Raw genomic sequence first — 115,343 nt, 5'->3', positions numbered from 1 at the left:
CATATACTGCACATATTCAGGGTCGTTCAAGCCGTACTTATCAATAAAAGCTTCCCGGTCTGCCGCACTAATGGTTGGGTCCATCATAAGTGACATCGGATCGCCTGGTGCTGCTTTCATAATGGCGAAGGACAAAATGGTAATCCCAAATAAGATGGGAATGGAAAGCAGTGTCCTTCTAATGATATATGTAACCATATGCACAACTCCTTTTTCATCGGATCGCCATACTGTGATGAAAAAGGGCTAAAATGATCTTTCTTTTAGCCCTCTGTCTTCATTGCATCGTGATATGAGAACCCTCTCAATCTAACTGGTGCTCGGTGAATGAAAGGGTATATCTTCACGCTAAAAGGAGAGAACTTTCCTCTTCTTTCACTAGCAGCCTACTGTTCAATCCACCATTTCTCGATTTTGTAATACTCATCTTTCGGGTGGTAAGAGTAGCCTTGGAGATTAGATGGCATCGCGCGATGTGAGTTGGCATAATAAAGGAACGTATATGGCTGATCTTCTGCGATCAATTCATAAATTTTTTCATATGCCTTTGAATATTCTTTTCGATCGCTTAAATTCTTGGCATCTACTAACAGCTTATCGACCTCTTTATTTTTATACCAGATGTTATTCAAGCCTTTTTCTGACTGGCTTGAGTGGAAGATGCTGAATTGATCAGGGAATGTGGCAAGGCTCCAGCCGAGCAGCAGCGCATCATAATCCCACTTAGGCGGTGTCGTCTGCTCAATGAGTGCACTGAATTCCACAATTTGCGGCTTCGCTTCCACACCAATTTCTTTGAGCTGCTGCTGGACAACGACAGCAATGTCTTCACGGACTTTGTTTCCTTGGTTGGTCTTTATAACAAAGGAGAATTTCTTGCCATCCTTATCAAGATAGCCATCTCCATCTGTATCCTCCCAGCCCTCTTCTTTCAGCATCTTTTTCGCTTTTTCTTGATCAAATTCAAACACTGGAACACTTTCATTTTTAGGGTAGTTCCATGACAGCGGACTTTCTGGAATGTTGGCTACTTTGCCGTCTCCATCTAACACTTGATCGACAATCGTTTGGCGGTCAATGGCATGTGTCAGCGCTTGGCGGACCTTTTTACTTTTAAAGAGATCATTTTTCTGGTTCCAGCCAATGTATGAATAATTGAGCCCTAAATCAGATTCAATTTTAATGTTGCTGACTTTTTCAGCCGTTTGCAGCTCTGCTCCCGGTACAGCAAAGAAATCAATATCACCTGCTGAAAGCTGGGCAATTGCTGCGTTCTGATCAGGAATCGTTTTAATCGTGACGGTATCAAGATATGGACGTCCATCCCAATAATCGTCAAAGGCTTCTAGTTTCACGTAGTCGCCTTCTTTCCACTCGGCAAATTTAAATGGACCTGAACCAATTGGTTTTTTTCGGTTAAATTCATTTTCACCGAGATCTTTTATAGGCACATCACCTAAAATATGCTTAGGCAAAATGCCGTAGCTTCCTAGTGTGACATTATAAAAATAGGGATCTTTTTTATTGAGCTTGAATTCGATTGAGTAATCCCCTGTCTTTTTAACTGAATCTAATACTTCAAATCCTGATCCGCGCTCCCCGTTGTAGTCCTTATTGATCGGAATGCTGTATGTAAACACAACATCATCAGCTGTCAATTCTTCTCCATCATGAAACTTTACGCCTTTTTTAATGGTCACATCAAACTGCTTCCCGTCATCAGATTCTTTAATATCTTCTGCGAGTGATAGCTGAGGGTTCAGCTTTCCGTCCGTTTGAAGTAAAAAGCTGTAAATTCTTTCTTCAATATCAGAGCTAGCCACATCTGTTGAATACAGCGAGTTAAATAATGTTGGTTCTGCAATGGAACCGATGACAAGATCTCCGCCCTGTACAGGTTTACCGGTGGATTTCTTTTCACTGTCTCCAGAGGTTTTATTTCCACTAGAGCAAGCCGCAAGCATGAGCGTGAAGATCAGCAGTAAACTAATCAATATGGATTTTCTATTTCTACCTTTCATATACAATTCCCCCTATCCTTTTTTAGAAATGACGACAGATGCCGCTTCATCCCCCCTCTCAAAGATGAATTCATCCAAGCCGATTAAGCGTCGTAGAGGTGACAGGCAACGAAGTGGTTTGGTTTTAATTCTTGAAATGCTGGTATTTTTTCTTTACAGATTTGTTTCGCATACGGGCATCTTGTATGAAATACGCACCCTTTTGGCGGATTTGCAGGACTTGGCAGATCGCCTTGAAGCATGATCCGTTCTCTTTTGATCTGACCTTTTTTACGGGTAACAGGGACAGAAGAAAGCAATGCCTGTGTATATGGGTGGAGCGGTTCATCGTACAGGCTGTGCTTATCGGCAAGCTCCATCATTTTGCCGAGATACATCACGCCGACTCGATCACTAATGTGCCTGACCACACTTAAGTCGTGAGAGATAAATAGATAGGTCAGGTCAAATTCCTCCTGAAGTTCCTCCATCAGATTAATCACCTGCGCCTGAATGGATACATCAAGTGCTGAAACCGGCTCATCTGCGATAATCATTTCAGGATTCATGGCAAGCGCACGAGCAATGCCGATTCGCTGCCTCTGCCCGCCAGAAAATTCGTGGGGATAGCGATTTGCAAAGCTTGGATGAAGGCCCACCTTTGATAAAAGCTGTTCTACTTTTTCATTTCTTTCTTTTAAGGAATATAAGTGGTGTGTTTTGTAGGGTTCTTTGATGATGCTTCGAAGTGTTTTTCTAGGGTTGAGTGATGCAAAGGGATCTTGAAAAACCATTTGGATGTTTTTTCGTGTTGATTGTCTTAGCTTTGATTCTGATACACGGGAGATATCTTGCCCTTTAAAAAGGATTTGACCGTCAGTTGGTTCATATAAACGAATCATGGTCCGGCCTAATGTTGATTTACCGCATCCTGATTCCCCCACTATCCCTAACGTTTCACCTTTATAAATCTTCAAATCTATGCCGTCAACAGCTTTGACTGCACCGACTTTCTTCTGAAAGACGCCTGCTTTAATCGGAAAATGTTTTTTGATTTGTTTCAGTTCAAGTATGGTTTCTTTCTCTATTAGATCTGTTGCATGTGGTTGATTTTGAGCAAGAGTCATGTTTGGTCTGCCTCCTCATATAAGAAGCATCTGACGCTTCTGCCATTTTCAAAAGTCCTCAGCTTAGGCAGTTCACCTAGGCAGCGCTCCTTCACTTGCGGGCATCTAGGAGCAAATCGGCAGCCGGCTGGAAGCTGATCCGGTGCAGGGACATTCCCTTTTATTGCTGTTAGCGGCTGTATGTCTCCGTCAATGACAGGAATCGATTCAAGCAGCCCTTCTGTGTAAGGATGCAGCGGCTGATCAAATAATTCTTCGACGGTCCCATTTTCAACAACCTGTCCGCAGTACATGACAATGACTCGATCTGCCACTTCAGACACGACACCTAGATCATGAGTGATGAGGAGAATCGATGTACCAAATGTCGTGCATAAATCTTTCATCAATGTGAGCACCTGGGCTTGAATCGTAACATCTAGGGCAGTTGTCGGTTCATCTGCAATGAGGAGCTTCGGATCACAGCTTAGCGCAATGGCAATCATCACTCTTTGCCGCATGCCGCCTGATAAACGGTGCGGGTAATCTTTGATGATTTGTTCCGGTCTGGAAAAACCAACAAGCTTCAGCAGGTCAATCGCTTTTTTTGTCGCTTCTTTTTTTGAAAGTTTTTTGTGATAGATGAGGATTTCTGTTATTTGTTCCCCGATGGTTAGGACGGGATTAAGTGAGGTCATGGGTTCCTGAAAGATCATCGACACGTCATTACCACGAATGCTGCATAATTCCTTTTCACCATATGTAACGAGATCCTTGCCATCTAGCTTGATGGAACCGTCCATAATTTTTCCACCAGTGCCGTTAATCAAGCCCATAATGGATAAGGACGTAATGCTTTTACCAGATCCAGACTCACCGACTAATGCGACAGTTTCTCCTCTGTTGATACTGAAATCAACGCCATCTACAGCAGGTATCGCTTCTTTTTTTCTAAAAAAATAGGTTTTTAAGTTCTGCACTTCAAGCAGCGTGGTCATGTATTCGCCCCTTTCACCATCAATCAATAGAACAAAATCTAAAAATTTCATCTTTTTCGAATAAAAAGAATTATCAAAATTTATATTTGTATATTATTACATTGTTATGACGAAATCAAGAAGAATTTAGTAAATTTGTAATATGTCTCTTTTTGTGTGAATCATTCACTTTATGAGTCTATCGCCTTTAAAAAAGTTTCGGACGGCTCTGCAATCATAGACTCCTCGCTGATTCTGTGTTCGCTGAAATACTTTTTCACGATATAAAACCCAGTGGCGTAACCAAGCATTTTGGGGTAGTTCCCTTTTCCATAAAGGAGGTTCTGTATCAGTCTTTCGTCGTCCTGCACTTTTTGATCAAGATGACTGGATACCCATTTCTGATACATACGCTGAAGCTGCGTTTCGTCATAGAGAGTGGTCCATTTGGCTGTATAGCTTTCTCCGTATCTATGATACACAGCATATTCAGCGAGCCCTTCCATCATGATTGTATCAAGGAATGTAAAATCTTTTTCTTCTTTCGTGAGAAAATGCAACCTACATACATGGTGATATTCATGAGTCAGCAATGTGCCGATACGTTCTTTCGGGGTATTTGGCGACAAAAAGAGAAAGACCTTGTCGTCAAATGCCATGCCGGATTGATAATAAAATTGCTCTCTAATTTCTTTACTGCTCTCATTGACTGGCAAAATAAAGACTGGAATGTCAGGGCCTTTCCACTGCTTTTGCAGCGCCCGGTATTCTTTCATGACGAGCTGGAAGTACCCTTTTTCTTTGAGCTTGTCGATCATGTCTTTGCATGATCGAAAAGACCGAATCATGCCGTGATGTTGCAGGTGGGAGAGAATAGAGGACCATTCTTTTTCCTCCGCCCCTTTAAAATAAGGAACAAAGCGCGACGCAAGCTCCTGAAATGATGAAGATTGATGAATGAGATATTGTGTATTGACTAGACCCATACTACTAAACACCTCCATTTTCATCATATGCAAAAAAGCGGCGATCTGATTATAGATCGCCGCCTTCTTAGGAAATATTACGCTTCGTATTTTTTAAAGATAATTGTCGCATTATGTCCGCCAAAGCCAAGTGAGTTACTTAGAGCCACTTGTACTTCTTTTGAACGTGCTTCATTTGCCACATAATCAAGATCACATTCTTCATCCGGTGTTACAAGGTTAATGGTTGGAGGAATAACGCTGTCTTTAATCGCAAGCACAGAGAAAATAGCTTCTACTCCACCTGCTGCGCCAAGTAAGTGACCTGTCATCGATTTTGTCGAACTGATCGCAAGCTGATTCGCATGCTCTCCGAACACTTCTTTAATCGCCATTGTTTCAAATTTATCATTGTACGGTGTGCTTGTTCCGTGGGCATTGATATAATCAATTTCTTCCACAGACAAACCAGCATCTCGAATCGCTTCTTTCATTGCGCGTACGCCGCCTTCTCCGTTTGGAGCCGGTGCTGTAATATGATACGCATCTCCAGTTGATCCATATCCAACAATTTCTGCATAAATCGTCGCGCCACGTTTTAATGCATGCTCAAGTTCTTCAAGAACGACAATCCCTGCACCCTCACCCATCACAAATCCGTCACGGTTTTTGTCAAATGGACGGCTTGCTGTCTCTGGATCAGGATTTGTCGAAAGAGCTTTGTTCGCACAGAAGCCAGCAAACGACATTTTTGTTAACGGCGCTTCTGTTCCGCCTGTGATCATCGCATCTGCATCTCCGCGCTGAATGACTTTAAATGCATCACCAATTGAGTTTGTTCCTGTTGCACATGCTGTGACAGTACAAGAGTTAACCCCTTTTGCGCCAAGTGCAATTGAAATTTGGCCTGTTGCCATATCTGGAATCATCATTGGAACGAAGAACGGGCTTACGCGTCTTGCCCCTTTATTTGAATACACTTCAAACTGCTCTTCAAATGTTTCAAGTCCGCCAATACCAGATCCAACCCATACACCAACACGCGGTGCGATTTCATCTGTGATTTCAAGACGTGAATCTTCTAGCGCCTTTTGGGCAGCAACGACTGCATATTGTGTGAAGCGTGCCATTTTTCGTGCTTCTTTTTTCTCCATGTAATCTTCAATGTTAAAATCTTTTAATTCTGCAGCCACTTTTGCTGTATATTCACTTGAGTCGACACGTGTGATTGGTCCAACTCCTGATACACCTGCTAAAGCATTTTTCCATGTTGATTCTACATCGTTGCCAAGAGGTGTCAAAGCACCCAATCCTGTAACAACTACTCGTTTTTTATCCATTAATTTGTGCACCTCACTCTTTTATCGGCCCCATCGCATAGCGATTGCGCCCCACGTTAATCCGCCACCAAAACCTACCATTACAATCACATCGCCGTCATGAATTTTTCCGGCTTCGATTTCTTCACATAGTGAAATCGGAATGGATGCTGCTGATGTGTTTCCATATTTATGGACTGTCTTCGACATTTTTTCAACTGGCAGCTCTAGGCGTTCGCGGGCTGCTTCCATAATGCGAATATTTGCTTGATGCGGGATCAAGAAGTCAACGTCTTCTTTTGATAGTCCAGCTTTTTCGATGACGTTTACGCTTGACTCGCCCATTTGTCTTACAGCAAATTTAAACACTTCTCGTCCATTCATGATTGTATGATCTTTTTCATCTAAGTACAAGTGCTTACCGCCTCTTCCATCGGCTCCAAGCTCAAATGAGAGAATTCCTTTCCCTTCGCTGACCTCTCCTAACACAGCAGCACCTGCTCCATCTCCAAACAGAACAGCAGTATTGCGGTCATCCCAGTCGGTAATGCGAGAAAGTTTTTCAACGCCAACGACGAGCACGTGCTTGAACGTACCTGATTCGATAAATTGTTTTCCAGTAACAAGCCCATACATAAAGCCAGCACACGCAGCGCTAATATCCATTGCACATGCTTTATGTGCACCGAGCTGCTCTTGAATCATACAAGCGACTGTCGGAAATGATTGATCTGGCGTGACTGTCGCCACAAGAATCATATCGATATCTTCTGCAGCTACATTTGCGTCAGCTAATGCTTTTTTTGCAGCAGCAAGCGCCATATGTGATGTATTGACATCATCAGAAGCAATTCTTCTTTCTTCTATACCTGTTCTAGTACGAATCCATTCGTCAGAAGTTTCAACCATTTTTTCTAAATCAAGATTTGTTAACACTTTTTCAGGTATATAGCGGCCAAGGCCAATAATTCCAGCATTCATTGAATAAGACTCCTTTTACTCATACGAGCATGTGATATTGTGATCTTATATTAGTATCTGGTACTAATTTTAACTTATTTTTTTCTCCTTGGCAATACAAACGTCTAACCTTTCCTCTCACTTTTTTCATAGATTATTGATATACCAATCGTAGAAAGGAGCATTTGATATGGCGCAAAAAGATATTTTTTCGGCTATGATGTTTGGACAGCCGCTTGAAAAGGAGAAAAGCAAGGAAGAAGCAAAGGAGGAACGCGTGGAGACAACTTCAAGTGAAGAGTCCATTGACTACATGCATGTCATGAACCAAATTGGGAACATTATGAACTCCATCGATGAGCTGAAGCCTGTGTTTAAAGATGTTGGCCCTATGATTAGTGCCTTCAAGAAAAAATTATCATAAAAAAAAGCCACTATTCTGTGGCTTTTTCTGATTCTGCATCTGCTTTTCCAAGCTCATATGCCTCTTGCATAACAGATGTAAACAATGATAAAAGCGGCTGAAGAGCTTCGGGCTCAAGCTGAATACCTGCTTTATCTAATTCTTCTTTTGCCTGCGGAAAATACTTCATGGCAATTTGTAAAAACTCCATCGATTTTTCGTGCTGCATCGTTGTATCCTCACTTTTCATTTGGCAGTTTGCCAGTTTTTTTGTAAGACGCAATATCACTTTCAATGTCTTTCAAAAAAGCACGGTCAATGGTGGAACTAAATTTCCCCATTTCGATCACTCCTTCTTTAAAGTCAAAGGAGTACTCACCTTGTGCATTTAGCTTGCCTTCATTAAATTTCTTCGCAATAATACTATACGCTTTATCCACATGCTGGACTGTGCTTGTTAAGACGGTATGGCTGCCGAGGTTGGATTGATCGGTGACATATCCGATCGCTGATAAATTATCGGCTTTGATTTGTTCAATGACAGGGATATTATAACCATCACCTGCTGGATATACAACATCTACGCCCTGTTTTTCCAATTTTCGATAGAGCTCCACGGCTTTGTCCGCATCATCCCAGTTTTCAACAAACTCGGCAAGCACTTGTACATGTTCATCTTGATATTTTGCACCTTTGATAAAGCCGTCTACTTCGCTTTGCCAATCATATGTAGCAAGAATACCAATCTTTTTTGATTTTGACATATGTGCTGCTGTCATGCCTCCGAAAAAGCCCATCGCTTCACCTTTAAACGTCACATTCGCAACATTATCCGCCTGAGGCTTGTTTCCATTTACTGTGATAAATTGTGTTTTCGGATAATCTTCACTAATGATGTTGAAAATTTCGCTGTATTCACTGCCATGGCCAATAATCAAATTGACTCCTTTTTTGTGAAATTCTTCAATGGCATCAACGATTTTCTCTTTGTCGACCATTCCTTCCTTATAATAAACATCTACACCAAATGTTGATTGAATATTTAATAAGCCTTTATAACCTTTCGTTCCCCAAACTTGATCATTAATTGTATCGGGGACGAGTAAACCCACCTTCTCAATCTGTCCTTTTAAAGGTGCCTGTGAGCAGGCAGATAATAGGAGAAGGAACGAAAAGATCATGACAAGCCGCTGATACTTCATGCCATGTTCAACTCCCTTTGCCACATGCAGGCATGAACCTGTATGTTAAATATAGGTTTATTTTATACTGAAAAAAGATAAGATGGAAGATCATTCTTGCTTTTTGTCGAAAAATGTTGAGTTTTGTCTTTTCCATTCTGCCATCATTTCTTCTGCTTGTTTGTCATCTGTTTGTCTTTCTACCTTCAATTCATGTGTTATTTCCTGTCTTTGTTCAGAGCCTGATGCCCACTTGAACAAATCCCTTGCTACATCTTCTACAAAAAATGCCTCATCACGCTTCGTTCTTTCTTTATCAAGTGTCCATGGTCCAAACATGCGAGGTAGAATAACAGCCGGCACATTCTGATTGGATGATTCGTCTTCGTTTTTTTCGTAAAGAACCCGGTACATACCTTGCGCCGCTTTCAGGTCTTCGTATCTTTTATCTGGTTCTTCTGATTGAATAAAGATCAGATCATACGTGTCTTTCCCATCCTGAAGGTCAATGGCACGGAAAAGATCATTTCTGCCAAGCCACATCATTCGTTCTTCTAATAACCTCTTTTGCTCTTCTGTTTGCTCATGAGGGCATGTGATATCCATTTGAATGCCCTCTTTCATCATATATTCACACAGCGCTAGGCCAAAAAATTCATCTGCCCCTATGATCAGTCCTGTCTCCATGTTCATGTCCCCTTTTTTAGCTTATCGAATAAAAAGAAGAGCCCTTTCCATGAAGGGCTGTTATCATCCTATTCATCACAATTCTCTTTCATGCGATTTATAAAACTTGTGAATGGATTGAAAGATTCTTCTCGGATGATCAAACATATGCAAGGTGAGATCGATCTGACAATGCTCTGGATTCTTCATGTGCTGATCAATAAAAGGCTTTGCATGCAGTTCATATGCATAGGGTGCACCGTTTAGTCTTTGCCATATGTGAATCGGTACATGAGCAGAATGAACAGGGCAAGCTGGGAGCGGATACGTTTCCGCTTCCTTTTCAGAGCAGCCGTAGCTTTTCGCTAATTCTTTGATTAGCTGTTTATAAAAGAATTTGTGTTCCTTTTCTCTTTCCCGTTGTGCATAGAGATGCAGACATGGATTCACCATCGCAATGGATCTTAGCACTTCTGGCATCTCTTCAGCAAGGCTCATGGCAACGAGTGCACCCATCCCCTCTGCCAGCACATGAATTTCCCGGTTTAATATTTCTTGTTTTAATGTGTGATGAACGAGCTGCTTTGTACTAAAAACAGCATCTTCGCATCCCCAGTGATTCCCATGAAGATGACTATTAAACAATGTATATCCTTCATCCTTTAAGGCAGTTAAAAGCTGGTTTCTTCCATAGTGCTGAAGCCAGAATGATGTATTTTCCTGCACAAAGTGATTTCGGTCACCGAGGATAAGAATGCCAAAGCCATTTGGTTTTTGAGGAAGGTGAATGACGTTCCACTGGGAACCAAGCTGGAAAAACCGTTCGCTTACACCCATATGGCCAGCCTCCTTTCAGTGATTCTGCTTTCTATGATATGAACAACAACTCTTGTAGGAATAAGGAAATCCCCTAATGACAGAAGAATTCTTTTTATTTTTATAGAAGAAGGTCTAAAAATGGTCACATAAAGGCTAAAACAGTCTTTTCCCCTCACTCGTATCTATGGTATGATAATCAATAGATTGTTACATAAAGGACGGTGGGATTATGCATTATATTATCACCCTCATTTGGACTTTTCTGCTGACACATATGGCTGGTTACATCGTTGCTTCGATGAATGGCGCTGCTTATGACTTTACTTTGACTTCTATTCTTGCAGTGGTGTTTACGGTTATTTTATTCATCTTTGCTGAAGTAAGTCCAATGAAAGAAACGGAAAGTTCAACAAAACACTCTTAATACGTAAGAGATGAATGCGAGAAAGAGCTAAAATGATCTTGATTTTAGCTCTTTTTCTTTTTGCTTGAAAAGCGGTACGCTAAAACCCCCTGCAGCTACAGGGGGTTTTTTATTGATTACACCTCGACGGTTTCGGACTTCTGTTTGTCTTGAGTCAAATGGCTTTTCGCAAGCCCTGTAAACAGGAAGATCGCGATACCTGATAAAATTTCAAGGACCCCGCCGCCAGCAATGACAGGTCCCGCTCCAAATCTTTCTGCCAGAACGCCTGATACGACAGCTGCAAACGGGAGGAAAACATTTGATGAAGCATTGATCACCGCGTATACTTGCGGCTGATCATCTTGGTCGACAGACGTTTGAATAATGACCATTTCCGGTACATTGATCGCACTAACGGCGGCACCGAATATAAAGGAAGCTAGTAGAACGACTGGCAGCCATGTACTCATCCCTGTAATAAAGAATGCAGCTCCTTCAATCATACCAGCGACAATAAAGAACAAACCAAATCTCTTAATTTTTACCTTCGCCAGAGCAAAGCCCATCATAAACGCGCCGACTGCAGCAACACCTCTTAAAATGGAATACACCATAGAATCGCTTTGCAATGCTTCTGCTACGTATACAGCAGATAGTGCCTGCCACGGAGCTGCAGCGACATTCATTAAAATACAATACAGCGTCAGTGCAAATAAAATGTGATGATTTTTGACGACGAGAAACCCTCTTTTTAAGTTATAAAAATATGTATTCTTTGCTTGTTTTATACCTGCTGCTTTGTCTTCAGCGGTTTTCTTTAATTTAACACCGATAATAAACAGGCCGGATATGATGAATAAGGCAGTGGTGATGAGCAGGGTATCTGCAGGTCCGATTAATTTGACTAAGAGACCAGCGACCATGACTGCTGCAAGTGCGACAATCTCAAAAGAAGATTGCAGGATGGCGTTTGCTTTTTGAATCAGATGCTTCGGTACAATCTGCGGTAAAATCGCCACCGAGGCTGGGTTATACGCTGCACCTGTTGCCGATTGAATAACCATTAATGAGATCAATAACCATAATGGCAATAGATGCGAAAAATGCAGTAGCGGAATAATGAGTACAATGGTTGCTCGAACGACGTCTGATGCGAACATCCATTTAGACAAATGGTGCTTTTTCATAAGAGGTCCTAGTATTGGGGCTAGCAAAGATGAAGGAAGTACGGTTACTGCTAGGAGAAGTCCTGTACCGAGCGCTCCATCCCCTCTCAAAATCAATAGCCAAAGGACGGATGTAAAAGCAAAACTTTCTCCTGTGTTTTTAATGAGTCTTGATATGAATAATGAGGTGAAGCGTTTATTCCAAACACTTTCACTGAGATTCATCTTTTCCATCACACAAATCCTTTCAACTAGTTAATCTCACTTACATATTTTACCTTAAATTCTCTTTTATTCATACTATTTATTTGAAAATTTGAACTTAATTGTTTTTTATTATAAAGAAAAAAGAGGCATGACACATGCCTCTAAAGACTTATTCCAGCCGACTCTTAGTCAATTGCTTACGGCTTTCTCTGATAGGTCCAAACACGGTTATGGTTCGAGTTATCCGGAAAGACGTCGCCTGCTTGAAGCTTAATCTTTAAAGGATCTTTCACCATACTGCCGGTTTCACCGATCTCGACATACACACCATTATTTGGTGCTTTATTCCCTGATTTAAACTGATGCTGCTGACCCATTTCCATCCTCCTTTCTCGATGATGTTATTATGTCCCGTGACTTGCCTCTCCAATCCTTTATGCAAAAAGTCCCTGCTCCTACGAGTCAGGGATGCTTTTCATTTATTTGGTTTGTTGATACATGAGCTCTTTGATTAATGCTTTTTGTACATGCAGGCGGTTTTCTGCCTGCTGAAATACTTTTGAGTGCGGTCCATCAATAATGTCTGCTGTCACTTCTTCTCCGCGGTGTGCCGGGAGACAATGAAGGAAAATATAATCTTTTGCTGCATGACGCATTAGTTCATCATTGACTTGATATTCTTTAAATTCAGCAAGGCGTTTCTCTGTTTCTGCTTCCTGCCCCATGCTTGTAAACACATCAGAATAAATGACATCTGCATTTTGGACAGCAGCGACAGGGTCTGTCGTAACGATGACTTCTGCGCCTGATTGTTTTGCAAATTCACGTGCTGTGTCTGTTACTTCTTGAAGTGGTTCATAGCCTTTTGGTGATGCAACTGCAATATCACAGCCTAGCTGCGCACAGCCAACCATCAAGGAGTGAGCCACGTTATTTCCGTCACCGATGTAGGCGACTTTGATTCCTTTTAATGTTCCTTTTGCTTCTTTTATCGTCAATAAATCAGCAAGTGCCTGGCATGGATGGGAGTAGTCAGTCAGTCCATTGATGACAGGAATGGACGCATATTGTGCCAGCTCCTCGACCTTCTCATGTTCAAAGGTTCGAATCATAATGCCGTCTACATAGCCAGACAGCACCTGCGCTGTATCACTGATCGTTTCTCCTCTGCCGATTTGCAAATCATTTGAGCTGAGGAAGAGCGCATGTCCCCCAAGCTGCGTCATTCCCGCTTCAAACGACACGCGGGTTCTAGTTGACGATTTTTCAAAGATCATCGCTAATGTTTTCCCTTTGAATAAATCTTGGTATGGGTTTTGTTTCATTTCTTCCGCTTTTTCAATTAAATAAGCAATGTCATTGATTGAGAAATCTTTTAATGATAAAAAGTCTTTTCCGTATAATGTCGGTTGCACGTCAACTTGACTCATGCCGTCACTTCCTTTTTGTATAATTCTTGGAGCGATACTGGTGATACATCTCCATTTTTTCCTTGCAGGAATGCTTGAACTGTTTCATATTCTGTTAGAATTTGGACGCCATGTGTGAGTGCTTTTACGCGTTGCTCTTTTGCCTCTTCATCCTCGCCTAAATGGATATGAAGGGATTTATCTTCGTTTTGCAGCCAAGTGTCGAAGCTGTCCGTCCAGACGTCAAAGCCTGCATGTTTTGCGTCATCTACCAATTGTTCACTGCCTTTTATAAAGAGGCTACCTTTCTGATGCCAGATCGATGCAAACACTTTTTTCAAGGCGCTTTCGGCGTTTTTGCCTACACACATTCCTTCTCCTGTCGCTTTCATTTCAGGTGTCAGCTTTAAGTCAATATCTTGAATGGCATGTGATGAGAAGACTGGGAATTTGACCGCTGTTCCCCCTTTGTTTTTCGTTACTGGGTTCAGTTCTTCAAGCGTTGCACCAGCTAGTAATTGAGTCGCAAGTGGAATCATGTCAATGCCCATCACCTTGCTGACAACTGGAACGGTCCGGCTCGCCCGCGGATTCACCTCTAGTACAAGCGCCTGATCCCCTTTGATCACAAATTGGATATTCATAATGCCCTTAAACGCTAATTTCTTCGCTATTTGTTCGGACGCAATATGCACCTGCTGTTTGATGTCCTCGCTGATGGAGACACTTGGTAAGATGGCAAAGCTGTCACCTGAATGGACGCCTGCTTTCTCAATATGCTCCACGATCGTTGGGATGAAGGTCGTTTTTCCGTCAGAAATCAGATCCACTTCAACTTCTTTTCCAGTGACATACTCATCAATTAAAATTGGATACGGCAAATGATCTGGCTGATCAAGTAGTGACGTCAAATGCGCTTCTGACTGGACAACAATCATTCCCATTCCGCCAATGACATACGATGGGCGAATTAACACAGGGTAACCGATGCTGTTAGCATGCGTGAGCGCTTCTTCTTTTGAATGAGCTGTATTTCCTTTTGCATGAGGTAGGTTCAGTTCATCAAGAAGCTGATAGAACAGATCACGATCTTCCAGCGCATCTAGCGTGTCAAAGGATGTACCTAACAACGTAATGCCCGCTTTTTCTAAGCCTTCTGCTACATTGATGGCAGTCTGTCCGCCAAATTGAACGATGACGAAATCAATTTGCTCTGCTTCCACAACGTTTAAGATGTGCTCTAATGTAATGGGCTCAAAATATAAACGATCTGCGATTTCATAATCCGTACTGACCGTCTCTGGATTGTTGTTCATCATGATCGTTTCAAAGCCAAGCTTTTGCAAGGTAAGAACGCCATGCACCGCACTATAGTCAAACTCGACTCCTTGCCCAATTCGAATTGGACCAGAGCCAATGATGAGTGCACGCTGTTTTGTTTTCTCTTGATGCTCTCCATCACTTTTTCCAAAGTATGTGGAATAGAAGTAGTTCGTTTTTGCATCAAATTCCGCGGCACATGTGTCGACAATTTTAAATGAAGCCGTAATGCCATATTCTTGACGAAGCTGTCTAATCGCCTCTTCACTATTGCCCGTTAGAAGAGCAATCGTTTCATCAAGGAAGCCCTTTTCCTTTACCTTTTTCAAGGTGTCTTTGGAGAGCGTTCCTTCATGGTTCTTCAATTCCTGTTCGAGCGTGATCATATTGCTGAACACATGTAAGAAGAATAGATCGATTTTCGTCGCTTGATGGATCGCTTCAACCGTTTCCTGTCTTGAAAGAAGCTCCATGACAGCGAAGAAACGTCGATCGTCTGGTGTTTTGACAAGCTCAAATAGTTGTTCAGTCGATTGGTCTTTCAATTCTGTCAGGTGGAAACCCTTTGTTTTGATTTCAAGAGAGGCGACCGCTTTTTGGATGGCTGACTCTAAATTACGGTCAATCGCCATGACTTCGCCAGTCGCCTTCATTTTTGTACCTAATTGACGATCTGCCTGTTTAAATTTATCAAACGGCCAGCGCGGAAATTTCACGACGACATAATCGAGTGCCGGCTCAAAACTAGCATAAGTTGTGCCTGTGAGCGGGTTTTTCAGTTCGTCTAGTGTATAGCCTACCGCAAGCTTTGCTGCCATTTTAGCAATCGGATAGCCCGTCGCTTTTGAGGCAAGAGCAGATGAACGACTAACCCGCGGATTCACCTCAATGACAAAGTATTCTTTACTGAGTGGATCAAGGGCGAATTGGATGTTGCATCCCCCGACTACATCGAGTGCTGAAATGATTTTCAGGCTCGCTGAACGAAGCATTTGATAATCCTGGTCTGTTAATGTTTGCGAAGGTGCAACGACAATTGAGTCTCCTGTATGCACACCAACTGGATCGATATTTTCCATATTACAAACCGTAATACACGTATTTTGACGGTCTCTCATGACTTCATATTCGACTTCTTTAAAGCCCGCAATGCTTTTTTCAACTAAACACTGATGAATCGGGCTCGCTAAAAGGGCTCCTTCAATAAGCGGTTTAAACGCTTCTTCTGTTAAAGCAATTCCGCCGCCCTTTCCGCCAAGTGTGTATGCTGGTCTTAGGATGACTGGGAAACCTACTTCTTTTGCAAATTGAAGGGCATCCTTTGCATTATCCACAATTTCACTATCTGGCACAGGTTCGTTCAACTGCTTCATGAGAGCACGGAATTTCTCTCGATCTTCACCGTTTTCAATTGTTTCAACTGACGTTCCGAGCAGGGTTACCCCGTGCTTTTTCAGCACACCGGCTTTTTCGAGCTCGACAGCAAGGTTTAAAGCGGTCTGTCCGCCAAGGTTGGCTAAAAGACCATCTGGTTTTTCCTTTTCGATGATTCTTTTCACTGAATCAACTGAAAGCGGTTCAAAATAGATTTCATCAGCAAATGATTCGTCTGTCATAATGGTTGCTGGGTTGTTATTCACTAAAATGACTTTGTAGCCCTCTTCTTTTAGGGCCATACATCCTTGTGTTCCTGAGTAATCAAATTCAGCTGCCTGACCAATGATGATTGGACCAGACCCGATGACTAGAATGGTTTGTATGCTTTGATCTTTAGGCATGTGCAACTTCTCTCCTTGCTTGTTTCACTTTCTCAATAAAATCATCGAATACCCATTCACTTTCAGCAGGACCTGGGTGTGCTTCTGGATGAAATTGAACTGACATAATGAGCTTCTCTTTATGAATGAATCCTTCGACAGATCCATCATTAACATGAAGGAATTTCACTTCCACTTCTTTGTCATTCATGCTTTTTTCATTCACCACATAGCTGTGATTCTGACTTGTCATGAAAACACGTTTGGATTCTGTATCTTGTACAGGGTGATTCGCCCCGCGGTGGCCAAATGGAAGCTTATACGTATCCCCGCCAAGTGCAAGAGCGATTAATTGATGACCTAAACAGATTCCAAGTGTCGGGAAGGTCATCATGATGTCATGAATGGTTTTTAAATATGGCTTCATTGTTTTGGGATCTCCAGGTCCATTCGATAGCAGGACCGCATCTGGCTTAATCTCAAACACCTTTTCCAGCTGTTTGTACGGAATGACGGTTACTTTACAGCCGCGCGCTTCAAGCGAATCTGCTATTGATTTTTTAAAGCCAAAATCAATAAGCGCTACATGTTCCTCGCCGCTGCCTTGAGTGTAGATTTCATCGTCTGTCACCTGTGCGATCACATTGTCTTGTTTCATGGCCGGCGGTGTTTCGTTTTCGTCTACACTGATCACAGCGTTCATCGTCCCATTTGCCCGGATGTTTTGCACGACTGCACGTGTATCGGTATGAGTCAGAAGCGGAATGTTCCACTTCTGTAAATAATCTTTTAAGCTAACCGCTGCAAGATGGTGAGAGAAATGATCCGCTGCTTCATACACAACGACAGCTTTCACTTGTGGTTTTTTGCTCTCAAAGTCTTCATGATTAATACCGTAATTTCCGATGAGTGGATATGTGAAAACAATGATTTGTCCCTTATAGGAAGGGTCTGTGAGCACCTCTTGGTAACCTGTCATCCCTGTAAAGAAAACCACTTCACCTGTCATGCCAGCTTCTCCTGTCAGTTCTCCTTCAAAAGAGGCTCCATCTTCTAAATTTAAATAACCTTTCATGCTTGTGTCACCCCAAATTGAATAATTAGTAATATAAATGCATTTTTATGCGTTTTGGTGTAAAAAAATTTATACTGTCACTGTTTCATTTGCTAAAACATGAGTCATCGCTTCTATTGCTTGATCTATTTCTGCTTTTTCTACATTCAGCGGAGGCAATAACCGAATCACATTCGGACCAGCTGGAAGTACTAGCAACCCCTGTTCTCTCAGAGCTGTGATATAATCTCCGACTGGCTGATGACATTCAACCCCTGCCATCAATCCTTTTCCGCGTACTTCTTTTACGATATTCAGTTGTTTCAGATCTTGCAGTTTTTCTAGCAGATAAGCGCCTTTTTCTTTGACTTCTGTCAGAAACTCATCTTTGAAAATGACATCGAGTGTTGCATTCACAGCAGCCATGGCAAGCATGTTGCCACCAAAAGTTGTTCCATGTGAACCTGGTGAGAATGCGTCTCCTAAAGCCTTTTTCCCGATGACTGCACCGACTGGGAAGCCATTTCCTAATCCTTTAGCAGAAGAGATAATATCAGGATCAAGTCCCGTCTGTTCGTATGCAAATGCTGTTCCTGTACGTCCAATACCCGTTTGAATCTCATCTACGATCAGAAGTGCTTCATGCTTTTGGCAAAATGCTTGAACAGCTTCTAGAAATTCTGTTGTCGCTGGATTTACGCCACCTTCTCCTTGCACAACCTCAAGCATCACCGCTGCCACATCATCGACTTCACATGCGGCAATCGCTTCTGGGTCATTAAACGGTACATAATGAAAGCCTTCCAGCATGGGGCCAAAGCCCGTTTTGATTTTATCTTGACCTGTAGCAGCCATACCAGCATACGTGCGCCCATGAAAAGAGTGCAAAAATGTCACGATATTTGTTTTCCCTGTTGCTTTACGCGCCAATTTGATTGCAGCTTCATTTGCCTCAGCTCCGCTATTACAGAAAAACACGAGATCACCTGAACTATTTGCAGCCAGTTTTTCTGCTGCTTTTTCTTGCAGTCCATTTTCAAATAGATTCGATACATGCCAGACGTGATCAAGCTGTTTCTTGATGGCTTGATTGACCTTTGGGTGATTATGACCGAGATTTGTGACCGCAATGCCTTGTATAAAGTCTAAATATTTTTTCCCATTTGTATCGAATGCCCAAGAACCTGCTGCCTCTTTAATTTCAACATTCCACCGTCCATAAGTTTGAAAGAGATGACTCACAGGACCGCCTCCTTTTCCTTCACAATTCTTGTTCCTTTAAAGGTTTCCCCTGTAAAGATACTGCCTTTGCCATTGACGATCATGACTTCATTCACATCTCCTGATAAAGCACTCAAAGCGGATTGCACCTTTGGAATCATTCCCCCGGAAATAATGCCTTCATCAATGAGCGTGAGAGCTTCTTGTTCGGTGACGACATCTAATAGCTCGCCATTTTTTAAAATGCCTTCCACATCTGTAACAAACATGAGCTTATCAGCTTTCATCGCTCCTGCTACAGCTGATGCTGCTAAATCAGCGTTTACGTTTAACGTTTGGCATTCCTCTGTCATAGACAACGGTGCAATCACAGGAATAAACTGTTTTTCCATTAATGCTTCTGCCATCTCTGGATGCACTTCTTTGATTTCACCAACGTACCCGTACACGTCTTGATTAAGAAAATCAGCGACAAGCATCTGACCATCTTTCCCAGACACGCCGACAGATGAGATATCATGCTTTGCGAGCTCTGACACAAAGTATTTATTGACCGTTCCCGAGAGGACCATTTCGGCTACCTCTAATACCGGCTTCGTTGTTTTGCGCTGCCCGTCAACAAATTCTGTTTTCACTTCTAGTTTTTGCAGCATGCTGGTGATTTCAGGGCCTCCGCCATGGACGATAGCCAGCTTAAATCCAGCAGCTTGAAGTGAGCGGACATTTTCATAAAAGGTATCTGAAAGTTCTCGAATGACACTGCCTCCACACTTGAATACGATCGTTTTATCCATGTCTATCTCCTTCATTATGTGCGATAGCTCGCGTTAATTTTCACATAATCATAGGTAAGGTCACAGCCCCATGCCGCTGCCTGACCATTCCCCTCATTCATTTGAATCAAAATCGTGATCTCATCCTGCTCTAAATACGCTTTTGCTTCCTCTTCTGAGAATGGCTGCGGTTCATTATGTTTAAACAGACATTGTCCACCTAAATACACTTCTACCTCTTGTGGTGTGACGGACGCTGCGCTATGGCCAATCGCTCCAATGATACGCCCCCAGTTGGCGTCGGTGCCGTATACGGCTGTTTTCACTAGACTTGAACCGACGATTTTCTTCGCTATGATGCCGGCTTCTAAATGATTTTTAGCGCCAGCGACTTGCGCTTCAATTAATTTCGTTGCACCTTCTCCGTCTCTTGCAATCTCTTTGGCAAGATCCTCACAAGCTAGCTTTAATCCTTCTTTGAACAATGGCCATTCTGGATGCTCTTCATTTAGCACATCATTTTCTGCCATGCCATTTGCCATCACGAGTACCATATCGTTTGTCGATGTTTCTCCGTCGACAGTAATTTGATTAAAGGTCACATCGGTAATATCACGCAGTGCATTTTGCAGAGCGTCTTGTTCGACATTTGCATCCGTTGTCACGAAGCCAAGCATTGTTGCCATATTTGGATGAATCATACCTGAGCCCTTCGCTGCACCTGAAATGAGAATCTCTTTGCCGTTTATCGTCAGGGTGTATGTTGTGTTTTTAATGACTGTATCTGTCGTTAAGATTGCCTCTTCAAAATGACCATTTCCTGCTTTTGCTTCTTTCAGCTGAGTGATGCCTTTTTTGATTTTATCCATATCCAGACACTCTCCAATGACACCAGTAGAAGAAACAGCAATGTAATCAGGTTCTACCCCTAACATATTTGCGCAAGCTGCCTGCATTTCGTATGCGTCCTTTAAACCTTGCTCACCGGTACATGCATTGGCGATGGCACTATTGACAATGACCCCTTTTAATTGCCCTGTCTTTTTTAAGCTTTTCTGAGTGACTTGTAGAGGCGCAGCTTGAAAGTGACTTTGTGTGTATACCGCTGCACTCGCTGCCGGCACTTCACTGACGATCAGTCCGAGGTCTTTTTTTGAATAACGTAATCCAATATGAATCCCCTTTGCTTCAAAGCCTTTTGGTGATGATACGTCACCGTCTATTTTAACAATGCTTTTTTCATTCAATTCGATCATGTTTGTTGTCTCCCCTGTTCTTATGGATAGAGAGGTGTCATTGTGAGGCCCGCCTCTTCATCTAAGCCTTTGATGATGTTGAAGTTTTGAACCGCTTGGCCGGCTGCGCCCTTCATGAGATTGTCGATCACAGACACAATCGTGAGTCTGCCTGTACGTTCATCTAAATGAAAGCCAATGTCACAGAAATTACTGCCGTATACTTCCCTTGTTTGCGGATACACCCCGTGATCTCTCACTCTGACAAAATAGGAATCTTCATAAAAGCCTTTCATATGCTTCATCAATTCCTCTTTTGTGATATCTGATTTCAGCTGGGTATACATCGTCGCCATAATCCCCCTTGTCATCGGGACAAGGTGCGTTGAAAATGTGATATTCGCCGTGTGCGGATTCCATTCTCTTAATATTTGCTCTATTTCAGGTGTATGTTGATGTTCATTTACCTTATAAATTTTGAAGTTGTCGTTTAGCTCTGAAAAATGCGTTCCAAGTGAGGCAGATCGTCCTGCACCGGACACTCCTGTTTTTGCATCTATTATGATCATAGATTCATCGATTAGATTCTGTTTCATCAGCGGTGCTAAACCGAGAAGAACTGCGGTAGGGAAGCACCCTGGATTTGCAATAACTTCAGCCTGCTCAATCGTTTCACGATTCAATTCAGATAACCCGTACACAGCTTGTTGAACAGATGCTTGATCAGCTGCCCTTCGTTTATACCAAGCTTCATAGGTTGCACCGTCTTGAATGCGCAAATCACCTGATAAATCAATGATAGGCACTCCTTGGTTCATGAGCTTCGGTGTGAGTTCACTTGATACGCCTGCTGGTGTCGCTAAAAACACAGCATCTGTTTCTCGCACAATGGCAGCAGGATCAATGGCTTTTAATGTTTGATCAGTAATCGTTGTGAGATGCGGATAAGATTGACTGTATAATTGCCCATCACCACTCGATGAATACAATATACATTCATCCACGTGTGGATGTTGCTTGAAGATACGAACTAATTCCGCACCACCGTATCCCGTAGCACCTATAATACCTATTTTCAACGTCAATACACCCTCTTGATCTTTGTGAAATTATTTAACATTATAACATGTATAAAAATTAATTCAATTGTATATTTAATATTTCTTTTCATTTTTTTTCATAAAAAAATCCACATATCTACGTGAGATATGCGGATTTATCTTTCATATTTCATCAAGATGATCATGAGAGCACTGCATAAATATATGATAGAGCTTGCATAAAAAATGAAGTAAACGGTGAAGAAATCTGCAAACAGGCCGCCAAGCATAATTGCTATCGATGAAAAAAGAGCTGTCCAAAAATGATAGCGGCCGACCTCCTTCATTCTTTTATTCTCTGTTGTCAGTTCCGTAACGATGAGTTTTTCCCCGTGCTTTTGAAAGCCGCCTAGTGCACCAAGTACCAGCTGAATCATATACACTTGCGCGACTTCTGTTATATGCGGAAATAGCAGCAAAAGAAATGCCATACCGAACGAATGAATAATCAAAAAGAGCCGCCTATCGGTGGTTTCGGGCAGTTTCCCTAAAAGTAAATGAATAAACGCTCCGCTTAAACCAAACAGGCCATAGGCAAGACCAAACTGAGAGTAGCTTGATCCAACATTTTTAATAAAAAGAATGTAAAAAGGGAAAATCAAACTGCTGGCGAAAAACAGCAGACTTTGTGAGTAAACGAACCATTTCATTGCTTTTGCATTCATTGTGTATTGTACCTTTCATAAAAGTAATTGATAAACCTGCCGTCCGGATCTGCTTGCTTTTTCTTTTGGAAGAACACATCCGTTTTAGGATACGCCTGTTTCATTTGTACCTTCGTTTGATAAGGCATGTACGGTAAGTAATAGCTTCCATGGTGCCGTAGCGTGATATCTGTCATTTGCCGGATGATCCGCTCTGCTTCTGCCTTCTCTTCTTTCTTAAAACCATAATTCACTAAAAGAACAAGGGCAAACATATCTTCTTTCGCATATGAGAGATCCGCTTTTTCATTTTTTTGTACGTAGCGTATTGTGATGTTCATTAAATTCAATTCTTCCTGTTGTAAAAAGTGTCTCATTTCATCGATATACGCACGAAAGCGATCCACTGGGACGAAATATTCCTGCAGTACATCTGTGTCTGACTCATTCTCATAGTCTAAAAAAGCAGAATCTGAGCGCATCACATTATTTCTTGTGATCAGCTGATCATTTTGACTTTGGAAATACTTCTTTTGCAAATTCCATAGCAGATCTTTCCCCATATCAAACCTTCTTGAAAGACCGAGCATAAATTTGAGTGGCATAACGAGTTGATCCTCTTTCAGCTCTTGATATGATTCGATCTCTTGTTGTGAAGTGAGGGAATAATTCGTTACATACATCTCTTTCAAAAAGTTGGTTTTCGATGTTGAGATTCTGGCAAGATGCATGCGTACTTGTTTATTTTGTTTGACATGTTTTTGAAAATAATCAGTGTATTCATCGTAATTTAGAGAGGTTGTCTCCATTTTATATAATTCATCCTTTGTTAAGGAAAGTTCAACATCTAAAATGACACCGAACAAGCCGTACCCTCCAATAACGGCAGTAAATAAATCATCGCCTGGCTTCACTGTGATAATCTCACCATCTGCTTTTAACAGTCTGAAAGAACGAACGGTGTCAATGAGTGAGCCGTAGCGAATGTCACGTCCATGTGCGTTTGCACTGAGGGAACCGCCAATCGTAAAGATGTTCTGTGATTGCATGACCTTCACGGCAAGACCATATGGGTTGACATATCTTTGTATATCATCCCATGTAGCGCCGCTTTGGACACGGATGGTTTTCTTTTTTTTATCAAATGCTAAAATTTGGCGGAATTCTGTCATATCGAGCACGATGCCATTTTCATAATACGTGTGGCCGCCCATGCTATGCTGTTTGCCGGCAATGGATATCGGCAGGTTTTTTGCTTTCGCTTCTTCTACTACTTCTTTTAAAGTGTCTATTTCTTTACCTTGAACGACTTTTTTTATTTTAACAGGCATGAGATGACTGACATCTGTAAACGCCTCAAGATCTTGTTTTTTGTGTGCTTGCTCCTCACGAATGGTGATTGATGTAAAAAATGCAGCAGCATATCCCATCAAAAGAACAATCCATAACCATTTTCGTTTCATTATAGGTACTCCGATCTGTCATATTACACCCATTATATCAATCTATTCTCTTCCTCCACCTTATTTTTTCATAAAAAAACCCGGCATGAGTTCAACTCATACCAGGCATTTTCATTTGTGCTTATTGAATACCGAGCGCGATTTTTGCGTATCTTGACATTTTGTCTCGTGTCCAAGGCGGATTCCATACGATGTGAACTTCTGTTTCTTTCACTTCTGGAAGATCACTTAATGCTTTTTTCACTTCATCCACGATAACTGGTGCAAGGGGACACCCCATTGATGTTAAGGTCATCGTGATATCCGCTTTTCCATTCTCATCAAGATCGACATCATAGACAAGTCCAAGGTTGACGATGTCGACATTCAGCTCAGGGTCAATCACCTGTTCTAGGGCGCCTAAAATATTTTCTTTCAATGCTTCATCCATGATATCCACTCCTTTTCCATTAGTATAACGTACTTTTTCTTTTGACTAAACGTTTGTGCTTTTCAGATGTGTCACAAACCAGTCAATCGTTTCAAACATTGCCTGTCTTGAGACCTTATGGCCAGCTTGTCCATCTGTAATAAAACGAATCAGGTGCGGATCTTCTTTATATTGGGTTGCTGCTAACTCGTCATAAAGAGCTTTTGCATGCCGATAAGGGACAACTGGATCGTTTTCTGCATGCCAGAATAACAGCGGTCTTTTGTTTAATCGATCTGTTTGCAGCGTTAAATCATAAGGACGCAGCGCGTCTAATTGCTGATGAACCTCTTCGTCTGTAATTTCTTTCATCAACCCTTTGTTCCGCATGTTCATGATTTGTGCTTGTAGGAATGTCGTATATTTCGGACTTCCCATCAAGCTAACTGCCGCTTTAATCCAATCATGCTTGGCGAGTGCACCAAAGGTCGTGATGCCGCCCATGGAAGTACCTGCAACACCGATCAGATCGGCTTCAATCAATTGTTTTTCTTGAAAATATGTTTTGAGTATATCGATTTCATGTATTTCGTTCAGGACAATTTCCCAGAACCTTGACGCCAGTTCCTCTAAGCTGAGGTTTTCTGATCTTACACCATGATAAGCACAGTCAGGCAAAATCACTCTCATGCCTTTTTCCGCCAAATGAAAGGCGAAGTGTAAGTTGTGCTCGCGTGCACTTGTAAATCCGTGTATAAAAAATACAAGCGGCAGCGGTTTGTTTTTATTTTCAGCTTTTACGATATGTAAAAATGGAATATCGCGCGCAATTTGCTCATCAATGGTGATCACAGCCTATGAATCCTCCTTTATCATTCCCGTCTTTGTTTATTTTAACATGTAGACAACAAAGATGTGATAAAGATACACTATAGGTAGAGGCGCCGCAAGAACTGCCTCCTATCACTTACAGATCAAAGGAGATTTTATGGAGACTAAACCTTATCTAATCGCACTTGACCTGGATGGCACGTTATTAAAAGATGATAAAACCATCTCTACACACACACTTGACGTCATTCAAAAAGTGAAAGACAGCGGGCATCATGTCTGTATTTCGACCGGACGGCCATTTCGTTCCAGCTCTCCTTATTATCAGCAATTACAGCTTGATTCACCCATTGTGAATTTTAATGGAGCGTTTGTCCATCATCCTCTTGATGAAAAATGGGGCAGATTTCATACGTCACTTGATCTTCAAGTCGTTAAACAGCTTGTAGACATTAGTGAGGAGTATAAAGTACACAATGTGCTAGCTGAAGTGTTAGACGATTTGTATTTCCATTATCATGATGAGAAGCTCATTGATATATTTAATATGAATGCAAATAAAGTTACTGTTGGAGACCTTAGAGACAACCTTGGAGAGAATGTGACGAGCGTGTTAATTCACGCAAAAGAAGAGGACGTTGGAGCCATTCGAAGCTATTTATCAGATGTTCATGCAGAAGTGATTGATCATAGGCGATGGGCTGCTCCGTGGCACGTGATTGAGATCATTAAAACAGGCATGAACAAGGCCGTTGGACTGCAAAAGATCAGTGATTATTACGGCGTTCCACAGGAGCGGATTGTGGCATTCGGAGATGAAGACAATGATTTAGAAATGCTTGAATTTGCTGGATGCGGTGTGGCTATGGGCAACGGAATTGATGCTGTGAAACGTATTTCAAATGAAGTCACTGATACAAACGAACAAGATGGGATTGCAAAGTTTCTAACGAATTACTTCTCGCTTTAATTTTTCCATTCATACATAGCAGATGGAAGCGGGCATACTACCTTTAGACAGGTTGTCCTGTCAGCTTGTGTAAAGGGGCGGATTCCGAATGGGTAAAAGAAGCAAATCGAAACGCTTTATACAACAAGGTAAAGATTCAGTCAGTCTGCATGATGCACGTTTTCCTTATCGTTCTACGCTTGAAGAAGCTGCGGAGGACAGGGGAAACATGAAGACTGATGCTTCTGGAGGTTCATTGTGAGAAACGAACTTTTTGATCAAGCCAAATCATTTACTGAAGAAGCCCTTACTTCTTCATTTTCATCTGGGTTAGAGCGTCAACAGGCGGTCAAACGAGCCAAAAATGCCGTATCATCTGCATTTGCCAATTCGACAGATGCAGAAAGAAACCAGCTGCATACCTTCCAAGACTTGCTCGATGATCTCTAACATAAAAAAGCTGTCCACACCATTGGACAGCTTTTTCTGATTCTCATGAAGCTGAAAGCACTTATTTCACTTGGAACGTTTTCTTTTCCGTGATTTGCTTCAGCCCTTCTGCTTTTCCTTTAAATGTGACGACCGCTTCATACGTTCCCGGCTTGACACCATTTGACCACGTATCTTGAAAATCATAGGCTTCGCCTTTCTGTAGTACAAATGATTGGATGGCCTGAGTGAACATACGGTCTTTTGAGTAGCGGTATTGTTCATTTCCGTTTTCATCATACACACTGAGCTCGAATTTCTGGCTTGTGTTAAAGGTAAATTCAATATCTCGATCTGATTCATTTTTCAGTGACATGTTAAATTGAACCGAAGAACCTTTCTGGACGGGGTCTACTGTGAGTACAACCGTTTTTTCTCCCATTTGACCTGATACCTCCTTGTTTGGTTCATCCTTTTTTTGTTGTCCACAAGCGGTTAAAATCAATACAACGAGAAGAAGCACCAACCCTTTTTTCATTCGCTACCCACCTTTTAATCTCGTCTGAAAAATCCAAGAATATTAGTTGTTTGCACAATATTTGTAAAGGCTTTTGGATCGACTTCTTTAATAATTTGTTCAAGTTCATACAGCTCATACCTTGTAATGACGATCACCATCATTTCTTTTGGCTCATTGGTAAAAGCTCCCTTTGCAGGTACAGTCGTAATACCTCTGACCATTTTTCCATAAATGGCTTCCTTGATTTCATCAGCCTTCTTCGTCACAATCATCGCGGTCAGCTTCTCATGTCTTGTATGGATGGCATCAATGACCCTTGTGGTCACATACAATGTGACAAGGGTATATAATGCTTTCTCCCAACCTTGTAATAATCCTGCTGTAAAAATGATGATACCATTTAAAATGAAGAAATACGTGCCGACTGGTTTATCCTTCCACTTCGCTAGGATCATGGCTATGATGTCGAGTCCGCCTGTCGATGCCCCAAATTTGAGCGTGATCCCAATCCCTACTGCTGATATCACGCCGCCAAACACAGCATTTAGTAAAATATCATGTGAAACACTCGTTTCTGGTAAGATGCCGAGGAAAATGGTCGTCAGGGCCACACTGATGATGCTGTAAAACGTAAAGGAACGGCCCACTTTCATCCACCCTAAAATGCCGACTGGAATATTTAAAATAAATAATAGAATCCCTGTGGATACATAAAATGGCGCATATTGATCCATTAAGCTAGATAACAGCTGGGCTACCCCTGTAAACCCACTCGCGTATACATCAGCTGGAATTAAGAATAAATTTAGTCCAATCGCATTGAGCAGTGCACCAATGACGACGACAATGAGTTTTTTTGCTTCTCCGATGAACATATTGTCATTCCTCCACTTACCATTCTCTCTATGGTTTTCCCTAAAATTTAGAATTTGAACACGAAAAGTTGATTTCTGTGATATAGTTAGGCTAAAAAGTTGTAAAATATGGCTGATTTTTTTAGAAAGAAGGGATTTTGATGACTGTTCATATCATAGCAGACAGTGCTGCTGATCTGCCTCTTTCTTATTATGATGAACATAACATGACGGTTATTCCGCTCCGTGTATTGCTTGGCGAGCAGGAATTTGAAGATTTGGTCACCATTGAACCAAAACAAGTATTTGATGCGATGAGACAAGGTGCTAGCCCAAAAACGTCACAAGCTTCACCAAACCGAATCAAAGAAGCCTTTGTTTCTCTCGCACAAACCCATACATCTGCAATCTATGTTGCCTTTTCATCAGAGCTTTCTGGTACATATCAAACCGCTGTGATGATGGCAAACGAAGTGAAGGAAGAATACCCTGATTTTGATTTACGAATCATTGATTCTAAATGTGCTTCACTCGGCTATGGGCTTGCTGTCAAACACGCTCAATCACTTGCCATTGACGGAAATACAATACAAGAAATTGAAACGTCTGTAAAGCATTTTTGCGAATCTTTACAACATATTTTTACTGTAGACGATTTATCGTATTTAGCAAGAGGCGGAAGAATTAGTAAAGCGTCCGCATTTGTTGGCGGTTTATTGAGTATTAAGCCCATTTTACACGTCGAGGATGGAAAGCTCATCCCCCTTGAGAAAATCCGCGGACGTAAAAAGCTGTTGAAACGCATTATTGAACTGATGAAAGAACGTGGAACGGATTGGTCAAATCAAACTGTTGGCATTAGTCATGGTGATGATCCTGCACTTGCAGAAGACATGAGAGAATTGATTGAAGCCGAATTTCATCCAAAAGAAATTGATATTCAGATTGTCGGCGCAGCTGTTGGGTCCCATTCAGGCCCAGGTACGCTTGCCATCTTCTTTACAGGCAAACCATCATAAAAAGCACCCTTCCCTGACACATCACGGGAAGGGTGCTTTTCTTATGACTTATGAAAGTTTAAAACGGTGGACGGTTTCATTTAACCTTGCCGTCATACTCATCAGTTCTTCTACCTGTTTGTTCATTTGATGGAAAGATTGCAGCTGTTCATTGGCCGAGGCAGAAATTTCTTCACTGCCAGCTGCTGTTTCTTCTACAACCGCACTAATATTTTCAATCGAGTTGAGCACTTGTCCGCCAAGCTCTGTTGATTGAACAATTTGGTCATTTAAGACCGCCATTTCTCGTTTAATGTGCTGCGCTTTTGTTTCTATATCTTCAAAGGAGTGTGAGGTTTTGTCCATCGCATCCTGCTGTTGAAGTGAAAGCTTGACTCCTTCTTTGACAGTTTGACTAATGGATTGAATGCCTCTTTCAATATGACTGACCATATCAAAGATTTGTCTTGTAGCGTTAGATGATTCGTCAGCTAGCTTACGAATTTCATCTGCTACAACGGCAAAGCCTTTTCCAGCCTCACCTGCTCTTGCCGCTTCAATCGCTGCATTTAGCGAAAGTAAGTTTGTTTGATCCGCAATGTCAGAAACTGTTTTGGCCATAGCCGAGATCCCGCTAGCATATTGCGTGAATTCTCCTGCCGACTGCTCGATTTGCCTTGTGGCATGTGTATTTTTTTCAATCGCCGTTTTGGTTTCTGTTAACGTGTGCTTTCCACTTTCCACTGCTTCTATCGCATCCCCTGTACTTTGGATGACTGTTTGTGAACGTTCGGAATTTTTACGTCCATGCTGATCCATCTTTTCAATCAAGCTAACGCCATGCTGGAGATCCTCTGAAATGGCCTGTGACCCATTTGCCATTTCGTCTGTCGAGACAGATACTTGATTTGCAGATTCCATCAGCTTTTTGTTTTCATCATCTAACTGGATCGAGAATGTCTCTACTTGACTTGAGACATTACTGATTTCTTTAATCAAACTAATCAGTTGATCTGTCATTTGATTAAAGGATTCATTCAAGCCGCCGATTTCATCCTTACGCTGAATGTCCATTCGCTCGACAGCAAGGTTGCCTTCTGCGATCTGCTTCGCTCGGTAGGAAAGTGATTTAATCGGTGTCACGATGGATCTTGTTAATCCAATATTTAAAAAGACAGCAATGACAATCAGTGTGAGGGCTGCGACGAGTGCACTTGTGATGATCCATTGCACATTATCCGCTGTATTCTCTAGATTTTGTTTATATGCTTCTTCTGCTCTTTTATTCATTGTATGGATGTCGTTTAAAACACCATCAATTCTTGCAGCGACCCGTCTTGCATCTGATGCGTTTTTTTCACCAATGGCATTATTTGCTTCCTTGGTCCACGTGTCATATTTTGCATTTAACCTTGTTAATTCATCTTTATTTATATTTCCTGCGTGTTTGTTTAACGTTTGCAGCTGTTTTTTTGCTGTAGAAATACCGGTTTGAACAACCTCTAGCTGTTCATCAGAAAGAGTCATTGAATAATTGGTCATGGTTTGTTCGACGCTTTCAAAGCTTGCCTTCGTTTTTTGAACATTTAATAAGGCTTGAACTTCTGTTTCATTTGATGATTGGATCTTTGTCATACTGACAATGATAAAGGCGATGACGCCAACTGCTAAAAGAAGTGAGACGAGTGAGTTGAGTAAAATTTTGATGCGCAAGCTCATGATGCGTCCCCCTCATCTTTTAGCAATTGCTGCTTCAGTTCATTTACTTTTTTGGTCAATGTTTCAGCATCTTTGAGCACCCGAATTCTTGCCATATCGATTCCGTCATTGTTTAAGTCGTAGATAACATGCCCATTTTTGATTTGATTGCTCTTGACGAGCTGTTCGCTGAATTGATAGACCACTTCATCGACTTTTTTTACCATGGACGAAATCACCGCTTTTTCAGCGGTGTAGTACTGATCACTATCTACACCAATGGCATATTTGCCCTGCGCTTGCGCTTCTTTTAATACACCGACACCTGTATAGCCAGCTGCGGCATATAAAACGTCTGCTTTCTTTTTGATCATGCCTTTGGCTATTTTACTGCCTTTGTCCGCATCACTAAACGTATTAGCATAGGTGGATAAGATCTTGATGTTCGGATTCACTGATTTGGCGCCTTTTTGGAACCCTTTTTCAAAACGATGGATCAACTCCGCATCGACACCGCCAACAAATCCAATGACATCACTTTTCGTTGTCATGGCAGCAAGTGCGCCCGCTAAATAGCTGCCTTGCTCTTCTTTAAACGTCACGGAGGTCACATTTTTCAGCTCAGATACGGCATCGATGAGCAAAAAGTGCTTCTTCGGATATTTCTTTGCGACTTTTTCTAAGTCTTCTTGCATACTAAAGCCTACCCCGATGACGAGATCATTTCCAGCTTTTACAAGCTCGGTCAGTCCTTTTTCATATGTATCGGTTTCTGCAATTTCTCTATAATCAAATTCAATACCTAGGTCATCACGTGCTTTTTCTAATCCTTTAAACGATGAATCGTTAAATGATTGATCACCAAGACCATCATCTGTGAGCATAACGCCAATATGCTTCGCATTTGATGCTGGTGGTTCCCCTTGTTGATTGCTGCATGCGGCGAGCACCATAAGCACGGCTACCAACAGAAGCAATGAAATTTTCACTTTCATCCAAACACACACTCCTTTTGTCATCCTTACTCCTTTCTTATCGGATTTGAGAGGCGTTGTTTCAATGATTAAGTGAAGGTTTTTCAGCTTTTTTCATGACTTTTTTCACTAAAAAAACCCATTATTTATCACAAATATAAAAAAAGGGATAAAACCATGATGATTTTATCCCTTTTTCTTCATTTCAGTGTGATATGAAAACCCATGAGGTTAGGGTTCTCTTTCACGCTGCTCATTTTTTCTCGTATGTCCAGCCCTCTTTTTGGTAGACTAGGCCGTTTTTCATCAAATGACCTAATGCTCGTTTAAAGGCTGCCTTGCTCATTTGGAATCGTTCACGGATGTCTTCTGGATCACTTTTGTCTCCATAAGGCATAGCACCATTTCTCGTTTTCATATAGGTTAAGATTTCTTCTGCATCGACAGATAACGCTTCCTGTTTTCTAGGGAGCAGAGAAACGTTCACGGTCCCATCCTCTTTCACTGCAATGACACGTCCTGTCACGGTCGATCCTAATCTTGGTTCTTCCTTTCGTTCCGTGCGGTGGATAAACCCTCGCACGCCTGTATCTGTCAGCATAAACGAGCCTGTCGCAATTAAGCGATAAATCGTACCAGTGATTTCTTTGTTCATTAAGGTTTCGGGTGCCTCGGTAAACAATTCACTGATCACATCTTCAGTGGCTGGCTTTGCGAACATTCTGCCGTAGCTTGTGACTTTCAGCATACAGTAAAGTCTGTCTCCTTTTTTCGGCCATGCTTCCTCAAAAGGCGGTAGATGTTCTGTTGCAACAAGTGCATCCTTTGAAAGCCCAACATCCACAAATGCGCCCATGTCTTCTAGGACGTCTACGACTTCTACCCAGCCATATGTATGCGCATTGATTGTCGGTATTTTCATCGTCGCAGCTAGTCTTTCTTCATGATCTACGTATAAGTAGACCTCTACTTCATCTTGGTCACCAATATCTTCTGTCATTTCACTGCGGTGCAAGAGGACAGAATCTTCACCATCTGTCAAAAAGTAGCCGTATTCCATCTCGTTCTCTATTTGCAAGGTCAGTTGCTCACCTGGTCTCATGTTCTCTTCCTTCCTATCTGCTCATAAAAGAGCGTTCGTTCATCTTTTGATTCACTTTATTCTACTATACTTCTCCTCACATGAACATCTCTAGTTCTGTTAGCTAAAGTGGTCAAACCGAACGCGATTTATACCGCTGCTGGCAGAACTCTTTGACTCATCTCTTTGATAAAGTTTCTTCTTCTCCACGTTGCATGATAAAATAGACGCAATATCTATCCATGGAGGTCATGCGTTATGGCAAAAGAAAGCTCATTTGACATTGTATCAAAGGTTGAACTGCCTGAGGTGCAAAACGCCGTTCAAGCAGCGCTGAAGGAAATTAAAAACCGTTATGATTTTAAAGGAAGTAAAAGTGATATTTCTCTTGAAAAAGAGGAGCTCGTGCTCATCTCTGATGATGACTTTAAGCTGGAGCAGCTAAAAGATGTACTTGTGTCAAAGCTGATCAAACGAAATGTTCCAACTAAAAACATCGACTACGGAAAAACCGAGCATGCCCTTGGCGGAACCGTACGCCAGCGCGCGAAGCTGATCAGCGGAATTGATCAAGACAACGCCAAAAAGATCAATGCACTCATTAAGCAATCCGGCATCAAAGTGAAGTCACAGTTTCAAGATGACCAAGTGCGTGTAACAGGAAAAAATAAAGATGATTTACAAGAGGTTATTTCTCTTATGCGCAAGGCAGATTTACCGATTGACGTTCAATTTATAAATTTTCGATAAATTTCAAATTTTCCATTGATTATTTCCGATTTTTTCGATACAGTGGATGGAAGTTCAATTTATTGACATGTTCATATCGCTTTCTTATCAAGAGAGGCAGAGGGACTGGCCCTGTGAAGCCTCAGCAACCGGTGTAGTAGAAATATATTTTCTATGACCAAGGTGCTAAATCCAGCAAGCAACTGCTTGGAAGATAAGAAGAAGAATTACGATACAGCCAAAAAGTCTTCTTCTTATCAGAAGGCTTTTTTTGTTACATAAAAATAAGGAGGAAACCAATGGGCCTATTACAAGACTTACAAAACCGCGTACTGATTGCTGACGGTGCAATGGGAACACTTTTATACTCTTACGGCATTGACCGCTGCTTTGAAGAATTAAATTTATCGAAAGAAGATGAAGTAAGGCGCGTGCACGAAGCATATGTGCAGGCTGGTGCGGACATCATTCAAACAAATACGTACGGCGCAAATTATATTAAACTATCCCGCTACGGCTTAGAGGAAGAAACAAAGCGCATCAATACAAAGGCGGTACAAATCGCAAAAGCAGCCGCCGGCTCTGCTTATGTCCTTGGAACGATCGGCGGCATTCGAACGTTTAACAAAAATGCCTATACAATTGAAGAAATTAAACGAAGCTTTAGAGAGCAGCTGTACATTCTATTAAATGAGCAGCCCGATGGATTATTGCTAGAAACGTATTATGACATGGAAGAAGCGAAGGCCGTTCTCCAAATTGCACGAAAAGAAACGACTCTCCCGATTGTCATGAACGTCTCCATGCATGAACAAGGTGTGTTGCAGGATGGAACACCGCTCAAGGATGGTTTATCTGAATTGTCCTCTCTTGGCGCAGACGTCGTTGGCATCAACTGCCGGCTTGGCCCTTATCATATGATTCAGGCACTCGAAGGCGTTCCAATTTTAGAAAATTCCCATTTATCAGTCTATCCCAACAGCAGCCTTCCCTCTCTTGAAGAAGGCAGACTCGTCTATGATACAGATAACGATTATTTTCGAAAAAGTGCACTTGAATTTAGAAATCAAGGCGCACGTATTATCGGCGGCTGCTGCGGAACAACGCCTCAGCATATTCACGCAATGGCTGAAGCGGTCAAGGATTTAGCCCCGATCACTGAAAAAGAAGTGAAAGTATTAAAAGAAGAAATCATTTCGATTCAAGATCAGCGGACTGAACCAGGTCTTGATGAGCTCGCTACGAAAAAACGGACGATTATTGTAGAGCTTGATCCGCCGAAGAAGCTGAACTTCGAAAAATTCCTCGTCGCGGCAAATGAGTTAAAGAATGCAGGCATTGATGCATTGACATTAGCCGATAATTCTCTTGCGACCCCGCGCATTAGCAATGTGGCTTGCGGGGCATTATTGAAACAGCAGCTTGATATGCGTTCACTCGTCCATATCACGTGCCGTGATCGTAATTTGATTGGGCTTCAGTCCCATTTGATGGGTCTCGACACCCTTGGTTTAACTGATATTTTAGCCATTACAGGCGACCCTTCTAAGATTGGAGATTTCCCGGGTGCAACGTCGGTTTATGATTTAACCTCCTTTGATTTGATTCGGCTGATTAAGCAGTTTAACGAAGGCCTTTCTTTCTCAGGGAAGCCGCTTGGCAAAAAGACCAATTTTTCAGTAGCTGGCGCGTTTAATCCAAATGTTCGTCACATTGATAAAGCGGTCAAACGTCTTGAGAAAAAAATCGAATACGGTGCTGATTATTTTATTTCACAGCCTGTTTATTCTGAGGAACAGCTTGTGAAAATTCATGAGGAGAGCCGTCATTTAGATAAGCCGATTTATATTGGCGTTATGCCGTTAACAAGCAGCCGAAATGCGGAGTTTATTCATCATGAAATTCCAGGCATCAAATTATCTGATTCCATTCGTGACATTATGGCCAAGGCTGGTGAGGATAAAGAGAAGCAGCGAGCAGAAGGCTTAGCGATTGCCCGCTCTTTATTAGATACAGCCTGCGAATTGTTTAACGGCATTTATTTAATTACCCCTTTCCTTCGATCAGACTTAACAGCAGAACTAACCACCTACATTCATCAGAAAGAAAAGGAGTCAAACACCCATGTCAACTATCACTGAACAGCTTAAGAAACGCATCCTCGTCCTTGATGGTGCAATGGGGACCATGATTCAAAATGCCAATCTCACAGCAGAAGACTTTGGCGGAGAAGAGTATGAGGGCTGTAACGAGTATTTGAATGTGACAGCCCCTCACACCATCCGCGCGATTCATAGAGAATACCTTGAGGCAAGCGCCGACCTCATTGAAACAAATACGTTCGGGGCTACAAAGCTCGTCCTTGACGAATACGGGCTTGGCCACCTTGCCTATGAACTCAATATACGGGCTGCCCAGCTGGCAAAGGACGAAGCTGACCGTTTCTCCACGCCGGAGCAGCCCCGATTTGTTGTAGGTGCGATGGGTCCCACTACGAAAACATTATCTGTGACAGGCGGCACAACCTTCGATGAGCTCGTCAGAAACTATGAAGAGCAGGCCCGCGCCCTGATTGATGGCAAATGTGATGCCCTTCTTTTAGAAACAAGTCAAGACATGCTGAATGTAAAAGCTGGTTTCAAAGGCATTCAGGAAGCCTTCCAGCAGACAGGTATTGAGTTGCCTCTCATGGTATCAGGTACGATTGAACCGATGGGCACTACCCTCGCTGGTCAGGATATTGAAGCCTTTTATATCTCTCTTGAGCATATGAAACCAATGAGTGTCGGCCTGAACTGTGCGACGGGTCCTGAATTCATGACAGACCATATCCGCACGCTCTCCTCCATCGCCAAGTCAGCGGTTAGCTGCTATCCAAATGCTGGTCTACCAGATGAAGAAGGTCAATATCATGAATCCCCTGCTTCACTTGCTAAAAAAATTTCCGCCTTTGCCAAGGAAGGCTGGTTAAATATTGTTGGCGGCTGCTGCGGAACAACACCTGCACATATACAGGCATTGTCAGATGAAGTACGAACGATTCAGCCGCGTCACATTGCGCATGAATCGTCTCAGCATACCGTCTCAGGAATTGAGCCCCTGATATATGAGGAGTCAATGCGCCCTCTTTTTGTAGGAGAACGAACCAACGTGATTGGTTCACGCAAATTCAAACGACTCATTGCGGAACAAAAGTTTGAAGAAGCGTCAGAAATTGCTCGTGCACAGGTAAAAAACGGCGCTCACGTGATTGATGTGTGTCTCGCTGATCCAGACCGCGATGAGGCGGCAGACATGGAAGGTTTTTTACAAGAGGCTATGAAAAAAGTCAAAGCCCCATTTGTCATTGATTCAACGGATAAACACGTGATCGAAAAAGCGCTCACATATTCCCAAGGGAAAGCCATCATCAATTCCATTAACCTTGAGGATGGCGAAGAACGCTTCGAAGAAATTCTTCCACTTGTGAAGCTATACGGCGGTGCACTTGTTGTCGGCACGATCGATGAAACAGGGATGGCTGTAACAGCAGAAAGAAAGCTGGAGATTGCGGTACGCTCTCATGATCTATTAACGAAGAAATATGGCATTCCCGCAAGTGACATCATTTTTGATCCACTTGTCTTTCCAGTAGGCACTGGAGACGAGCAGTATATTGGCGCTGCCGAAGAAACGATCAAAGGCATCAAAATGATCAAGGAAAACCTGCCTGAGTGCTTGACGATTTTAGGCATCAGCAACGTGTCTTTTGGACTCCCACCTCTTGGGAGAGAAATCTTGAATGCCGTCTACTTGTATCACTGCGTCCAAGCAGGACTTGATTACGCCATCGTGAATACAGAAAAGCTTGAACGCTTCGCTTCCATTCCAAAGGAAGAAATTAAGCTGGCTGAAACACTGCTCTATGAAACAAATGATCAAACCCTTGCTGAATTTACCCAATTTTACCGAGGCAAAAAGAAAACGGAGAAAAAACCAAAGGTCTCCTTATCACTTGATGAAAGGCTAGCACTCTACGTCGTCGAAGGAACAAAAGAAGGACTTATCGATGATTTATCCCTTGCTCTAGAGCAATTTGAATCACCACTTCATATCATCAATGGTCCGTTAATGCAGGGAATGGCTGAGGTTGGACGTCTTTTCAATCAAAACGAACTGATTGTGGCGGAAGTGCTTCAATCGGCAGAGGTCATGAAGGCATCTGTATCGTATCTCGAGCAATATATGGAAAAGCAGCATGCAAACGGAAAAGGTAAGATTCTACTTGCCACTGTAAAAGGAGATGTCCATGATATTGGAAAAAACCTTGTCGACATCATTTTGAGTAATAACGGCTTTCAAGTGGTCGATCTCGGGATCAAGGTGACACCTCAAACATTGATCGAAGCTGTGCAAAAGGAAAAGCCAGATATGATTGGATTATCAGGATTGCTTGTGAAGTCAGCCCAGCAAATGGTACTCACCGCTCAGGATTTACAAAAGGCGAATATTTCCGTGCCCATTTTGGTCGGTGGCGCTGCACTTTCTCGGAAATTTACGAAAATGAAGATTTCGCCTCATTATGACGGACCGGTTCTTTACGCAAAAGATGCGATGGACGGCCTATCTTTAGCCAATGAGTTAAAAGCAAATCCTCTTCAGTTTCAAATTAAGCCCGACGAAGAGCCTGTGGCACCTTTCAAAAAGAAAGAAACAAAGCAGCCACAAGCTGTCATTGAATTACTAGAAAAACGTGCGGCACTCCCTGAGTCACCTATTTTCACACCAGAAAATACGGCACGTCATTATGTAAGGGACATCGACCTGCATCACATTATGCCTTATGTAAATGAACAAATGCTCATTGGCCACCACCTTGGATTAAAAGGAAAGGTGAAAAAGCTGTTGGCCGAACAGCATCCAAAAGCATTGGAATTAAAGCAGCTTGTCACAGACCTTCTAAACGAAGGCAGAGAGAAAAACTGGTTTGCGCCTGCATTTGTCTATCAATTTTATCCTGCCAGTTCAAACGGAAATGATCTGCATATTTATGATCCCAAAGCGCCTGACCGTATCATTGAAACATTCCAATTTCCAAGACAGGAGAAGCTTCCGTACCGCTCCATTTCTGATTATGTGCGGGGAAGCGGTGAAAAGGAGAAAGATTATATTGCCTTATTTGCCGTCACAGCCGGAGCGCGTATACGTGAAGTCGCGCAGCACTTTAAGCAAGAAGGAGATTATTTAAAAATGCATGCAGTTCAAGCTCTTGCGCTTGAGCTTGCAGAAGGATTAGCCGAAAGAACCCACCAAGTGATTCGTGACAAATGGGGCTTCCCTGACCCAGTCGATTTCACAATGGAAAAACGATTCCAAGCGAAATATCAAGGGCAGCGCTATTCCTTTGGTTATCCCGCCTGTCCAAATCTTGAAGACCAAGAAAAGCTGTTCAAGCTGCTTCAGCCTGAAAAAATTGGCATCCATCTAACAGAAGGATTTATGATGGAACCTGAAGCATCTGTTTCAGCGATCGTCGTTTCTCATCCTGAAGCTCGATATTTTAATGTTCATTAATGCAGAACCTCCGAAACTGGAGGTTCTTTTTTGCTGGGAAGATTAGATAAACTTCAATTTTTACACTATACCTTCTTATGGTACGATACACATAGATGAATTCAGCTAAGAAGGAGTTGCGCGTCATGACAAACGTTGTTCAACGAGCATTAACACTCGATGACATACCAGATCTTATCGCATTGTCTCAAGAGGTAGACTGGCCTGATTACAATGCGGAAGAGCTCACATCTCTTTTAACAAATGGATATTTCACAGGTTTTTCAACAGCGGATGGACAAGTCATCTCATGTGCAGGACTTTTCCAATATGATCGAATGGCGTCAATTGGTGCTGTCATTGTATCTGAGACACATCGCGGCTTAGGTCTTGCAAGGAAAATGATTGACACCCTGCTAGATCAATGTGATCAAAGCATTCCTCTCGTTTTAACCGCTACTGTCCAAGGGCGGCCAGTTTACGAAAAAATCGGGTTTCACACGGCTGGTTACATTACGACTTACAAAGCGCAAAACCCAAACCCAGAAGCGCTTCGTGTGTCAGATGACATCCACCTGTCTCCTGCCGATGAATCGCACCTTCCGTGTATTGAAGCACTAGATGAAAAAGGCGCGGGCACAAATCGATCAAGCTTTTTAAAAAACCGGATGAACCGGGCAGCGCAGCGTATCATTGCACAAAATGAACATCACGACACAACTGGCTTTGCGTTTGGCGTTGAAACACCTGCCAATTTAATGATTGGTCCGCTTGCTGCAAATGATGAACTTACAGCTCTCTCGCTGATCCGTTCGCTCATTTCGTCTTATTCGGGTCCAATTCGTTTAGATATGCAGGAGGAAACAGCTGAGCGCCTCCATGAATCACTTGTTGAAGCAGGTTTTACGAAAACAAACAAAGCGCATTTTATGATGATTCGTGGAAAAGAAAAGCTGAACGATCCCGCTCTTCTTTATTTCCTTGCCTCTCAAGCATTTTCGTAAAATATATAAAGCTGTAGACACTTGATGTCTACAGCTTTTCTATTATTTCTCGCCGATGGACGAAAGAACATGCGCGAGTGCATTTGTGACCTTTCCATGCTCTGATGCATGCGGGCGGTCATCTCCGTCTCCATACCCATAATCAATCATTCGATTACGATTTAAGCACAGCTTTGTCAGCTTCGGCTGGAATAGATCAAATAGGTCAAAACGGTCCTTCAGCTGTGGGAATTGCTTTTGATACTGCTGAATTTCTTCGGCAAGCAAGCGCCAAAGTGTCACTTCATCTAATAGCTGATGGTTCTCTAACACGTTTGATACGTAACGCAGGTTGCAAATAAACAATCCTGTAAAGATAAACTGCACTAAGCCTTCCGGCGGTTCACTCCGCAGCACTTCTTTTAAATCGTCTCCTAGAGAAGCCAATTCAGGCAGCGGCTGATCACTAATATTCACATCATCGACGAAATCTTTGATCGCCAAACGGTGAGGCTGATGATCTTTTAACACAAGAATCGTATTTTGTCCGTGCGGTGAAAAGACGGTGCCGTATTGATACATAAAGTGCAATAGCGGCGGCATCACCACATGGAAAAATTTCGCCATCCACTCTTTTGCTGAGAGACCTGATTTTTCAATCAGCTGTTTCACATATGGCTCACCTTCATGATCCTCATAGGTGAGTGCCGCAAGTGTAACAGGGTTCTCTCCTTCATCTAAGTACGAGTAAATGCTTTCTCTAAAAATCACACCGAGCATTTCAAGATATTGATACGGGGCACCAGGCAGTTTGCTATAGTAAGGATGATCGACATTAATACTTGCATTCTCACCAGGTAATATCACGCGGCAGACATCAGATAAAAATGAATCTTGATCCGCGATCCCTTTAATATGCGCTGTAATGCGAGGGGCAATGACTGTCCGTTCTGACGGAAGTCCTCGGTACACGAGTGTATTTAAAATGCTCATTGGCAGTTTAATATGATGCTTGCCTTTATTTGAGATGTTCGTAAAGGTTCTGATCGACTGCTGCGGGATATATTGATCCAGTCCCTCTCCTACATACACAATCCGGCGCAACGCCAAATCTTCTGGGAAATGCTGAATAATCATATGTGTCCACTGCCATTTATGAACAGGCATCAAATAATAATCAGCTGCAATCAATCCTTCATCCTTTAGCACGCGGAGAAATTGACGGATCGTGACTTCATCTAACTCTTTGGCAATTACCTGCTCATAGTTTTCATGATCGACTGCATGGAATGTCGCAAGGTCCCGGTGAACAGCAATCCAAGACAGCTGCACACTTTCTTGCCTTTCAGGTGCATAGGCTAGGTAGTCATCATAACTGAACCCAATGCGTCCTTTGTTATACACAATCCAAGGATGGCCTGTCATTTCTCCTTCAATCCATGCATAATCAGTATCTGTCAGTTCATCCGCACGAAGTGCTTTTTTCGACAGCAAATGTACATCTGCTAACAGGGTGTGATGAAGCTCTTTTATAAGGTGTCCTGTTGTGTCAGAAGACATTGGAATGAGCGGCTGAATGTCTAGTAAAAACACAATGGCACTGACATCCTTTGACCATTTTCCGTCTTGACAGCACTCGATTGATTCAGCAATTGTATCAAAACTATCAAACAAACGAGGTTTTGCAAGATAGCGATATTTCTTATGTTCGTGAATGATTAATTCATACTGAGCAATGCCATCCTTTTGATCTAGCTGAACGGGATGAAGCATATCCTCATACATGTATTCAGACAGCATTTTTGCCACCATTCGCTGGTTTGCCTTTTTCCAAGCAGCCGGATTCACCGCTTTTTTCAATTCATCTTGTACACTCATCGCTTCATCCTCCTTAACCTTTGATTTCTTCAAATGTGTTGACGTTCTTATGTGTACCAAATGTCTGGAAGACGTGCTTTTGATAAAGTGGATACACGGTTTGACGAGCAAGTTCATTGATAATCACACTGTTTCGGTAAGCGCCAAGTCCTAAATCTGGAGCGCCAACGCCATGTGTATGAAGCTCTGCATTTTGGACAAAAATATCATTTTCACCCATTGTATTCGTTTTTAAGCGATATTCACGTTCGACTTGGAACCGTCCTTGATCGTCCCATTGAATGTGATGAGAAATTGGATTGATAAACGGGGGCAGTACCGATTGATAGCCCGTCGCCAGTACGACAATATCCGTCTCGTGGGTAAAGGTGTCCTCTTTGACCCATTGCGTGCATGAAAGGGACAAGCCGCGAGCTGTTTCCTCAATCAAGTTGACCTCCGTCATTGCTTGAAGCACTGTGTTCAACTGCTCTCCGCAGGCAGAACGTTCATAAAGCAAATGGTAAATATCACGGATCATTGCAGAGCTGATGCCCTTATACAGCAAGTCTTGCTGCTTTAACAACGCATCCTTTTTTGTTTGCGGAAGCTCATAAAAGAAATCAATATAATCTGGAGAGAAATATTCAAGACCAAGGTTTGAATATTCCATTGGGAAAAATCCTTTAGAGCGTGTGAACCAGTGAATATCCTTCGCCTCATCATCTGATAAAATATCATAGAACACTTCTGCCGCACTTTGACCAGAGCCGATCACTGTCACAGATTTCCCTTTGAAACAGCCTTCTTTCTTTCGTTTTAAATAGTCAGCAGAATGAAAAACTTTCTCTCCTAAAGCTGGCTGGAGCGATGCTGGTATCGCCGGCTGTGTACCAATTCCTAAGACGAGATGCTTACTTTCAAACACCTCTACCGTTTGGTCTTTCACATGACGCACATGCACTTCATATCGCTTTTCTCCTGCTTTCTCGATCAATGAGACAGATTCGACGTTCATGCCAAATCGGCAAGAGTCTAACTGGTCTGCGACCCAGCGGCAATAATGACTATATTCCTTGCGCGGAATATGAAAATCCTCTAGAAAGTAAAATGAATACAAACGGTTTTGTTCCTGTAAATAGTTGAGAAAGCTATATTTACTTTTCACATCTGCCATACTGACAAGGTCCGCTAAAAAGGGAACTTGCAGTGTCGTCCCCTCAATGAGCATCCCTGGGTGCCAATGAAAGGCTTCACTTCTTTCAAAAAACAAAGCGTCAATTTCATTTACCTCTTCAGATAATGCGGCAAGTCCTAAGTTAAACGGACCAATGCCGATCCCTATTACATCCACTACATTATTTTGCTTGTTGAACCGCGTCATGGTTATACTTCCTTTCGAATCTTTCTCGATCACAAAACATTAAAAGACCTGTTTTATCGGGTAAATTGACTGGTTTTACACGTTCAAATCCGCATTTTTCAAATACATGGATCATTTTTTCATTGCGAATATCCGGCTCAGCGACGACTTTTTCTGTTCGTTTATTCTGCTCAAATTGAAATGCTGTCATGGCCTGAAGCAGCGGGGCCGCAAAACCTTTTCCTACATAATCCGGCTCCCCTATTAATAGATGGATTCCTTGATCATGCGGAGAAGGCTGATAGTAAGATTCAATGACATCACCTTTGACGTTGTATGCCTCAAAATAACTCATTGGCGTCCCATCAATTGTGCCTAAATAAAGGGTTTGATGCGGATCATGAACCGCCTGATAAAAATGCTTTTCAAAAGCAGGGAACGGAATATTCAAATGCCAAAATGGGTGAACATACTCCTCTTGCATCCACCTGTGGACAAGCCGGACATCTCTTTCATATTCAGCGCGAATAAACTTAATACGATCCCTCATCCAATCAGCGCCTCCTTATGTAAAAAGAGCGGATTCAAGACAGCTGTGTAACGAGACTGTGTTTCCAGAGATCCTGTCAGTTCATCCATATCTTCAAACCGTGTCAGCAAATTCGCTTTTGAAGGCAGTTCTTTTGAGCGCAGAAGGCTGTTTGTCAGTTCAGATGCACCGTATGTTTCCTCATGAGCGAGCAATGTGTCTCTCACAAGTGCGAGCAAGGCTTCTTCTTTCGCCAGACCTTCTGTACCAAAGCCGTTAATGAGACCAAATAAATGATTAAAGAAGAAATAATAACGCAGTCTCTCAACAGCTACCTCATCTGCACAAATCGTTTCACTTCTCACGCTCAGGTTTTGGACAAGATTTGCGAGTTTATCCTTTTTCGATTCACTATAGTAGTAGCCTTGGTTGTCACGATAATAGAAGGTGTGCGGATAACCACCCTTCATTTGCACAACAGCGTTTTGCTGATGGGCTTCAAGTGCAAGACCATACGTTTCAAACAGCCAGAGCATCGGTTCTAACGAAATAGTTAAATATTGTTTAAACCAATCTTGGCTCACAGCCTCCAGTGATCGGCCTTCTGCGTCTGCAAGGTCATGAATGATCCCTGCTAATCGCGATTTTCCACCATACGCATGATCCTGACATAATCCAGCAATTAAGCTTGCCCCTTTTTCACGATGTAAAAATGGATTTTGACGAATGACTACTTCAAAGCCAGATTCCGCCTCTTCTCCTTGAATGGATAAATAGGCGGGATCTTCAATGACCCGGAATCCAGAAAATTTATCGTATAAAGAAACGCCTAATTCTGTTTTTAAAATGCGCGACATCTCTACACCGCGATCCAGTTCCTTTTGTTTATTAACACGTAAGGAGTTTGTAATTTTCACAGGAACAGAGAATTTGAGCATGTAAGCAGAATCCTTTTGATAGACGGTTCTGAAGGATGAGGTCGCTGTGTATTCAGAACCGATCGGTCCTAAATAAGTGAGTTTCCCTTCCTCTATATAACGGTTCACAAATGCCTTCTCCATGACCACTTTGACTTGCAGCGGATGAATCGGAATGAGCACATATTCTCCGTTTTCTACTAACGTATTCAGTCTCTCTTTTTCTGCTGGTACCTGGCGCAAGAGCTCCTCTAGCATGAGGCTTGCCGCAGACTGTGTAATTGACGAATCCTGAAGCACAATCGAATGATGCGCTTTAAAGTAATGAAGCTGGAAAGCCCCTTTCAGCTCAGGAGAATAGATCGCTTCCTCCTCCTCTGTCATTCCTTGTCTGCTTTTTGGGGTAGGATGCGTTAAATGACCAAGGAGAAGTGACTGCTCAGCCTCAATATACTCAAAATCGGCTTCAGAAAGAGCGGCTCGATCACTTTCTCGCTCCTTTAAGAACCGTTCAATATTTCGGCAGCTTAAAATGATGCGAAGCATGAATTCATCCTCTGCATCTGTACGGCCATATTCAATGAGAAGCTCCTTTGAACATAAAGCAACAAGTGTCGTGTAATCGACGATTGCGCCCTCTTGTTCACTGCCTTGCGGGCGAAAGCGAATCGGAAAATCAAAGAGATGGCGGCCAACAGATGAAACATATCGGATCGGAATCACAAGCTCTAGATCTTGTTTTGCTAGTTTTGCGATGAAGACAAGCGAGCCATCTGCTCTCACCTCTTTTTTTGCAGATCGATCGATTCCTGTTTCGCGTAAAAAACAGTTTAAAAAGCTTTGCATGGTTGCATTTTCAGCCATTTGTTTATATTGACTCAACGTAGTACCCTCCCGGATTGAATATGAGCGATCCCGATATCAACGATGTCAGAAAGGATTTCCTCAATATGTGTGATTGTCGTTCTCGGATTTAACAAAGTGAATTTTAAGCATGTTCGGTCATTCACCACTGTTTTCGCAATGACAGCAGTTCCTGTTTTGAATAATGTCCGATGAATGATTTTATTGATGTCATCTGTTTGATCGTCATCCTTAAATCGGAACACAACTGCATTGATTTCTGGCTCAGGATTGATCACTTCAAGGTCATCATTTCTCTCAATAAGCGCGGCCACATCCTTTGCAAAATGAATGGTATGGTCAATGATTTCTCCAAAGCCTTCTTCTCCAATTAAACGAAGAGAAAGAAGTAATTTCAGAGCATCAAACCGGCGCGTCGTTTGGACAGATTTATTGACGAGATGTAGAATACCATCGAGCTCGTCTTCCTTTGGATTAAGATAATCGGCATGATAATTGATCAAACCAAAATGTCTTTTATCCTTTAGCAAAAATGCCCCGCAGGATATCGGCTGATAAAATTGTTTGTGAAAGTCAATCGTGATTGAATCAGCAAGCTCAATACCGTCTAACTTCTTACGGTAGGTTTCGCTTAATACAAGTGCTCCGCCGTAGGCAGCATCTGCGTGAATCCAAAGACCGTATGGCTTGACGAGGTCATATACCTCTCGAACTGGGTCAATACTGCCAAAATCCGTTGTCCCGCAAGTGGCTACTACCGCAAAAGGCAGCAAGTTCTGCTCCTTCAACTCAGCCAGCTTCTTTTTCAAATCATTTAGGTCCATTCGATGATGCTCATCTGTCTCGACTAGTACGACTGCCTGCTCTCCTAAACCTAACTGGGAGGCAGATTTTTTCACAGTGAAGTGAGCATTATTCGAGCAAAGGATTCTCATGCGGTGAGATTCACTTGGTAAGCCTTTCTGCTGAACATTCCACTGCCATGTGTTTTCACAAAAGGCATCTCTCGCTAGAAGCAGCCCCATGTAGTTAGATTGGGTTCCACCGCTTGTAAATGTCCCATCTGCTAGGCCGCCATAAGAAAACTTCGCACATAGCCACTTGAGAATTTCTTCCTCAACCAAAGAAGCAATACCGCTTTGATCAAAGGAATCCATTGATTGGTTAAAGGAACTTACCATCACCTCTGCGGCAAGTGCAGGAATAAGCGGTGGACAATGCAGATGTGCCAAGCATTTAGGATGCGATACATCAATCAAATGCGGCAAAAGATGTTCTTTTATATCTTGAAAGACGGATTCAATGGATTCACCAGACGGTTGAAATCGGAATAGCGATTCGACACTATCCGCTAATTTCCCAGGCAATATTCCACTGTATGGTCCTGTGTCTTTTTGCCATTGATCCAGTAAGCTGTCGATAGATGTATGAAGAGCCGCTTGGAAGGACTCTCTTCCAAGCTGGCTTTGATTGATAAATAATGAATCCACTGAAGCCTTAGTTGATTGCATCGTACACGGCCTCTTTAAAAATAGCGATGACTTTTTCAAGCTGTTCTTCTGTCATAATGAGTGGTGGCAAGAATCGAATAACACTTCCGAAACGGCCTCCTGTCTCCACAATTAAGCCTTTGTCGAAGCAATTCTTTTGAATAAGACTGGCCAGCTCTGGATTCGCTGGATAGCTTCCGTCCACATCCTGTTTCTCATTTGAATTGACTACTTCAACGCCAATCATTAAGCCTCTCCCTCGAACATCACCGAGAGCAGGGACTTGTTTTTGGATGTCTTTTAGATGCGCCTGCATACGATCTCCTAACCGTTCTACATGATCAAGCAGGTTGGTTTCTTTGATAAATTTAAGCGTAGCAGTTCCAGCAGCCATCGCCATTTGATTCCCTCTAAATGTCCCGATGTGTGCACCTGGATTCCATTGATCTAAATCTTGATCATAAATCACAACTGAAAGCGGCAGGCTTCCACCAATGGCTTTTGACAGCACAATAACGTCAGGTACAATTCCTGCATGTTCAAAGGCAAACATCTTCCCTGTTCGGCCGATGCCTGATTGAACCTCATCAATAATGAGTGGGATCCCTTTTTCTTTTGTGATTCTTCTCATTTCTTTCATCCATTCAATCGATGCTGGAATGGAGCCCCCCTCGCCCTGCACTGCTTCAAAGATCATACCTGCTGGCGGAAGAATACCACTTTCAGGATCATTTAATACGCGCTCAATATACGAACTTGAAATGCGGTGCGAATTCTTCCCACCAATTCCAAATGGGCAGCGATATTCATATGGGTAAGGCATAAAATGAACATCAGGTATTAACCCTTGCACTCTTTCCTTTGGAGATAAATTCCCGCTTAATGACATCGTGGCATGTGTCGCACCGTGATACGCACCATGGAAAGATAGAATGCTTCGATTCCCTGTCGCTGTTTTGACTAATTTAATTGCTGCTTCTATGGCGTCACCACCAGTTGGTCCACAAAATTGAATTTTGGCTCTTTTTGCAAACTCTTCTGGCAAGTGAGAAAAAATTTCATTCACAAATTCTTCTTTAATTTCTGAGGTTATGTCCAGCGTATGCAACGGTCTTTTTTCATGAAGCATACGTTCAATTGCATCTATAACAACTGGATGATTGTGACCAAGTGCAAGTGTTCCTGCGCCTGCCAGGCAGTCATAAAACTCTCTGCCATCCGCATCTGTCACGATCATACCCTCGGCTTTTTGCATGGCTAATGGGAACCGTCTCGGATAAGACCTTGCATTCGATTCTCTTTGACTTTGCTGCTCTAAAAATTGCTGATTTTTAGAAACGGTTTTGATGGACATAATAAAACACTCCTCCAATTGATAAAGATTATCATTTTCATTTACTAGCCTAGAGGATGTGAGATATGAAAGTCAATTGTATTCAAAAAGATGATTCTAAAAGCATATGAATGCTATATTCTCTATTTAACGAGTAATTTCGTGTCATTTTGACAAACCTCTACTGCTATAGGGAGAATAAACGCGTGAGACAAAATAATGTAGAAAAAAATTACAAATCATTCTTCCTGGTTCTTTTGTTCTATTCATGACAAAGCACTTATTTTATATGGGAAAGTGGATGAAAGTGATGTAGAAAAGGAAAAAAAGAAACGTCATTCTATATTGATATAAATGGTTATAATGGTATAATTTCTCTGAAACAAAAGGGAATGGAGAGGGATCTGATGATTTTAACAAAGCATGATCTCCACCACTACTTAGCTCAGGACAAGAAAGCATTAGCCATTAAGCGCAAACGACCTAAGTGGTTTGGGGATGATATATGGAAATATCAAAGGATTTTACGAAAATATGAATACTATTCTAATAGCGGTGCTGCACTTCGCAAATGGTTTTATCGCTATTTACATAAAAAGAAAGGCATGCAGCTTGGCTTTGATATTCCGATTGGTGTCTTCGGTCCCGGTCTTAGAATCAATCATACGGGTCTCTTAATTGTGAACAAACATGCAAAAATCGGGGCATTTTGTGATATTCATCAAGGGGTGAATATTGGTCAGAATCATCATGAAAAAGATGTACCAACCATTGGGGATCATGTATGGATTGGCCCAGGTGCTAAGCTGTTTGGGGATATCTATATTGCAGATCATATTTCCATCGGAGCAAATGCTGTGGTAAACCGTTCCTTTCACGAGGAGAAAATTGTTATTGCAGGTGTGCCAGCGCAAAAGGTAAAAGAAAAAAGCCCTTCATCATGAAGGACCCACCTGATAAAAAAGAATGATACCGATCAAAACAGAGATGAGCAGCATGAGGTAAAACAAAATCGTTAAAATAAGAATGGTCCAGCCAAGTCCCTTCCTCTCTGTCTTGATCAAATAAATACCGAGAACGATCGTACTAAATAAGACACCTAAAATGGCCCACAGCCATTTGTCTTTATCATGCTTTGGCGCATCAAACCATAAATAAATGGCAACAGCAAGTGAAACGAATAACCCTGTAAGTCTCACGTTCAAACTCCTCCTTATGTACACGCGTGCTTTCTATTATGCGTTTGAGTATCCGATCATCAGCAATAAGAAGTAAAAGACATAGACTAGAATGAAAATAGAATAGATGATAATGGACACGATCAGAACCGTCCAGCCCAATCCTTTTCTTCCTGTTTTGATCAGGTATATTCCAAATGTAAAGAGCCCGAATAAAAGGCCTAAAATCGCCCACAGCCATTTATTCTTCCCATGTTTAGGCGCATCTACAAATAGGTAAACGGCCACTATAATCGACACAAACCATCCGGTAATCCAGCGCAACTCATTCGTCACCCTTCTTTTTTAGTTTATTCAATCATACGCTACTTTTGTACTAAAAAGAAAAGGAATTATTCAGTTGAATGTTGCAGAAGGCTTTGCCATTCCTCTCTCAGCATCCCGTAACGCATCGAATCATAATACTCTCCTTGGTAGTAACGGACCTTTCGCAGTCTTCCCTCAAGGATAAACCCGCATTTCTCTGCGCACCGCATCATCCGTTCATTTCCCGACCATGTAGTAAGACCAATTCGAGGAATATCAATGTGTGTAAATAACTTATCAGTCCATAGACTTAATGCCTTTGTCCCAACGCCACCGCTCCAAAAGCGCGAATCATAAATGAGAATGCCGCATTCAAGCCACCGTGTACGTTCATTCTCCCAATAATATGACACGGTGCCTTTGATTTCGCCGTCTATTTCAATACCATATAGCTTTGGCGGAATGGATGTATCCTGTAAGTATCGTTTTTTAAAAGCAGCAAGCGGGATTTCGTGTTCATGAAAATATGGGGCGTTCCACTCTCGATAGGACTGGTCTGGTGCTTTGAATCTTAAATGCCATACCACCTCTAAATCAGCTTCGTTTAATGGTCGTATGTTCACAAGCTTTTGTTTTTCCCTTTTCATCTGTTCACGTTCCTTTACTTTGTCGTTCTTTTTGCAAGATGACGGTACTCGATAGGCGTCATGCCTTCGTTTTGCCGAAACAGCTTAGAAAAATAAGTAGGATCATCAATGCCTACGTGATCAGCAATCGCTGCGATTTTATCATTCGTTGAGGCAAGCATGTTTTTGGCTTTTTCGACCTTGAGACGATTGATATATTGGTTTGGCGTGAGTCCATACACCGTCTGCATACACCTTGTCATGTAATCAGGGTGATAGTGCAGCTTCTCTGCAAGCTCCTCCATTTGCAGTTTCTTCATAAAGTGACGCTCAAGATAATGAACCACTTCTGAGGCGACATTCTCCTTTGCACTTGGAATATGAAATGCTTCTTTTTGTAAATGAATGAGCAGTTCTTCAAACTGAAGCTGTTTTTTCAGCGGCAGTTCAGACGCGTCATCATTTAGGGCCCGCATCTGTGCAAGGTGCTTTTCTAATACATTTCTTCCTTTCACTTTTCCTTGACGGGGCAGGCTAAATTCATATGTTGCCGGCTTTTCAAAGGTGGCTTGATTTTGTTTCATATCAAACCAGTGTTCTCTCGGCCGATTCGTCAGCTCATATGGATCAATTGAGAAATGCAGCCACTCATAGTGCGTATCTTCTTCGCATGGCAGGTGTCCGCCATGCGACAAGCCAGGTGAGAGAATGATATATTCTCCTTCTTTTACGTGATGAGCCTTTCTGTCCTCTGTGATCCATAGCTGCCCTCTTGTGACATAAAGAAGATCAAACACGGTGAAGGTTCTAGAAATATGTCTTTCTCCTTGATGAAATACGCCTTTGCCTGAAGCGATATAAACCGGGAACGGCGGTACAGTAAATGTAATAAATCGATTCATATTCATCCCCTTATGAAGTCGGATTTCTCCAATAAGTTTCGGTTTCATCTCTTCTTATTATAGTCGATGCAAGGTACACTATAAATCGGATTTATACGAAAGGAGGTTGATTGATGAAACCTCAATCACTGCCAATTCAAAAGATTCAAGCTAGGGGGAAGAAAAACCACCCTTCATTATTTGCATTAACTTGGCCTATTTTTATTGAAATCTCTTTATATATGCTCATGGGAAGCGCGGATACCCTCATGCTCAGCCAATATTCCGATAATAGTGTTGCAGCAGTTGGTGTAAGCAATCAGCTCCTGAATTTATTGATTGTCATGTTCAGCTTCATTACAACTGGAACGACGATTGTGATTGCGCAGCTTTTAGGAGCGAGCCGCAAGCAGGAAGCGACTCAAGTCGCCTATGTCTCACTAGGAACCAATTTCTTGATTAGCTTTGTCATTAGCCTTCTCATGTTTGGATTAGCTGTTCCCATCTTACACCTGATGGGCCTATCAAGTGAGCTCATGCCGGATGCGACTATATTTTTACAAATTGTCGGGCTGCTTTCTTTTATTCAAGCGCTCATTATGACGTATAGTGCTATTTTAAAAAGCTACGGATATACAAGAGATACGATGTATGTCACTATCGGAATGAACTTGTTAAACGTTGCTGGTAACTATTTGGTGATTTTTGGTCCGTTTGGTTTCCCTGTATTAGGTGTCATGGGGGTCGCTTTTTCGACCTCACTCGCTCGATTGATCGGATTAATGGCCATGATCCTCATTGTACGGCGCCGAATTGGATTACGCTTTTCACTGAAGAAGATGTTTCACATCCAGCGGACATATTTAAAAAAGCTGCTAAAAATCGGCATTCCTTCTGCTGGGGAGCAGCTTTCTTATAACGGCTCTCAAATGATCATTACACTGTTTATTACATTCATGGGGACGCAGGCATTAGCTGCAAAGGTTTATACTCAAAATGTCATGATGTTCATTATGCTATTTGGTGCAGCCATTAGCCAAGGGACACAAATTTTAATTGGGCGCCATATTGGGGCGAAGGAATTCGATGCTGCCTATCACAGATGCATGAAAAGCTTATACTGGGCCATTGGCATCTCCCTTCTTTCTTCCACTGCTTTATCTTTATCATCGACGCATTTGCTTGCTTTCTTTACTAGCAACAGCGAGATCATTCAAACCGCCGCCACCCTCCTCCTTTTGACCATTATTTTGGAACCGGGCCGTTCTTTTAATATGGTCATTATTAATTCCTTGCGGGCTGCTGGCGACGCGAAGTTTCCAGTGTATATGGCGATGATTTCAATGTGGGGCATCGGGCTTCCGATCGCTTACTTGTTAGGCATTCAGCTTGAAATGGGCCTCATTGGGATTTGGATTTCTTTTATCGTGGATGAATGGGTAAGAGGCATCTTTATGTATAGGCGGTGGCGTTCAAGGGTTTGGACAGAGCATCGCTTTTCTTCCACATAAAAAGGACTGCGGGTGCAGTCCTTTTTTACGTAATATCTTCTAAAATAAGTTCTTTTTCTTGGTTCGAAATAAATGATCGCTGTGTAAACACGCGGTATTCATTTTCTCTTGTTTTATCTAAAATGGCTTTATAAAAGTGAGCAGCTGCTTTCACTGGTATACGTGAATAGAGCGGGAATTCATGAAGATGGTCAAAAAACTCCTCGTAGTATGCCTCTGCCTCAAAGGCAATGTACTCCCATACGTGCTGAAATGCTTGATTGATAATGCCTTCTTGCAATTCTTGCTCTGTATATCCGAATTGATCCATGACTTGCTTTGGCAAATAAATGCGGTCTCTTTCAGCCTTATCCTCGCCAATGTCACGAAGAATATTGGTCAGCTGCATGGCAATCCCTAATGAAATCGCTGCTTCTTTTAGCTGTTCTTTTTTACGCGGTGCAATAATAGGAAGCAGCATAAGTCCAACGGTACTAGCAACATGGTAGGAATAAATGAGCAGTTCATCCAACGTTTCATATCGGTGCTGCTCTAAATCCATCTCCTGACCTTGGAGCAAGTCACGGAACGGGGCTTCATCCATACGAAACTCTTGAAATGTATGTGCTAGCGCCACCCACATCGGATCATTCCGATCTACCTCACCTTGTAAAAATCGATCAAACGTCTCTCGAAAGGAGGCAAGCTCCTCTTTTGGCGAGGGGGACTCATCTACAATATCATCTGCTCTCCGGCAAAAGGAATACACGGCCCAGACGGCCTGTCTTTTCTTTTTAGGCAGCATGGAAAAGGCACGGTAAAACGTTTTAGAATGGGTTTGAATCGTCTCCTCACACAATTTCAATGCTGTTTGTACATCAACCACTTAGCTTCACTTCCTTTCTGTCATTCAAATCTTTTAACAGCACAGACGCCATCAGCTTCGCACTTTGCATCACGATCGGCACTCCGCCACCAGGATGGATGGAAGCACCTACCGCATAAAGATTATCGGTCTCAGCTGCCTTCACTTGCGGGCGGAACACACCTGATTGAAATAAGTTAGGCGCAAGTCCAAAGCTGCCACCTTCAAACAATCCTTCTCGCAAGGAATCATTTGGTGTTCTGATTTTTTTCCAGACAATCGACTCTCGCAAGCTTGGAAAGCCTCTTTTCTCAAGACGATCGACCATTTTCTCTACAAAATCTGTCTCCTCTTCCCAGTTGATATGATCTCCTGAGGGAACGGGAATCAGCATATATAAAACACTACAGCCTTCCGGGGCAAGAGATGGATCAATGATCGATGGATTAAATGTATAAAACGACGGATCTTGAGGGATCGTCTTCGTTTGAAAAACCTCTTTCATATGCTGATCAAAGTGTTCGCCCATAAAGAATTGATGCACAGGCGCATCATGGTACATTTTGTTTAACCCGAGATACACCATTACACAGCCAGAGGACGGCACGTATTTTCGCCGATCTTGTTCGTCTAAACCAAGCTGTTTTAACGCAGCTGGATAATCTCCGTTGATGACAAAGGCATCAGCTGCTATATGGGCGTCACTGACTTTTGCTTTAACCACGCGCTTCCCATCAAACTCTAGCTCCGTGACTTCGACATTTTTTCTCACATGCACACCCATTTTCATGAGCTGCCCTTCCAATATATCTACTAAACTCGCATAGCCGCCTTTTAAATAGTAGATTCCATGTGCGTGCTCACTATATGAAACAAGCGAATATATAGCAGATGCTTCATATGGATTTCCTCCGACATAGAGGGTTTGAAGTGCATATGCATCTCGCAGGCGTTCGTCTGAGAAATACTTTTTCAGGGCACTTTGAACCGTGCGATACGCCTTTAATTTCATTAAAATTTTCATGTTTGCTTTTGTAAAAAATGTACGCTTTTCATGAAATGATTTCTCTAGAAAAGCTTGTTGTCCTTCTTGAAACCGGTCTGTCATTTCTTCCATAAACCTTAGGAATCCTTGATCTTCCTTTGGAAATACACGTCTGATTTCCTCTAGCTGACGAAGTGCATCAGAGTACTTCGTGTAGGAGGTTCCATCTTGAAATTGAATCGTATACAGCGGATCAAGCTGCAAAAGATCAAGAGATGCTTCGTCAATTCCTACCTCATGTAAAATACCTTTTAACATATCTGGAAGTAGGACAATGGTCGGACCTTCATCTACTTTATATCCTTTCTCACGTACAAAAGCAAGCCTTCCGCCAAGTCGCTCATTTTTTTCGACAAGCGTGACATCATGTCCCGCTTTTTTTAAATAAAGTGCTGAGATCATCCCGCCAATACCGCCACCTGCAATCAATATATGTTTTGTCATGAGGCGCTCCCCTTTTCTTGTTGCGGCAATGTTTTGTGCGTATGTTTCTCTTTTGAAAGAATCGCATTTGTCGTGATGCGTGCTGATTCTAAAATGGTCGGCAGTCCGCTTCCTGGGTGCGTTCCTCCTCCTACGAGCCAGCAATGATCCAATTCATCAAATTCATTGTGCGGCCTTAGAACCATCATCTGCGTCAGCTGGTGACCAAGGTTAAATGTGGCTCCTTCGTATACGTAAAGGTCTTCCTCCCATTGCTTCGGTGTGATCATCCGTTCGACTTCTATATGCTGCCTTACATTCTTAAAACCGGTTTTTCGCTCCAGTGTATTCAGTACAAGTTCTCTGAATTCATCTTGATGCGCTTCCCAGTCAATGCCGCTTTGATTGTTGGCAACAGGTGCCAATACATAAAGAGCTGACTTTCCTTTTGGCGCAAGTGAGTCATCTGTGACACTAGCATTTTGAATATAAATAGATGGATCATCTGGCAGCTCATATGTTTTCGTAATGCCTTTGACGAATTGCGCATAATCATCGGAAAATACGATGGTATGATGCGGCTCCTCATATATGGTATCTAATCCTAAATAAAGCATAAAGGTGGAGCATGAGAATTTTTTCTTTTTTAATTTTTTCTCGCTATATTTCTTTAAAAGTCCTGGCTCTACAAGCTTTGTCATCACATGTGCAAAGTCTCCATTTACGACAACCTCATCTGCCTGTATTTCTTCCCCAGATTCTAAGCGAATGCCTTTTACCTTCCTGCCTTCTGTCAGCAGTTTTTCGACGCCGGCTGACAGATGAATCGTTGCTCCAGCTTCAACCGCCGCTTTTGCCATCGCTTCTGACAGCTGATTGACCCCGCCCTTCGGATGGAACACACCTGTGTCATGCTCCATAAATGATAGAATGGAGAAAGCACCAGGGCACTCCCACGGTGACATACCTAAATACTTTGATTGAAATGTAAACGCATATTTCACTGATTCATTTGAGAAATAATCTGACAGCACATCGTATAAACTCTTATTCAATGAAAGCTGCGGAAGTGCTTTGAGCACCTTTGGACGCAAATAATGATGAAAACGATCCATTTTACTTTGTAAAATAGGTGTAAGCCGATCCATTTTTCGCTTCGTATCGTTCATAAATCGAATATACCCTTCGCCCTCTCCAGTTGCAAAGGCTTCTAACCGTCTATACATTTCATCACGATCTCGTATCATATCTAGCTGATCGTCTTGAAAAATCAATCTATACATTTCTTTTAATTCGATCACATCAATATAGTCATAAAGATTTTTACCAGCAAAGGTGAACAGCTCCTCTGCAATATGAATCATGCTGAGAAAGGTAGGACCCGTATCAAACGTGAAATCACCCAGTTGAAACTTAGCGTTTCGTCCGCCGATAAAGGGCTGCTTTTCGTATACATGAACGTCATGTCCTTTGCTTTGAAGCATCATAGCTGCCGCAAGTCCCCCTGGTCCTGCTCCGATCACAATGATTTTCATTATCCTTTTTCCTCCAAATTAATTCACTTTAAGTTAATTATACAAATTAGAAAGATTAGATCAACTTTCGATGTGCTCTATTCGTCTCATGTTATGTATCAAAAAAAGCCGGCTTCCCTTCAACAAATGTAAGAAAGCCGACCCTTTATTACGCTTCTATATCAATTCGATACGTTTCAAACCAATGATGAATTTGCGCCAGATGAGCGATTAATTGCGGGCCCTTCATGAGCTGGCCATACCAAGGCACTTGAAAGGAAGCTCCTTCCGTTTCAATCAGCTGCTTTAATTGATTCGGATCTAGAAATTCGTGAAGGACAGAATCTTTTTGCGCAAGGCAGTCTGTTAACATCTCTTTTACAGCCTGAGTATAGGCTGGATGATGTGTTTTCGGGTAAGGACTCTTCTTGCGATAAAGCACTTCATTCGGTAAAATTCCCTCTAATGCTTTCCGTAAAACTCCTTTTTCACGATTTCCATGCATTTTCATTTCCCAAGGAATATTCCATACATATTCGACAAGACGATGGTCCGCAAATGGTACACGTACCTCAAGACTCGCCCCCATACTCATTCGGTCTTTTCGATCTAGCAGCGTTGTCATAAACCAGACCATATTTAAGTAAAAAAGTTCTCTCCGGGCTTTATCTACTCCAGTTTCTCCATCTAAAAGAGGCGTTTCAGCCACGGTTTCTTCATATTTGCTTTGTGCATATTCTTTTAGTGACAGCTTCTTTTGCCACGAGTCTTGTAAGAGCTGCGTTCTAGCTTCCGTCGATCTCATCCAAGGAAAACCATTCGTTTCATTTGCCGAATGAAACCAAGGATAGCCTCCAAAAATTTCATCCGCACATTCACCTGACAAACCAACCACAAAGTCCTTTTTAATTTCTCGGCAGAACCAAAGCAAGGAAGAATCAATATCTGCCATACCCGGTAAGTCTCGGACCTCAACCGCTTCCTTTAAATAAGCAGCCAGCTCCTTTTGTCCAATGATGCAGCTGTGATGATTCGTTTGAAACGCCTTGGTCATGTGGTCAATCCATGGACCGTCCGCATTTGGCTGGAATTGACTTGCTTCAAAGAATTGATCATTCCCTTCGTAGTCAACCGAATACGTATGAAGCGGTGCTTTCCCTATTTTCTCAAAGTGCTTAGCGGCAATGGCGGTAATGGCACTCGAATCAACGCCCCCCGATAAAAATGTACAAACAGGCACATCAGAGACGAGCTGCCTTGTGACGGCATCTGTAAAGAGATCCTTGACGTGCTGTGCTGTGTCATCGAGCGAGTCCGTATGCGCCTTGCTTTTGACATTCCAGTATCTCCACACACGCAATCCGTTTTTTGAAAAGGTCAAGGCATGAGCAGGTCTCAGCTCTTTTACCCCTTTAAACACTCCTTGCCCTGGTGTTCTAGACGGTCCTAAACCAAAAATCTCCGATAATCCCTCATGATCGACTTTTGCTTTCATATCAGGGTGAGCAAGAAGCGCTTTGATTTCTGAACCAAATAAAAAGGAATGATGACGTTCTGTATAGAAAAATGGCTTGACGCCGAGCCGGTCTCTCCCTGCAAATAATAATTCACGCTCACTATCCCAAATCGCAAATGCAAAAATACCATTAAAATGGGTCACACACTCTTCCTTCCATTCTGTGTAGGCGTGAAGAAGTACCTCTGTATCAGAATGCCCAAGAAAACGGTGGCCTCTTTTTAACAATTCTTTTCTTATATCCTCTGTGTTATAAAGCTCTCCATTGTATACAACGGTATAAGCATGGTTTTGATGTGTATATGTCATCGGCTGTTTTCCGCCTTCTACATCTACAACCGCTAATCTTTTATGCCCAAATAGAATGTGCTCACTTTTCCACGTATTTGTATCGTCTGGCCCTCTTTTAGATAATGTATCTGTCATTTGATTGATTACATGGTCCTGTTGGATGAGCTGCTTTTTAAAGTCTGCCCAGCCTGTTATTCCACACATCATCATCAGCTCCCATCCGTTTTTCCTCAAGTGTTCTCATTCAGCCTTTCTTAGTTTATGCATCGTCTCCTTGATAGTTGATTTGTCCTTTTTTCTCGGGCGTATAGGACAAGCATGATTTGGTAAGAAAAGAAAGAGGAAAGGAGCGTCTGCAAATGGAAAAACGAATGAGGCAGCTTGAACGCTGCAGCCGAAGATGGTGCATCGGGTATTTACTCATTGAAAACGGGCATTGTCTGATTGAAGATGAAGAAGGAGAAATCATGCTACCAGAAAGTCTTCAAAGCACGATGATCTATTTGAAGGAAAATGACAGGTGGACAAAAGGGGAACTGCTCGGCTCCATGATCCTTCATGAAAGTGGACAGCTGTTAGAAGTACGGGGCGGTGAGGAGATTCAATATACGGCATCACTTGCCAAAGGCTTGCTTGACCTTCTCATGTTTGTTCCTGAAAACGTCTTTTATGAAATCACTGCACAGATAGAACAGCTTGGCTTTTCCGTCTACGATTGTGTTTTCTCGTCCTTTCATTCTTTTCAACGAGTTTCTTTCTTTCAGTTTTCGACAGATACACAATCACTTGCCCTTCAATGTCACCACGACTCCGCCGCAGGTCAAATTCGTTTTGAATGGACCACTTCTGACGGTCACCGGTCAGTTTCGCAATTTGAAGGCATATAAAAAGGACACTGCTTCGTATAAGCAATGTCCTTTTTATGTTAAAAGATATGGAAACCGATTGGCAGACGTAACCCGAGAAGAATGGTCACAATCGCGAGTACGATAAAACCAATCAATACACCAGTCACCGATTTTCCTTTTTTCTTGCGTACAAGAACCATTTCCATGAAGCCGATCACAAGGATACCGAAAATCATTTTACCGATATACTCGCCACCGAAACCTGGAATCTTCATTCCTGTGCGAACATACAGCTCTACGCCTGTGGCGATAATGATCAAGTACAATAGTCTGACAATCATGTGCACAATTTTAGCACCTTTGTCGTTTTTACCTGCTAGAGCAAAGGCCACGAAGAATAAAATAATTCCTAGCACCCATGCTGTAATATGTAAATGCGTTCCCATCTGTTATTTCCCCCTTTATCAGAACAATTACCTTCTCATCGTACCACGAAATAAGTCGAACACAAAGCGACAATCCTGTGTCATCTCACTCTTTATTTGACGCGATTTGATAGCGTCCCAATCGGTTCAATCGTGATGTCGATTCGATCCCCTGAAGCTAAAAATTTAGGCGGTTCAAAGCCTTTGCCAACCCCAGAAGGTGTTCCCGTTGCAATGATGTCACCAGCTTCTAGTGTCATCCCTTTTGAAAGAGTAGACACAATGTTCTCGATGGAGAAAATCATTAATTCTGTACTTGCAGACTGGCGAACCTCTCCGTTAACCTTTGTTTCCACATGGAGCGCGCCGTGATCCTCGATCACAGACTTATGTACAATATAAGGTCCTATCGGGCAGGTTGTATCTAAGCTTTTCCCTATAAAAAATTGTTTGTGTTTTTTCTGTAAATCTCTTGCCGTTACGTCATTTAAAATGGTGTAACCAAATAGATAATCATGGACTTCTTCAGGTGCAATATTCTTCCCTGATTTGCCCATCACGATCGCAAGCTCTCCTTCATAATCCAGTTCACTCGTCACATCTTCATGAAGGAGGATATCCGCTTCATGTCCAACGACTGAAGTAGGTGCCTTTGTAAAGATCATCACATCTTTAGGAATATCCGCTACACTTCCCATCTCCATGACATGATCTTGATAATTCTTTCCAACACACATAATGTTTTTAGCTGGCTTTGGAATCGGCGCATGGAGTTTCACGTCCGACAGCGGATAAACATAAGAACCGCGATCCTCTTCTTTTTTCTCAGCCCAGTCAAGGAGCTGTTTGACATGCTCAACAAACTTGTCCCCCATATGAATACATTCAGCTAAAGAGTTTGGCAGTGTCTCAAGCTCAAATAATTTGGCTTCTGCCTTTTTGACGTCCATGACCCATTCATCATCAATGACTACCCCGATAAACATCCTGCTATGTATCTCACCTGTAAAAAACTTCATGTTTTCCCCTCACAATCTTCATTTCGCTAAGTGATGATGTCTCATTTTATTTCTCTATGAAATAAAAAAAACCCTTTTTTATCATACTCTCTTTTAAAAAGGGTTTCAAAAAAGATGATCTGATGTTTAGCGGTAGCGGCGATACTCCCACATGTTCCCTTGATCCCATTTACGATCAACATTTCCTCTGCTGCGGGAATGATGCTTTTTCTTTCCACATCTTTTGCAAGAGCGACTGCTTCTATGGTGATGAGATCGCTTAGATCGATGGCTGCGGCGCGACTTGCGGCTCTTCTTATGATGCGATCTGTGCTTGCTGCGATGTGACTTGCGGCAGCTCTTCTTATGATGCGATCTGCATTTGCTGCGGTGTGACTTGCGGCAGCTTTTCTTATGATGGGATCTGTGTTTGCTGCGACATGACTTTTTCGGTTCGCTCTTTTTGCTTCTGCAAGATTTCTTGCTTTTATATGACTTTTTACTCTTCATGCTTTTCTTCGAGCGATAACTTTTCTTTGAACGATGGCTTCTGTAGCTTTTTTTACTGCGACATGATTTACGGCGTCCACCACCGCCAAAGAACCAATGACCGCGATTTGAATGACGAGAACGAGCTGACTTATGCGATCGTCTCGATTCTGGCTCACGATCTAAGTGATGATCACGTCCTTCACTTCGAAGTGAATCCACTGCATGTTCAATATGTGAATGATCAAATGTGCTCACGAACGATTCCCCTCCCAGTCTATACTTTGACAAAACAAACAGATCAAACTGTTTATCTTCTCTGCTTTATGTTACGAGACTTGGTAGACAAGTGTTCTTGGCGGATGCCCCTTTCTTTTAAAACTCCATGAATACCTAACAAACGGGTACAGGACATTCCTTCATTTTCATATCGTAAAGAAGAGCATAGGAGGAGGATGAACGCATGACTACAGAACCTTTAAAGCAAATGGATATTTGGATTCATCCAAAGGACCTGATTGAATTAAGAAAAGACATATGGAACGACGAACCTGTTGAGGCCATTTTGAAAACCGGCCAGATCAAATCGCACATTTATGCTTCATACCGAGGGTCTCATATTAGGAAACTTAAGAAAAAGTCCTATCAAATTGAATATCGAAAGCCAAAGCAAAGACAAGGCGAATCCATCTTTCATTTAAATGCGGAGTACAATGACCCTTCGTTTATCCGAAACAGGCTGTCCTTTTATTTCTTTGAGCAAATGGGCGTGCTAAGCCCTGCTGCGTCTCATGTGTTTCTCACTATAAACGGAAGAAAAGAAGGCATTTATTTAAAAATAGAATCCGTCGATGAGCACTTTTTTCAGAAAAGACAGCTTTCAGGAGGCGGCATTTATTATGCAGTCGATGACGACGCCAACTTTTCCCTTTTGAGTTCATTTGATAAAAAGCCAAAAAAACACCTTCTCCTCGGGTACGAGAAAAAAACAGGGACTTCTCAACATGATCAGCAGCTAAGTGAATTTATTTACTTTCTCAACACAGCGAAAGATGACATATTTGCAGAAAAGATTGAGCATTACCTAGATGTGACCCAGTATTTCCGCTGGCTCATTGGTGTTGTGTGCACACAAAACTTTGACGGCTTTGTCCATAACTACGCTCTTTATGTGAATGAACAAGGCAGGTTCCAAGTGCTTCCTTGGGATTATGATGCGACATGGGGCCGTGACATTCATGGAGAAGAAATGGCGTTTGATTATATTCCAGTAAGCGGCTTTAATACTTTAACTGCTAGATTACTAGATATCCCTTCGTTTAAGAGAGCCTATTACACGCTTTTCCAGCACGTACTCGATACACATTTTTTAGAAGACTGGCTTTGTCCAATTATTGAAAAATGGCATGCTTCTATTGAAAACCGAATCGGAGATGATCCTTATACGAGAAATAGAAAAGACATCCTACAATCAGAACGAGAGGTCATCCGGCAGTATATCAACAAAAGACGACGTTATTTACAGGCTGAAATAAGAAAAGAGAGAGATCGCACGTAAGGACGCTTTCGAATTTTGTCACTTTATTACTCATATTGACGAAACAACTTTTTTTATAGAAAAATAGGGTATACTAACCATATCCTTCTATTTGATAAAAAATGTGAGAGTTGGCGTCCGTTATGATCAATTATGAAATTGAACAAAAAAGATTACATTTAATTGAGACCGCAAAAAAATTCGGGATGAATGCCGAAGAAACCATCAGGTGCAGTCAAGAGCTTGACACACTCTTAAATAAAGGCATCAAATATACCTCGAATGAATGCTCTAAAAAAGGGTAAACCATACACCTCATTCCTCTCATCAAAAGCTTTCAAAAAGACAATCACACATTAAAAGACCCATCATAAGCTATGGTGAAACGCCCAAAAACAAAGTGCCTTATTTTTATAAAGGATGTGCACCGCTATGCCGGCTATTGTTGGAGCCTTTAAAGTAAATGCCGTCGGAACGAGCGGAGTCGTTCATGTTGGAGACTGCATCACCATTTCTCCAAATAGTCAGGTTAAAACGTTTGCTGGCGCAGGCAGTTTTAACACTGGTGATCAATTGCGCATTAGCAACTATAAAAGTGTGACAAATACGTACGACAGTGATGTCATTGATCAACCGCTTGTTGGTAACTTGTAAGGAGTGAGAATCCGTTGAACTTCTATATTAATCAAGCGATACAAATTAATTATTTGCGTGTAGAGTCTGTCAGTAACTCCTCTGTGCTGCAAATTGGGAGCGCTGGTTCAATTAAAGCTCTTTCTAATCTGTATAACACGGGCAGCTACGTAGAAGCAGCACCTGCCGCAGCAGGCACACAAGGAATTGAAGAATCCCAAGGCGCAAGCACAGCACCTTTTGTACCGCTTCAGTCACCAACAACCTAAGTTCATCTGCAATCCCCGGAGGTGTATGTCAATGTATGACTATCAAAGCAACGCTTCACAAGTGTATGGCATCATTCAAAAACAAACACAACAAATCATGATGCTTGAAAAAAGGCTTAACGAACTTCAGCAGGAAATGCAAATGATCAAGGATAAACCGACAACGACGATTGAACGGATTGATTATCAATTTGATCAACTGAAAATCGAGCGGCTGGAAGGTACGCTGAATATCGGCCTCAATCCATCTGATCCAAACAGTGTTCAAAACTTTGAAGTGGGCCAAACAACAACCCCGGGCATTGGAATGATGCAGCAAGAAACGGCTGATCAATTTTTCAATCAAACACGCCAGCTTGTCGACGCATTCTTAAATGAAGAAGCGCCAGAACTTCTTGAAGAGCTGGAGCAGCGATATGAAGGGTCTCTTGATGAAAGCAACAAGCACCACATCATTGAGGATATTCGCAAGCAAATTGACAGCAGAATCAAATACTATGCAGGACAGCTCCCGCACCGGGAAGATATGACTCCGCTGCAGCGTTCAGAGCAAATTGCTGAATATGTGAAGCATGATGTTAAACGAGCGATTGAGCACTTCTTAGCCCATATTCCAAATGAAACGAAAGGAGAGGAAAACGGATGAATTTCACAGTCGTCAACCGCAACATCGAGACCGGAAGCATTAAAGTAGTTGGGGTTTCGTCCTCTTCCCTATTTATCATCGGGGACACAGATCATGTACAATTATCCTCCATTTTTGATACACCGCCAGAATCTTTGATCATTGGCCCGTTTGTTCCTCTGGCACCTCGATAATGATTAAGCGCACATCTCAAGTGAAGTTCTCGAAGGTGAATTCTGTCGGGATTTCGAGTGTCGTTCAAATTGGTGATACACAGGAGCTATGCCCGAAGGTCAAGGTGTTAGCTGTTCAACGGACGCTTAGTTTGTTTTATGGCTATGAAGCAGAAAACTTAAATGCGAAAGAATTTGAAGTATATTTTGAGCCGATTCCATTGATGCTGCCAGAACGATCAGTTAGAACGGCATTTTACCATGAAAAGCCTGTGATTAAAGTTTCTTCGATACATGTAGAAGGGGTATCATCGTCCTCTGTCTATCAAATCGGCTCTACTTGTAGAATGAATGCCGTTGCGCGAGTGAAGCATATTCGAGAGTTATTTAGCAACGACGAAAGTCCGCCAAACTCACAAGTGGACCTACCTGCGCATATGATGGTGATATGACTTCGAATAAAGGATGTCGATTATGCCAGCAATTGTCGGACCCATTTACATTAACTCTATTTCTGGAGGCGTCGTAAACGTCGGTGACTCATTTTACCTTTCACCTAAAAGTTCGTCAAAATCTGCTTTAGGCTCTGGAGCGGGGAATACCGGAGATTTCTTGATATTAAATAATGGCATTAGCGCCACCAACTATGTGGATCCTGACTTAAATGATCAGAATATGGTAGGCAATGCATAAAGCAGCTCCTCTACAGTCATTTCATGAGAGGAGCGCTTTTTATGCTTATTTTTTTCTGCGTTGTCTCGATTTTTTTGTTTTAACCAGCTTGCTTGCCGGCTGTTTTCGAATCCATTTGATGTACGAAGCAAGCTTTTCATCCTGCCTTAGTGCATCAAGTGTGTTCAAGCGCACGGCAAGCTCCTGGTTTGTAAAGAGGGCATGCACTTGTTTATGGCAGGGGATACACAGGAAGGCAGTCGGTAAAAAAGCCCCACCTTCTTCTCTTGGTGTTAAGTGGTGTTCTGTGAGCAGGACATGTTGTCTTCCGCACAGCTCACATAATCCAATGGTTTGCTTTGCCACCCTGTCATCACCTCAACATTTACATTAATTCCATTGAGACCGTTGTCCCTTTCCCGCTTGGATCTGCTGGATGAACAATCAGTTTCTTCGGTAGTCTCATTTTCAATTCTTCCACGTGGCTAATAACACCAACTGCTAAATTGTGAGACTGTAGCTTTTCTAATGCGGTAATGACCGTATCAAGCAAGTCTTGATCGAGCGTACCGAATCCTTCATCAAGGAAAAAGAATTGCAGTGGGAATTCACCTCTCAGCTGAATTTGTGCAGAAAGAGCAAGGGCAAGCGCCAGTGATGTCAAGAAGGTTTCCCCGCCGGACAAGCTGGACACGGGACGCCTAACACCGCCATTTGCATCATCTCGCATAACAAAGCCGCCTTCTGAGTCGACCTCAATCGCATATCTTTGTCTCGTCAACATACCTAAGCGGGCGGATGCATCACGACTGACACTTTCCAGCTGTTCTTCTGCTAAAAATTCAACAAACGTATTCCCTTTAAAAACAGTTTGCAGTTTATCAAGGCGATCAATTTCTTCCTGCAGTGCTTCCAATCGTTCGTGAATACTTGCAAAGCGCTGATGATTCTCTTCAATCACACGCAGGTGTTCATGTGCGGACCCACTCATTGCTGTCGCTTCTTCCAATGCTTTTTCAACTGCAGCTTTTCTGTGCTGAATGTCTGTCCACTGCTTTTCATCCAGTGACTCTTCTTTCAGTAATTCAGAAATTCGCTTTAAGTTTGCGGCACATTCCTTTCTTTTATCCTCAAACTCCTCAATTTCCTGTTTGACCGATTGACGTACTGGCTGTTCCATTGAAACAGACTCAATTTCCTGCGGCATATGAAAAGGAGAAGATTCTGCTTGTTTTTCCCATGCTGCTTCTGCTTCATGTTTTCGCCTGTTCGCCTCTTGAAGCTGACGCTCACTGCTTGAAAAATGACTTTGCGCCTCACTAAACAACTGCTGCGCGTGCTGCAATTGCTTGTACGATTGCTGCTCTTTTTCATTAAGAAGAGAAAGGGTGTGTTCAACCTCTATAAGTTCATCAGAAATAGAGGCAGCTTTTAATGGATATCGGCCTAAATCTGTTTCATATTGTTGGATAAGCTGCTGCTGACTTTCTAACTGATGCGCTAGTTTATCAAGTTCTTTCTCGACATTGTATATCACTGTCTGCAGCTGCTCTTTTGCTAGCTGTTTTTCTTCCAAAAACGTAATGCTTTTCTCAATACGTTCTTTATAGCCTTCCGCTTGTTGGTCCTTTTCATCGATTTGCTTTTGCATTTCTTGTACTTGATTCAATGTAAGATGCGGGAAGGTCTGTTCAAATTGAGTCGTTTGCTCTGAAAGCTCAGCATCAAACTCTTTGATCAGCACCTCTAATTCTTCGATGCGCTGCTGTTCAAAAGTCATTTGCTCTTTTATCTTGCTCATCTCTGCTACTTGATCATGCGTTTCATCCATTAAACGAGCTCGTTTATGTTCAACTTCTTGAGTATCCTGTTTTATGCCTTTCCATTCTTGCACCAGACCCTGCAAAGACTGCGAATTTTGTACCGTTTCTACTGCTGCAGCGACTTCCGCTCCAGGGGCTTTCTGAGATAAGAAAGCGAATTGCTTCACTAATTGATTGGCATGCGTTTCGAGAAGCTGCTTTGCGGCATACATGTCTCTCCCATAATCCTCTGCCTGCTTGAGCTCTTTGTCCATCCGTTGAATGACTTCATCGACTTGTGCCACGGTTTCTTCATGGTCATTGGATTGCAAAGCCTTTGGATCATGATGAATCGACCCACAAACCGGACATGGCTCACCATCTACTAGCTCTGCCGCTAATTCTTTTCTTAATTCTGCCGCCCTTACCGCATCACGCTGCTTTAATTTTTCGAGTTTCTGTTGTTGTTCTTTTTGACTCCATTCTGTCAGAGCTCGTTCGAGTTCACATACATAAAAATAGAGGTGTTCAATTGCTTGAAACGATTGGTCTATTTTTTCATAATGGTCGTTTTGCTGCTTTTGAAGCTTTTCATATGCTTCTGAAGACTGTGAGGCTCGCTTGTTGAGCTCCTCCAGCTTTTGCTTTTCCTTTTGAATACTAAGGTTTATTCTTTCAACATTTTCACTTAAACGTAAAGCATCCTGTACACTTTTGCGTTCTTTCACTGAAACTTGTAACTGCTCCAGCTCATTTTTCAGCTGTGTTTGTTTCGTTAGTGCACGCTCTAATAGAGATTGGAGATTCTCCGCTTCTTTCTTCTTTTGGAGGAGCTGCTGCGCTTTTTCATTTTTTTGGCGCTCTATGCTCGTCTTTTCCTGAAGAGCTGTTTCTTTTTTACGTTCAATTTCTTTTAGCTGAATCAGCTGTTCTTTCTTTTGGAGAAGGTCTGGCTCTGTCTCTATTTTCTTTTGCCGGGCTTGCTCATACTCCCGCGCCATTTGATCATAGATCGTTCGTTGATGCTGCAGCTGCTTTTCTGCTTCCTGTTTCTCTTTCGATGCTTGAGAAAGCTGTTTTTCAGCCTTTGTCAATGCATCCGCATAGGGCTTTAGCGTCTCTGCCTGCTCTGCGATATGGAGCTTCGTCTTTTTCTCTTCTATTGATGGTGCCAGTAAATTCAGCTTGTTTTGTTCAGTCTCGTAAGCTTCTTGTTCCTTTTGATACTGCCAGATCGCTTGCGCCTTTGTAAAAGCAGTGAACGCTTTGTCCCGCGCTTGTTTTTTCTCATGAAAAATAGCCTTTGCCTGCTCAGCTGCTTCCTTTGCTTTTGCCAGCGCCTCTGGACCAGCTTCTCCTAAACCATTCAGTTCAGCTAGCAGTTCATTTTTTTGCCCATAATGCTTTTGAGCCTTTGTACGCAATCGCTTGACGAGTTGATCTCCATATTTCTCCAAGTTAAATAACCGCTGAAGCATTTGACGTCTGTCTGCCCCTTTGAGGGAGAGAAATTCTGCAAACTTCCCTTGAGGTAAGACAACCGCACGGGTAAAGTCATCAATGGTTAATCCGAGTAGTTCTTCTACTTTACGATTCACCTCACTCGCTTTATCTGCGAGAACTGTCTGCGTATCACCGATTTCAATTAGGCGGCATAATGTCGTTCTGACTTTCATTTCATCCGCTCGTTTGAAAGCACGTTCAACTTTATAAGAAATGTGGTGTTCCTTTTGCAAAGCAAATGTAAAGGAAACCGACAGCTTTTCTTCCGCTTGGTTCAAAATACCATGTGTATTATTTAACGCACGCTCCACTTTGCCATAGAGTGCCAGTGTCATGGCGTCTAATATGGAAGACTTTCCACTTCCTGTCGGTCCAAATATGCCAAACACACCCGCATCACATAATGAGCTAAAGTCAATTATTTGTTCTTCTCTGAAGCTATGAAGTCCTTTAATGGTCAGCGTAATCGGCTTCAAGTCGCTTCCTCCTCTTGCATATCATTGGCTAGCTCTAAAAACAGTTTGACTGTTTTTTCATCAGGCAGACCGCCACCTGTCTGGCGCTCATAAAACTTCACGAACCTCTCTTCGATCGAGAGTTTTTCCACTTGCTTTTGCTCTTCTATTTGCTGTAGTTCTTTGAACTTTGGACGAATGTGAACAAACCCACTATGCTGCTTTCGGAGCTGATGAATCTCTTCAATAGAGAGCTGATCTGTTAAATGAATCTCTAGATCAATCCATGCCTGAAGATCCCGTTTTTCATCCAGCCACTCGTACACTTGACTCAGTCCCTCAGTCGCCTTCCATTTCATAAGTGGTTTTCCGCTTGATAGAAACACTTCTTTCCAGCTCGCTTTTTCATTCGGTTTTGCCTCTACAATTGTGACTGATTTGGCGTAACCTGATTCAGAAAAGCTATAAGCAAGAGGTGATCCAGAATAACGAGCAATCGTTTTGGCACGTTTGATCGTTTGCGGCCTGTGCAAATGACCAAGTGCAACATAGCAAGCGGATTCTGGCAGGCTTTCAGCCGCAACAGTATATGCGCCGCCTACTTCAATCGGTCTTTCTGAATCTGTTTGACTCCCCCCTGCCACATAAATGTGGCTTGTTGCCATATTGACCGTATCCGGTTGAAATTGATTACTTAAATGTTGAAACGCTTGTTGAATCTTTAAATTGTAATGATCACGAAGCAATTTCTCTTCAAATGTTTCAGCTAGCACCTCATTTAGTCTCGCCTCAGACGGATAAGCGAGTGCTGCAATGGATAAACGTTCATCCGCAGAAGGAACATCGACACGGATGATGTCATTTGTCGGATATCCAATTAAATGAATCCCTTGATCATTTGTTAAAGGTGATGCGGCTGATAAACGATCCGGATTATCGTGGTTGCCTGAAATGACCACTACCTGGCGTTTTCCTTTATCAGATAAGGCAGATAGACTTTCATAAAAAAGCTGCTCTGCTCTAGCAGGCGGATTCACAGTATCAAAGGCATCACCGGCCATCACAATGACATCAATGTGTTCGTCTTTCACGATTTGATACAGTTCATCTAAAAACTGTGCTTGCTCATCAAGCCGGCTTCGACCTTCAAGGGTTTTCCCTAAATGCCAATCCGCTGTATGCAGAATCCTCATGTGATTCACCTCTCATTCCGATACATTTATAAAGAAATTTCTAAATTTCCATCGAAGAAATAGAGAATTTTCTCCTCTAATGTTCTGTTTGTCAAACGCTCTACAGCTTTTGCATATAAGGCTATTTGGGTTTCATAACGCTTTTTCAAGATCGGTTCAGCAGCGTCAACTGTATATCTGCCTTGTACTCTATCAGTTTTATAATCTAGTAAATATAGCTTTCCATCTGTTTCAAATAAACAGTCAATCATCCCTTGAATCAGAACAGGCTCTCCCTCAGTATCAATATGACTGTATACCTCTTTAACAGGTAACACCATACTAAATGACACCTCTCGTTTTACCCAGTCCGCTTTTAGCAGTTTTTGACCAATTGAAGTAGAGAAGAAAGAAGCAATTCCTTCTTGATTAATTGATTGGATCTGCTCATCTGTTAGCAAGTCTCGCTGCTGTAAGGATTCGAGCAGGTGTCCTATACGTGATTCATCATAGGGCTCCTCAGAATGGAGCGGGATATGCTGCATCACTGTATGCATTGCGGTGCCTTGTTCTGCGGCAGTGAGTGTTTTCTTCTTCATGAAAGCTGGCCGGTCATACAATGTTGCACGAGCTTTTCGAATAGAAGAAGGAACACTGTACTCATCCTGTATTTCTTTCATTCTTTTTATCTCGGAAACAGACTGCTTTGTGCCGACTTGCGAGGCCGCTAGATACGGATATTTCCATGAGAGTCTCTCTGCCACCTTCTCATCAGCATCACCATATCCTTCAACAGTTAGACCATCGATCAATGCTTGTACAATCTCGTCTTGCTCCTTTTTTTCAAGTGACATATCTTCCTTTAAAAGATCAGAAGCTTGCGTAAATGAGATAGTGAATGTAGACGGATGCGAAAGAACAATATCTCCTGTTTCTTCTAAAACAGATGACATCGCTTGATGACGGATAAGGGCAGGGCCAATGAAATCTAAGTATGTTTTCGATTGATACCGTTCAAAATCAGGGAGCAGCCACTCTTCTCCGGTTGCGGCATTTTGCCATTTGCTTAATGCTTTCACCTGATTTTTGACAGAGCCGACTAGAAATAATTTTTCTTTAGCCCTTGTGAGCGCTACATATAGGACCCTTAATTCTTCAGATAACAACTCTTTTCTCATCTTTTTTTTCATCGCCACAAGCGGTAATGTCGCATAACTAATTCTCAGCTCAGGATGGATGTACTTGCTTCCAAAGCCTAGTTCTTTATCAAGTAAATAAGACTGGTTTAAGTCCATCATATTAAAGTTTCTGCCGAGCCCTGCGGTAAAGACGACTGGAAATTCTAATCCTTTACTGCTGTGGATCGTCATCATACGCACAACGTCCTCTGTTTCACTGAACGTTTTTGCTGCACCAAGATCATCCCCACGCTCCTGCATTCTTTCAATAAAACGAAGGAATCGGAATAGCCCTCTAAAGGCAGCTTTTTCGTATTGCTTAGCCCGGTCATAAAGGGCACGAAGATTTGCCTGTCGCTGCTTACCTCCAGGCATTCCGCCAACATAATCAAGATACTGCGTATCACGGTAGACTTCCCAAATTAATTCTGCCACCGAATGATTGATAGAAAAATCACGCCACTTGCGCAGTAATTGGAAAAATCGCTCTAGTTTTTTGCATGTAGGGTGATCAGAATGCGTCACACTCATGAATGCCTTTACAGCATCATAATACGTGCCTTTTTTATCACTCGTTCGAATCAGAGCCAATTCATTTTCGTCTAAATGAACAATAGGTGATCTTAAAACAGCAGCAAGCGGGATATCCTGATATGGATTATCGATGACTTTTAACAATGAAAGAATGACAGACACCTCTGTTGCTTCAAAATAACCAGAGGAAAGATTCGCATATACAGGGATTCCCTGCTTCTTTAATTCCTCCATCATTTGTGGAGCCCAAGGCATAGACCGAAGCAAAATGACAATGTCACGATACTGCAAATTACGGGTCATTTGCTGCTTTGCATCGTACACTTGAAATGGCTGCTCCACTAATTCTTTTATTTTTTTAGCAATGATTCTCGCTTCAAATTGGACGGTCTCGAGCTCTTCTCGCTCTTCGCCGGTTTCTGCTTCCTGCTGATCTAAGTGGACAAGAAGCATTTCTGTCGTTGTATCTTTGCTTTCTGGATAACTCGCTCCAAGCTTTAATTCAGCTTGTTCATCATATTCAATTTCTCCCACTGTTTCCCCCATCAGCTGCTTGAACAAAAAGTTCGTACTATCTAAAACATCTGAACGGCTACGGAAGTTTTTATTTAAATCGATTCTCTTCCCTGTTTCTTTGCCGTCTGGTTGAAAGTGTTTATATTTGTTTAAAAAGAGCATAGGCTCTGCCAGCCTAAAACGATAAATTGACTGCTTTACATCACCAACCATAAACAGATTGCCCTCTGCAGAATGTTTCCCCTTAGATACAAGCTTTAAAATCGTTTCTTGTACAAGGTTTGTATCCTGGTATTCATCAACGAGCACTTCTTCAAACTGCTGTTGATAGTATTTGGCAGCTTCTGTTTCGATCAAATGTCCTTCTGCATCCTGCTCCGCTAAAATGCGTAAGCAATAGTGCTCTAAATCCGAAAAGTCGACAATTGACTTTTCCTGCTTCGCTCTTTCGAAACGCTCACCAAATTGGATCACAAGCTCTACAAGCGTCTCCACAACTGGCTTCATTTCAGCTAAGCTTTTTAAATGTTGGGCAGGACTGCGCATGAAGTATTCATCTTTTAGTTTTTCTAATTGTTTTTTTGCTTGATTACGTGCATCTGTGGATTTTTCTAAGAGAGCAGGGTCATATTCGTCCCCTTTGCACGTTTTGAGCCTTTTAAAATTGACGTTCGGCAAAAGCTCATAAAGCTTCTCAAAATCATCTTGATGACGGATTAATTCATTGACTTGCTCTAAATCATCTATAAAATTCTCTGCTCTCGGTGCTGGGCCGCCCGGCTCTTTTGATAGCGAAAGAGCTCGTTCAAGCAGCTCTTGGCAGCTCCGGAGAACGAGAGAAAGATCTTCTTTGATATATGGATAAAACGGTAATTCTTCTACTTTTGTTTGAGCATCTACATCATAAAGTGAAAGAAATGCCCGCATCCATTGCTCCGGAGATGGATGAGATCTTGAAAACTCATAAATTCTCTTCACGAGCCATTGCAAATCTAAGTCGTGACGGTCAGATGTGTAACGATCAACCAATTCAAAGAATGATGGCTTTCCAGCCTTATATTCATCCTCAAACAGTTCGTCTAACACTTCATCTCCTAATAGTTCTCCTTCTGTTTGGTCAGCCAAACGAAAGCCTGGATCAAGATCAATTTCATAGTAAAAGGTGCGCAAAACCTGCAAGCAAAAGGAGTGCAAGGTTGAAATATTAGCTCGATTCATGAGGGACAGCTGCCTTCTCATATGAAGAGACCCTGGGTTTTTGGCTAATTCTTTTTCAAGTGCTTCTGTGATCCGATGCTTCATCTCTGCCGCAGAAGCATTTGTGAAAGTCACAACGAGCAGACGATCCACATCAACTGGATGTTCAGGCCGGGTCATTTTTCGAATCAGGCGTTCAACCAAAACAGCTGTTTTACCTGACCCTGCCGCCGCCGCAACCAAGATATCTTGTCCTTCTGAAACGATGGCTTCCCACTGGTCATCCGTCCACGTACTGTTATTCGGTTTTGGTATTTGCATACTGATCCCCTTCTTTTTTGATCCGTTCTATCACAACATCATCCTTTTCAGAGGTGAGCACCCTAAAATCATTATCTTCTATTGATTCATCGAATTGGCAAATAGACTTGAATGAACAAAAGCGGCAAGGTGTTTGATCCTTTAATTTGTATGGATTAATTGCGACCTCTCCATTTGTAATTCTTTCGCCTGCTTCTTCAAATGTGCGCCGAACGTGTTGTGTGAGTATATGGAAATGATCCTCACTTAAAACTGCCGAATCAGATCGGAAAGACCCATCCTTTTTCAAACCGGCTTGAATGACTTGCGATCTACCTGAATCAAGCGTTTGATCCATTAGCTTTACTGCTTCCACATCTTCAAGCAATAAACCCTTCATTTTAAATTTCTTGAAGATTTCCTGCTCAATTTCATCCTCTGCAAGTGGAATCGGTGCTTGAATGAGCGGATCATGAATATGGAAATATAAAATGCCAGCAGGCGTTGCTTCTACGCCGAGCCACTCTTTCGAATACGTAATGGTTAGGTCTAAGTATGTGAGCATTTGCAAGGCAAGACCATAGTATACTTCTGCTAGGTCAAGACCTTTCTCACTGGATTTGTAATCGACGATTCTTAAAAGCAGCCCTTTTGAACCTTCTGCCTTATCTACCCTGTCAATCCTTCCGACAAGCTCCATCGTGCAGCCATTCTTTAATTGAAAAGTAAACGGCGGCAAAGGCCCTTGACCTCCAAAACCTAACTCAAGCCCTACCGGAGAAAATCCACTCAATTTGGCATGTTCACTTAATATAGAAGAGACTCGAATCAAGATTTTCTGAAGCTTTTCTTTAATATAAGCATGCCGATTAGAGCTTAATAGAATTTCCTTTTGAAGACGCGGAGCAAGCTGTTCGATTGCATGTCTTGAATAGGTGACACAATCTTCCTTCGTTAGGTTTTTCCAATCCTTTTTTTGTTCAACTAGCGTATCTGAAATATGCTTCAAAGCCGAGTGAAACAATTGGCCGATATCGGGTGCTTCCAATTTGTAAAATTGTCGATCCTTTAGTTTTAAACCGTGGGAAGCAAAGTGAGAGAATGCACACGCATTGAACTTCTCCATTCTTGAAACACTGCCCTGAATATGGTCACCGTAAAGCTCTTTTGTGACATTAGGCTTTAATGGCTTCGCTCGATTTGTAAAGAACAAGCTTGACATGATGTTTTTTGATACATCCCGATGAGGAGATGTCATTAAGTAGTTATAGACACTCCACCATACACCGCTGATGGGATATTGATTGAGCCATTGCTGCAGCTGTGAGATGGTATACGACAACGAAACATGCTCATTCGCTACAAATTTTAATTGCTCATCGTCTTCCAGTTGTTCTGGATCTAACACATAAAGAGCCTGTTGATGATTTGGCATAAGCTCTTGGCAATACTTGATGAGTGTCGAAGGCAATAGAGAACGTCCTTCTGCATCAGAAGCCGCATAGGATAGATACAAATGACGGGATGGACTTGATAACGCTTGGTAAATTAAAAATTGCTCATCTAGCAGCCGTTCTTTTCCTGTCTCTGCTAGCTCTGCTCCTGCTCGTTTTAACCATTCTCGGTCATCCTCAGACAATACACTCTCATCAGAGGGACGTGCGGGAATAACGCCATCATTTACACCAATGATAAACGTACACTTCACTTGATACATTCTGGATAAATCCATACTTCCAATAAATACTTGGTCGAGTGAAGGCGGAATCAAAGCGAATTTTAGAGAAGCTAACCCTGTATCTATCATCTGTTGGAATAAGGGAAATGAGAGCTCTTCGCCACCTAGCATGTCAACAAATTCATCCATTAATTGAATCACCGCATCCCATACTTGCCCGTGCTGCATTGCTTCAGCTAATCGACCTGCTTCTTCAGCCTCAAGCCTCGCCTTTTCAAGCTTATCTGGTACTTGTATCTCTTCTAAAAAGACATAGACAGCCTCTACCATGTCCCTTACCTTTTGCGCTTTTTTGAGCCTTTTCTGCAACTGGTAAAGCGGGGGCGCGATCCATTCTTTGACGTCATTTAGCATTTGTTCCATTTCAATTTCTTGATCTGTTTGTCCGAAATCCTCATCTAATGATTGGAAACGCCTGTAATGAAACCGGGAGCCGTTTGTCCAGCGCTCTCCTTTTACACCATAAGCAATGCAATAGTTTTCAAGCTGATCTGCCTGCTCTCTCGCTTTGTTCTTAGTGATTTCAAGCGGAAATAAGAACTCTGTTTTCACGCAGCGAAATACCGCTTCATACCGCCAATTTCCTTTTATGACATCCAAGCTCGAACGAATTAATTCAATGAGCGGATGATACTGCATCGATTCATTTCCATCAATAAAAAAAGGAATATCGTAATCTCGAAAAACCTCTTTTAACGTATCTTTATAGTCATCTACATGCCGCGCTACAATCGAGATATCTCGCAGTCTGAGTCCTTTTTCTCTCACTAAATCAAGGATATCTCTCGCTACTCCCTCAATTTCAGCTCGTTTATTTGCACTTTTAGACACTGTGAGATGAGGGGTGTTTTCCTGATATGGCTGAACGGGCCGCTGCTCATATTGGTGTTCTAAATAAGCAAGATCTGGTGTATAAAGGTGCCGATGATTTCTTTCAAAAATATTTTCAGAAATGTCAGCTTCGCACTCTTTAGCAAGCTGATAGAGCTGGAAATACGTTTTACCTGTCATACGAAATAAATCAAGTTCATTTGGCTGCCTATCATGATAGGATCGATCTACTGTGAAAGCCGCAGTTATTTTTGCTGCATGCAGCAAGAGCTGTTCAATGACAAGAAGCTGCTGCGGTGTAAATTGATAAAAACCATCTATATAGATGTGTGCTCCTTTTATTTCTTCAGCTGAAGGAATTTGCTGGGAAAGAAGAGTCAAATAGTCTTCTGAGTGCACATATTCATCTTGTAAATGCTCCTCCATCTGCTGATAAAGAACATGGAGATCATGCAATTTTTCGGCTGCCCGTCTTTCTTCTGTATACTCTGAATGCATGCTAGACGCTGAAATCTTCTCAATATCCTCTGGCAGCATACAGTATCTTTTGAATTCAGCCATCGTTTTTTCGATTTGCTCCACAAACCCCGGCTTATCACTCGCTTTTTTGAATACTTTAAACTTGTCTTTCTGCTCTTCAATCACTTTTCTTAAAAGCATTTGAATTCCTGTGCTTGTCACAAATTGCCGATTCGCTCCACCAGTCTGCTGTAAAATCGACCAAGCAAGACGAGTGAAACTAAATACTTTAGCTCTGATCATTCCACCAGCTTCAGACGTTTTCGCAAGCTCATATTCCATTAAAAATGTCATTTGATCCGGGACTAAAAAAATGATTGGCGGACCCAACGGATCAAGCCGAAGCTGTTCTTTGATTTCCTCTAAGATTGCAGTCGTTTTTCCACTCCCCGATCTGCCTGCTAAAAACTGAATCTCCACGTTCCACAACACCTTTCTTATGTACTCATATTCTAGCGAAAATAAAGGTAAATAGCTATTTTCCGATCACGTTCCCATTCTCCTTTCTGAAAAAAGACATAGGCACCTTTCCTCACTCTTTTCATATCATAAACCATCATGAACTAAAAGGAGGCTGGCAATATCATGTATTACAGTTACTATGACTACTCGCCTTATGACATGCGCCAAAACACAAGGATCATTTCAGACCTTGAGAAAGCGATCAATGGTGAGTATTCTGCGATCCAATGCTACGAAAAACTTGCCCAAAAGGCAAAAAATCCTGAAGCAAAGAAGATCATTCAAGAAATACGCCAGGATGAAGTCAGACACTATCAACTATTTTCAAAGCTATATTATTCTTTAACAGGGAAAAACCACAAACCAAGCGTAACTGAACCTTGTCCAGACCAATTCAGAGAAGGACTTATGTTTGCCTTTAAAGATGAACAAAAAACGGTCGATTTTTACTTAAGCGTATCAGACTATGTCCGGGATCAAGGAACAAAAGAGCTAATGAAACGTATCGCTCAAGATGAGCAGCAGCATGCTGTATGGTTTTTATACCTTTTAACGCACCATGTATCATAGATAGTCCTATTTTAATAGGAGATCGTATGTTCCGTCAAAAAATGAAATCGATTTTTCGTTCATTCATTCTATTAAAGAAAGCGCTAAATGTAGCAAATCCTCACATCCCTTCCTTATTTTCAAACGAGAAAATGAGATTTTGACCATTAAAAAAACTCCTCTGCCCAAAATAGCAGAAGGAGTTTTTTCATGATCTTTTAATGAAATTTTGCTTCATTGCTTTGCTGCTGATGCTTGAGTATCCCATCAATTGACAACAGCTTACTGCCGCTAAGAGTCAAATAAAGCGCCATGACGAGCAGCGAAAGTTCAAATTCATAGCCACCAACAAATCCTCTAGAAAAACCAACAGTGATAATCGCTACTGCCATAATTGGTACGAATAATGCTGCGAAAATACGTGTTCCTAGACCTAAAATCAAGGCAATACCACCGACTAGCTCAATTGTCTTTACAATATATGCCATAAATTCAGGTACACCGATTTGTCCGAAGAATGCTGCTGTGCCTCCCAGCCCTCCTTGATATGCCTGAAGCCCATGTAAAAAGAAAATAATACCTAAAATAACGCGTACAAAAAGTGTTCCTATTTCTTGATTTGTTTTCATATAGTGATTTCCTCCTGTTTTTACACTACACAATGTAATGTTAATAAGTAAAAAAATTAGTAATTAAGGTTGAGCATAATCATTAAGACCACCATCAGAATGGCTGATGTGACGATTGGAATCATTGGTACATTAAAAGGAATATTGTAAGTTGGATTTAAGATTTTTTGTATTCTTAAATTCAATGCCCGATCCCCAAAGGACACCGCAAACTTTGTTTGTTTTTGAAACTGGGTTCTCTTTTTAATCAGCTTCAAAAGGGCCTGCCCTACTCCAAGCTCAGTACCTGTCTTCTGAATGGCATAGTCATCTGCAATCACTTCACGAAAAACAGAGTAGCTTTGTCTCATATGCTTTAACACTGGAATGTACCAAATGACTTTTGTGAGCATTGAGAACATGAAAGCCTTTAAAGGATCATAGCTGTATTTGTGATGCAATTCGTGATGAACTACAGCGTCAATCTCTTCTTCATCCAGCATGTCCATGAGAGCTGTTGATAAATAAACCTTTGGGTGAAGCATCCCCATTGCAAAAGCAAGCGGTTCATGACAATGAAACACGATGATGTCATTAGCATATTTCTCAGATAAAGATTCGGTTGACTGGTGATCGACTGCAAGCATCAGATTTTGCTTGAATTGAATGTACTTTTTGATTTGTTTCGTCATATAAAAAATCGCAAAACCCAATGTGTAGAGGACTAAGGCATCCAGAAAGTATTTTAAAGGAGTGAATCCATAGAATTCGAGCACAGACTGGCATACATGGATCAGGTTATATGCTTGATTCCAGCCAAAAAAGCTTGAAAGCACGTAATACCCCATCTGATAAAAAATGGCTAAACCAATCAATATACCGCCTGAAAACAGCAGACTCGACTTCATTTTATTCATTTTGCTGCTCCTCTTTTTTAGATGCTAGCCGTGCTTCTAGTACTTTGAGTAATTCAGGATCAGCACTTTCAATCGCATCCACCATATGATTCACTGCCAGTGGACCGAAATCATCCATCAATCCTTGTGTAATCCATTTTGTTTGCTCATTTAGAAATTCTTCTTTTGTTAAAATAGGATTATAAATAGATGAGCGCCCTTTTGTTTTTTTCTCCACAATTCCTTTTTCGGTTAAGCGGTTCAGCACAGTCATCACGGTGTTGAAATTAATCGGCTTCTCATCTGACAGCTTTTGCTGCACCTCTTTAATCGGCATATCCTCACCTTCATAAAGGATCTCCATAATTCTTCCCTCTAAAGGACCAAAAAAACGATTCAATCCCTTTTCATTATATTTAAAAGAAGGAATTTTCATGTTATCACCCCACACTATGTAGTGTAGTGTAATTGAAAATGATAGTCAACTGATAACATAAATAGGGGAAAATCGTTGTATATCGACTTTGTTTTTGGTAAAAATGATATCTTTCTTTATAAAAATGTACTAATCATTTAGTGATAAGATAATCTTATGAAAATAGTGAAAAAATTCGTATTTTATTTATAGAGACTTTTGTATTATAGTGAAGTTAACAACATTTCACTTACTGAACAAACATATAGGAAGAAGGTTTACATGTGATGAAACAAGGAAACAGCCTTCGAACCGATCTCATTCTCATTGCGATAAGCGGTTTAGGTGGATTTCTTTTGTCTTTAACAGGTATGTCCATTGGCTGGATGGTAGGTACATTAATCACCGCAGCTTTTATTGCGATGCGCCGCCCCACCCTGTTTCAGCGTAAAGGAACTAGCACCTTACGTATTCACAGCAGATGGTTGCTCCTTGGTCAATTCATTCTCGGAATCGAACTCGGACAGAAAATGAATATGAAGGTCCTTCACATTTTCGCTGAAAATTGGCTCCCTGTGAGTTTCATGCTCGTCTTTTCTATTCTACTGGCGATGCTCTCAGGCTTTGTCTTATGGAAGCTGAGCAAAACAGATATGCTGACAAGCTTTGTCGGAACTGCCCCCGGCGGTTTATCCGCTATGCCGGGGATTGCCCAAGAGGTGGGAGCCAATACAGCTGTTGTGAGTCTTGTGCAAACGATACGTGTATTAATGGTTGTACTCACTATCCCATTTACAGTGTTTTATTTAAATACAAAAAACCAAGCGGATGTGGCTGTAGTTACGCAAGGGAGCGCTTTTTCTTCGGGTGTTTTCACCCTTTCAAACATCTCTTGGACCGCTGCGCTTATTTTAGGTGCCTGGCTCATGTCACGCCTAGCAGTTCGTCTTCATTTCCCAGCTCCTTGGCTGATCGGCAGCATGCTAGGCGTCGCAGCTCTTCAAGTTGGTGCGGGCGCACTCATAGGTTATGATTTGATTCCTTATTGGCCGGCACAAGCGAACATTGCGTCTCAAGTATTTCTAGGTGCAACCATCGGTTCAAAAATGAATAAAGAAATGTTTGTCGGGCTAAAAAACACTCTCATTGTGGCTATCGTCAGCTCAGCTGGGCTAATTGCTGCGACTGTCCTCAGCTCTATTGCCATCGCTGAGATCACAGGTATCTCTGTCATTACAGCCATTCTTGCTTTTTCGCCTGGCGGTATTGCAGAGATGGCAACAACTGCGGTCACACTGCATGAGGATTCTACCTTTGTTGTGGCTGTACAAGTCGTCAGAATTATTCTCGTCATTGCAATGCTGCCACCGTTTTTCCGCTTCTTACATCACGTATGGGCAAAAAGGCAGCCTGATTATAAAGCCGCAAAATAAAAAGAGACGCTTTGCATGTGCAGAGCGCCTTTTTTTATTCGCTGGTATTTCTTTTAACACCGACAACTTGATCCTTTGAAATGGTGCCAAAATGCCGACTGTCGAAGCTATGTATTCGGTTATCTCCGACCACAAAGTAATGATTGTTTTTGATTTTATCGTCTCCTGTGATGGCTTTCAGCTGAAAATCTCCTGTCAGAACGTTCCCCATTTTATGTTGTTTCTGCTCTTTTAAATAAGGTTCCTTCTTTTTTTCACCATCGACAAATAACTGATCATCTTCATACTTGATCGTTTCTCCTGGGAGTCCAATGACTCGCTTGATCAAGATTTGATTTTTAGGTCCGTGAAATAACACATAATCAAACCGGCTAATTTTCGTGAGTTTTGGCGAGAACTTATTGATTAATAATTCTGTTCCATCTGTAAAAGTTGGGTCCATACTAACCCCTTCTACTTTGTACGTGACAAACATGAAATTCTTGACTTGGAACAATAAGACGATGCCTGTAATAATCATCAACCATAGCAATGGCTTCTTTTTCATTAAGAGCCTCCTTTGTCCTCACGTTTGCTCATTCGAATGTTTAACCTATTTTCTACTCTCTTTCCAACATACCATAATAACGCAATAACTAGAACCGCAAAAACACTTCTTAACGGATTCTTAACTAAAGCAGAAAGATCATAACCAATAAAACTAATGATAAAGAGCATGACACACTTGCCAGATAAAGTAGCTAATGAGAATTGCCAAAAACTAATTCTTGATAAACCCGCTACAACATTGACGGCAGCAGAGGGCGTGAAAGGAAAGCAAAGTAAAATAAATAATGGACCAAATCCCCGCTTCTCCACCCAAAGCATCAATTTTTTAATGGAAGGATGCCTGCTGATAAAGTTGAGCATTCTCATCTGTCCAAATTTTCTGATCAGTAAAAAGACAAGAATAGACCCTGCACTTGCGCCAATCCAGGTCAATAAAAATCCTTCCCAAAGGCCGAATGCATTTGCATTAGCTACAGCAAACGCAACGAGTGGTAAAAACGGAAGAAATGCTTCTATTAAAGGGAGCAATATGGCCACAATCGGTCCAAAGGCCTTGTAGCTCTCAAAAAATGATGTGATATTTTCGTGAGTAAATAGGGAAAGAAATGATGTCAACTTGTTTGACTCCTTCAAGGTTTGTCTACTTTTCATTTTACATGGAAAACATAAAAATATACAAATGAATCCCCCCCCTTGAGATTATTTGACTCATTCGGTATAATAAATAAGAACATGTGTTCCATCAAGAAAGAAAGCAGGCTTGGACATGACGAGACTATCAAGAATACAGCTTCAGATGATGGAACAGGCCATCTTTCTTCCAATGGTCGTCTCCATCCTCAATCGTGATTTGACTCACTTAAAACAACATCAAACATTTAAACTAAATGAACCATACATTCAGCTTGTGACCTCCGCCTTAAAGGAAGCACAGAAAGCACTTTATGAACTAAAGCAGCATTTACGTAAAGAAAAAATGAAGGTACAGCAAATCGAACACGATGAAGGATTTACAACGTATCTATTTATCATGGATGGCTATGAAGAAAAACATAAATACTTTAATCCACGTATACGTCACCGGGTAGAGGAACTACTGACTCGGTATTTTCTTCATCAAGCGAATTGAATTGGCTTCATTGTCGCGCTTCCCCATTCAAAGCAAAAAGCCTGCCACAGCGGCAGGCTCCTTCTTATTTATGATAATTCAAGCTGTTCTCTCAGCTCTGTTCTCACTTCTTCTAATCCAGCGCCATCTAACTCAAAGTAATACACATTCCCAGGCTGATAATCATGGCCCTTTAGCTGAATGGTATCTACTGATGTCAATGAGCTCAATAACGGGAAAAGACCGATAAACTGCTTCATGGACAGATTGGTTGAAACATTGTCACCAAGTGTATCAATGATGTTGTCATAGGATGGGATCGAAGAAATGGATTTAGATTTTTCAAAGATGGCTTGAAGTGCTTCCATTTGGCGCTTCCCGCGCATAAGGTCACTGTCTGCCTTTCTTGTTCTCACAAAGGCTAATGCTTCTTCACCATTTAACGTATGTGTTCCTGTTTGCACATGAACTTTCCCTTTTGAATCCTTTTCCATTTGTTTTGCGATACCTTCATCTTCAATCGTTACGTCAATTCCGTTTAGCTCATCTACAATGTCTTGAAACGCCTTAAAGTTCCCTGAAATCACATAGTCTACAGGAATGTTCAACAGGTTTTCGACCGTTTTGACTGACAAATCTGCACTCCCAAACGCATGGGCGTGGGCGATTTTATCATATCCTCTTCCCGGAATATCTACATAAGAATCACGAGGAATACTGAGGAGCTTGATGGTTTTCTCTGTTCGGTTCACAGCCGCCAGTAAGACCGCATCACTTCTTGCTTCGTCTACCGTTTCACCTGGACGGCTGTCAATTCCAAGCAGCAGGACCGAGAAGCTGTCCTTTCCTGGATCAAAAGCTTTCACACGCTTTTGCGAGGTGTCTCCTCTTTCTAATGACACTTGCGCCTTATTCGACGCTTTTGAAATTTTATAGTAAGCATATCCTGTCACGGATATTGCCATCACCATGACAAATGCCATGATAAACAGCACGACTTTCACCCAAGGTCTCAGCCTTCTTTTTGATCTTGTTTTCTCCTTCATCCTTTCCGAACCCTCACTCTATCTTAGTCTATCAATGTAGGTTCCACTATAACATATTTCAATGAAAGTTTCCTGCACGCAACATATTTTTATGAATCCACAATGAAAAACTTTTAAAACTCAGATAACTCAATCTTTTAATCTGCCGGTAGTGTTCTTTTTAAATGATTCCGCATAGTTAGCATTGTCTACATCCATATCATCGCAGGAGAAAATTCAGAAAAAAGCAGCCTCTAATGTCGGCTGCTTTTTCACCATTATTGAAAACTCACTTGAAATTGTCCCTTCAATTCCTCTTCTGCTTCTTGAAATAACTGCTTTACGCTTTCTGCATACTCGCCAAGAGCATCCTTGCTCGTGTCAAAATTCACCCATGTCAGCTCTACTGGCAGATTTACTTCTCCTGTCAAACAGTCCCATAGAGCATCAAGATTTTCCCCGTAATAGTCAGGAAGGTGTAAAACTTTTTTTAGTTGGTCATGAAGCTCTTCTTGCGACCTGCACGACGCGCCGTCCAGCTGCACTTTTTTCATGTCATCTTCCCCTCTCATGCCTTTATTTTAAACGAATGGAAGGCAAAAGAGAAAGCAAGACTCCTCACTTTTGTTTCTGTCTGACACTTGACATCAAAAGGATGAGACAAGCTGCCAAAACGACCAAGAAAAAGACGGTTAACACCACCTGAGTTCCGAACAGATCAGCGAAGAGCCCGACAAAAACACTTGGAAGACCCAGACCTAAATAGGCAAACAAATAAAACCCGGCAACGGCTCTAGCTGCCTCCTTTTTTCCCCGCTCGACAATAAGCTGAAGACCGCCTAAATAAGTAAATCCATAGCAGGCAGTACCCGCAAGCATCGTTCCGGCAAGCACAAGAATGATTGACCCACCATTTGCTCCAAATAGCAAGAGACCGTATCCACATGGAAGACAGATAAATCCGGCAAGGAGCGCTGCTGTGCTATTCATTTTGCGAACAAAAGGCTGCATCAGGACACCTGACATATTAATCAAAAACAGTGCCGGCCCTACCCATAATTCATATCCATTCAATTTAAGCTGTGCTGGCAAAACCGAAATCACAAGGCCACACACTGACCACGCGACAGCAATCGCTGCATTCGCTGGCATTGTTCCTTTTGGAAATGTTGGCATGTTCATCATCGGTTTATCTGCATCTCCTTGTACAGGCGGAACGAAAAAGAAGACACCCACGATCGTTAGGATCAAAAAGCCCATCACAATCCAATAACTAAGCGGCGCAAGCGTCACATACTGAAAAGAAAGAAGTGCCGTAAAAAGAGCACCGCCCCCAAAGCCAACCGAACTGCATAACGCAATAAAAGTTGGAATCCAGCTTGATTTTTCTGGATATAAAGCAATCAAATAAGCAGTGCATGTGCCAACACTCAGGCCAAGCCCCACCCCTTGCAGCAGCCGCGCCAAAAAGAGGATCTGAATGGTAGGATGTACGATCATCAATAAGGTAGCACATAATGAAAAACTAAGTGCGACCAATAAAACCGGTTTACGTCCAGCCCGGTCAGATATCCCGCCAAGAAAAAGTAAAACTGGAATCAGTCCGAAGACATATGCAGCAAATACAAGGGCTGTCGCCGCCTTTCCGTACCCTGCTTGTTCGGCATACAACGTATAAAGGGGCACCTGCAGATTCACTGCGGTTGTAATCATAAAAAGACCAAATAAAACGAATATAAATGGAATGATGGATAGGTGTGCGGTTTCTTCTTTAGCTGCAGGGATCATTTCACTCTCTCCTCTAGTCATAAGCATATGAGAACAGTGTACACACCTTTTGGCTTACTTCCTATATCCAAAAACGATGCTATTGACCACTCCATATTCCCGTGTCATCATCATGTTATATGTGACAATGAGAGAAGGTGTCCGATGTATATTTATTTAGACCGCTCAAGTACTACCCCGCTCTGGCAGCAAATCGTGACTGAGATCATTCAACAAATTCATTCCCAAAAACTGAACCCCGATGATCAGTTAACACCGACACGCGTATTAGCACAGGAGCTCAATGTATCAAGATCAACTATACAGCTTGCTTATGATGAACTGCTGGCAAGAGGATATGTCAGCACATCTAGAAGAGGCGGTACGAAGGTCATTTCAAGTGATCACTATGCGGCCTCCACTCCCCATCAAGGTGAGCCGCCTTTTCCTCTTCCGGTAAGACCACACTTTCAAGAGGCGGAGAAACAAATGAACCACTGGCTGTCGGCCAATCAATTTCATGAGAAGCTTGATATTGATTTTCGTCATCAGGAACCAGCCATCGATGAACATTTTCAAAACATATGGAAACGCTCGCTCACAAAAGCATTACAGCGATTAGAGATGAAAGATTGGGGCTATTCCTCCCCGCATGGTTTATGGGAAGTACGTTCAGAAATACGCCAATACTTATCAGTAGAACGCGGCATCGATGTAGAAGAGGATCAAATCGTGTTAACAGGAGGCACGCAGCAAGCCATTGATTTGATTTCACAGGTATTGCTTAAAAAAGGCGATACAGTAGCTGTTGAAGATCCAGGCTTTCCTGGAGCAAGGCTTTCCTTTATGCATCGTGAAATGAACATTTATCCCGCGCCCGTCGATGAAGAAGGGATCATGGTGAATACATTACCACGAAAAACAAAGCTGATTGCGGTGACGCCCTCCCATCAGCGTCCAACCGGTGTATGTATGAGTGTGAGCAGAAGGCAGCAGCTGCTAAAATTTGCTGTCAGTCATCAGTCTTATATACTAGAGGATGATTTTGATGGAGATTATCGTTATCATGGCGGACCGCTTCCTTCCTTATTTTCAGAAGCACCCGACCATGTGATTTATATCTTAAGCTTCTCCAAAGTGCTGGCACCAGGCATCCGCCTTGCTGCCATTATCGGCTCCAAAGCCGTCATAAAAGAGATCGCTTCCTTGCAATCACTCATTCAAAGACAGCTGCCCATTATGGAACAGATCACACTCGCCTCTTTTTTCAGAGAAGGAGAATTTACGCGATATGTCAGGCGAATGAGACAGCTATATAAAAAAAGACAGGCTGCCATGATGGATGCCCTTTTAACACAACAATTTGACAAGCACTTTCATATTTATGGAACAGATACGGGTCTTCATGTCTTTTTGGAAGGAGCGCCAAACTTTGACGAAAAAGGCAGTATTGAGGCAGCAAAAGCAGCAGGTATTGGCATTTATCCATTAAGTCCTTATTGTTTTGAGAGCAATCGAAAGGGATTACTGCTAGGCTTTGCTTGTACGGGCGAAAACATGATTCAAGAAGGTGTGCGCCGCTTAAAGCAAATACTTTATATGTAAAAAAGCCTGGAAGTCCGCCTTCCAAGCTTTTTACGTTGATTGCTGAATGCGGCCGACTTCTTCAATAAATGCAGCTGCCCTCTGCAATCCATCTTGGAGATGATGAGTAGCGGAAATAAACAGCTTTTCTTGATCTGGGCGCTTTAATAGCTGCTCCACCTGACCAATTCCTTTTTCAAATGAATGAAGACCTGTCTTTAATTGTTCATCTGCCTTTTGATAAGCGGTTGGAATTTCTTGATGAGCAAGCCCCTTTTGAATCACACGATCAAAGGCTTTCGTCGCCTTTTTCAATTTTTTATTTACTTGGATCTTTCCCTGTCCATCTGAAATAAATTGGTCGGTCATGTTTTCATAAGCTTCATTTAACTCATCCATATAACGCTGAACCCATTGTTCATACGCCGCTTCTTTTGTGTCTTGTTTTGAAGGCGATTGACCTGCTTGCTGACAGGCTGCTAGTAAGGTCACTGTCAAGGTGAATAGCAGCAGCAATTGCGATTGTTTTTTCATACAGAGCCTCCATTTCTTATTCCCATTCGTTCATATCGGTCAAAATAGGAGGATCCTTTACCACATACGAACACTTTGCAAGAAATGATTTCTTTTATTGTAACAGACGGCTCGTGTCACTTCTGTGATTTATGAATAATTGCTTGAAAATACGTCTAAGGATCCACATTTCTCTGTCATTTGGTGGACAGTCTACCGATACACACTCAATAGACGACTGGATATATGGATTTGGTTTCAACAAATTCATGTGCATGGTGGATGTTGTCGTGTCATCATAATGATGCCCCAACGAAGTCGCCTTGTCCTGTTGATTTATTGAAGTTTACCTTTACAAGCAATGTCAAGCTCTTCGACTACTTCACCATCTTGGATGAGATAGGCTTTTTCATGAAGATTGACAGCGGGACAAATATGATTTGGAATGATTTGCACCTTCTCACCGATCTGGACAGTCTGACGGAAGCCTTCGTGATAAATGATGGCATGCTCATCAAATACACTGGAAACAAATACATCATCAAAGTCTTTTACCTTGCCTAGTCCCTTTGTTTTCGTCAGCCCTTTTGTACGGGTTTGAGCCGTGAGCCCTTTGGCTCCAACATCTGTAATGACACGAGTATTTGTTGGCTTACTAATGACTGTCGTCAGGACGGCTGCTGCACAATGTGAAAAAGTGCCGATCACATTGGACTGAGAGGCATCCATGAAGATGTATGTGCCTGGGCGGATTTCGGTCACTCCCTTTGGAATATCAAATTGAAATAAGAACGGTGGTGTTGATCCTATGCTCACTACCTCTAGCAGCATGCCTGATTCTTTTGCAATCTGTGCAAATTGAAGCGTTCGATTCACAGCGTCTTCATATAATGTCTGACAATGCGCTTTACTTTCCGCCTTGTATGTATGACCATCATGAGAAAAAATCCCTTTTAAATGAACGAACTCACATGTTTTTATCGCCTGCAAGATTTGACGAAAATCACTCTCTTCAATGACACCAGACCTCTCTTCTCCAACCTCTATCTCAATTAAAACCTCCGCTTTTTTCTCTGCTCCACGAAAGACATCTTCAATTTGATGCACATGCTCTACACAATCTATTCCAAATGAAATGTGTATCGACTCTGCCAGCTTTCGAATTCTCTTCAGCTTTGTCTCACCTACAATTTGATTGGCGATAAAGATATCTGTTAGCCCATGCGCCGCCATCACTTCTGCTTCCCCTACTTTCGCTACAGTTAAGCCAGATGCGCCCATCTCCTCCTGCACCTTCGCAAGACCAGGTGTTTTATGTGTTTTCGTATGAGGACGCAGTTTGACTTGCTGACGGTCCGCATATTGCTGCATAGCAGCTAGATTCTCCATCATCACCTGTTTATCAATTAATAGCGCCGGTGTATCTAGTTCATCATAAGTCATCATCATATCCCCTTTTCTGTCGCTCATTATATAAAATTTTATACGCTGTACTTAAATTATATAATTTGTTATATAATTTTCAATGTTTTTTTCTTCGAGAAAGTAAGACGATATGCTAAACATAAGGAGTCCAGCGGCTGGGCTGCCGCTGGTTTTAGTTAATATCTGTTCCGAAGCTCCCTTAATATAAAATCGTATACAAGGTTGAGCTGTTGTTCCTTTGGATACAGCATAAATTCTTGTTTTTTAGGAAGACCACCATCAAGGCGATCTTGAAATTTCGTTCGGAGATACGCTGTTCTGTGCACCTGACTCTCAAATGACTTATATGAGACATCGAGTTTGACGGTTTGCTCATTTGTAAAGATGACCACCGTGTCTCCGAGGGATGATTCCTGGAAGGTATGAATGTATTTGTGGGAGATCCAGCCGCACTGAGGACGGTTGGATGAATAGGTTGGGAAGAAATACAGATGATTGGATGAGTCAATCACAATTGGAGGCTTATGAGATATTCCTGTTACTTCATATGTTCCCGCTTTTCTGCCTGCATAGCTTGAGCCGAAAAATCTACAGCTGCGTTCAATAATTTGCAAGGGCTTTAATTCAACGTAAAAGCTTGTCTCTCTTTCTATGACTTTTGAATATACTCTTTTTCCTTCTTCAACCGGAAGGATCGCCATTGTTGTTTGATTAATGACGTATGAATCTAAAGGTGTTTCACTAATTCCTGACACTTCATTTCCTCCTGTGTTAATTTTTGGTTATTTTAGATACTATTAATCTATCACCAACATATAAGAAACGACAGGATTTTTTCAAAATTTATTAAAAATCATTTTTTTATCGTATTATTTAGTCCATTCGATCTATCGAAAAGCCTTTTTTAAGATATATCACATCGTGTCGATCGGACAAGAGGTGTCGATTTCGCTCAAAAATAAATTGTCTAAAAATTATAAATTCTTGTTGATTTTTTCTCCGCCAATCCATATACTATAAAAAAGGCATCGGGGGGATTCTTTATGAAAGAGAAAAAAACGTATGCTGAGCTCATGAAGTCCCGCAACACCCAAAAAACCGAAGAAAACGGCGTGACGATTTTAGACATCTATATTCAAATGGTTTTAGATGAGGCGCTTTATAAACAGCGCTTAACCTTCCTTAGAGAAGAGATTGATAAGGCACTGGATCAGCGTGATGAAAAACGATTCAACGACCTGTCAGCTCAATATGCAGAACACTGCTTACATTAATCATGATGATTTTACTTGCGGCAAAGAGGGCAGCAACTCGTCTCTTTACCGCAAGTTTTTTGTTTATCCATTTAAAATGGTTCCGCCATTGACATGCAGGATTTGTCCATTTATATAAGAGGAGTCTTCGCTCGCTAAAAATAAATAGCTCGGCGCAAGCTCTACTGGCTCACCAGGACGCTCCATTGGAACATCTCCGCCAAATTCAGAGACTTCCTTTTCCGTAAAGGTCGATGGAATGAGGGGTGTCCAAATGGGTCCCGGAGCTACCCCGTTTACTCTAATCCCTTGCTTAATGAGCGATAAAGATAATGATCTCGTAAATGTCACGACTGCCCCTTTTGTAGATGAATAGTCGATCAAGGTTTCATGCCCTTTATAGGCTGTGACAGATGTGGTATTAATGATACTGCTTCCTTTTTTCAAATGAGGAAGTACCGCTTTTGTTAAGTAAAACATGGCAAAAATATTCGTTTGAAATGTTCGAAGAAGCTGATGTGAGGTAATCTGTTCAATGCTTTTTTGCGGATGCTGTTCCCCGGCATTGTTCACCAAAATATCTATGGAACCGAAAGCATCCTTCGTTTTTTTGACGACCTCATTTGAAAACGCCTCATCTCCTAAATCACCTGCAATTAAAATGACGCGACCTCCCGCCTTTTCAATATAGTCCTTCGTTTCCTCTGCATCGCGGTGCTCACTCAAGTAAACAATGGCGACATTGGCGCCTTCCTTCGCAAATAAGACCGAGACTGCTCTTCCGATCCCGCTGTCTCCACCTGTCACAATGGCTGTTTTCCCTGCTAATTTTTTATCCGGCATCTCTCGATCAAAAACAGGCCTTGGATTCATTTTGTATTCAAGACCTGGACGCTCACTTTGATGCTGAGGCGGCAATGTTTTCTTCGGCTGCTTTGTTGACACGTCTGACCACTCCTTCCTTTTATCTTGTTTATTTTTATGTGTTGGCTATTTTTTTATGTATGCCAGACTAGTTTCCTTTCAAATGTATGATTTTCTTCATTGTGGAAAAATTATACACAACAAGTCACTAACTGGAGGCGACAGTATGGAGCAAGAACATAAAGGATTGGAACAGGCAAAATCGTTATGGATAGCGGATAGTCAAAAGCATTCTTTTCCTACAGTAGATGAGGATCTCACAGCAGATGTCATCATTGTAGGCGGTGGTATTACCGGTATCGCTACCGCGTTTGAAATGACAGAACGCGGGCTGGATGTCATCATCATTGATGCTGATCAACTGCTGCAAGGTACGACCGGACATACGACAGCTAAGATTACCTCACAGCACGATGTTTATTACCATGAGCTGATCCAGCAAATTGGTATGCCCAAAGCCCGTTTGTATGTAGAAGCAAATGAGAAAGCAAAAGAGCTAATTCAAGCTCGCGTCCAAAAGTACGACATCGATTGTCAGCTAGAAGTCAAGGATGCGTACCTTTATACAAAGGAAGAAAGCGGTGTAAAAAAATTAAAAAAGGAATTAGATGCCTACAAACAGCTTGGGATTGATCGGGGATGGAAAACAGCGCTTCCTTTTGATGCTGACATCAAGGCTGCCCTAGCAATGACGCAGCAGGCACAGTTCCATCCCCTTCATTATCTCAATGCACTCATTGACCAGCTCCTAGAGCGTGGTGTACGTATTTATGAACAGACAACTGCTGTTGACGTAAAAGAAGGAAACCGCCCTGCTGTCGTCACAAAAGACGACCATCACCTGACAGGCCGCTATATCATATCCTGTTCGCATTTTCCTTTTTATGATGGAAAGGGACTTTATTTCACGCGCATTCACCCAGAGCAATCTTATGTGGTAGCAGCCAAAACAACGAAGCCGCTCCCAGATGGAATGTACTTAGGGATCGACCAGCCTGCTCATTCTTTAAGAACGACAGAATGGCATGGTGAGGAAGTCGTTCTCATCGGAGGAGAAGGTCATAAAACTGGACAAGGCGGGGATGAATCTGCTCACTATGAAGGACTAGAAGGGTTTGGAGACGCTACCCTTGGAATTGAAGAGGTGCTGTATCGCTGGTCGACACACGATATGGTCACAATGGATCAAATCCCTTACATTGGCCGCCTAACCAAGCACCATCAAAATATCTTCGTTGCGACCGGTTTTAGAAAATGGGGCATGACGACAAGCCACGCGGCAGCTACTCTTATCGGTGATTTGATTGAAGGAAAATCGAATCCATACGAATCCATTTTTACGCCATCAAGACCTGTTTCTGATTCTTTCGTCAAAGATTTCGTTAAAGAAAACAGCAATGTCGCTGCCAAGCTGATCAGTGGTAAATTAAAACGAACCGATCAAACCATTGATGATTTAAAGCCAGGTGAAGGCGGCATTGTATCGTACGAGCATAAAAAATGCGGCGCCTTTAAATCAGAGGATGGGAATATCTTTCTTGTCGATACAACGTGTACTCACCTAGGCTGTGAAGTCGCTTGGAATAATAGTGACCGCACTTGGGATTGCCCGTGTCACGGTTCACGTTTCTCCATTACTGGAGAGGTAGTAGAAGGCCCAGCAAAGAAACCACTAAAAAGGTCTTATAAAGAACAGTAAAATTTTACTGTTCCCCTTTAAAAAATCCAATATTATCCGATAGATAATATAAAGTCTGATAATTTGTGATGATTATAGGGGGACAAAAACATTGTTATTTAAAAAAGAGACGAAAAGAAAAAACACTGCTTTTTTCACACAGCAGGATGATGGGATAAAACGTATCAACTTTTCTGACAATACGGATATCGCGAAACAAATTAAAATGATAGATCTGACGCAGCATGACCTATTTATTTTAAAACAGCTCAATCCAATTGTTCAGGAGGATATTGCACGTATCGTTGATAAATTTTATAAAAATTTAGAAGTCGAATCTTCCTTGATGCATATCATTCAAGATAATAGTTCTGTCGACCGTTTGAAAAAAACACTCCGCATTCATATTAGTGAAATGTTTGCAGGTGTGGTTGATGAAGCCTATGTGGCAAAACGAATTAAAATTGCGCAAGTTCATTTACGGATTGGCCTCCAGCCTAAGTGGTATATGGCTGCATTCCAGGACCTTCTGCTATCAATTATGGATTTATTTGCTCAGCATATCCAAGATTTCAAAGAATATCAGACAGCAGTCAAAGCGACGACAAAAATCTTAAATTTAGAGCAGCAGCTTGTCCTTGATACATTCCAAAATGAATATTCTAAAATTCGTGATGAAGCAGAACAGCAGCAGCAGGAGCTCCATACAAAAATCACAGAAACATCAAATTCACTTGCTTCTCTCTTCTCAAACACAACAAATGCCGTGGACAAGCTTGTATCAAAATCTGATGAGATGGCAGACATGTCGCAAGCTGGCACGCAAATTTCAGCACAGGTCGAGGAAAAATCGATTGGCGGTAAAAAAGAATTAGAGATTCAACAAACACAAATGAACCAAATTGATGGCAGCATGACAAAGATTGAAACAGAAATTAAGCGTTTAGAAGAAATCGCCAAACAGATTGAACAAATCTTTGGGATTGTCACAGGCATTGCAGAGCAGACGAACTTGTTATCTTTAAATGCTTCCATCGAATCTGCACGAGCAGGCGAACACGGAAAAGGCTTTGCTGTCGTCGCAAACGAGGTTCGTAAATTATCAGAGGACACAAAGAAAACGGTTTCAACCGTATCTGAACTCGTCAACAATACCAATTCACAAATCTCCATTGTGTCTCAGCACATTGGGGACGTGAATTTACTCGTGACAGATAGTAAAGAAAAAATGACTCAAATCAATTCGCTCTTCGATGATATCGTCAGCAGCATGAACTTAAGCAAAAATCAAAATGGAAAAATTGAAATAGACCTTCAAACCTTCCTGAACGAATTGAAGGAAGTCAAACAAACGGTTTCTCAAGTTGCCAGCTCAGTCGAATCCTTAACAAGTCTCACAAATCGCTAATCCAGTCTTTTTTCTTCTGCTTTAGTATAATAGAAGAAAAGATAGAAAAGGCGGGATTTGATTGACAACAATTTGCCTAGTCAGGCACGGGGAAACAGATTGGAATGCAGCGAAACGAATTCAAGGACGAACAGATATCCCTTTAAATGATACTGGTAAATGGCAGGCTGAACAAACGGGTCTTTATTTGAAGGATGCCCATTGGGATGTTGTCATTTCCAGTCCACTCACAAGGGCAAAAGAAACAGCACACTTGATTTTAAAACATATAGATGCGCCTCTTGTCATCATGGATGATTTCATTGAGCGTGATTATGGCGATGCTGAAGGCATGTCATTTGAGGAGCGCCAAAAGCTTTTTCCAGATAAACAGTATCCAAATATGGAGCCGCTTGAAGCGATTCAAGATCGAATGGTAGAAGGCATTGAGAAAGTTAGAGCAGCCTATCCGAATCAACAAGTCCTGATCGTGGCACACGGCGCTGCCATCCATGCTTTACTCACCACCTTAGCGGATGAACATCTTGGTCTTGAGAACACGAGGCTCGTCAATGCTTGCTTAAATTATGTGGAATGGAAAGATGGTAAATGGAAGGTGCTTGATTACAACGTGGTCAGCCATTTAACTCAATCCTCTCCTATTTAAAGAACCTGTTATGTAAACAGGTTCTTTTTAAATGACAAAAACAATGATAAAATAGTATTTTTTTATATCGAAATTCGAAATAGATGCTAGACGTTTCTACCTATTTTAAGGCTTTTCGGGTATCGAATATTTCTCCGAAAATGGATCATAAGAAAAAAAGCACATTTCCTTTTTAATAGATAGCCGCTGAAATAGTAGAATAAACATATTTTACCATCATTTCCAAGTGACTTAATTCCCCAATTTTCGCTAGGACTTTCACAAAAATTCGGGTCTACTCTTATTTGCCTACTTCCCTTAAACTGAATATACAGAATAGTCAAACGGATCATTCTTATAGACTACGGATGATTATTCTGAAATAAGAAAAAAGGGATGTGGATTGTGCGTGAAAAAGAAAAATGTGATGACAAGTGTTTTATTGGCTGTCCCTCTTCTGTTTTCAGCAGGGTTTGGAGGCTCCATGGCAAATGCCGAGACGGTCTCAAAGTCAGATAGTGAAAAGAGCTATATTGTTGGCTTTAAAGCCTCTGCCACTACAAACAGCTCTAAGAAACAAGCCGTCACTCAAAATGGTGGAAAACTAGAAAAGCAATATCGTCTCATTAATGCCGCACAAGTAAAGATGTCCGAACAAGCCGCAAAAAAACTTGAACATGACCCTAGCATTGCTTACGTAGAAGAAGACCACAAAGCAGAAGCATATGCACAAACCGTCCCTTATGGAATCCCTCAAATCAAAGCTCCAGCTGTACACGCTCAAGGTTATAAAGGTGCTAATGTCAAAGTAGCTGTCCTTGATACGGGCATCCACGCTGCCCACCCTGACTTAAATGTTGCAGGCGGTGCCAGCTTCGTCCCTTCAGAGCCAAATGCCACCCAAGACTTTCAATCACATGGAACTCACGTAGCCGGAACCATTGCTGCCCTTGATAACACAATTGGTGTTCTTGGGGTCGCTCCAAGTGCTTCCCTATATGCTGTTAAAGTATTAGACCGCTATGGCGACGGACAATATAGCTGGATCATTAGCGGTATTGAATGGGCAGTAGCCAATAATATGGATGTCATCAACATGAGCTTAGGCGGACCGAATGGTTCAACAGCGCTTAAAAATGCCGTTGATACAGCGAATAACCGCGGAGTCGTTGTTGTGGCGGCTGCAGGTAACTCAGGTTCCACTGGTTCTACTAGTACAGTTGGCTATCCAGCAAAATATGATTCTACCATTGCCGTTGCCAATGTAAACAGCAACAATGTCAGAAATTCGTCTTCTAGCGCAGGTCCTGAATTAGATGTTTCTGCACCTGGTACTTCTATTTTAAGTACAGTACCAAGCAGTGGATACACATCTTATACTGGAACGTCTATGGCGTCTCCTCATGTAGCAGGAGCAGCAGCGCTTATCCTTTCTAAGTACCCGAATCTATCAACTTCTCAGGTTCGCCAGCGCTTAGAAAACACAGCAACACCGCTTGGTAACTCCTTCTATTACGGAAAAGGGTTAATCAACGTTCAAGCGGCTTCTAACTAAACAATAAAAAAATCCGGCTAATACAGCCGGATTTTTTTATTTATTGCTTCCTCGACGTTTCCTCTTTTTCCGCTGCTTTTTCCATTTCCATGATTCTCTCCATCATAGTTGGGTGCCCGTAGCGGATGACCTTCACTAAAAGTGGCGGATTCACCTGAGACAGCCCTGATTTTGCAAGCTTTTGAAAAGACGTCACCCCTGCCTCTCCGTCTTTTGTCAGGTTTAGCGCATACTCATCAGCTGCACGTTCTTGATGTCTTGAAACTGCATTTGTAAAAGGTGATGCTGCAAATGACAGCATCGATACAATCATGAAAAGAAGCGGAAGAGCAGCGATGTCGCGCGGCTCCCTCAGCCGAAATAGAACTGCTCCTTTACGATAGAAATAAAAATAGAGACGGTCGATCGCAAAAAATCCCGCAAGTGACAGTACTAGATATCCTGCTAATCCTATATAGACATGCTTCATGACGTAATGTCCCATTTCATGTGCCATGATAAATAAAATTTCGCGATCTTTCAGCTTTTGCAGTGTCGTATCCCATAACACAATACGCTTATTTTCACCAATTCCTGTGACATAAGCATTCATCGTGTTCGTTTTCTCAGACATATTGACCTCATATACATGACCTGCCGGGATATGAGCTTTGTCTGCAAGTGTTAAGATCTTGTTCTCAAGAGTTTGATCCTTTAGTGGATAAAAATTGTTATATAACGGATCAATGACGACCGGCTGTATAAAGAAGAGAAATAGCGTGAATGGAACTGTCAAACACCAGGCATACAGCCACCAGCGCTTTCTTCTTTTTTGAATAAGCCAAAAGAATACAATAGCACATAGGGCAAGAAGCGGATATTGAATCCAGAAATCCAGTATTTGATCTTTCAACCAGCTTGCCGTACTTTGAGCAGATACTCCGTAGTGCAAAGACAGCTGATAACCAATCCACTTAATGGGAAGTGAAATCAGCATTGTCAAAAGCGACAGCACAAACACATATACAAGTTTACTTAAAAATGTGAAACGAGCTGCTGCCAGGCTCCAGTCTGCTAATTTTCGTGAAAACCCTGAAATGAGCAGAAGAAAAAAGACATACCAATCTAATGGAATTGTCATGAAAAATAGCAAGTTACGTAATCTCGAGAAATTCTCGCTGATGACAAGCTCATGGCTTGTCATAAAGGTATGCGGATCTGCACTTGTTCCTTTTACACTGTCAGGAACCGCTGCATCCCCAAATAGAAACAAATAAGAATAAATAAAAAGACCGTACAATATGTATGCTACCGTTGCAAGAGCTACCCATTTACGTACTCGCACAGGTCAGCCTCCTTTCCATCCCTCTCTCTATTCTAATCATCCACTATTTTGTTTAGAACCTGTCTCATGTGGCTCCATCATAGCATGCCCTATCTGAAAAAGCTTTCACGAAAAAAATGATTATGCTACTCGAAAATCGGAGATGCTACATATAAAATAGAGAGTTGGAGGATCGAAATGAAGAAAATCCTTGCAGGAGTTGTGATCTTTGGACTTTTACTTATTACCTTCTTTTATGTATTCAGCCGGACGAGCGAAATCTTTGATGAGAATCGAGCTGAAAAATTGCTCCTTTCATCTGAAAACGAGTCCACTTCTTATGAAATAGATGATAAGGACACAGCAGAAGACTTAATAGAAGAATTAAACAAAGGCAAACAAACAAGCAATCATCTCAAGAAAAATTTAAAGAAACCAGATTATATCGCCAAGGTGATGTACGGCCGAACAAACGGCACCACCTTTCAGCTTTGGACAAACCGTTCGCAGGTCGTTTTTTTAGTAGATGGGACTTATTATGAGCTGAATCAAAAACAGTCTAATTCTTTTCAGAAACAGTTAAAAGAAGCCATTCTAAAGGGCTGAAATATTATTTTATCCCTTTGTCTTCTTATCAGCGTGATAGAACCTTAGCACACTAAGGGAGTCTCTTCATAAGAGACCCCCTTTTCTTATTTACTTTCCTCTGCTTGATACTTTTCCTTTAGTGCTCTTCTTAAAATTTTACCTGTTGTGTTCTTTGGAATATCATCTATGAAATGGATCGTTTGGGGCTGCTTATATTTCGCTAAAAAGCGTGAACAATGTGTGATGATGTCTTCTTGATCGATGTGAGCATGTTTCTTGGGGGAAATGTAACAGACGACAGCCTCTCCGGTGTTCGGATCTGGCACACCGATGACAACGGCTTCTGCTACAGCTTCATGTTGATAAAGCACTTCTTCTACTTCTCTTGGATACACATTATAACCGCCAACAAGAATCATATCCTTTTTCCGATCGACAATATAAATGTATCCTTCTTCATCTCTTCTTGCTAAATCACCGGTGTACAGCCATCCGTCTCTTAGTGCAGCTTCAGTATCTTCTGGCATTTGATAATAGCCTTTCATAATGTTGGGTCCTTTTGCTATGAGCTCTCCGACTTCATTTGGACCGACTTCTTCTCCCAGTTCATTCACAATCTTATTCTTCACATTCATAATGTCGGTCCCGACTGAACCGGGTTTTCTTTTTCCATCAAGAGGATTGAATGCAGTTACTGGGGAAGCCTCTGATAATCCGTAACCCTCCAGCACCGTGACACCAAATTTTTTCTCAAAACCGTGAAGTAAAGCAACAGGCATTGAGGCACCGCCTGATATACAAATCCTCACAGAGGACATTGCTTTCTCATGCCCTTCCTGGCGGTACAAATAGTTATACATAGTTGGAACACCAACAAATAACGTTGGCTTCTCTTTTTCCATCATACGCAAAAGCTCTGATGGGCTGAAATGCGGCAGGACATAGATGGTCGCGCCATGAATCAATGGTGCATTCATACAAACCGTTAAACAAAATACGTGGAACATCGGCAATGCGGCGATCACCTTGTCCTTTTCATCAATGGATAGGTACTCAGCAACGTCTCTGGCATTTGAATACAGGTTGAAATGAGTCAGCATCGCACCCTTTGGTTTTCCTGTCGTGCCAGATGTAAATAAAATAACTGCCGTATCGTCCTGATGAATAGATGGATGCACGTTCTCTTTCGCATGACCAGACACAAGCTTTCCAAAGAAGACAAGTTGATCTGATACTTCCTTAAAACTTGATCTGCACGCAGATTCATTTTCTGCACAAATAATCACCCGTTCAATAGACGGAAGCTGTTCATACACTTGCTCGTACACTGGCAGCAGTTGTTCAGGGGCAACAATGCCTTTTACATCACCTGTAATCAGCATATAGCCAATTTCACTAGGCGTGTATGTTGGATTGATTGGTACTACGACAAGCCCGGCTTTTAAAGCACCAAAAAAAGAAATGACAAAATGCGGTGAATTTCCTAAAATAAGCGCGATATGATCCCCGGCTTGAAATCCTTCGCCCACTAATCCATCTGCAAAGCGCTCGATACTTGTCATGAGCTCTCGATAGGTCCACTGATTTCCTTCAAAGATCAGTGCGATATCTTCTCCCTTCGTCATCGCCGTCTGCTCTAGATTTTTGATCAAATCCATTCTCCCACCCCTTACATGTCATCAATGAATGAATAACCATTCATTTTATGGCCAAACATTCCTCCTTTCTATTATAATAGACAATCGAAAAAATCCACAAGATCAAATGTAAATCGCTTTCAATTCTTTCAATCAAAAAAGCACCGCTATCTCTAGCCGTGCTTGTTCCTCTTAATAAATCAAATCAAGAAAATCCTCTTTTGATACATTGCCGAAGTAGTGGCGCATGTCCATATCTTCTAATACGTCGCTGATCGTTTTGCGATCATATTGTTGCCCAATGAGTCTTTTTTCAATATCAGCAATATCCCCTACACCAAAAAAATCACCAAAGATCTTGCAGTCCTGGATCATCCCTTTTTTCACTTCTAATCGAAGATCAATGGAGCCTGCTGAGAATCTTTTAGAATGCTGTAAATTAAATTTCGGTGAACGGCCGTAGTTCCATTCCCATTTTTGATATCGTTCCCGAGAAATCTCGTGAATCTTTTCCCAATCCTTCTCAGTCAACTGATATTGAGGAACATCCCCATTCGTATCGAAAATGTAGCTTAACAGAATTTTTCTAAATTCTTCTGTTGTCATCTTTTGATCCATTAATTCACTAATATTGGCAACCCTGCTCCTAATGGATTTAATGCCTTTTGATTCAATCTTTTCTTTTTTCACATTTAAAGCCGAAACAACATGTTCAATTTCTGAATCAAATAGCAGCGTGCCATGGCTGAAAATACGTCCTCGTGTTGCGAACTGGGCATTTCCAGAAATTTTTCGACCTTCTGCCATGATGTCATTTCTGCCACTTAATTCAGCTTTGACGCCTAGCTTTTCAAGCGCTTGGATGACTGGCTCCGTAAATTTTTTAAAATTATGGAAGCTGTCCCCATCGTCTTTTGTGATAAAGCTGAAGTTTAAGTTTCCTTTGTCATGGTAAACTGCGCCACCACCGGACAGGCGGCGGACAACTTTGATGCCGTTGTCTTCCACATACTTCGTGTTGATTTCTTCTATTGTATTTTGGTTCTTTCCTATAATAATCGACGGCTGGTTAATATAGAACAGCAAGTACGTTTCTTCTGGGTCTAAATATTTTAAGCAATATTCTTCAATTGCCAAATTAATCATTGGATCATAATGTTGTTCGTTATCGATAAACAGCATCTCTATCTTCCTTCCTTGTTCCATCTAAGCCCTGAATGGGCAAGCTGTATATTGCCAGTATATAACGCCTGTGCTTCATTGACTAGGTCTTTATGACGACCAAAATGGGGCAGGTGGGTGATGATCAGTTCCCCAACATTTGCTTCCTTTGCAAGCTTGCCCACCTCTGTACTATTCATATGTCCTGCACTCGATCCATCCTGTCCAGCGTAAAAATTGCTTTCAGCAATCAGTAGATCTGCATCCTTGCTAAATGGGATAAATGCCTCCTGATCACTTGAGTCTGCTGTATACACCACCACAGCATCCCCCGCCTGAATTCTCATCGCATAGCATTCTGCCGGATGAACCGTTTTCAAAAAATCAATTTGAAATGGACCAATTTGAATACCCTCTTCTGGCTGATAAGCCTTTGCCTTAGTATGTACATCATCCGCAAGCCGCCCAAATGCTTCTTGATTACCTGTATGTCCATAGATCGGAAGCGGACCGCTGCTTTTTCCTAAATGATATCCCACTAGCTTCGCATATTGGAGTGGTCCGATATCTGCAATATGATCGTGGTGATAATGAGAAAGGAGAACAGCATCTAGTTCTTCTATATCTATGTATTGCTGCAGTTTGGAAAGAACACCGCTTCCGCAGTCTACAAGTAGACGAAAGCCATCTGATTCAAAAAGATACCCTGACGTCGCTTCACCAGCGGCCGGGAATCCTCCGTAGCATCCAATGACAGTTAATTTCATCGTCATTTTTCCCTCCTTTTCTAAAAATCCCCTTCTTACAATATACCCATTTTTCATAAAAAAAGCATTCTTCTTGCCTATTGTTACAAAACAGATTGACAAATATTAATCTGTTATAATACAATAATAGCAACAAAACGTATTGGAGGATGACAAATGCTAGGAAAAATCACAGAATTTTTTAGAAATTTGCCTTCAAAAAAATGCACAAAATGTGGAAATGATTTAATGGAACAACACGAGTGTTACGGTAATGAATGTGAGGAATGCTCACAAGTAAGTTATCTTAAATAAGGTAATAAATTGAATTAAAAAGCACTTTTTTCCTCCGTCGTCAGTTGGAGTCAAAAGTGCTTTTTATTTTTTCTGAAAAATAGGTAAAAAGGTAAAACCCTTGTCCTAAAAGGGTTTTTTAGTATTTTCATCTGATGAGTTTTAGTTCCGAAGGCACTTTTTATTGACTTGAATCAATAAAGGAGGTTCTAAATGTTCATTTTTTCAAACAATTTTGTATTTTCTTAATATAATTTAATCGTGGACGAACCTCTTTAATTTTAGTTATACTTTATTTCATATATTAAAACTTAATATGATGGGAATATTCCTTTAATGAATATGCTAGGGAGGAAATCTATGAAAAAATTAAAATTTGGATTAGCGACACAAATCCTAATCGGTCTTATTCTCGGTGTCGTTGTTGGGGCAATCTTTTTCGGTAACCCAGGCGTTGAGACTTATTTAAAACCAATTGGAGACTTCTTCTTAAGACTCATTAAGATGATTGTTATACCAATTGTCGTATCTAGCTTAATTTTAGGAGTTGCAGGTGCCGGTGATGGTAAAAAGGTAGGGAAGCTTGGTTTTAGAACCATTCTTTATTTTGAAATTATCACAACATTTGCGATTATCCTTGGTCTTGTGCTTGCTAACTTTGTTCAACCTGGTGCAGGCGTTGACTTTGGAAATACGGAAAAACAAGATATTAGCCAGTATGTTGAAACGGAAAAAGAGCAAAGCAGCAAATCAGTTGCTGATACGTTCCTTCATATCGTTCCAACGAACTTCTTCCAATCATTGGCGGAAGGTGATTTGCTTGCGATTATTTTCTTCACTGTGCTATTTGCTCTTGGCGTTTCTGCCATTGGTGAACGCGGCAAACCAGTGCTCGCCTTCTTTGAAGGTGTATCACACGCCATGTTCCATGTCGTCAATGTTGTGATGAAAGCTGCACCATTTGGTGTCTTCGCACTCATTGGCGTGACTGTATCAAAATTTGGTCTTGAATCTCTTATTTCATTAGGTAAGCTTGTAGGTCTTGTTTATTTTGCGCTCGCTCTCTTCCTTATCGTTGTATTCGGAATTATTGGAAAGATGATTGGCGTCAATATTTTCAGATTTCTTGCTTACATGAAAGACGAAATGCTTCTTGCCTTTAGTACATCAAGCTCTGAAACAGTTTTACCAAGAGTCATGGATAAAATGGAGCGCATTGGATGTCCGAAGGGAATTGTTTCTTTTGTTATCCCAATCGGTTATACGTTTAACCTGGACGGCTCCGTCTTGTATCAAGCGATTGCTGCGCTTTTCCTTGCACAGGTATATGGCATTGACCTCACGATCGTCCAGCAGCTCACACTTGTTCTTGTGCTGATGGTGACATCTAAAGGAATGGCTGCCGTTCCTGGTACGTCCTTTGTTGTATTACTCGCCACATTAGGAACGATTGGTGTTCCTGCTGAAGGTCTTGCATTTATTGCAGGTGTGGATCGTATCATGGATATGGCGCGAACAGTTGTTAACTTAACAGGAAATGCACTTGCAGCTGTTGTGATGTCTAAATGGGAAGGGCAATATGACCCTGAAAAAGGACATCGCGTGATGACTGGACAAGATGTACCTGAACCGACACAGCTTTCAAGCTAATGAAAAAGAACCCCAATAAATGGGGTTCTTTTTTTATACTGTGATTAAGGATGATTGCACGTAGTGATAAAGAAGATTCGCTGTATGGACAAGGGAATCTTCATGCGTTCGTTCAAAAGCATGCGAGGAATCGATCCCTGGACCAATCAGTCCATGAATGATATCATGCCCTGCTCGAATCGCTGCTGATGCATCAGAGCCGTAATAAGGGTAAATATCTAAACGGTAATCTATGTTGTTCTCTTCTGCTAATGCAGCTAAATGCTTGCGTAATCCATAATGATAAGGACCGCTTGAGTCCTTCACACAAATAGACACGCTGTATTCATCTGTTGATTGACCATCGCCGATCGCTCCCATATCGACAGCAAGATATTCCACCGTTTCTTCGGGAATATTGGAGTTACCTCCGTAGCCAATCTCTTCATTATTAGAAATTAAGAAGTGCGTCGTATGCGGCAGTGTGATATTTTCCTTTTGAATGCGGTGGATGAGTCGTAGCAAAAGCGCTACACTTGCCTTGTCATCAAGGTGTCTTGATTTAATAAAACCTGATGACGTCACTTCCACTCTAGGATCAAATGAGATAAAGTCCCCTACTTGAATCCCAAGTGCTTTGACATCGTCTGCATTTTTCACCTTTTCATCGAGACGAATCTCCATATTTTCTTGGTTTCGTTTTGCTTTTCCAGCATCCGCATAGACATGAACGGACGTTTGATGCATAAGAATAGTACCTGTGTATGTATGACCTGTTGCTGTTTCAATTTCACAATATTCGCCTTCAATTGAGTTATATTGAAAGCCTCCAATGAGTGCAAGACGAAGCCGTCCATTTGATTTAATTTCCTTTACCATTGCACCGAGCGTATCGACATGTGCTGTCAGCATGCGGTGTTCCTTGTCATCAGTTCCTTTAATAGTAGCAATTAAGCCGCCCTTACGATTTCGTTTTGTCTCAATATTTACATCTTGTAAAAAGCGTTCAACAAAGCCGATCACCTTTTCTGTATTCCCTGACGGACTTGGGATCGATACGAGCTTTTGAATTAGCTGAACGGTTTCGTTTACTTCAGTAGTCATTCGGCATTTCCTCCTTTGTGTGAAAGCAATTCCTTCCATTAAAATATATCGCTTCGGGTTCAAGATGTCTAATTTCAAATCAAAAATCCTTCCTCTATCAAGAGAAAGGATTCATTGATTAAGCTTCGTCTTGTTTCATTTTTCTTACGTTCCAAGCAAAGTATGCAGTTGTTGCCGCCATCATGATGATCGCAACTGTACCGAGAATCGCTGCTTGGTGCCATAAATAGCTGTCATCACCGCTTGCAATGATCGTTCTAAATCCATTGATTGTATACGTCATTGGAAGCAGACTATGAATGACTTGGAAGAACTTCGGCACAAGCTCAAGCGGGAATGTACCAGCACTTGCTGCGAGCTGAAGAACTAAGATAATGACGGCAATGAAGCGTCCTGGGTTCCCCATTGTTGTTGCTAGCAGCTGAATAATCGCTAAGAATGTCAGACTGACGACGATCGCAAAGAGATAGAATCGCCAGAGGCTTTCCACCTCAAGACCAAGCCCAAAGATGAGCATCGTACTTGCAATGACTGCTTGAAGGATACCGACAAGTAGAAGCACGCTATATTTGCTGACAAACCATTCAAACGCATTTCTAGGGCGGCCAGCAGGGTCTTTCATTGGGAATACGACGGTGAGCATTAGAGCCCCAACAAAGAGTCCCATGGATAAAATATAAGGCGTGAGCCCTGTTCCATAATTATCAATCTTCTTCGCTGTATCATTTTCTGTTTTAACTGGGCTAGCAATCATATTGTAATTGTCTTGCCCCGCATCAATTTCTCCTGTTTCATCAGCGGCGCTTTTCAATTTATTGGACAGCTTACCTGTACCGCTCTTTAAATCTCCCAATCCTTTATCAAGCGATTTTGAGCCTTCGGCAAGCTTAGATGTATTGCTTTGGATATTTGTTGAACCACTTTCCAGCTTATTTAACGCTGCGCTCAGCTGGCTTGATCCATTCGCAAGCTTATCCGCACCGCTTTTCGCTGTATCAAGCTTTCCATTTGCTGTTTGCAGGCCATCTTGTAATTGGCCTTGACCTGTTTGAAGCTTCAGTGCACCTTGATACAATTTATTCGTACCAGACGTCATTTGGTCGATCGCATTTTGTATCGCAACTGTAGATGTGTACAGCTGTTCTGTTTTCTCTGGCAGCTGTTTGACTTGCTGCAACTGCGCTTTTGCAGATGCAACTGCTTGTTGAACCTCACTTGCATCAGGCAGTTCCTGCAAGGCCGCTAAGCTTTGTTCGAGTCCAGACAGATCAGGCAGTTCGATTTTAGGCAGACTGTCAAGCTGATCCATTGCCGCCTTTTTCTCTTCATCTGTCATGGAGCTGTTTTGGATAATGCTTTTTACATTAGCATCTCGATTTGATAGTGCTTCTTTTAATGAAGCAAGTTTTGTACTGAACGTTTTTGCGTCTTCTTTCACCTGATCGAGTTTAGGCGCCATCTTCTCTAAATTCGCTAATTCTGGTGACGACAAGACTTTTTCTACTGCTGCAATTTTTTCCGAAAAGGATTGGGCTTTGTTGTTTAGCTGCTCAATGCCTGCTGTGAATTGCGGCATTTTAGAAGCGAGCTGCTGATGTCCTTCTCGGCTTGTGTTTAATCCTTCGGTTAATGTATCAATTCCTGTACCAAGCTCTCCAAATTTCTGATCAATGGTTTGATAGCCTGTTAGGAGCTGACCAAGCCCACTGTCTAGAGACTGTATGCCTGTGTTCAGTTCACCCATTTTCCCTGCGAACTGATGAACACCTTCGCTATAGGTTAACGTACCTTCAGCCAATTTGGCTAAGTTGTCTTTTAATTTCGTACTGCCATCTTTTGCGCTTTTTGTTCCGTCATCAATTTTCTTCGCGCCATCGCTTGCTTGATCTAATCCTTTTGCAATCGTTTTGAAGTTATCAAAGATGACCTCGGCATAATTTTTTGTGACTTCTTTTGAAACCGAATCTTTTAATTTGATAATGGCATTATTCGCAATTTGTGACGCCGCATAGTTGGCGCCTGGATTCGTATAATATTTCAGATTCGATTTTTTCGGATGTTTATCTAGCACTGTACTTGCATTTTTCGAGAAATTCTTTGGTATTTCCACCACGAGGTAATAGTCCTCGTTATTTAATCCTTTTATAGCCTTTTCATGACTATCGACAAAGTTCCATTTGAAATTATCGTTTTTCTTTAATTCCTTTACTAAATCATCGCCGACTTGAAGGGTTTTCCCGTCATAATGACTGCCTTCATCCAAGTTGACAACCGCTACAGGCAATTGATCAACTGTACCATAAGGGTCCCAGTATGCTTTTAAAAATACACCACTGTAAATCAGCGGAATAAATAAGACAGCTAAAATCGGGATCAGTAGTTTTTTGCTCGTTACAATGTCCTTCCATTGATTCCGAATTAAATTCATTGCTGTTTTCCTCCCATAGATGAATGACTAAATATAAAATTTGGTCATTTGAACTCAAAAAAATTATGTTGTTGCAGATAGTCCTTTTAAGACATAAAGCTCCAGCGATTCGGCTACCTCTTCTTTTGTTAAAGGCTCGTATCGCTTTTCCCAATCAAAAATCAGTGCAATATATAGTTTCACCATCACAAATGCAGTCAATTCAGGATCACAAGGCTTAATGTCGCCTTTATCCATCGCTTCTTGCACTTTCATTTTGATATAGCGAATGATCATCTGCTCCATTTTTTCGATCATTTCCTTGACCGCTGACGTGCCAAGCTCTGCATTTTCCTGAAAAATCTTAATTGTGAGCTGGTGGTTTTTTCGAAATTCTAAAATTGCAAAGAGTGCTAAGTGAAGGTTTTCAGAGAAACTATTCTTCTCATCAATTGCCTCATCCGCAATTTTCCTCATCTCTAGTAAAAGGGATGTGAAAATTTCATCAAACAACTCTTCTTTGTTTTTGAAAAATGTATAAATGGTTCCTTTTCCGACGTTGGCAAGCTTTGCCACAAGGTCCATTGTGGTCGCTTTATACCCGAATTGAGTAAATGCTTTCGTCGCACCCTCTAAAATCATTTGTCTCCTATCAACACTCATGTTCTCACTCCCGAAATGACTATTTGAACGTTTTGGTCATTAAGTACAGAAAGTAATATACCATATCCTTTTCCCCAGATGCAACAACTTTGTTCACATTTATAATTCCCAACTCTTTTTGAATGATTCGAACATGAAAAACTCCCTTTCCATGACAGAAAAGGGAGTTGTTTTTTATGAAAATAGATACGATACAGCCTCTGAGATGGCGGCTTTTCCTTGATCAATACAATCAGGGATTCCAACACCTTCAAATGCAGCACCTGTGATATAAACACCAGGATATGATTGCTTAAACGTTTCTCGCATGTTCGAAATAGCTTTCTGATGACCGACGTGATATTGCGGCATACTTGTCTTCCAGCGAGTCACTGTCGTCAATTCTGGATCTGCTTTAATATCCATGATTTTCTTTAAATCTTCTAGCACGATGCTGACGATTTGACTGTCTGACTGCTCGACAATCGATTCGTCACCAGCTTTTCCGACATACGCACGCAATAGCGTTTTTCCTTTCGGAGCGGTATGCGGCCACTTTTTGTTTGTCCACGTACAGGCCGTAATAGAGAAATCACTGTTTCTTGAGATAACAAAACCAGTGCCGTCATATTCATTATGAACATCCTCTTCTTTAAAACCGAGTGCTACTGTTGCAACAGAAGTAGAGGTCATGTCATGCAAATACTCTAGCCCTGCTTCTTTAGGAAACATGGAATAAATCGATTGATGCGGCGTCGTGACAATGGCTGAATCGGCAAAAAGCGTTTGACCGCTGTCTAATTGCAAGCCATAGCCTCCATCCGTTTTTTCAATCTGTTTTACTTTTGTCCCTTTATACACCTTTGTCAGCTTGAGCTTACTTTCTACTGCTTCCACAAGCGACTGCAACCCTTGATTGATCGTTTGGAACTGTCCTTGTTTTTTCGCAGTCACCTGCTGCGCTTTCGCATGCTGCTGTGATTTTTTCATCCCAAGAATCAAACTGCGATGCTGCTGTTCTGTTTGATAAAATTGCGGGAAGGTGGACATTAAGCTCAGGCGGTCAATATCCCCTGCATAAATGCCTGATAGAAGCGGTTCAATTAAATTCTCAACGACCTCATCACCCACACGTCTTCTAAAAAATTCACCAAGCGACTGATCTTCGGTCTGCTTGCTTTTTGGCAACACGAAATCCATCGCCGCTCTTGCTTTTCCCGCAACTGAAAAAAGACCAGTTGTAATAAATGGGCTGATTTGAGTTGGAATGCCCATAACAGCACCCTTTGGCATCGGGTGAAGCTTTTCATTGACCAGTACATACGCTTGCCCAGTTTCATTATTGACGAGCTGATCGGACAGACCGACATCTTTCGCAAGCTGCGGCCCACTGACCTTTCTTTCTAAAAATGAATCAGGTCCACGTTCAATGATGTAGCCGTCTTTATATAATGTTTGTATTTTTCCACCTAGCCTAGGGCTCGCTTCAATAAGTGATATTTGAATCGGAAGACCTTTTTCTTCGACTTCCTTTTCCAAATAGAAGGCGGCGGCTAAACCAGTGATGCCACCGCCAATGATGACAAGGTGTTTTTGATTGTCATGCATAGGATCGCCTTCTTTTATATGATTACTTGCTTTCGTCAAGCTTCTTTAATACGACTGTTGCCAGAGCATCAATAAATGCTGGTTTCGCATTTGGCATTTCTGGACGATAGTAGGCTGCACCAATTTCATCTGTCACGACTTTACATTCATAATCGTTGTCGTATAACACTTCAAGATGATCAGCGACAAAACCAACAGGCACATACACGAATGTTTGATAGCCTTTTTGTTCAAATAAGTCCCGCGTTAAGTCTTGTACGTCTGGTCCAAGCCATGGATCCGGCGTATTGCCTTCACTTTGCCAGCCAATTTCATAGTGTTCGATTCCCGCACCTTCTGCAATCATTTTGGCAGATTGTGCAAGCTGATCAGGATATGGATCTCCTGCTGCAATAATTTTTTCAGGAAGGCTGTGTGCAGACACAATAAGTACCGCGGAATCTCTTTCCTCTTGACTCATTGATGCATACGTATCCTTCAATTGCTTCACCCAATAGTCCACAAACTTCGGCTCATCGTACCAGCTTTCAACAGACGTAATCTGTAGATTGCCAAGCTTGTCTGCCTCATCTTGTGCACGTTTGTTATATGATTTCACACTAAAGGTAGAGAAATGCGGCGCTAAAACGATACTCACAGCTTCTGTCATGCCGTCCCTGTGCATGTCAGCAACTGCATCCTCGATGAAAGGCTCGATATGTTTTAAGCCAATGTACACATGAAATTCAATGTCGTCTTGAATGTCATTCAAGTGCTCACACAAACCATGTGCCTGCTGCTCTGTAATTTTTGATAAAGGAGAAATACCGCCGATTGCCTTGTATCGATCCTTTAAATCTTGCAGCATTTCCGGCTCCGGCTTTCTGCCTCTACGAATATGTGTATAATAACGCTCAATGTCTTCTTCTTTATATGGGGTGCCATATGCCATGACAAGAAGCCCCATTTTCTTTTTCTCCACAACCAACACTCCTTCAGATCAATTGAAATAGTTTAGATGGATGATTTTTTATGTGTAGCTGAATAGTCGTGAATAAAATCGGTCAGCTTCTTTAACGTATCTGGTGAAACATCTGGAAATACCCCATGACCTAGGTTAAAGATGAAGTGATCTGATTTCATCCCTTGATCTAATATGTCTTTTGCTCTTTCTTCAATGACTTCCCAAGGAGAAAGTAAGATCGTTGGATCAAGATTTCCTTGTAACGTTTTTGTGAGCCCTTCTTTTCGCGCTTCGTCTACACTCATACGCCAATCAAGTCCAACGACGTCTAGCGGCAGGTCATGCCAATCTTTCACGAGATGGCTTGCACCAACTCCGTACATGATCATTGGTACATTTTCACTCTTCAACTCTGTGAAAATTCGCTGCATGACAGGTTTAATGAATGTCCGGTAGTCTGCTGCATTTAAAGCGCCCACCCATGAGTCGAAGATTTGAAACGCACTGACCCCTGCTTTTACCTGCGCGCGTATGTACGTGATCGTCATATCAGCTAATTTGTTCATGAGCAGCATCCATGTCTCAGGCTCACTGTACATGAGCGCTTTTGTTTTATGATAGTTTTTAGACGGGCCGCCCTCAATCATATAGCTAGCCATCGTAAATGGTGCACCAGCAAAACCGATGAGCGGTACATTCAGCTGCTCCTTCGTTAAAAGCTGAATCGTATCAAGCACATATGGCAGGTCTTCTTCAGGATGAAGTTCCCCAAGACGTTCGATATCTGCTTTTGTCCGAATCGGTGAATCAATGACAGGTCCAATGCCATTTTTAATTTCAACGTCCACTCCAATAGCTGGAAGCGGGGTCATAATATCTTTATATAAAATCGCGGCATCTACACCATATTGTTCTACAGGAAGTCGTGTTACATAAGCACATAGCTCTGGCTGATGCGTAATTTCAAATAGCCCGTACTTTTCTTTAAGGGCACGATATTCAGGCTGTGAGCGTCCTGCCTGCCTCATATACCAAACTGGTACATGGTCTGTTTTTTCCCCTTTGCACGCCTTTAAGAACGTGTCATTAAAAGCCTTCGTTTTTCCCATTACCTTTCATTCCACCTTTCGCCTTACACTCTCTTTGTATAAGGCTCAAACACTGCTTTTACTATACCGCTTTTTCAAGGCACGGTATACTAAACCGGCTCATTGTTCAAAAAATCGCCGAATATTAACGTCCAAAAGCCTCTGGCTTGACATATGGACTGCCTTCTCCTTCTTCTTGCGTTTGGGTATTATATGGAACCACCTTATACTCCGCATCTGAAAACACATTGGCATACGGCATTGTGTAGCTGCCTACGCCTGTCACTGAAACGATCAGCGTCTCGTTTCCATTCCTCTTTTCATAAATACGGTATTCAACGCGTTTATCCTCCTGCTTGTCCCAAGACAGCTCTAATGTAAACAATCCTTTGATTTTAAACGCATAGCGGGCTTCAAATCCAGAAAGTCCTTCTAAATGAATTGGTGCTTGAAGTTCTTTAATCCCCTCTGGTTTTTTAAACGTTTCATTCGTTATTTGGGCTGCCGTTAAAATATCCTTAAACAGCTGCACTGGGTATTGACTTCCGCCAGTTAAATAGTGACTGTTATCGGTTTTGTCATACCCCATCCAAATCGCACCCGTTGTACTTGGCGTATAGCCGGCAAACCAAGCATCTTTTGTTGCACCCTTCACACCTGAATATGTGGTCGTGCCTGTTTTACCTGCTAAATCTCCAGCATATGAACCGCTCTGGGCTGTTCCGCCTTTGACGACTTGCTGCAGCATTCTTGTCATATTCCAAGCATTCTGCACGCTAAACACTCGTTCTGGCTTACTACGGTTTTTCTCTACCGTTTCTCCTTCATCATTGGTGATTTTCTGAATGAAGAAAGGCTTTTGATATACGCCTTCGTTTGCAAATGTGTGGAAAGCTCCTGCGATTTGAAGTGGAGAAACCCCTTTTTCTAAACCGCCAAGGGCTATCGCAAGTCCTTGATCCGAAATATCGATTCCCATTTTCTCGAGATATGTTTTCGAAGTATCAATACCAAGCTGGCTTAATGTCCACACCGCTGCTGTATTCTTACTTTTCATGAGGGCCTCCACCATCGTGACCTTGCCTTCATACTGTCCATCGTAATTCTTTGGTGAATAACCGTCATAGCTTTTTTCTTCGTCTTCAAGCAGGGAATAAGGTCGGAATTTTTTCTCCTGCAGCGCAGGTCCATATACCGCGATCGGCTTGAAAACAGATCCAGGCTGTCTAACAGCGGTCACCCTGTTATAACCCCTCGCTTGATATTCTCGTCCTCCAATTGCTGCTTTTACTCCGCCTGACTCATTATCAATAAAGATGGCACTGCTTTCAGGAGAACCGCTTTTTCCCGGGAAATAACGGTTGTTTTTCATCGCATCGTAGGTGACCTTTTGCAGATTCATATCAATCGGAACTGTTATAGTATAACCACCTTGAAGCAATTGTTCATGTGAAATGGCATACTCTGATTCTGCTTCCTTAATGATAAGATCGACATAGCTATCGACCCAAGGCGTTTCTGATTTCTTTTTTAAATGAATGCCTAGTGTTCTCCCTTTTGCTTCTACTGTTTCTGTTGATGATAAATATCCTTGCTCATTCATTAAGTTAAGAATCGTGTCCCGCCTTTGTTTATTTTTATCAGGGTGTAAAACAGGCGAGTAAGTAGACGGCGCCTTTGGCATCGCAGCGAGTGTAGCCCCTTCGCTGACCGTTAAATCTTTCACATCTTTACTAAAGTAATAATTGGCTGCTGCTTGGATACCGTAGACGCCATGACCGAAGTAAAGCTGATTCAAATACATTTCAAGCAGCTTATCCTTTGAATAATCTCTTTCTAAATTAATTGCAATGATGACTTCTTTTGTTTTTCGCAGAAAGGTTTTGTCATTTGTGAGAAAAATATTTTTTGCGAGCTGCTGAGTAATTGTACTGCCGCCCTCTACCTTTCCACCTGCTAATATATCTCGATAAACCGCCCTTGAAATTGACTGCGCATCAATTCCATGATGCTCATAAAACCGCTTGTCCTCGACAGACACAAAGGCTTTTGCTACTTTATCAGGTACATCCTTTATTGACACAGGGTCCCGATTTTCTGAATACATACTTGTGAGTTCTTTTCCATTCCGATCAATGATTTGGGATGAAGCGTGAAATACAAGCTTCTTTTCATCTATGACATAATGTCCTAAAAATAAAATGGTCAGATAGCCAATAAATGAGAGTACGATTGTACTTCCTGCAATGACTAATGGAATGATTATCTTCTTTTTCTTCAAATTAGGTCACCTCATTCCTTTATACGGATAGTATGGGATGTATTGCTTCATAATATGTTTTATGGATTGACTACCAAAGAATTATATATCATTCTTTTGTTATACTATCAAGCGGGAGGCGGTTTAGATGAATGTCTATATAACCTATGGAACAGCAGATTTTTTGCATAAAATCGCAAAGAAACACGATCAGGAAAATCTGCTTTATATGGTCGGAAAAGAACAAGCAGCTCTTTTCCATGAGACGGAGGGCGAGACTGTTTTTAAAGCCCCTCATGCCTATGATGTGATTTATGCGAAAGGTGAGCTAGTCCAACCTGGCTTCGTCACCTTGAATCATATCCCTGTGAAGCTTGAAAGCAGAGCACTGTTTGAATCTACTTTTCAGAAGAAGACGAACATTTCAGAACATCAGCGGGGCTTCCAGGCTCTTCGTGTTTTAAGACCGAAAAAAGATGAAGAAGTGTATTTGATTATGACACTCTGGGAATCAGAGGACTTATTTGAAGACTTTCAAGAATCAGAAGCATTCTTTCAGCCAAACGATGATACTGGCTCCATCTTCTCTCGTCCTGCTTATCTCACATCCTATCATGCCGTTACAGACAATTAAGGAAGTGCTGCTTTCAGCACTTCCTTTTTTTATGAAAAAAAGCCCAATCGCTGGGCTCTTCATTTTATCGTCGTGATGTCAGCTCGTACCGATGAATGATCGGCTGAAGTACATAGAAATTCAATAGGATCCATCCTAATAAGATCGGCCACTTCAACATGGGTGAAGCCCCTTTCAATTGAATGAGCATCACCAATAGCGGAATCAAACAGATCATGAAAAAACTCATTTTTGATACAAAGGTTTCTTTGATTTGATGCCGACAGCTTGGACACATCATCATTTTCGTATGTGATAAATGAAACTTTTCAACGAAAGAAAACGCTTTTGAACAATTTGGACAGCTTCCCAATACAATTCCTCCCTTTCTCCGCTTCATAGCACCTTCGACTTTTATGTAAAATGACCTATTGATGCGCATACGACATTCTCTTCTGTTGAAAGATTCTAACAATTACCATACAATCAGTAAAAGAGCATGA

The 115,343-nt window shown here is 41.8% G+C and carries 109 protein-coding genes, 1 pseudogene and 1 riboswitch (1 of these 111 only partly in view); of the genes and pseudogenes, 35 read left to right on the top strand and 75 right to left on the bottom strand.

Features of this window, described 5'->3' with window-relative positions; all coding sequences use genetic code 11:
* The 7 genes from QRN39_RS03875 to QRN39_RS03845 all read right to left on the bottom strand — a co-directional run.
* A protein-coding gene (locus QRN39_RS03875) for an ABC transporter permease (RefSeq protein WP_268458868.1) crosses the window boundary here: on the bottom strand, nt 1-198 show its start. 753 nt of this gene lie to the left of the window's left edge; 198 of the gene's 951 nt are visible here — the first part of the coding sequence; the start codon lies at nt 196-198; its stop codon lies beyond the left edge, outside the window.
* Between the two features lie 188 nt (nt 199-386).
* Entirely contained in the window at nt 387-2,021 is a 1,635-nt protein-coding gene (locus QRN39_RS03870) for a peptide-binding protein (RefSeq protein WP_050945295.1), read from the bottom strand.
* A gap of 83 nt (nt 2,022-2,104) precedes the next feature.
* On the bottom strand, nt 2,105-3,127 hold the full coding sequence (locus tag QRN39_RS03865; RefSeq protein ID WP_050945297.1) for an ABC transporter ATP-binding protein: 1,023 nt from the start codon (nt 3,125-3,127) through the stop codon (nt 2,105-2,107).
* Nucleotides 3,124-4,104, bottom strand: coding sequence for an ABC transporter ATP-binding protein (locus QRN39_RS03860; RefSeq protein WP_212046073.1), 981 nt, complete (start codon nt 4,102-4,104; stop codon nt 3,124-3,126). The genes QRN39_RS03865 and QRN39_RS03860 overlap by 4 nt, the downstream gene beginning before the upstream one ends.
* A 170-nt stretch (nt 4,105-4,274) precedes the next feature.
* Nucleotides 4,275-5,069: a DUF2268 domain-containing putative Zn-dependent protease gene (locus tag QRN39_RS03855; protein WP_050945299.1), complete on the bottom strand. Its 795-nt coding sequence runs from the start codon at nt 5,067-5,069 to the stop codon at nt 4,275-4,277.
* A gap of 77 nt (nt 5,070-5,146) precedes the next feature.
* Nucleotides 5,147-6,388, bottom strand: a complete 1,242-nt coding sequence (gene fabF / locus QRN39_RS03850) for a beta-ketoacyl-ACP synthase II (RefSeq protein WP_003211631.1) — start codon at nt 6,386-6,388, stop codon at nt 5,147-5,149.
* A 21-nt stretch (nt 6,389-6,409) separates the two neighbouring features.
* Entirely contained in the window at nt 6,410-7,348 is a 939-nt protein-coding gene (locus QRN39_RS03845) for a beta-ketoacyl-ACP synthase III (protein WP_003212296.1), read from the bottom strand.
* A gap of 169 nt (nt 7,349-7,517) precedes the next feature.
* Here QRN39_RS03845 and QRN39_RS03840 point away from each other — a divergent pair, with 169 nt between their 5' ends.
* Nucleotides 7,518-7,751, top strand: a complete 234-nt coding sequence (locus QRN39_RS03840) for a hypothetical protein (RefSeq protein WP_212046074.1) — start codon at nt 7,518-7,520, stop codon at nt 7,749-7,751.
* Between the two features lie 10 nt (nt 7,752-7,761).
* Here the strand turns inward: QRN39_RS03840 and QRN39_RS03835 are convergent, their stop codons facing one another.
* The 4 genes from QRN39_RS03835 to QRN39_RS03820 all read right to left on the bottom strand — a co-directional run bounded on the left by QRN39_RS03835 (nt 7,762) and on the right by QRN39_RS03820 (nt 10,414).
* The gene (locus tag QRN39_RS03835) at nt 7,762-7,959 is read right to left on the bottom strand and encodes a ComZ family protein (RefSeq protein WP_003211983.1); all 198 of its coding nucleotides are present in this window, start codon (nt 7,957-7,959) and stop codon (nt 7,762-7,764) included.
* A 10-nt stretch (nt 7,960-7,969) separates the two neighbouring features.
* A complete protein-coding gene (locus tag QRN39_RS03830) occupies nt 7,970-8,932 on the bottom strand; it encodes a BMP family ABC transporter substrate-binding protein (protein WP_050945301.1) in 963 nt (320 codons plus the stop codon).
* Nucleotides 8,933-9,022: 90 nt separating this feature from the next.
* Nucleotides 9,023-9,598: a nad binding enzyme gene (locus QRN39_RS03825; protein WP_284906225.1), complete on the bottom strand. Its 576-nt coding sequence runs from the start codon at nt 9,596-9,598 to the stop codon at nt 9,023-9,025.
* Between the two features lie 75 nt (nt 9,599-9,673).
* Entirely contained in the window at nt 9,674-10,414 is a 741-nt protein-coding gene (locus QRN39_RS03820) for a hypothetical protein (RefSeq protein WP_003211061.1), read from the bottom strand.
* Nucleotides 10,415-10,625: 211 nt separating this feature from the next.
* On the opposite strand from QRN39_RS03820, the gene QRN39_RS03815 reads away from it, so the two are divergent.
* A complete protein-coding gene (locus QRN39_RS03815; protein ID WP_003211779.1) occupies nt 10,626-10,820 on the top strand; it encodes a YjzD family protein in 195 nt (64 codons plus the stop codon).
* Between the two features lie 116 nt (nt 10,821-10,936).
* Here QRN39_RS03815 and QRN39_RS03810 read toward each other — a convergent pair whose 3' ends face one another.
* The 13 genes from QRN39_RS03810 to QRN39_RS03750 form a co-directional block, all read right to left on the bottom strand.
* Entirely contained in the window at nt 10,937-12,202 is a 1,266-nt protein-coding gene (locus tag QRN39_RS03810) for an MFS transporter (protein ID WP_284906224.1), read from the bottom strand.
* Between the two features lie 170 nt (nt 12,203-12,372).
* Nucleotides 12,373-12,552, bottom strand: coding sequence for a YjzC family protein (locus QRN39_RS03805; RefSeq protein WP_003211282.1), 180 nt, complete (start codon nt 12,550-12,552; stop codon nt 12,373-12,375).
* Between the two features lie 102 nt (nt 12,553-12,654).
* The gene (gene argF, locus QRN39_RS03800; RefSeq protein ID WP_050945307.1) at nt 12,655-13,605 is read right to left on the bottom strand and encodes an ornithine carbamoyltransferase; all 951 of its coding nucleotides are present in this window, start codon (nt 13,603-13,605) and stop codon (nt 12,655-12,657) included.
* Complete coding sequence (locus QRN39_RS03795) at nt 13,602-16,682, bottom strand: carbamoyl phosphate synthase large subunit (protein ID WP_284906223.1); 3,081 nt, start codon at nt 16,680-16,682, stop codon at nt 13,602-13,604. Before QRN39_RS03795 ends, argF begins: the two co-directional genes overlap by 4 nt.
* The gene (locus QRN39_RS03790) at nt 16,675-17,736 is read right to left on the bottom strand and encodes a carbamoyl phosphate synthase small subunit (protein WP_137054793.1); all 1,062 of its coding nucleotides are present in this window, start codon (nt 17,734-17,736) and stop codon (nt 16,675-16,677) included. The genes QRN39_RS03795 and QRN39_RS03790 overlap by 8 nt, the downstream gene beginning before the upstream one ends.
* Before the next feature lie 69 nt (nt 17,737-17,805).
* Nucleotides 17,806-18,957, bottom strand: coding sequence for an acetylornithine transaminase (locus tag QRN39_RS03785; protein WP_284906222.1), 1,152 nt, complete (start codon nt 18,955-18,957; stop codon nt 17,806-17,808).
* The gene (gene argB / locus QRN39_RS03780; RefSeq protein ID WP_106029954.1) at nt 18,954-19,730 is read right to left on the bottom strand and encodes an acetylglutamate kinase; all 777 of its coding nucleotides are present in this window, start codon (nt 19,728-19,730) and stop codon (nt 18,954-18,956) included. The genes QRN39_RS03785 and argB overlap by 4 nt, the downstream gene beginning before the upstream one ends.
* Nucleotides 19,731-19,744: 14 nt before the next feature.
* Nucleotides 19,745-20,965, bottom strand: coding sequence for a bifunctional ornithine acetyltransferase/N-acetylglutamate synthase (gene argJ, locus QRN39_RS03775; protein ID WP_113386935.1), 1,221 nt, complete (start codon nt 20,963-20,965; stop codon nt 19,745-19,747).
* A gap of 20 nt (nt 20,966-20,985) precedes the next feature.
* On the bottom strand, nt 20,986-22,023 hold the full coding sequence (gene argC / locus QRN39_RS03770; protein WP_034620058.1) for an N-acetyl-gamma-glutamyl-phosphate reductase: 1,038 nt from the start codon (nt 22,021-22,023) through the stop codon (nt 20,986-20,988).
* Between the two features lie 137 nt (nt 22,024-22,160).
* Nucleotides 22,161-22,709 (bottom strand): MFS transporter, encoded by a 549-nt coding sequence (locus tag QRN39_RS03765; RefSeq protein WP_253622735.1) that lies wholly within the window; start codon nt 22,707-22,709, stop codon nt 22,161-22,163.
* Nucleotides 22,706-24,151 (bottom strand): FAD-binding oxidoreductase, encoded by a 1,446-nt coding sequence (locus tag QRN39_RS03760; RefSeq protein WP_284906221.1) that lies wholly within the window; start codon nt 24,149-24,151, stop codon nt 22,706-22,708. Before QRN39_RS03760 ends, QRN39_RS03765 begins: the two co-directional genes overlap by 4 nt.
* Nucleotides 24,152-24,272: 121 nt before the next feature.
* Nucleotides 24,273-24,581, bottom strand: coding sequence for a metal-sulfur cluster assembly factor (locus tag QRN39_RS03755; RefSeq protein ID WP_003211530.1), 309 nt, complete (start codon nt 24,579-24,581; stop codon nt 24,273-24,275).
* A gap of 45 nt (nt 24,582-24,626) precedes the next feature.
* The gene (locus QRN39_RS03750; RefSeq protein WP_284906220.1) at nt 24,627-25,412 is read right to left on the bottom strand and encodes an alpha/beta fold hydrolase; all 786 of its coding nucleotides are present in this window, start codon (nt 25,410-25,412) and stop codon (nt 24,627-24,629) included.
* 136 nt (nt 25,413-25,548) lie between these two features.
* On the opposite strand from QRN39_RS03750, the gene QRN39_RS03745 reads away from it, so the two are divergent.
* The 3 genes from QRN39_RS03745 (at nt 25,549) to QRN39_RS03735 (ending at nt 26,790) form a co-directional block, all read left to right on the top strand.
* Nucleotides 25,549-26,361, top strand: a complete 813-nt coding sequence (locus tag QRN39_RS03745) for a Cof-type HAD-IIB family hydrolase (protein ID WP_050945320.1) — start codon at nt 25,549-25,551, stop codon at nt 26,359-26,361.
* Between the two features lie 88 nt (nt 26,362-26,449).
* Nucleotides 26,450-26,602: a hypothetical protein gene (locus tag QRN39_RS03740; protein WP_008348539.1), complete on the top strand. Its 153-nt coding sequence runs from the start codon at nt 26,450-26,452 to the stop codon at nt 26,600-26,602.
* A complete protein-coding gene (locus tag QRN39_RS03735; RefSeq protein ID WP_024425070.1) occupies nt 26,599-26,790 on the top strand; it encodes a DUF3813 domain-containing protein in 192 nt (63 codons plus the stop codon). Before QRN39_RS03740 ends, QRN39_RS03735 begins: the two co-directional genes overlap by 4 nt.
* 61 nt (nt 26,791-26,851) lie before the next feature.
* Here QRN39_RS03735 and QRN39_RS03730 read toward each other — a convergent pair whose 3' ends face one another.
* Both QRN39_RS03730 and QRN39_RS03725 read right to left on the bottom strand, forming a co-directional pair.
* Nucleotides 26,852-27,307: a BsuPI-related putative proteinase inhibitor gene (locus tag QRN39_RS03730; protein ID WP_003211396.1), complete on the bottom strand. Its 456-nt coding sequence runs from the start codon at nt 27,305-27,307 to the stop codon at nt 26,852-26,854.
* Between the two features lie 14 nt (nt 27,308-27,321).
* Nucleotides 27,322-28,164, bottom strand: a complete 843-nt coding sequence (locus QRN39_RS03725; RefSeq protein WP_003211320.1) for a YitT family protein — start codon at nt 28,162-28,164, stop codon at nt 27,322-27,324.
* Nucleotides 28,165-28,304: 140 nt separating this feature from the next.
* Here QRN39_RS03725 and QRN39_RS03720 point away from each other — a divergent pair, with 140 nt between their 5' ends.
* Entirely contained in the window at nt 28,305-29,162 is an 858-nt protein-coding gene (locus tag QRN39_RS03720; protein ID WP_137054799.1) for a DegV family protein, read from the top strand.
* Nucleotides 29,163-29,210: 48 nt separating this feature from the next.
* On the opposite strand, the gene QRN39_RS03715 is transcribed toward QRN39_RS03720, so the two are convergent.
* From QRN39_RS03715 to QRN39_RS03705, 3 genes are all read right to left on the bottom strand, one after another.
* On the bottom strand, nt 29,211-30,860 hold the full coding sequence (locus QRN39_RS03715; RefSeq protein WP_050945323.1) for a methyl-accepting chemotaxis protein: 1,650 nt from the start codon (nt 30,858-30,860) through the stop codon (nt 29,211-29,213).
* Nucleotides 30,857-31,834: a BMP family lipoprotein gene (locus QRN39_RS03710; RefSeq protein WP_034620059.1), complete on the bottom strand. Its 978-nt coding sequence runs from the start codon at nt 31,832-31,834 to the stop codon at nt 30,857-30,859. The genes QRN39_RS03715 and QRN39_RS03710 overlap by 4 nt, the downstream gene beginning before the upstream one ends.
* 232 nt (nt 31,835-32,066) lie before the next feature.
* Nucleotides 32,067-32,915: a CvfB family protein gene (locus QRN39_RS03705; protein ID WP_284906219.1), complete on the bottom strand. Its 849-nt coding sequence runs from the start codon at nt 32,913-32,915 to the stop codon at nt 32,067-32,069.
* Between the two features lie 237 nt (nt 32,916-33,152).
* Between QRN39_RS03705 and QRN39_RS03700 the strand changes: the two genes are divergently transcribed.
* From QRN39_RS03700 to QRN39_RS03685, 4 genes are all read left to right on the top strand, one after another.
* Nucleotides 33,153-33,644: a YajQ family cyclic di-GMP-binding protein gene (locus QRN39_RS03700; protein ID WP_003211707.1), complete on the top strand. Its 492-nt coding sequence runs from the start codon at nt 33,153-33,155 to the stop codon at nt 33,642-33,644.
* An 81-nt stretch (nt 33,645-33,725) separates the two neighbouring features.
* A riboswitch (SAM riboswitch) is annotated at nt 33,726-33,844 on the top strand.
* Nucleotides 33,845-33,922: 78 nt separating this feature from the next.
* Nucleotides 33,923-35,764 (top strand): bifunctional homocysteine S-methyltransferase/methylenetetrahydrofolate reductase, encoded by a 1,842-nt coding sequence (locus QRN39_RS03695; protein ID WP_253622738.1) that lies wholly within the window; start codon nt 33,923-33,925, stop codon nt 35,762-35,764.
* Nucleotides 35,748-39,176 (top strand): methionine synthase, encoded by a 3,429-nt coding sequence (gene metH, locus QRN39_RS03690; RefSeq protein ID WP_284906218.1) that lies wholly within the window; start codon nt 35,748-35,750, stop codon nt 39,174-39,176. The genes QRN39_RS03695 and metH overlap by 17 nt, the downstream gene beginning before the upstream one ends.
* 125 nt (nt 39,177-39,301) lie before the next feature.
* Nucleotides 39,302-40,159 carry a GNAT family N-acetyltransferase gene (locus QRN39_RS03685; protein ID WP_284906217.1) on the top strand — a complete coding sequence of 286 codons (858 nt, stop codon included), beginning with the start codon at nt 39,302-39,304 and terminating at the stop codon, nt 40,157-40,159.
* 42 nt (nt 40,160-40,201) lie between these two features.
* On the opposite strand, the gene QRN39_RS03680 is transcribed toward QRN39_RS03685, so the two are convergent.
* From QRN39_RS03680 to QRN39_RS03655, 6 genes are read right to left on the bottom strand one after another with little or no spacing between them, the layout of a single operon-like run.
* Entirely contained in the window at nt 40,202-42,016 is a 1,815-nt protein-coding gene (locus tag QRN39_RS03680) for an IucA/IucC family protein (RefSeq protein WP_284906216.1), read from the bottom strand.
* A 13-nt stretch (nt 42,017-42,029) separates the two neighbouring features.
* Nucleotides 42,030-43,379 (bottom strand): lysine N(6)-hydroxylase/L-ornithine N(5)-oxygenase family protein, encoded by a 1,350-nt coding sequence (locus QRN39_RS03675; RefSeq protein WP_050945330.1) that lies wholly within the window; start codon nt 43,377-43,379, stop codon nt 42,030-42,032.
* Nucleotides 43,354-43,908 (bottom strand): GNAT family N-acetyltransferase, encoded by a 555-nt coding sequence (locus tag QRN39_RS03670; protein WP_284906215.1) that lies wholly within the window; start codon nt 43,906-43,908, stop codon nt 43,354-43,356. Before QRN39_RS03670 ends, QRN39_RS03675 begins: the two co-directional genes overlap by 26 nt.
* Entirely contained in the window at nt 43,905-45,686 is a 1,782-nt protein-coding gene (locus QRN39_RS03665; RefSeq protein WP_284906214.1) for an IucA/IucC family protein, read from the bottom strand. The genes QRN39_RS03670 and QRN39_RS03665 overlap by 4 nt, the downstream gene beginning before the upstream one ends.
* The gene (locus tag QRN39_RS03660; protein WP_284906213.1) at nt 45,683-47,179 is read right to left on the bottom strand and encodes a pyridoxal phosphate-dependent decarboxylase family protein; all 1,497 of its coding nucleotides are present in this window, start codon (nt 47,177-47,179) and stop codon (nt 45,683-45,685) included. The genes QRN39_RS03665 and QRN39_RS03660 overlap by 4 nt, the downstream gene beginning before the upstream one ends.
* Entirely contained in the window at nt 47,166-48,512 is a 1,347-nt protein-coding gene (locus QRN39_RS03655; RefSeq protein WP_050945337.1) for an aspartate aminotransferase family protein, read from the bottom strand. The genes QRN39_RS03660 and QRN39_RS03655 overlap by 14 nt, the downstream gene beginning before the upstream one ends.
* A gap of 386 nt (nt 48,513-48,898) precedes the next feature.
* On the opposite strand from QRN39_RS03655, the gene QRN39_RS03650 reads away from it, so the two are divergent.
* Entirely contained in the window at nt 48,899-49,435 is a 537-nt protein-coding gene (locus QRN39_RS03650) for a serine O-acetyltransferase (protein WP_137054808.1), read from the top strand.
* Here QRN39_RS03650 and QRN39_RS03645 read toward each other — a convergent pair.
* The 4 genes from QRN39_RS03645 to QRN39_RS03630 all read right to left on the bottom strand — a co-directional run bounded on the left by QRN39_RS03645 (nt 49,430) and on the right by QRN39_RS03630 (nt 51,503).
* Nucleotides 49,430-49,690: a hypothetical protein gene (locus tag QRN39_RS03645; protein WP_080984794.1), complete on the bottom strand. Its 261-nt coding sequence runs from the start codon at nt 49,688-49,690 to the stop codon at nt 49,430-49,432. The two genes, QRN39_RS03650 and QRN39_RS03645, sit on opposite strands and share 6 nt — an antisense overlap.
* 36 nt (nt 49,691-49,726) lie before the next feature.
* The gene (locus tag QRN39_RS03640) at nt 49,727-49,993 is read right to left on the bottom strand and encodes a hypothetical protein (protein ID WP_003212235.1); all 267 of its coding nucleotides are present in this window, start codon (nt 49,991-49,993) and stop codon (nt 49,727-49,729) included.
* A gap of 68 nt (nt 49,994-50,061) precedes the next feature.
* Nucleotides 50,062-50,622: a GNAT family N-acetyltransferase gene (locus QRN39_RS03635; RefSeq protein ID WP_050945340.1), complete on the bottom strand. Its 561-nt coding sequence runs from the start codon at nt 50,620-50,622 to the stop codon at nt 50,062-50,064.
* Nucleotides 50,623-50,636: 14 nt separating this feature from the next.
* Nucleotides 50,637-51,503, bottom strand: coding sequence for an AraC family transcriptional regulator (locus QRN39_RS03630; RefSeq protein ID WP_284906212.1), 867 nt, complete (start codon nt 51,501-51,503; stop codon nt 50,637-50,639).
* 113 nt (nt 51,504-51,616) lie between these two features.
* Between QRN39_RS03630 and QRN39_RS03625 the strand changes: the two genes are divergently transcribed.
* Nucleotides 51,617-52,993: an MATE family efflux transporter gene (locus QRN39_RS03625; protein ID WP_050945341.1), complete on the top strand. Its 1,377-nt coding sequence runs from the start codon at nt 51,617-51,619 to the stop codon at nt 52,991-52,993.
* Nucleotides 52,994-53,018: 25 nt separating this feature from the next.
* On the opposite strand, the gene QRN39_RS03620 is transcribed toward QRN39_RS03625, so the two are convergent.
* The 4 genes from QRN39_RS03620 to asnB all read right to left on the bottom strand — a co-directional run bounded on the left by QRN39_RS03620 (nt 53,019) and on the right by asnB (nt 58,830).
* Entirely contained in the window at nt 53,019-53,858 is an 840-nt protein-coding gene (locus tag QRN39_RS03620; RefSeq protein WP_050945342.1) for a phytoene/squalene synthase family protein, read from the bottom strand.
* Complete coding sequence (locus QRN39_RS03615) at nt 53,851-55,326, bottom strand: phytoene desaturase family protein (protein WP_284906211.1); 1,476 nt, start codon at nt 55,324-55,326, stop codon at nt 53,851-53,853. The genes QRN39_RS03620 and QRN39_RS03615 overlap by 8 nt, the downstream gene beginning before the upstream one ends.
* Nucleotides 55,323-56,840 carry a phytoene desaturase family protein gene (locus QRN39_RS03610; RefSeq protein ID WP_137054812.1) on the bottom strand — a complete coding sequence of 506 codons (1,518 nt, stop codon included), beginning with the start codon at nt 56,838-56,840 and terminating at the stop codon, nt 55,323-55,325. Before QRN39_RS03610 ends, QRN39_RS03615 begins: the two co-directional genes overlap by 4 nt.
* 148 nt (nt 56,841-56,988) lie before the next feature.
* Nucleotides 56,989-58,830 carry an asparagine synthase (glutamine-hydrolyzing) gene (gene asnB / locus QRN39_RS03605; RefSeq protein WP_284906210.1) on the bottom strand — a complete coding sequence of 614 codons (1,842 nt, stop codon included), beginning with the start codon at nt 58,828-58,830 and terminating at the stop codon, nt 56,989-56,991.
* Nucleotides 58,831-58,985: 155 nt separating this feature from the next.
* Here asnB and QRN39_RS03600 point away from each other — a divergent pair, with 155 nt between their 5' ends.
* The gene (locus QRN39_RS03600) at nt 58,986-59,513 is read left to right on the top strand and encodes a DUF2777 family protein (RefSeq protein ID WP_284906209.1); all 528 of its coding nucleotides are present in this window, start codon (nt 58,986-58,988) and stop codon (nt 59,511-59,513) included.
* 38 nt (nt 59,514-59,551) lie between these two features.
* On the opposite strand, the gene QRN39_RS03595 is transcribed toward QRN39_RS03600, so the two are convergent.
* The 3 genes from QRN39_RS03595 to QRN39_RS03585 all read right to left on the bottom strand — a co-directional run bounded on the left by QRN39_RS03595 (nt 59,552) and on the right by QRN39_RS03585 (nt 61,644).
* Nucleotides 59,552-59,920 (bottom strand): YisL family protein, encoded by a 369-nt coding sequence (locus QRN39_RS03595; protein WP_003212021.1) that lies wholly within the window; start codon nt 59,918-59,920, stop codon nt 59,552-59,554.
* Nucleotides 59,921-60,012: 92 nt separating this feature from the next.
* Entirely contained in the window at nt 60,013-60,918 is a 906-nt protein-coding gene (locus tag QRN39_RS03590) for a fumarylacetoacetate hydrolase family protein (RefSeq protein WP_050945352.1), read from the bottom strand.
* Between the two features lie 126 nt (nt 60,919-61,044).
* Entirely contained in the window at nt 61,045-61,644 is a 600-nt protein-coding gene (locus QRN39_RS03585) for a CotG/ExsB N-terminal domain-containing protein (RefSeq protein ID WP_080984795.1), read from the bottom strand.
* 205 nt (nt 61,645-61,849) lie between these two features.
* On the opposite strand from QRN39_RS03585, the gene QRN39_RS03580 reads away from it, so the two are divergent.
* The 8 genes from QRN39_RS03580 to QRN39_RS03545 all read left to right on the top strand — a co-directional run bounded on the left by QRN39_RS03580 (nt 61,850) and on the right by QRN39_RS03545 (nt 65,316).
* Nucleotides 61,850-62,944, top strand: a complete 1,095-nt coding sequence (locus QRN39_RS03580) for a CotH kinase family protein (protein WP_284906208.1) — start codon at nt 61,850-61,852, stop codon at nt 62,942-62,944.
* A 122-nt stretch (nt 62,945-63,066) separates the two neighbouring features.
* On the top strand, nt 63,067-63,228 hold the full coding sequence (locus tag QRN39_RS03575; protein WP_012009503.1) for an aspartyl-phosphate phosphatase Spo0E family protein: 162 nt from the start codon (nt 63,067-63,069) through the stop codon (nt 63,226-63,228).
* 127 nt (nt 63,229-63,355) lie between these two features.
* Nucleotides 63,356-63,577, top strand: a complete 222-nt coding sequence (locus tag QRN39_RS03570) for a spore germination protein (protein WP_003211745.1) — start codon at nt 63,356-63,358, stop codon at nt 63,575-63,577.
* Nucleotides 63,578-63,591: 14 nt separating this feature from the next.
* Nucleotides 63,592-63,825, top strand: a complete 234-nt coding sequence (locus QRN39_RS03565; protein WP_003210877.1) for a spore germination protein GerPB — start codon at nt 63,592-63,594, stop codon at nt 63,823-63,825.
* A gap of 31 nt (nt 63,826-63,856) precedes the next feature.
* Entirely contained in the window at nt 63,857-64,471 is a 615-nt protein-coding gene (locus QRN39_RS03560; RefSeq protein WP_003211179.1) for a spore germination protein GerPC, read from the top strand.
* Nucleotides 64,468-64,644: a germination protein GerPD gene (locus tag QRN39_RS03555; RefSeq protein WP_003210893.1), complete on the top strand. Its 177-nt coding sequence runs from the start codon at nt 64,468-64,470 to the stop codon at nt 64,642-64,644. Before QRN39_RS03560 ends, QRN39_RS03555 begins: the two co-directional genes overlap by 4 nt.
* Nucleotides 64,644-65,075 (top strand): spore germination protein GerPE, encoded by a 432-nt coding sequence (locus QRN39_RS03550; protein ID WP_050945359.1) that lies wholly within the window; start codon nt 64,644-64,646, stop codon nt 65,073-65,075. Before QRN39_RS03555 ends, QRN39_RS03550 begins: the two co-directional genes overlap by 1 nt.
* 22 nt (nt 65,076-65,097) lie before the next feature.
* Entirely contained in the window at nt 65,098-65,316 is a 219-nt protein-coding gene (locus tag QRN39_RS03545) for a spore germination protein (RefSeq protein ID WP_003211468.1), read from the top strand.
* Between the two features lie 45 nt (nt 65,317-65,361).
* On the opposite strand, the gene QRN39_RS03540 is transcribed toward QRN39_RS03545, so the two are convergent.
* The 5 genes from QRN39_RS03540 to addB are packed head-to-tail and all read right to left on the bottom strand — an operon-like array spanning nt 65,362 to nt 77,460.
* Nucleotides 65,362-65,661 carry a hypothetical protein gene (locus QRN39_RS03540; RefSeq protein WP_106029934.1) on the bottom strand — a complete coding sequence of 100 codons (300 nt, stop codon included), beginning with the start codon at nt 65,659-65,661 and terminating at the stop codon, nt 65,362-65,364.
* Nucleotides 65,662-65,680: 19 nt separating this feature from the next.
* Entirely contained in the window at nt 65,681-69,076 is a 3,396-nt protein-coding gene (locus QRN39_RS03535) for an AAA family ATPase (protein ID WP_284906207.1), read from the bottom strand.
* Nucleotides 69,073-70,248, bottom strand: a complete 1,176-nt coding sequence (sbcD, locus tag QRN39_RS03530) for an exonuclease subunit SbcD (protein WP_044139868.1) — start codon at nt 70,246-70,248, stop codon at nt 69,073-69,075. The genes QRN39_RS03535 and sbcD overlap by 4 nt, the downstream gene beginning before the upstream one ends.
* Before the next feature lie 26 nt (nt 70,249-70,274).
* The gene (gene addA, locus QRN39_RS03525) at nt 70,275-73,973 is read right to left on the bottom strand and encodes a helicase-exonuclease AddAB subunit AddA (protein WP_284906206.1); all 3,699 of its coding nucleotides are present in this window, start codon (nt 73,971-73,973) and stop codon (nt 70,275-70,277) included.
* Entirely contained in the window at nt 73,951-77,460 is a 3,510-nt protein-coding gene (addB, locus tag QRN39_RS03520; protein WP_284906205.1) for a helicase-exonuclease AddAB subunit AddB, read from the bottom strand. The genes addA and addB overlap by 23 nt, the downstream gene beginning before the upstream one ends.
* 165 nt (nt 77,461-77,625) lie before the next feature.
* Between addB and QRN39_RS03515 the strand changes: the two genes are divergently transcribed.
* Nucleotides 77,626-78,072 (top strand): ferritin-like domain-containing protein, encoded by a 447-nt coding sequence (locus QRN39_RS03515; protein WP_284906204.1) that lies wholly within the window; start codon nt 77,626-77,628, stop codon nt 78,070-78,072.
* 197 nt (nt 78,073-78,269) lie between these two features.
* Here the strand turns inward: QRN39_RS03515 and QRN39_RS03510 are convergent, their stop codons facing one another.
* Genes QRN39_RS03510 through QRN39_RS03500 form a run of 3 tightly spaced genes read right to left on the bottom strand, consistent with a single transcriptional unit; the run spans nt 78,270 to nt 79,991 of the window.
* On the bottom strand, nt 78,270-78,680 hold the full coding sequence (locus tag QRN39_RS03510; protein WP_106029930.1) for a DoxX family protein: 411 nt from the start codon (nt 78,678-78,680) through the stop codon (nt 78,270-78,272).
* Nucleotides 78,681-78,736: 56 nt separating this feature from the next.
* Nucleotides 78,737-79,576, bottom strand: coding sequence for a M56 family metallopeptidase (locus tag QRN39_RS03505; protein WP_050945367.1), 840 nt, complete (start codon nt 79,574-79,576; stop codon nt 78,737-78,739).
* Complete coding sequence (locus QRN39_RS03500; protein WP_003210872.1) at nt 79,569-79,991, bottom strand: BlaI/MecI/CopY family transcriptional regulator; 423 nt, start codon at nt 79,989-79,991, stop codon at nt 79,569-79,571. Before QRN39_RS03500 ends, QRN39_RS03505 begins: the two co-directional genes overlap by 8 nt.
* 266 nt (nt 79,992-80,257) lie before the next feature.
* Here QRN39_RS03500 and QRN39_RS03495 point away from each other — a divergent pair, with 266 nt between their 5' ends.
* The gene (locus QRN39_RS03495) at nt 80,258-81,403 is read left to right on the top strand and encodes an AbrB family transcriptional regulator (protein ID WP_284906585.1); all 1,146 of its coding nucleotides are present in this window, start codon (nt 80,258-80,260) and stop codon (nt 81,401-81,403) included.
* A gap of 34 nt (nt 81,404-81,437) precedes the next feature.
* Here the strand turns inward: QRN39_RS03495 and lepB are convergent, their stop codons facing one another.
* Complete coding sequence (gene lepB, locus QRN39_RS03490; protein WP_041815362.1) at nt 81,438-81,950, bottom strand: signal peptidase I; 513 nt, start codon at nt 81,948-81,950, stop codon at nt 81,438-81,440.
* Nucleotides 81,950-82,567 (bottom strand): TVP38/TMEM64 family protein, encoded by a 618-nt coding sequence (locus tag QRN39_RS03485; RefSeq protein WP_080772985.1) that lies wholly within the window; start codon nt 82,565-82,567, stop codon nt 81,950-81,952. The genes lepB and QRN39_RS03485 overlap by 1 nt, the downstream gene beginning before the upstream one ends.
* 151 nt (nt 82,568-82,718) lie before the next feature.
* Between QRN39_RS03485 and QRN39_RS03480 the strand changes: the two genes are divergently transcribed.
* On the top strand, nt 82,719-83,081 hold the full coding sequence (locus tag QRN39_RS03480; RefSeq protein WP_003210969.1) for a YhjD family protein: 363 nt from the start codon (nt 82,719-82,721) through the stop codon (nt 83,079-83,081).
* A 68-nt stretch (nt 83,082-83,149) separates the two neighbouring features.
* Here QRN39_RS03480 and QRN39_RS03475 read toward each other — a convergent pair whose 3' ends face one another.
* The 3 genes from QRN39_RS03475 to QRN39_RS03465 form a co-directional block, all read right to left on the bottom strand.
* Nucleotides 83,150-84,106 carry an LCP family protein gene (locus QRN39_RS03475; protein ID WP_003212446.1) on the bottom strand — a complete coding sequence of 319 codons (957 nt, stop codon included), beginning with the start codon at nt 84,104-84,106 and terminating at the stop codon, nt 83,150-83,152.
* A gap of 257 nt (nt 84,107-84,363) precedes the next feature.
* Entirely contained in the window at nt 84,364-84,639 is a 276-nt protein-coding gene (locus tag QRN39_RS03470; RefSeq protein ID WP_226804975.1) for a barstar family protein, read from the bottom strand.
* 64 nt (nt 84,640-84,703) lie between these two features.
* The gene (locus QRN39_RS03465) at nt 84,704-85,873 is read right to left on the bottom strand and encodes an MFS transporter (RefSeq protein ID WP_284906203.1); all 1,170 of its coding nucleotides are present in this window, start codon (nt 85,871-85,873) and stop codon (nt 84,704-84,706) included.
* A 144-nt stretch (nt 85,874-86,017) separates the two neighbouring features.
* Here QRN39_RS03465 and pdxR point away from each other — a divergent pair, with 144 nt between their 5' ends.
* The gene (gene pdxR / locus QRN39_RS03460) at nt 86,018-87,457 is read left to right on the top strand and encodes a MocR-like pyridoxine biosynthesis transcription factor PdxR (protein WP_284906202.1); all 1,440 of its coding nucleotides are present in this window, start codon (nt 86,018-86,020) and stop codon (nt 87,455-87,457) included.
* 30 nt (nt 87,458-87,487) lie between these two features.
* On the opposite strand, the gene QRN39_RS03455 is transcribed toward pdxR, so the two are convergent.
* The 3 genes from QRN39_RS03455 to QRN39_RS03445 all read right to left on the bottom strand — a co-directional run bounded on the left by QRN39_RS03455 (nt 87,488) and on the right by QRN39_RS03445 (nt 90,129).
* Entirely contained in the window at nt 87,488-87,970 is a 483-nt protein-coding gene (locus tag QRN39_RS03455; protein WP_212046102.1) for a hypothetical protein, read from the bottom strand.
* A gap of 315 nt (nt 87,971-88,285) precedes the next feature.
* A complete protein-coding gene (locus QRN39_RS03450) occupies nt 88,286-89,392 on the bottom strand; it encodes a D-TA family PLP-dependent enzyme (RefSeq protein WP_226804969.1) in 1,107 nt (368 codons plus the stop codon).
* 158 nt (nt 89,393-89,550) lie between these two features.
* Nucleotides 89,551-90,129, bottom strand: coding sequence for a competence protein ComK (locus QRN39_RS03445; RefSeq protein ID WP_003212419.1), 579 nt, complete (start codon nt 90,127-90,129; stop codon nt 89,551-89,553).
* A 288-nt stretch (nt 90,130-90,417) separates the two neighbouring features.
* On the opposite strand from QRN39_RS03445, the gene QRN39_RS03440 reads away from it, so the two are divergent.
* The gene (locus tag QRN39_RS03440) at nt 90,418-90,648 is read left to right on the top strand and encodes an IDEAL domain-containing protein (RefSeq protein ID WP_003210924.1); all 231 of its coding nucleotides are present in this window, start codon (nt 90,418-90,420) and stop codon (nt 90,646-90,648) included.
* A 63-nt stretch (nt 90,649-90,711) separates the two neighbouring features.
* Here the strand turns inward: QRN39_RS03440 and QRN39_RS03435 are convergent, their stop codons facing one another.
* On the bottom strand, nt 90,712-91,572 hold the full coding sequence (locus QRN39_RS03435; protein WP_268458948.1) for an SDR family oxidoreductase: 861 nt from the start codon (nt 91,570-91,572) through the stop codon (nt 90,712-90,714).
* A 145-nt stretch (nt 91,573-91,717) separates the two neighbouring features.
* Here QRN39_RS03435 and QRN39_RS03430 point away from each other — a divergent pair, with 145 nt between their 5' ends.
* From QRN39_RS03430 to QRN39_RS03415, 5 genes and pseudogenes are all read left to right on the top strand, one after another.
* Nucleotides 91,718-93,250, top strand: a complete 1,533-nt coding sequence (locus QRN39_RS03430) for an FAD-dependent oxidoreductase (protein WP_050945380.1) — start codon at nt 91,718-91,720, stop codon at nt 93,248-93,250.
* Nucleotides 93,251-93,341: 91 nt separating this feature from the next.
* Nucleotides 93,342-93,881, top strand: a pseudogene (locus QRN39_RS18450) (protoglobin family protein); the annotation flags it as partial.
* Nucleotides 93,882-94,025: 144 nt separating this feature from the next.
* On the top strand, nt 94,026-94,637 hold the full coding sequence (locus QRN39_RS18445; protein ID WP_404841025.1) for a methyl-accepting chemotaxis protein: 612 nt from the start codon (nt 94,026-94,028) through the stop codon (nt 94,635-94,637).
* A 61-nt stretch (nt 94,638-94,698) separates the two neighbouring features.
* The gene (locus QRN39_RS03420) at nt 94,699-95,283 is read left to right on the top strand and encodes a histidine phosphatase family protein (protein WP_251191019.1); all 585 of its coding nucleotides are present in this window, start codon (nt 94,699-94,701) and stop codon (nt 95,281-95,283) included.
* 388 nt (nt 95,284-95,671) lie between these two features.
* Nucleotides 95,672-96,817 (top strand): serine alkaline protease SapB, encoded by a 1,146-nt coding sequence (locus QRN39_RS03415; protein ID WP_034620013.1) that lies wholly within the window; start codon nt 95,672-95,674, stop codon nt 96,815-96,817.
* 40 nt (nt 96,818-96,857) lie between these two features.
* On the opposite strand, the gene QRN39_RS03410 is transcribed toward QRN39_RS03415, so the two are convergent.
* On the bottom strand, nt 96,858-98,141 hold the full coding sequence (locus QRN39_RS03410; protein ID WP_284906201.1) for a M48 family metallopeptidase: 1,284 nt from the start codon (nt 98,139-98,141) through the stop codon (nt 96,858-96,860).
* 177 nt (nt 98,142-98,318) lie between these two features.
* Here QRN39_RS03410 and QRN39_RS03405 point away from each other — a divergent pair, with 177 nt between their 5' ends.
* The gene (locus QRN39_RS03405; RefSeq protein ID WP_003211259.1) at nt 98,319-98,726 is read left to right on the top strand and encodes a YhfM domain-containing protein; all 408 of its coding nucleotides are present in this window, start codon (nt 98,319-98,321) and stop codon (nt 98,724-98,726) included.
* A gap of 86 nt (nt 98,727-98,812) precedes the next feature.
* Here QRN39_RS03405 and QRN39_RS03400 read toward each other — a convergent pair whose 3' ends face one another.
* The 3 genes from QRN39_RS03400 to QRN39_RS03390 form a co-directional block, all read right to left on the bottom strand.
* Entirely contained in the window at nt 98,813-100,366 is a 1,554-nt protein-coding gene (locus tag QRN39_RS03400) for a fatty acid--CoA ligase family protein (RefSeq protein WP_050945383.1), read from the bottom strand.
* A 171-nt stretch (nt 100,367-100,537) separates the two neighbouring features.
* Nucleotides 100,538-101,527 carry a lipoate--protein ligase gene (lplA, locus tag QRN39_RS03395; protein WP_050945384.1) on the bottom strand — a complete coding sequence of 330 codons (990 nt, stop codon included), beginning with the start codon at nt 101,525-101,527 and terminating at the stop codon, nt 100,538-100,540.
* A 2-nt stretch (nt 101,528-101,529) separates the two neighbouring features.
* Nucleotides 101,530-102,273, bottom strand: a complete 744-nt coding sequence (locus QRN39_RS03390) for an MBL fold metallo-hydrolase (protein WP_050945473.1) — start codon at nt 102,271-102,273, stop codon at nt 101,530-101,532.
* A gap of 156 nt (nt 102,274-102,429) precedes the next feature.
* Here QRN39_RS03390 and yhfH point away from each other — a divergent pair, with 156 nt between their 5' ends.
* Together yhfH and QRN39_RS03380 are read left to right on the top strand one after the other, a co-directional pair.
* On the top strand, nt 102,430-102,567 hold the full coding sequence (gene yhfH, locus QRN39_RS03385) for a protein YhfH (RefSeq protein ID WP_008359029.1): 138 nt from the start codon (nt 102,430-102,432) through the stop codon (nt 102,565-102,567).
* Between the two features lie 339 nt (nt 102,568-102,906).
* Complete coding sequence (locus QRN39_RS03380) at nt 102,907-104,196, top strand: cation:dicarboxylate symporter family transporter (RefSeq protein ID WP_003211494.1); 1,290 nt, start codon at nt 102,907-102,909, stop codon at nt 104,194-104,196.
* A 33-nt stretch (nt 104,197-104,229) separates the two neighbouring features.
* Here QRN39_RS03380 and QRN39_RS03375 read toward each other — a convergent pair whose 3' ends face one another.
* The 7 genes from QRN39_RS03375 to QRN39_RS03345 form a co-directional block, all read right to left on the bottom strand.
* Entirely contained in the window at nt 104,230-105,279 is a 1,050-nt protein-coding gene (locus tag QRN39_RS03375; RefSeq protein ID WP_003212389.1) for a M42 family metallopeptidase, read from the bottom strand.
* Between the two features lie 118 nt (nt 105,280-105,397).
* Complete coding sequence (locus QRN39_RS03370; protein ID WP_226804883.1) at nt 105,398-107,707, bottom strand: YhgE/Pip domain-containing protein; 2,310 nt, start codon at nt 107,705-107,707, stop codon at nt 105,398-105,400.
* 63 nt (nt 107,708-107,770) lie between these two features.
* On the bottom strand, nt 107,771-108,349 hold the full coding sequence (locus QRN39_RS03365) for a TetR/AcrR family transcriptional regulator (protein ID WP_212046108.1): 579 nt from the start codon (nt 108,347-108,349) through the stop codon (nt 107,771-107,773).
* A gap of 174 nt (nt 108,350-108,523) precedes the next feature.
* Nucleotides 108,524-109,936: a protoporphyrinogen oxidase gene (gene hemY / locus QRN39_RS03360; protein WP_050945386.1), complete on the bottom strand. Its 1,413-nt coding sequence runs from the start codon at nt 109,934-109,936 to the stop codon at nt 108,524-108,526.
* A gap of 22 nt (nt 109,937-109,958) precedes the next feature.
* On the bottom strand, nt 109,959-110,897 hold the full coding sequence (gene hemH, locus QRN39_RS03355) for a ferrochelatase (RefSeq protein WP_284906200.1): 939 nt from the start codon (nt 110,895-110,897) through the stop codon (nt 109,959-109,961).
* Between the two features lie 32 nt (nt 110,898-110,929).
* On the bottom strand, nt 110,930-111,988 hold the full coding sequence (hemE, locus tag QRN39_RS03350; RefSeq protein ID WP_003211982.1) for a uroporphyrinogen decarboxylase: 1,059 nt from the start codon (nt 111,986-111,988) through the stop codon (nt 110,930-110,932).
* A gap of 124 nt (nt 111,989-112,112) precedes the next feature.
* Nucleotides 112,113-114,248 (bottom strand): transglycosylase domain-containing protein, encoded by a 2,136-nt coding sequence (locus QRN39_RS03345; protein ID WP_284906199.1) that lies wholly within the window; start codon nt 114,246-114,248, stop codon nt 112,113-112,115.
* Between the two features lie 127 nt (nt 114,249-114,375).
* Between QRN39_RS03345 and QRN39_RS03340 the strand changes: the two genes are divergently transcribed.
* Nucleotides 114,376-114,861 carry an antibiotic biosynthesis monooxygenase family protein gene (locus QRN39_RS03340; RefSeq protein ID WP_003211655.1) on the top strand — a complete coding sequence of 162 codons (486 nt, stop codon included), beginning with the start codon at nt 114,376-114,378 and terminating at the stop codon, nt 114,859-114,861.
* Between the two features lie 64 nt (nt 114,862-114,925).
* Here the strand turns inward: QRN39_RS03340 and QRN39_RS03335 are convergent, their stop codons facing one another.
* Nucleotides 114,926-115,078 carry a hypothetical protein gene (locus tag QRN39_RS03335; protein ID WP_223249501.1) on the bottom strand — a complete coding sequence of 51 codons (153 nt, stop codon included), beginning with the start codon at nt 115,076-115,078 and terminating at the stop codon, nt 114,926-114,928.
* Between the last annotated feature and the right edge of the window lie 265 nt (nt 115,079-115,343).

It is taken from the genome of Bacillus sp. lyk4-R2A-2 (assembly GCF_030209735.1).
GTDB classification, from domain to species: Bacteria; Bacillota; Bacilli; order Bacillales; family Bacillaceae; genus Bacillus; species Bacillus pumilus.
This window is presented reverse-complemented; position numbering and strand designations above follow the sequence as displayed.

Coding starts and splice junctions, on each gene's coding strand:
- QRN39_RS03870 (WP_050945295.1), bottom strand. CDS start 2,021: ATGAAAGGTAGAAATAGAAAATCCATATTGATTAGTTTACTGCTGATC.
- QRN39_RS03865 (WP_050945297.1), bottom strand. CDS start 3,127: ATGACTCTTGCTCAAAATCAACCACATGCAACAGATCTAATAGAGAAA.
- QRN39_RS03860 (WP_212046073.1), bottom strand. CDS start 4,104: ATGACCACGCTGCTTGAAGTGCAGAACTTAAAAACCTATTTTTTTAGA.
- QRN39_RS03855 (WP_050945299.1), bottom strand. CDS start 5,069: ATGGGTCTAGTCAATACACAATATCTCATTCATCAATCTTCATCATTT.
- fabF (WP_003211631.1), bottom strand. CDS start 6,388: ATGGATAAAAAACGAGTAGTTGTTACAGGATTGGGTGCTTTGACACCT.
- QRN39_RS03845 (WP_003212296.1), bottom strand. CDS start 7,348: ATGAATGCTGGAATTATTGGCCTTGGCCGCTATATACCTGAAAAAGTG.
- QRN39_RS03840 (WP_212046074.1), top strand. CDS start 7,518: ATGGCGCAAAAAGATATTTTTTCGGCTATGATGTTTGGACAGCCGCTT.
- QRN39_RS03835 (WP_003211983.1), bottom strand. CDS start 7,959: ATGCAGCACGAAAAATCGATGGAGTTTTTACAAATTGCCATGAAGTAT.
- QRN39_RS03830 (WP_050945301.1), bottom strand. CDS start 8,932: ATGAAGTATCAGCGGCTTGTCATGATCTTTTCGTTCCTTCTCCTATTA.
- QRN39_RS03825 (WP_284906225.1), bottom strand. CDS start 9,598: ATGGAGACAGGACTGATCATAGGGGCAGATGAATTTTTTGGCCTAGCG.
- QRN39_RS03820 (WP_003211061.1), bottom strand. CDS start 10,414: ATGGGTGTAAGCGAACGGTTTTTCCAGCTTGGTTCCCAGTGGAACGTC.
- QRN39_RS03815 (WP_003211779.1), top strand. CDS start 10,626: ATGCATTATATTATCACCCTCATTTGGACTTTTCTGCTGACACATATG.
- QRN39_RS03810 (WP_284906224.1), bottom strand. CDS start 12,202: ATGGAAAAGATGAATCTCAGTGAAAGTGTTTGGAATAAACGCTTCACC.
- QRN39_RS03805 (WP_003211282.1), bottom strand. CDS start 12,552: ATGGGTCAGCAGCATCAGTTTAAATCAGGGAATAAAGCACCAAATAAT.
- argF (WP_050945307.1), bottom strand. CDS start 13,605: ATGAGTCAAGTTGACGTGCAACCGACATTATACGGAAAAGACTTTTTA.
- QRN39_RS03795 (WP_284906223.1), bottom strand. CDS start 16,682: ATGCCTAAAGATCAAAGCATACAAACCATTCTAGTCATCGGGTCTGGT.
- QRN39_RS03790 (WP_137054793.1), bottom strand. CDS start 17,736: ATGAAAGGTTATTTAAATTTAGAAGATGGAGCCTCTTTTGAAGGAGAA.
- argB (WP_106029954.1), bottom strand. CDS start 19,730: ATGGATAAAACGATCGTATTCAAGTGTGGAGGCAGTGTCATTCGAGAA.
- argJ (WP_113386935.1), bottom strand. CDS start 20,965: ATGATCGAATTGAATGAAAAAAGCATTGTTAAAATAGACGGTGACGTA.
- QRN39_RS03765 (WP_253622735.1), bottom strand. CDS start 22,709: ATGAATGCAAAAGCAATGAAATGGTTCGTTTACTCACAAAGTCTGCTG.
- QRN39_RS03760 (WP_284906221.1), bottom strand. CDS start 24,151: ATGAAACGAAAATGGTTATGGATTGTTCTTTTGATGGGATATGCTGCT.
- QRN39_RS03755 (WP_003211530.1), bottom strand. CDS start 24,581: ATGGATGAAGCATTGAAAGAAAATATTTTAGGCGCCCTAGAACAGGTG.
- QRN39_RS03745 (WP_050945320.1), top strand. CDS start 25,549: ATGGAGACTAAACCTTATCTAATCGCACTTGACCTGGATGGCACGTTA.
- QRN39_RS03740 (WP_008348539.1), top strand. CDS start 26,450: ATGGGTAAAAGAAGCAAATCGAAACGCTTTATACAACAAGGTAAAGAT.
- QRN39_RS03730 (WP_003211396.1), bottom strand. CDS start 27,307: ATGAAAAAAGGGTTGGTGCTTCTTCTCGTTGTATTGATTTTAACCGCT.
- QRN39_RS03725 (WP_003211320.1), bottom strand. CDS start 28,164: ATGTTCATCGGAGAAGCAAAAAAACTCATTGTCGTCGTCATTGGTGCA.
- QRN39_RS03720 (WP_137054799.1), top strand. CDS start 28,305: ATGACTGTTCATATCATAGCAGACAGTGCTGCTGATCTGCCTCTTTCT.
- QRN39_RS03715 (WP_050945323.1), bottom strand. CDS start 30,860: ATGAGCTTGCGCATCAAAATTTTACTCAACTCACTCGTCTCACTTCTT.
- QRN39_RS03710 (WP_034620059.1), bottom strand. CDS start 31,834: ATGAAAGTGAAAATTTCATTGCTTCTGTTGGTAGCCGTGCTTATGGTG.
- QRN39_RS03705 (WP_284906219.1), bottom strand. CDS start 32,915: ATGAGACCAGGTGAGCAACTGACCTTGCAAATAGAGAACGAGATGGAA.
- QRN39_RS03700 (WP_003211707.1), top strand. CDS start 33,153: ATGGCAAAAGAAAGCTCATTTGACATTGTATCAAAGGTTGAACTGCCT.
- QRN39_RS03695 (WP_253622738.1), top strand. CDS start 33,923: ATGGGCCTATTACAAGACTTACAAAACCGCGTACTGATTGCTGACGGT.
- metH (WP_284906218.1), top strand. CDS start 35,748: ATGTCAACTATCACTGAACAGCTTAAGAAACGCATCCTCGTCCTTGAT.
- QRN39_RS03685 (WP_284906217.1), top strand. CDS start 39,302: ATGACAAACGTTGTTCAACGAGCATTAACACTCGATGACATACCAGAT.
- QRN39_RS03680 (WP_284906216.1), bottom strand. CDS start 42,016: ATGAGTGTACAAGATGAATTGAAAAAAGCGGTGAATCCGGCTGCTTGG.
- QRN39_RS03675 (WP_050945330.1), bottom strand. CDS start 43,379: ATGACGCGGTTCAACAAGCAAAATAATGTAGTGGATGTAATAGGGATC.
- QRN39_RS03670 (WP_284906215.1), bottom strand. CDS start 43,908: ATGAGGGATCGTATTAAGTTTATTCGCGCTGAATATGAAAGAGATGTC.
- QRN39_RS03660 (WP_284906213.1), bottom strand. CDS start 47,179: ATGCAATCAACTAAGGCTTCAGTGGATTCATTATTTATCAATCAAAGC.
- QRN39_RS03655 (WP_050945337.1), bottom strand. CDS start 48,512: ATGTCCATCAAAACCGTTTCTAAAAATCAGCAATTTTTAGAGCAGCAA.
- QRN39_RS03650 (WP_137054808.1), top strand. CDS start 48,899: ATGATTTTAACAAAGCATGATCTCCACCACTACTTAGCTCAGGACAAG.
- QRN39_RS03635 (WP_050945340.1), bottom strand. CDS start 50,622: ATGAAAAGGGAAAAACAAAAGCTTGTGAACATACGACCATTAAACGAA.
- QRN39_RS03630 (WP_284906212.1), bottom strand. CDS start 51,503: ATGAATCGATTTATTACATTTACTGTACCGCCGTTCCCGGTTTATATC.
- QRN39_RS03625 (WP_050945341.1), top strand. CDS start 51,617: ATGAAACCTCAATCACTGCCAATTCAAAAGATTCAAGCTAGGGGGAAG.
- QRN39_RS03615 (WP_284906211.1), bottom strand. CDS start 55,326: ATGACAAAACATATATTGATTGCAGGTGGCGGTATTGGCGGGATGATC.
- QRN39_RS03610 (WP_137054812.1), bottom strand. CDS start 56,840: ATGAAAATCATTGTGATCGGAGCAGGACCAGGGGGACTTGCGGCAGCT.
- asnB (WP_284906210.1), bottom strand. CDS start 58,830: ATGTGTGGAATAACAGGCTGGGCAGACTTTAAAAAGCAGCTCATCCAA.
- QRN39_RS03600 (WP_284906209.1), top strand. CDS start 58,986: ATGGAAAAACGAATGAGGCAGCTTGAACGCTGCAGCCGAAGATGGTGC.
- QRN39_RS03595 (WP_003212021.1), bottom strand. CDS start 59,920: ATGGGAACGCATTTACATATTACAGCATGGGTGCTAGGAATTATTTTA.
- QRN39_RS03590 (WP_050945352.1), bottom strand. CDS start 60,918: ATGAAGTTTTTTACAGGTGAGATACATAGCAGGATGTTTATCGGGGTA.
- QRN39_RS03580 (WP_284906208.1), top strand. CDS start 61,850: ATGACTACAGAACCTTTAAAGCAAATGGATATTTGGATTCATCCAAAG.
- QRN39_RS03575 (WP_012009503.1), top strand. CDS start 63,067: ATGATCAATTATGAAATTGAACAAAAAAGATTACATTTAATTGAGACC.
- QRN39_RS03570 (WP_003211745.1), top strand. CDS start 63,356: ATGCCGGCTATTGTTGGAGCCTTTAAAGTAAATGCCGTCGGAACGAGC.
- QRN39_RS03560 (WP_003211179.1), top strand. CDS start 63,857: ATGTATGACTATCAAAGCAACGCTTCACAAGTGTATGGCATCATTCAA.
- QRN39_RS03555 (WP_003210893.1), top strand. CDS start 64,468: ATGAATTTCACAGTCGTCAACCGCAACATCGAGACCGGAAGCATTAAA.
- QRN39_RS03550 (WP_050945359.1), top strand. CDS start 64,644: ATGATTAAGCGCACATCTCAAGTGAAGTTCTCGAAGGTGAATTCTGTC.
- QRN39_RS03545 (WP_003211468.1), top strand. CDS start 65,098: ATGCCAGCAATTGTCGGACCCATTTACATTAACTCTATTTCTGGAGGC.
- sbcD (WP_044139868.1), bottom strand. CDS start 70,248: ATGAGGATTCTGCATACAGCGGATTGGCATTTAGGGAAAACCCTTGAA.
- addA (WP_284906206.1), bottom strand. CDS start 73,973: ATGCAAATACCAAAACCGAATAACAGTACGTGGACGGATGACCAGTGG.
- QRN39_RS03515 (WP_284906204.1), top strand. CDS start 77,626: ATGTATTACAGTTACTATGACTACTCGCCTTATGACATGCGCCAAAAC.
- QRN39_RS03510 (WP_106029930.1), bottom strand. CDS start 78,680: ATGAAAACAAATCAAGAAATAGGAACACTTTTTGTACGCGTTATTTTA.
- QRN39_RS03505 (WP_050945367.1), bottom strand. CDS start 79,576: ATGAATAAAATGAAGTCGAGTCTGCTGTTTTCAGGCGGTATATTGATT.
- QRN39_RS03500 (WP_003210872.1), bottom strand. CDS start 79,991: ATGAAAATTCCTTCTTTTAAATATAATGAAAAGGGATTGAATCGTTTT.
- QRN39_RS03495 (WP_284906585.1), top strand. CDS start 80,258: ATGAAACAAGGAAACAGCCTTCGAACCGATCTCATTCTCATTGCGATA.
- lepB (WP_041815362.1), bottom strand. CDS start 81,950: ATGAAAAAGAAGCCATTGCTATGGTTGATGATTATTACAGGCATCGTC.
- QRN39_RS03480 (WP_003210969.1), top strand. CDS start 82,719: ATGACGAGACTATCAAGAATACAGCTTCAGATGATGGAACAGGCCATC.
- QRN39_RS03475 (WP_003212446.1), bottom strand. CDS start 84,106: ATGAAGGAGAAAACAAGATCAAAAAGAAGGCTGAGACCTTGGGTGAAA.
- QRN39_RS03470 (WP_226804975.1), bottom strand. CDS start 84,639: ATGAAAAAAGTGCAGCTGGACGGCGCGTCGTGCAGGTCGCAAGAAGAG.
- QRN39_RS03465 (WP_284906203.1), bottom strand. CDS start 85,873: ATGATCCCTGCAGCTAAAGAAGAAACCGCACACCTATCCATCATTCCA.
- pdxR (WP_284906202.1), top strand. CDS start 86,018: ATGTATATTTATTTAGACCGCTCAAGTACTACCCCGCTCTGGCAGCAA.
- QRN39_RS03455 (WP_212046102.1), bottom strand. CDS start 87,970: ATGAAAAAACAATCGCAATTGCTGCTGCTATTCACCTTGACAGTGACC.
- QRN39_RS03450 (WP_226804969.1), bottom strand. CDS start 89,392: ATGACTTATGATGAACTAGATACACCGGCGCTATTAATTGATAAACAG.
- QRN39_RS03440 (WP_003210924.1), top strand. CDS start 90,418: ATGAAAGAGAAAAAAACGTATGCTGAGCTCATGAAGTCCCGCAACACC.
- QRN39_RS03430 (WP_050945380.1), top strand. CDS start 91,718: ATGGAGCAAGAACATAAAGGATTGGAACAGGCAAAATCGTTATGGATA.
- QRN39_RS18445 (WP_404841025.1), top strand. CDS start 94,026: ATGGCAGACATGTCGCAAGCTGGCACGCAAATTTCAGCACAGGTCGAG.
- QRN39_RS03405 (WP_003211259.1), top strand. CDS start 98,319: ATGAAGAAAATCCTTGCAGGAGTTGTGATCTTTGGACTTTTACTTATT.
- QRN39_RS03400 (WP_050945383.1), bottom strand. CDS start 100,366: ATGGATTTGATCAAAAATCTAGAGCAGACGGCGATGACGAAGGGAGAA.
- lplA (WP_050945384.1), bottom strand. CDS start 101,527: ATGCTGTTTATCGATAACGAACAACATTATGATCCAATGATTAATTTG.
- QRN39_RS03390 (WP_050945473.1), bottom strand. CDS start 102,273: ATGAAATTAACTGTCATTGGATGCTACGGAGGATTCCCGGCCGCTGGT.
- yhfH (WP_008359029.1), top strand. CDS start 102,430: ATGCTAGGAAAAATCACAGAATTTTTTAGAAATTTGCCTTCAAAAAAA.
- QRN39_RS03380 (WP_003211494.1), top strand. CDS start 102,907: ATGAAAAAATTAAAATTTGGATTAGCGACACAAATCCTAATCGGTCTT.
- QRN39_RS03375 (WP_003212389.1), bottom strand. CDS start 105,279: ATGACTACTGAAGTAAACGAAACCGTTCAGCTAATTCAAAAGCTCGTA.
- QRN39_RS03370 (WP_226804883.1), bottom strand. CDS start 107,707: ATGAATTTAATTCGGAATCAATGGAAGGACATTGTAACGAGCAAAAAA.
- QRN39_RS03365 (WP_212046108.1), bottom strand. CDS start 108,349: ATGAGTGTTGATAGGAGACAAATGATTTTAGAGGGTGCGACGAAAGCA.
- hemY (WP_050945386.1), bottom strand. CDS start 109,936: ATGCATGACAATCAAAAACACCTTGTCATCATTGGCGGTGGCATCACT.
- hemE (WP_003211982.1), bottom strand. CDS start 111,988: ATGGGAAAAACGAAGGCTTTTAATGACACGTTCTTAAAGGCGTGCAAA.
- QRN39_RS03340 (WP_003211655.1), top strand. CDS start 114,376: ATGAATGTCTATATAACCTATGGAACAGCAGATTTTTTGCATAAAATC.
- QRN39_RS03335 (WP_223249501.1), bottom strand. CDS start 115,078: ATGATCTGTTTGATTCCGCTATTGGTGATGCTCATTCAATTGAAAGGG.